The sequence below is a fragment of the Bacillus sp. 5mfcol3.1 genome, from assembly GCF_900114335.1.
Classification (GTDB): Bacteria; Bacillota; Bacilli; order Bacillales; family Bacillaceae_G; genus Bacillus_A; species Bacillus_A thuringiensis_S.
This window is the reverse complement of sequence record NZ_FOST01000005.1, coordinates 1-115,343: the sequence shown is the minus strand read 5'-3', so window position 1 is coordinate 115,343 and position 115,343 is coordinate 1. Positions and strand designations below refer to the sequence as shown.

The window sequence follows — 115,343 nt, the reverse complement described above, 5'->3', positions numbered from 1 at the left end:
ACCAATCGGGCGTTTACGGCAGCCCGACCCCCGCCTAACTTCTTTGCTCCATCCAAGTTATATAGAAGATAAATGAAGTACACACCATCGAAGAAGTTAACAATTTCATTTCGTTAATACAAATTTATCTATTCAATTAAAAAGATAAAAAAATTACTCTTAAATATATTAAACTTTTGAAGTTACAATTTGTATTTACATAACAAAATAAGAGACTTACTGTAATTTCGTTGTAAGTCTCTTCATCTTGCTCCCCTATCGGTGTAATTTAGTAAAAAATATGAATCTGAATCATAATAAATTAAATTATATAACTTCTATCAACTAATAGCGGAGATAAATATGTTTCCAATAATGCAGCAACAAATAAAAGTACTAGATCTATGACTAGTAAAATCAAAATTTTTTTCCCTAATATGATAAAAGAATTTTTACTAAGTTCTTTTTTTCTAATTATATTAATAATGGATACCGCTACATATACACCTATTGTTGCAGTAAAAAACATATTTATGATCTCAATTATTCCATGGCCTGCAAAATAAGATGCTGCTGTTTTCAAAGACGTTCTCTCTATCAAGCTATGGAAAGAAAAACCTAAGTAAAAAAACTGTTCAAATAAAAAAATTAAAGAAAAAAAGCCAAAACTAATAATCGAGAAAATTATTGTAAACAAATGAATTTCTAAATTATTACTAAAAATTGTAATGAAAGAGGGCTTTAAATTAGGACTAAACTGTTCATTAGGCAGCAATAAAAACCCCAGAAAGAAAAATAAACTCCCTATAACTGAACAAGCAATAAAACAAAGGATAAATAATTTAGGTTTCACAGTTATCACTCTCCAAAATTAATTTATTCAATCGCTCATCCCTTTTTAAAATTATTTTTCCATCCGAAAAATTTGCTAAATCAACATCTGTTGAATGAGTGGCATAAATTAAAATTGATCTATTTTGAATTATGTAATCCTTTAAATAATCCAAAGTAACTTTCCTTGACCTAATGTCAAAATTAACAAAAGGTTCATCAAGAAGAATTAAGCTAGGTGAAGCTAGAAGAGCCAATATTAATGACAGCTTTTGTCTAGTTCCCAAAGATAATTCACGTGTATATGTATTTTGATATTTATCAAGCCCAATCTCTTGAATCAAATGTTCTAAAGACGAATCTAATCTAGTTCTATTAATAAAAGATAGTACCATATCTATTGTTTCCGAAGGCGTTAAATATTCGTATAAGAACGGTGTATTACCAATTAATGAGACATTTGCAATATACTCTTTAAAATCGTTCTTTAATGAAGATTTCTTTAATATAACTTCCCCATCAAACTTTGTCATTCCACCAATTATATTCAATAAAGTTGATTTTCCTATCCCATTTTTACCAACTAACTCTAAAATCTTCATTTCATCTACCTTTAAATTTACTCCATCAAAAATATAAGTTGATTCACCATATTTTTTTTTTATATTTATTAATTCCAGCATATTTTACCTCTCTTTTTTTAGGAAATTATAAAATACCAAATAAATAGAATAAACGATAAAAAAGCCCATTACAGGATATAAATTCCCTAGCTTCATTGAATAAACAGCCACAAGACTACATGTTACAAATGGTAAACCTAAAACTAACAAATCTTCAATAGGATTAAAAAAGTACATAAAGAAATTATTTTTTATATCTTCTATTGATAATTTTTTAAAGCGGTATACTCTTTTAGTTATGATTTTTATTGAGTAGAAGTAAATAATTGTTGAACCAAAAATAGTAATACCTGTAAACAATGAAGTTCCATAAAACATAAATGCACCAATATAATAACTAATTAGAATTACTATAAGCTTTCTTGACAGAAATTTGGAAAGTAAATCCTCAAAATATGTTTTCTTATCAAACTTCCTTATATAATAAAAATCACTCAAGTTAGAAGTTTGTAACATTTTTGAGCTATTTATAATTCCTTGAGATAGAAAACTAAGAATCGCACTTTCAACAGCTAAATAAACGGAAATTATAATAATTTTATTAATGCTAAAATAAAAATTTAAAATGCCGATTATCAATAGTGAAGCTATTGCAAACAGATAAGTATAAAATATATGTAAAAAGAAAGTTCTATTTTGGCAAGATCGAGCTAACGCCATTCGATACTTATCCAACTGCTTGCCGTTTTGATACTTGATTATATGCTCTTTCTTTTTCGTATAGTTTGGTCCATGAATAAAGAAAAAGATAACCTGATGATTACTCCATAAAAATTTTGATAGAATAATCGCTGAAACTATTACTATCACCAAGCATTCATATATAAATATTGTTATGTAACTAAACTGCAGCTCAACCATAAAAATGATACTAAAAATACAATAAAAAAGAATTTTTGTTCCAAATGTCCGTAGCAATTTTTCTATGATAAGTAATTTAAAATTATTGTTTTGAGCCTTATGCATCCATTGAGAAATATTCTCAATTTCTTCTGAATCATAATCATCATTATTAATATCTGTCATCAAAATTGTTAAAAAAAGATAGACAGTCGCACTATAAAAGGGATTTATAGACGAACGAAAATAATGCATTAATTCATAAACAAAGATTGGTGCCAAAATTGAAACAAATGTAATACATATATTTATATTATAAAAAAAAGATAGCAATAATTTTTTATCGCCATCGGCAAATTTGTTTAAAAAATCCCCAAATAAAACTTCCATATTTGCAAATGCTTTTCTTTTTTTCATCAATCTTTTAAATTTAAAGTATTTCATCCGCTTTAATTTCCTAATAAATTTATAACAGTTTTTATCAAACTATATGCCGCTACTACACCAAATAAAATCGATACTACTAACATTACTTTCATCTTAAACTTAAAATTCTTTTCCATCTATTACACCCTCCTAAAGTTATTTAGACTAAATAAAAGTAATCATCATTTGAAAGATAACTGTCAAACCATAAGTTATTAAAAATATAATTGTACTTAGCTTTATTTTCAATCTATTCGAAATAGAATCATCTAAATTAAGTAAATATAGATAAACAAAACCTGCCAAAAATAGTTGAGATCCTGGAGACCACCCTATCCATTGAACATCGTATAAATTGTTTAAACCAGCAATCGAAAAAATAACCATATTTAATAACACAGATGCTATATTCGCAGAAACTATTATTGGAAAAAAATTGCTGAATTTTAGTTTTTTATGAGTAATAAAATTTGTACTAAAAGTAATAAATAATGTTTCTATTACTACCACTGTAATACTCACAACCAATTGTATTAAAATTAAAAAGACTGTGACAAAATAATCTGTAAATAATTGTAACGGCATTTCCATTTTATGGAATTCTTTAATAACTTTAAACTGTTTAATTGTAAAAAGTGAATTTGCGACCACTACTAGAATGAGTAGCAAAAAAGATAATAAATTTATGCCCCTTTTATGTATTAACTTAAACATTTTTATCTCCCTAATATAAGTAAATTAATAAATCGTTATGTTTTTTAATACACAAATAGCTGTGTGCCTCTTCTATTACATAACTCTAATACCCTATAAACATATCATTCTAAAATTAAATTTTAGAATACACCTCATCATAATTAGGGGGCAATTTTGCCCCCCTAATGTCCTTTTTAAAGAGCTCTTGCTGCAGCCCTCTTACCCATTCTAGTCATTCCTAAAATTGTAGCACGATAGCTCCAAACAGCTGCAGAAGCTGCAGCACCAATTCCAGTTAGAGACAATAGTAAAGAAGCATAAGAAATCCAATCTAAAGCGGCCATAATTGCTGATGCAGTAGCTGCGCTACATCCAATAAGATTCATAATCATAACTTTTTTCATTATAAATATCCTCCTTGAACATCCACTTAATTTTAATATAAAAATAATAATTCCACTCTTCTTCTCAACATCCCCCAGATTCTACTAAAGTTTACCATTATAGTTAAATATACTCAATATCCTTTTATAGAATTTTCTAAAAATAGTTTTTTAGATTTTTAAATATGATACATGAGCACTTTCTCTCATGTATCAAAATGTATTCTTATATTTTGATACTCTTAATAAGATCAAAAAAGGAGCACTAAATAATAAAGTGAAACTTTAATCAGTGGGGTTTTGTTCATCCCTCACTGATTATTAGCCTTCACCAATCGGGCTTTTACGGGCAGCCCGACCCTACCTAACTTCTTTGCTTCCACTGAATTTTGAGGTGGGGGTCTTACTGCCCGTTAATGCGGGATAAATCCCATCCCCACTTAATCAACTAATCAAAAAATATTAGTTCAATTAATAATTTTAAAAGGAATTTCTAGAAAGAAACATCTGACTATAAGATAGGAGCCTCCTTTACATTTCCTCTTGAAAACTGTGGTATATTAGACGATATATAGTTAATAAAGGAGTTCAATTAAATGGCAAAAAGTATTGTAATCGCTGAAAAACCTTCCGTTGCACGAGATATTGCTCGTGTACTGAAGTGTGATAAAAAAGGAAACGGCTATCTTGAAGGTAGTAAATATATTGTAACTTGGGCTTTAGGTCATCTCGTTACATTAGCAGATCCAGAAAGTTATGATGTGAAATATAAAAAGTGGAATTTAGAAGATTTACCGATGCTACCTGAGCGTTTGAAATTAACGGTTATTAAACAAACTGGTAAACAATTTAATGCTGTAAAAAGTCAGCTACTTAGAAAAGATGTAAATGAAATTATTGTAGCAACAGACGCTGGACGTGAAGGGGAATTAGTCGCACGCTGGATTATCGATAAAGTTAAGCTAAATAAACCAATCAAACGTTTATGGATTTCTTCTGTAACCGATAAAGCAATTAAAGATGGTTTTGCAAATTTAAAACCAGGTAAAGCCTATGACAATTTATACGCTTCAGCAGTTGCGCGTTCAGAAGCTGACTGGTATATCGGTCTTAATGCAACTCGTGCTTTAACGACTCGCTTTAATGCCCAGTTAAATTGCGGCCGTGTACAAACCCCTACTGTTGCTATGATTGCTAGTCGTGAGGATGAAATAAAGAACTTCAAAGCTCAAACTTACTACGGCATCGAAGCTCAAACGATGGAGAAACTCAAACTTACTTGGCAAGATGCAAATGGCAATAGCCGTAGTTTTAATAAAGAAAAAATTGATGGTATTGTAAAAAGTTTAGATAAACAACATGCTACTGTTGTGGAAATTGATAAGAAACAGAAGAAGTCATTCTCTCCTGGTCTTTACGATTTAACTGAATTGCAACGTGATGCAAATAAAAAGTTCGGTTACTCTGCTAAAGAAACATTAAATATTATGCAGAAATTGTATGAACAGCATAAAGTGCTAACGTACCCTCGTACAGATTCACGCTACATTTCATCTGATATCGTTGGAACACTTCCAGAACGTCTAAAAGCATGTGGTGTTGGAGAATACCGTCCCTTCGCACATAAAGTATTACAAAAGCCTATCAAACCTAACAAATCATTTGTTGATGATAGTAAAGTAAGCGATCATCATGCGATTATTCCAACAGAAGGATACGTTAACTTCTCAGCATTCACAGATAAAGAACGCAAAATTTATGATTTAGTTGTAAAACGTTTCTTAGCTGTTTTATTCCCAGCATTCGAATACGAGCAACTAACATTACGTACTAAAGTTGGTAGTGAAACGTTCATTGCACGCGGAAAAACGATTTTACATGCTGGCTGGAAGGAAGTATACGAAAATCGATTTGAAGACGATGATGTAACTGATGACGTAAAAGAGCAGCTTCTTCCTCGCATTGAAAAGGGCGATACATTAACTGTAAAGTTAATTATGCAAACATCAGGCCAAACGAAAGCACCTGCACGCTTTAATGAAGCAACTTTACTTTCAGCAATGGAGAATCCTACAAAATATATGGATACGCAAAATAAACAACTTGCTGATACGTTAAAATCGACTGGTGGATTAGGTACTGTAGCGACACGTGCAGATATTATCGACAAACTTTTCAACTCTTTCTTAATTGAAAAACGCGGCAAAGATATTCATATTACTTCAAAAGGCCGTCAGTTACTTGATTTAGTACCAGAAGAGTTAAAATCCCCTACACTAACTGGTGAATGGGAACAAAAACTTGAGGCTATCGCAAAAGGTAAGCTAAAAAAAGAAGTATTCATTTCTGAAATGAAGAACTATACGAAAGAAATTGTTTCTGAAATTAAATCGAGTGATAAAAAATATAAACATGACAACATTTCAACGAAGTCTTGTCCAGACTGTGGTAAACCGATGTTAGAAGTAAACGGCAAAAAAGGAAAAATGCTCGTATGCCAAGACCGTGAATGTGGTCATCGTAAAAATGTATCTCGCACAACAAACGCTCGTTGCCCACAATGTAAGAAGAAACTAGAATTACGTGGTGAAGGTGCAGGTCAAATCTTTGCATGTAAATGTGGCTATCGTGAGAAACTTTCTACATTCCAAGAGAGACGTAAAAAAGAATCTGGAAACAAAGCTGATAAACGTGACGTCCAAAAATATATGAAACAACAGAAAAAAGAAGAAGAACCATTAAACAACCCGTTCGCAGACGCATTAAAAAAATTAAAGTTCGATTAAACAAAAAGGTTCCTACCGCTCTCGGTAGGAACCTTTTCTTAGTGAATGATTTTACTTCCTTTTGCATTCTCAACAAATTTTTCACTTGATTTGTTAATTGGTGTTTTCAGTAATAACGCAGCAACAATCATAACTACTACGAAAACACTTAACACAAGTAAGTCTCTTATTACGATATCCCAAAGCATTCCGCCAACCGTTTCACGAATTGCACTAATTGCGTATGTGAACGGTAAGAACGGATAAATTGCTTGGAAGAACGCTGGTGTCATTTGGATTGGGAATGTTCCGCCCGATCCTGCTACTTGTAGTACAAGTAAAATGATCGCCATCGATTTCCCAACGTTTCCGAAAATAGAAACGAGTGAGTATACGATACAAACGAAGACTCCACCAATAAATAAACTAAATAACACAAACCAGAACTTATCGACTACGTACGTACCGAGTAAGAATATATCTCCCATCGATACGATAAACGCTTGTGAAAGACCTATCGTTAAGAATGTTAATAAACGTCCGAAGTAAATTTCATGGCTCTTATAATTCGCGCCCTCTTCGTGTACTTCTACTGTTAATAATGAAACCATTAATAATGCGCCTACCCATAATGCAAGCACTGTATAGAATGGTGACATTGCTGAACCGTAGTTCGGCATCGCAAATAATTTATTCTCTTTTAAATTTACTGGATTCGCAAAGTAATCACTTTGCTTTTCAACATCATTTTTCAATAAACGTATGATGTCTTTTAAATCCTCTTCAGATTCAAAATCACGAATTTTATCTGCTAATTCTTTAATCTTTTTCTCAGTAGCTGGCATTTCAGCTTTAATGTCTGCTAATTTCTTTTTACCATCTACTAAGCCTTTTGATGAATCTTCTAGTAATTTTTTAACATCTGGAAGCTTTTTGTCTGCCTCTTTTAAAATTTGAGATGTGTTTTTAGACATCTCTTTTGTGCGAGCAATTGCTGCATTGAAATTTGGAGTGATTTCTGAGTCATATTTAGCTAAAATGTCACCAATTTGACCCGAAACACTTTTAGACACTTGATTAATACTTTCAATAACATCAGCTGCTGGTTTTTGACCTTTATTAATAGCGTCAATTCCTTTATCAGTTAACTCCATTCCTTTTTGCAAACCATCTTTTGCTTTATTTAACTTAGAAATTGTACCATTAAGGTTTTTATCACTATTCACATCAGCTAACACTTTATTTGTACTTTCCAGAACTGGAATCATGTCATTAACTAAATTCCAACTTGCTTTAAACTGCCCATTTAATTCATTTAAGGCTACTTTTGTAGAATCTAAGCCGTTAACACCTTTATTACTTAAATCTTCTTTTGCCTTTTCAAGACTGGTTTTTAGTTTTGCATAATCCGCTACAGCCTGATCATAGTTCTCTCTACCATTGTTTAATATCTCATTAGCCTTATTTATATCTTGATTTAAATTGCCTCTAAGCTGCTGAGCATCTTCTTTTACATTGTCAGCCTTATTTTTCAATTGCTCAGCTGTACTTACTGCTTTTTCAAAATCTGCTACAAACGTCGCATTATAATCTGCTTCTGCTTGATTTACCAAGTTATTTATTGCATCTAACTTTTTATTAGCAGCATCTCTGACATCTTGTTTCACTTCTTGCCCTGTACCAATAATATTAGCGATATCTTTAACGCCGCCATTTGCATTTTCTATAGCTGATTTAAGATTCGTTAATTTATCTATTCGTTTTTGGAAGAAGTCTTTTCCAGAATCAGTTGGTGCAAATTCCTTAAATTTAGTAAAGACATCAATTAAATATGAAACACTATCTGCACGACCTTGAAGATTTTCAGAAACCTTATTAAGGTCTTGTTTTGCTTTTTCTGGATCAAAATTACCATTTTGCAATCCGTTTATAACGCCTTGTGCATAAGTTGTTCCGACACGTATTGAACTAAAAACATTATTTACAGTTTGATTAATATTTTTAGCAATATTTTTATATCCCTCGCCATTCACTTGCGGTAACTCTGGAAGTGTTGGTATTTGCGGGATGGTTATATTCGGTAAGTCTGGGAACTTGGATGGATCTGGAAGTGCCAGATTGAAATCCAATGATGGATTCTTTAAGAAATCCGTAATTGCCGCGGCACCATCTAAACCTTTTTGCATTACCATTAAATTATTCTTAATAGTTCCCGGAGCGCGATTCAATGTTTCATCATTTCTCGCAAAGAATTTATCTAAATTCCCTAACGCTTCTTGCCCATCATTCATAACACTCTCTACAACTGGCAACTCTTTTTGCGCTACTTTCACAACATCTTCTGCTCGAGTTGCATCATCTAATGCCTTATCCATAAGTGTATTCATTTCTGGGAACTGCGCTTCTAACTTAAATACAAGATCTTTTACTTTTTCGATACTTGGTAAATTTGTTTCTAAATCGATTCCAAGATCATTGAAAATTTTAAAAATCTCACCGTTTGCTGTTTTAACAAAGTTTTTACTAATTTCTTCTGTAATACCTGATGCACCTTTTGCTGTAATCTTCGGTGCAATTGCGTTTACTTTTTCATTCACATAGTAATCCAGTTCTGGTTTTTTAGGATTTTCATCCAGAACAGTTGCAATTTTTTCAGAGAAGTCTTTTGGAATCGTAATACTTGCATAATAATCCCCACGCTCAACTCCGTAAATTGCTTGTTTCTCATCTACAAATTTCCAGCCAAGATTTTTGTTTTTCTTAAGGGAGTCTACAATCTCTTTCCCGATATTAATATCTTTCCCTCTTAAATTAGAACCTGCATCTTGGTTAGAAACTGCAATGGGAACCTCTTTTGTATTTCCATACGGATCCCAAGAAGCTTTAATGTTAAACCATGCATATAACGATGGTAAAATCATTAATCCTAAAACAATAACAATTGCAGCCCAATGTTTGGCTACATTCCGTAAATCTGTCTTATAAATACGCCAAATCTGTTTCATAGAAGTTATCACCTAATTATATATTTTTCCTTCTTTAGAAAATGATACATACATTTTGCAATTATATCACTTTCTACATCGTGTATTAACCAAAAACGTACTATTTTTTCCCATTAACTTTCACTTACTTCATTATATAACGAAGTGAGTGAAAGTATGAATACAAAATGACCAAATCGGTTTTACATTCAATAATAACAAATATATATGAAATGTCATAAAAAATACAAGTATTTTCTCTTGGAAATACTTGTATTCCTAAAAAAAATCCTCACAGCTTTTATTCTCTGTGAGGATTTCTTCTATTATATATCCAATTGAACCTCTACACCGAAATGATCTGAAATTACATTTCTGTTTGTACCATTAAAAATAACTTTTGAAGAATGAACTTTTTTACTTTGGTTACACAATATTAGATCGATTCGCAAATTATGTTTATTTTCATCCCAACCAGCAATCTCGCCTTGGACAGTCGTTCCTTCATCCTTCTCTATTGCTAATTCATATGTGTCATACAACCCTTTTTGCATCATATACTCATAACCTTCGCCTTCCAAGCGAGCATTGTTATTAAAATCTCCCATTAAGAAGGCGAGCTTATTACTATCTACACGCCCCATCAAACGATCAACTTGACCTTTGAATGACTCTTCTTCATCATTCCACCAACCGAGATGGCAAGAGTAAAACGTTATATCTTTACCATTATAAGCAATTGTTGTACTTACAATTTTACGCGTTTTCCAATACGTTGTATCCTCGTTTTCTGAAATAAAGAACGTATCTTCTTTTATAATATTATGCTTCGTTATAATCGCTAACCCTTCTTCATACACGTCATAACCAATATGAGAGAAATCCCAAGTAATATTGTAATCTTTTACATGTAGCGCTTTTAACTCTTCTAATAGTAAAAGTCCAAAATTATCTTCTTTCTTGTTACCGCATACATTTTCAGCTTGTATGGACTGACTTACTTCTTGCAATGCGATGACATCGTACTCTTCTTCTTGAATTACTTTAGCAAGGTATTGTATCTTTTCTATTTGATTCTCTTCTTGCCAAGAATGACAGTTTAAAGTTAGCAATTTCATATTATTACGCACCTAACATATCTTGAATGTCTGACTTTAATACGTCAGCTTTCGGACCATATACCGCTTGTACACCTTTATCTTTTACAATAAGCCCTAAAGCACCATTTTGTTTCCACTGTGCTTCTGGTGCAACAACATCTAAGTCTTTTACTGTTACACGTAAGCGTGTCATACAAGCATCTACGTCAGCAATATTTTCTTTTCCACCTAATAAATCGATAACTTTTGTTGCTAATGAACCATCTTGTACATTTTCTGTTCCTTCTGATGCCTCATCTTCATTATCAATATAGTTACCTGCACGCCCTGGTGTTGGTAAGTTGAATTTTTTAATTAAGAAATTAAATAGTGTAAAGTTAAGACCGAAGAACACTAATGAAACAATAACAAAGTTGATTAAGTCTCTTGTTAAACCTGCGTTAACCATCATTGGTGTACGAGTAATTAACTCAATAAATCCAAATGCATGAACACGTAAGTTAATTAAATCAGCTAACGCGAATGCAAGTCCTGTTGTAATAGCATATACAACATATAATACTGGAGCAATAAACATGAACATGAATTCAATTGGTTCTGTTACACCTGTTAAGAATACTGCTAATGCTGCTGATAAAAACATTGGTTTATATTTTGCACGCTTTTCTTTATCAACGTTACGGAACATTGCAAATGCAATCCCCATTAACGCTGCTGTTGAGCCGATAACTTGTCCAGCTTTGAAACGAGCTGGTACAACGTTATTTAATAAATCGTTATATGCCTTCGTATCTCCATTTGCCAATAAATTATTTAAATCTGTAATCCATGCAAGCCATAATGGATCTTGTCCTGCTACAACTTGTCCAACTTTTGAACCAGTTAGCATCGTATATGTTCCGCCTAGCTCTGTATAGTTCATCGGAATCGTTAACATATGGTGTAAACCAAATGGTAATAATAAACGCTCTAACGTTCCATATACAAACGGTGCAACAACTGGTGCACTATCTTTTGAAGCTGCAATCCAGCGACCAAATTCATTTAACCCACTTTGGATGAATGGCCATAGAAGTGATAATACAATCGCAGTAACTGTAGACCAAAGAATTACAACGAATGGTACAAATCGTTTTCCATTAAAGAATGCTAATGCCTGTGGCAGTTTATTATAGTTATAATATTTGTTATATAGATTAGCTCCTAAGAAACCTGTGATAATCCCAACGAAAACTCCCATGTTTAATGCTGGTGCACCAAGTACAGAAGTAAAGTAATCTTTTACAAGTAAATCTCCTGCTATTACTGAAGAAACTGTCGCTTTTGAATCCGCTAACATTTGAGCGTTTACGCCAAATATAGCTCCTGTAATTCGGTTTGTTAAGACGAATGCTAATAGCGCTGCAAATGCACCACCTGCACGATCCTTCGCCCAAGATCCCCCAATTGCTACTGCGAATAAGATGTGTAGATTTGTAATGATTGCCCAACCGATGTCTTCCATTACGCGAGCGATTGTATGAACTGCGTTAACATCCCCAGCAGACATACCAATTAACTTACCGATGGAAATCATTAAACCAGCTGCTGGCATTACGGCTACAACAACTAATAACGCTTTCCCGAACTTTTGCCAAAAATCAAAAGACGTAATTTTCATCTGTTCTTCCTCCCCTTTATTTATAACAACATAATGATTTAAATTATAATTTCTGTTCCCTTTATGAAAACGATTCCTTTTGTTACTTTATTTTTATCTTTACGCAACCGTTTTCATAAATCTATTTTAATAAAAGCGTTTTCACTTTGCAATAGAAATTTATTTTTTTTCATAAAAAAAGATGCTCAAAGAGCATCCTTTTTTATTATGAAATGCGATAAACCCTTGTTTCATAAGGTTTTAAAGCAATTGTTGTTACTTCTTCATGTTCCGCAACTTCATAGTTATTTAAAAGCAAACGTTTGCGTTCTAGTGCAAATAAATCCTCATTATACACTGCTTCCTCTTTTGAGATATTACTAATTACAATGACTTTTTCATCCTGTAACGTACGTGTATATGCATAAATTTGTGGATCGTCTTCTAAAAGTAAATCGTACGTACCATAGTTCAGTACATCGTGCTCTTTTTTCAGGGCAATCATTTTCTTATAGAAATTGAAAATAGACTTTTCTTCATTTTTTTGCTTTTCAACATTAATTTCTTTGTAATTTGGATTCATGCTAAACCAAGGTGTACTTGTTGTGAAACCAGCATTCATCTCATCATTCCACTGCATAGGTGTACGTGAATTATCGCGGCAAGAAGCCCATATAATCTCCATCATATCTTGATGTGGTACGCCCTCTGCGATTTTCTCGCGATATAAATTTTTAATTGCAACATCATCGTAATCTTCAATATTTGGTAACTGAACATTTGTCATACCAATTTCTTGTCCTTGATAAATAAACGGTGTACCGTGCATAAAGAAATACATCGCTCCTAGAGCTGTTGCACTTTCACGCCAATATTGTTTATCATCTCCCCATGTTGAAACGATACGTGGTTTATCGTGATTTTCAATATATAAAGCGTTCCATCCTTTATTCTCTAATCCTTTTTGCCATTTCGTTAATACTTTTTTCAATCCTACAACATCAAGGTCTTTCTTCTTCTCTGCATCCCATAAACTTAAATGTTCAAACTGGAATACCATATTGAACTTACCTTGCTCTTCTCCAACCCAAAGCTCAGCATCTTCAATCTTAACGCCATTTGCTTCACCAACAGTCATAATATCGTACTTAGAGAATGTATTTTCTTTTAGCTCTTCTAATAAAGGTTGAATACCTTTCACATTCATATGTTTATCAAAAGATGGCACATATTTTAACTCTTTTGGATTTGGCATATCCTTAAGGCCTTCTTCTTTTTTAATATGACTGATCGCATCAACGCGGAAACCATCAATACCTTTATCAAGCCACCAATTAACCGTATCATATAGTACTTCGCGAACTTCTTTATTCTTCCAGTTCAAATCTGGTTGTTTACGTGAGAATAGATGTAAATAATATTGTTCTGTTTCTTCATCATATTCCCATGCCGAACCATTAAAAATACTTTCCCAGTTGTTTGGCTCCGCACCATCTTTACCATCATGCCAAATATACCAATCACGCTTCGGATTATCTTTAGATGAACGTGATTCAATAAACCATGGATGTTCATCACTCGTATGATTAATAACTAAATCAATAATAAGCTTCATATCACGCTTATGAACTTCATCTAGTAAAGCATCAAAGTCTGCCATTGTACCAAACTCATCCATAATATCTTGATAATCACTAATATCATAACCATTATCATCATTAGGCGACTTATACATTGGACAAATCCAAATTACATCTATACCTAAGTCTTTTAAATAATCCAGTTTTGCAATAATACCTTGTAAATCTCCAATACCATCACCATTTGAATCCATAAAGCTTCGTGGATAAATTTGATAAGCAACTGCTTCTTTCCACCATGTCTTATTCATAGTCCTTCTCTCCTTTTGCATCCCATCAGAATTTTTATGCAAACGTTTTCGTAACACTATCATAACAAAATATGAACAGTTTGCAACTGTTTTCATTGAACTCTATGTAGATTCTTTATTCTTATGCTTTATTTATTTCTCACAAAGGTAAATCTCATTCTCCACCTCTCCTTGTCCACGCGTATTACAGACATTTTTCATATATTAATAAAAAGCTCTGATTATTTTGGAAAGGAGTAAGAAATTGAAGCAAACAAAATTAACAGGTCGTATCGTTGTTCCCACAGATCCTGACTACAATGTAGCCCGAATGAATTTAAATTTAAGTATTCCAAAACTCCCTTGTATTATTGTTTTTTGTCAAAATAACAAGGATATCTGTAACGCCTTAAAATGGGCACGTGAACGTCATATACCATTTCGGTTAAGAAGTGGACGTCATAGCTATGAAAATTTTTCTCTTTTAAATAGAGGACTTATTATTGATGTGAGTGAAATGCATCGCATTACTGTTAATACAGAGAAATTAACAGCAACAATTGAGGCTGGTGCAAATCTTGGCACTGTTTATAAAGAACTTTGGAATTACGGTGTTACAATTCCTGCTGGTACAAGTGCAAGCGTTGGAATTGTTGGATTAGCACTTGGCGGTGGTATTGGTATGCTTTCACGCTTATTTGGATTAACATGTGATCAATTAATGGAAGTGGAAATGGTACAAGCGTGTGGAAAATTTGGTGCAAAACTCATTCGTGCAAATGAACAAGAAAACTCTAACCTTTTTTGGGCATGCCGTGGTGGCGGTGGTGGAAACTTCGGAATTATCACTTCCTTAACTTTTCGAGTCCACCCCGTAAAAAATGTATCAATTTTCTCAATTACATGGGAATGGGAAGACTTTATTGCTGCATTTCAAGCGTGGCAAAACTGGGCACCTTATATAGATGAACGTCTCACTTCATCGATCGAATTATTCGCCAAGCAACGAAATAAAATCGAAGCACAAGGCGAGTTTGTCGGTTCTCCCTCTGAACTCCATTCCCTATTATCCCCTCTTCTTGAAACTGGCAGCCCCTCTCTCTTTATAGAAGAAGTTCCTTATATAAAGGCTGTCGAATTTTTTAATGGCGGTAACATCCCTGAAAATTTCAAGCGCTCTGGTTCCTATGTCTATAAACCTATTCCCCTTAAAGGCATTCAACTCATGCAATACTTTCTTTCTCATGCCCCAAATAAAGATGCTAGTATTTGGCATCAATCGCTCATAGGTGCTGTTGAAAATATTTCGCCGAATGAAACGGCTTATTTTCATCGTAAAGCAATTATTGCCCAAGAATACATTACCTCTTGGAAATGCGATGATGAAGAAAATCGAAATATACGCTGGGTTAAAGATTTACGAGAAAGCTTAGATCCTTATACACTAGGTGACTATGTGAACTGGCCCGATATCGACATTAAAAATTGGCAAACTAGTTATTATGGCTCTAACTTTCACAGATTGCGTAAAGTAAAAACTATGTATGATCCTTGTGATGTTTTTCATTTCCACCAAAGTATTCCTCCTTTTCATACGTGAAAAAGAGGATAACATAAAAAAATCATCCAATATACCGTTACCTCACAGTATGTTGGATGATTCAAGTTGATTTTCTATATCGTTTCAAATTTTTGCTCCTACTCATAAACTTTTACTTACAGATTAATTGTATTTCGTATCATTTTCATGCAATGAATGTAATTTAATATTTGGTACTTTATCTTTTTCCATACCTCTATTATAAGAAACAGGAACTTGAAATTCGAATTGCTTTGTCTCATGTTTTTGTAAATAGACTGGTTTCGGTACTGGATAGCTTTTTGAATTCTCGTTTGCATTATCATATAAAACAACTTTTAATGCTTGTGAATGATTACGATAATTTTTTAAAGTAACAATGCACTTCGGTTGGATATTATCTCCATTTTTCTCCATTCTACACTGGCTATCTTCTTTTTTATATTCTATTGCTTCTACCCCTGTTTTTCCTGCATAGTACCATGTTTTATTCAATGTCTGGAGGATTGTATTTAAAATAAACGGCATCATTACAATCAAAATACTAATGCCTACTACTTTTATCTTATTCATTTTTCTAAATGTACTAGACTCCTTTTTTCCTAGCCATTTTAAAAATAATATAAATGCAATTACATGTAGTATGAAAGAAACAATCAATATATTTGAGACTGTATAATCCATATAAACATACGTATGTATCGGAACCTTATAGACATTGAATAGTTTTTCCCCAATTAATTCATTATCATTTGGAATTTTTAATAATAACAAAACCCCTATACTGTAACAAATAGCTACTAATCGATCATACTCAATACGAATCATTCTTTCTCCCCTTCACTTTGTTTTTTATTATCGATTTTAGCTATTATTACCATACTATACAATCTTTTTATAGAGGATAACGTAAAAAAGTTCCTTATAAATATATAAAGAACCTTATTAATATACATTATGAATTAAAAAATCAATATACAATTTTCACATTGAGATTTCTTCAAAATATGTTGGATTGTGTATTGTAATTTTTTTATCTAAAATTGTAACAATGCTATCATTTTTTAATTGTTTTAATACGCTGCTAACTGTCTCTCGAGATGTTCCAGATATTTTGGATATTTCAATTGTTGTAAGTGGACATGAAATTACAATCTTTTCCCCACTCTGTTCTCCTAAATCCTGCATTAAATAATTTAACGTTTGGATAACACGATCTTGTGCATTAGGAATTGTAATATTTTGCACTCGATTTTCATTCAATTTTAATATAGATGATAATTGCTGAACAACGTACATCAATTGCGTTCTGCTGGATTTTACCATATCTTCAAAGATTACCGTTGGAATATAATATACCTCCACATCCGTCATTGCTTCTGCTGTATAGTTATATCCTCTGTCTGTAAACATACCACCATAAGGAAAAATAGAATACCGCTTTACATAGTCATCGTATAATAAGTTCCCATTTTGATTAACCCGCTCTAACTTTACAAAACCATCTAACATGAAGTAAATTCTTTCCCTTGAATCCCCTTCTAAAAATAAAAATTGACCTTTTTTATAAGTTCGCCAATAAACAAACTCTGTTAAGCCTTTCAATTTTTTTTCTGTTAAATGAGCAAATAATTCGAACTGCTTTAAGTCTTTCACTACGTTCCGTCTATTCATAAAATTCCCTCTCTCTTGCTGTATGTTGGAGCGAAAAATCAAGAAAGCGTATTCAATTTGAATTTTATCATAATTAACTTATATATTCAGATTTCATCATGAAAACTTTATGAACAATGAGTACAAAAAATATTAATAAATAAAAAGAATGAAGTTATTAACCTCATTCTTTTTTTTACTACTAAGTAGCGTACATAATAATTTAAACATACATGCATACATTCTGTTTTGAAATAATAGTACCAGCTTTTTCTTCTAGTGCTTCATATACTTTTTCTAAAGACGTAATAATTGTTTTTCTTTTTGGATTTGTATTAACAAAATTAATAGCAGCTTCAATTTTTGGAAGCATGCTTCCCGCAGCAAATTGTTGTTCTTCAATATATTCTTCTAATTGATTCACTGTGACATGCTCTAATTTTTTTTGATTCGGTTGATTATAATTTACATACACATGATCAACTGCAGTTAAAATAACGAGCGTATCGGCATCTACTAATTCTGCTAATTTCTGCGCAGCGAAATCTTTATCGATAACCGCTTCAGTTCCTTTTAACCCTTCTTCGGAATCAATTACTGGAATTCCACCCCCGCCAACAGCTATCACTATGTTTCCATCTTCCACCAAAGAATTAATCACTTTATGTTCATGAATACTTACAGGCTTCGGTGATGGAACAACACGTCTCCATCCTCTACCAGCATCTTCTTTAAACACTGCTTTTGTTTCATCCATTAATCTTCTGGCCTCTTCCTCTGTATAAAAAGGACCAATTGGTTTAGTTGGATTTTTAAATGCCTCATCTTTTTTGTCCACAACAACGCGCGTTATAACCGTTGCTACATCTTTTTGTATATTCCGTTTTTTTAATGCCTTTTCAATCGCATTTTCCATCCAATATCCAATCATCCCTTGGCTCATTGCCCCACAAGTATCTAATGGCATTGCAGGTGTCTTTTCCGTTTCTGCAGCTTTTTGCTGTAATAAAATATTCCCCACTTGTGGGCCATTTCCATGCGCAATTACTATATCCACATCATTTTCCATTATTTTCACAAGTTGTTCCGCCGTTTTTTCCAACGCTTCTTGCTGCGCTCCCGCAGTAGCTTCTCCAGACTGTATCGCATTTCCCCCTAGTGCAACTACAATTTTTCTTCGTGCCATATTTCAGCCCTCCAGTTCATTTCGCTTTCACAGCGCTTTATAAAGTAATACTGCCTGTAATTAATCCATAAATCGCAAAGAATGCTAAAGCACCAATTGCTACGGATGATGCTAATTCCACTCGAGTAAATATTTGCTTCGAACTCTTTTGCTTTTGAACATTGTAAAAAATAAAAATACCTGGCGCATATAAAGTCATTGTTAATAATAAATACTCTAAACCAGCTGCATAAACTAACCACACACCATAAATACTTGCTATCAAACCAATTATTATATTTTTATTTCGATCTACTTCTTCAGATTTTAAGCTATGCTTCAGTTGATAAAATGCTGAAAAAGCATATGGAATTAAAATGGCTGAAGATGCTAAAGAGAATGCAAAGTTATACGCCTGATCAGAAACGACGAATGTTAACAAGAATATTTGAATTAAACCATTTGTTATCCATAATGAATTTACTGGAGCCTTATTTTTATTTTCTTTTGCGAACCATTTTGGAAATACTCCATCTTTAGCCGCTAAATATGGAATTTCAGAAGCGAGCAAAGTCCAACCTAACCAAGCACCTAATACAGAGATGACCAAACCTAAATTTATAAAGATAGCACCCCATTTTCCAACAACACTTTCAAATAAATAAGCCATAGCTGGATTTTTCAAACCAGCAATATCTGCTTGCTGCATAAGTCCAAGAGACAATAATGTGATTAAAATGTAAATGATGAGTGTACCAATTAAGCCAATAACCGTTGCTTTCCCTACATCACTTCTATTTTTTGCTCGACTGGATAAAACAACCGCCCCTTCTACCCCAATAAATACCCATAGAGTTACAAGCATTGTACTTTTAACTTGGCTGCCAACTGCTCCCCATGAAAAAGAACCAGTTTGCCCCCAAAATCCATCTAAGAATGTATCAATATGAAACGCGAAGATTCCTATGACAATAAATACAAATACAGGTACTAATTTTGCGATTGTAGTTACTAAATTCACAAGTGCTGCTGATTGAACTCCACGTAAAATTAACATGTGAACACACCACAATAATACGCTTGCACCAATAATGGATTCTACATTTTGACCGCCTTCAAAGATCGGGAAGAAATATCCTAATGAAGAAAATAATAATGTACCGTAAGCTACATTCCCAAGCCAAGCAGATAGCCAGTATCCCCACGCACTATTAAATCCCATAAAATTACCAAATCCTGCTTTTGCATAGCTAAAAATACCACCATCTAAATCTGGCCGTTTTACAGTTAGATTTTGAAAAGATAATCCAAGTGCAATCATCCCAATTCCTGTTATAACCCAGCCAATAATAATGGCTCCAGCACCAGCACCTTTTGCCATATCACTCGCTAAATTAAAGGCTCCACCGCCAATCATAGACCCAACTACAAGAGCCGTTAGTGTAAACAACCCTAATTTCTTATCTTCACCCATTCCACTCACCTCTCTTTAATTGCAATAACAATACAAAAGCAATAGTGAATGATAGTGTCTAAAGGAGGAGAAAGAAGAAAGGAAGACTCCCTTTCTTCTTTACTCCATGTTTCCTAAAGTAGCTGCCATAACCGCTTTAATTGTATGCATTCTATTTTCAGCTTGATCAAATACTTTTGAATGTTTACTGCGGAATACTTCGTCAGTTACCTCCATTTCTTTCAACCCATATTTCTCGTAAACTTCTTCGCCATACATCGTTTCAACATCATGAAATGCAGGTAAACAATGTAAGAAAATCACGTTTTCATTCCCTGTTTCTTTAATCATTTTCATATTTACTTGATAAGGTCTCAATAACTCGACACGTTCAGCAAATTTTTCTTCTTCCCCCATAGACACCCATACATCTGTATAAATTACATCTGCATTCGCAACAGCTTCTTCCACATTACTTGTTATCATTACCTGTTCATTATATTTTTTTGCTAAATCAATTACTTCTTGTGCAGGCCATAAAGATTCTGGTGTGCAAATACGTACATCCATTCCAACGATTGCTCCACCAACTAGTAAGCTATTAGCAACATTATTTCGTCCATCTCCAACGTAAACGAGCTTCACATTTTTCAACTTCCCTACATGTTCTCTAATTGTTAATAAATCTGCTAGTGTTTGTGTTGGATGCCACATGTCTGTTAATCCATTCCAAACTGGCACACCAGAATTTTGTGCTAAAGATTCTACAGTCTCATGATTAAATCCACGAAACTCAATTCCGTCAAACATACGCCCTAACACTTTTGCTGTATCCTCTACGGATTCTTTTTTCCCAAGCTGAATATCACCTTTCCCTAAATATTCAGGATTCGCCCCTAAATCTGTACATGCTACTGTAAATGCACAGCGCGTACGAGTGGAGGTTTTTTCAAATAAGAGCGCTACATTCTTATCTTCTAAATAATGATGCGGGATACCATTTTTCTTTTTCTCTTTTAATTCTGCTGCCAAATCTAGAAAATATAACAATTCTTCTTGTGTAAAATCTTTTTCTGCTAGAAAGCTTCTTCCTTTTAAATTTGGTCTAGTCATTAACATACTTCATCCCTACTTTCTCCGTTATTTATACTAAATATCTTTACGAACAATTGGCATACTCATGCAACGTGGACCCCCACGACCACGAGATAATTCCGAACTTAGCACTTCAATTACTTCTATACCGTGCTCCCGTAATAACGTATTGGATACATAGTTGCGATCATATGTAACAACTACACCTGGTGCGATTGCTAATGTGTTCGAGCCATCATTCCATTGTTCACGAGCAGAAGCAATTACATCTCCTCCTCCACATGGAATAAGAACTAATTCACTTAAGCCTAATACCTCTTTTAATGCTTCCATTAAAGAAGTACGATGTGTAATTTTAAGAGTTTCCTCATCTGATCCTTTTTCTAAAATATAAATATTCATATTCCCTTTTGGCCCTTGAATGGCTGGATGAATTGTAAACTTGTCATAATCAACCATTGTAAATACTGTATCTAAATGCATAAATGCTCGGCATTTTGGAATTTCTATTGCTAACACTTTCTTAATTTTATTTTGTCGGCTAAAGAGATTTTTAGCTAAACGTTCAATTGCTTTAGCTGAAGTACGAGCAGACACTCCAATCGCAATTGTTTCTTCATTTAAAATTAGCTCGTCGCCACCTTCAATTGGAAATTTATAATCACGATCTAACCAGATTGGTACATTATGTTTTGCAAATCTTGGGTGATATTTAATGATGTACTCCATGAATAATGATTCACGTCTACGCGCTGGTTCTCTCATCTTATTTATCGTTAAGCCATCGCCCACGCTAGCTGCTGGATCACGAGTAAAATATAAATTAGGCATTGGATCTAAGTAAAACGGATAATGATCTTCCATTAATTCATATAAATGTGTCTTCTTACTTGTTTCAATTTCGTTTTTCCGTACACCGCCCATAATTTTTTGAATTAATTCTTCATTTGAAAAGGAAAGTAAATATTCTTTTAAAGTTTGATGTGCAACATTTACGTCAGCCTGTCCTTCTTTTAAAATACGATCAACAAATTCTTCTCGAAGTTTTTTATCTACTAACGCCTCAGCGGCTAGTTTTTCTAAATAAAGAACTTCAACACCCCGATTGCGTAACGTTTGTGCAAAATAATCATGCTCTTTTTGAATAATTGGTAAGTATGGAATATCATCAAATAATAATTGCTGCAAATAATCTGGCGTCAAGTTTTCCACTTCTTTACCCGGTCGTTTTAATAAAACCGTTTGTAATTCCCCAATTTCTGAAGTAACATGTATCGGATGTTTCATTTGTTGTACCTCCTTTTAAATATGTTTGATGTCTTACAAGTACATAATAAATGCTCTGCACTTTCATCTTTGTGAAAGCATCCACATTATCATTGTGAAATATTAAACAAGTTATTTTTTAAAAATCATACAAATTTGTATTTTTATAACAAACTCTCTCGCTTTTTCAATAAAAAACACATATATTACGCATATATGTTGAATATTCAACTTCCGTATTTAAACAAAAATCCTGTTTTTAATTTTATTAAAAACAGGATTTTTACATCTAAATAATTAAATTTAATCTTTCTTCTATAATCTCCCTATCTGATTTCGACTGTGAAATTATAAGGCATGTATCATTTCCACATATACATCCTATTTTTTCTTTCCAATCTAACTCATCAAATAAAACACCAATAACATGTGCATTACCAGGTAATGTTTTAATAACCATTAATTGATCTACACAATCAATTTTCACAACAACTTCTCGTAATTTTTTCTTTAACTTTATATCAGTTTGTAAATGCTCTTCTGAGAAAACTTTATATATCATTAATCCTTCTTGAGAAGGTACCTTCGTTAAGTTTAACTCACGAATATCGCGAGAAACCGTAGCTTGTGTTACTAATACATCTTTTTTTGCTAACAATTCTACTAATCTTTCTTGCTTATCTATTTCATACTCCTTTACAAATTGTTTAATTAACCGTTGTCTTTTTTCTTTTTTCATAAAAGACACCCCTTTTAATATTATAGCTCGCTATAATTTTCATCCGAAAGGGAGAGAAAAGAATGTTGCGGAAACGTTCATAGTTTAACTGTAAATATTAAATCAAACTAAATAAAAAAGAGAAGAACAGCATTCTGTTCTTCCTTTTACATTGAAAATCGTTCAATTGTTTGTTTCAAATCAGTTGCTTGCTTCTCTAAATCTTTTAATAATTGATCGATTACTATCATATTTTTAGACTGTTGTAGCGTCACACGCGCCACTTCTTGCGAACCAGCTGACGTTTCTTCAGCAATTGCTGCTACAGCTTTTGTTTGTGCTCCTGTTTGATGAATGTGGCTCACTTGTTCATTCATATAACTACTAATTTGCTGAGTTGCATCGGCTACTTCCATAACACTTGATGACATTTCTTTTAAAATTAATTCCGTAGCTTCCCCACGTTTCGCCTCTTCTTTAGCTATTTTCACTTGTTCTGTCATTTTCATTGCAACTTGTTGTACTTCATCTTGCATATTCCGTAATAACTGAGATATGTTTCTTGCAGAATGATCACTTTCATCAGCAAGTTTACGTACTTCTTCCGCAACAACCGCAAAACCTCTTCCATGCTCTCCTGCGCGAGCTGCCTCAATAGAAGCATTTAGTGCTAATAAATTCGTTTGGCTAGCAATCGCACTCACAACAGACACAATATGTTCTACTTGTTTCATTCGTTCTTCTAACTTCTGTACATTTTGCATTGAATCTTCATTTTCTTTTGCCAATGTTTGAATACCTTGAATTAAAGACGTAAAGACACGAGTACTATGCCCTAAAGCTTGAACCATTTCTGAAGACAACGTATCAGACTGCTTCGCTTTTTCTTCTACTTCACTTGCAATAGACGTCGTTGTATCAACAGCAGAAACAATTGCTTGAATTGATGCTGCTGATTGCTCAGCGCCTGAAGAAATCTCTGCAAGAGTCTCAGATACACCTTGCGCTTGTCTCGTTGCTTCTCCTGTTTGTTTTCTAATCTGCTGTACTTGATTGTTTGTATAAGAAAATGTTGTATCAATATTTTTTACCATGCCCCTTAAGTTTCCTAACATCATATTAAATGCAACACTTAAAGATTTAATTTCATCATCTGTCTTCGGTAATGGAACATCTTCACGAATATCACCATCAGCTGCTTTTCTTGCCGCCTCCTCTAACTTTCGAAGCGGTTTAATTAAAAATACGGCTGCTCCATATGCTAAAATCCCAGACCATACTACCCCTAATAACATAACAAGAATATTATATACAGTTTGACTTACATAACTTTGAAAATAATCGTATATCACGTAAATAAAAAATATACTTGTTGAATATGTAATGAAAGCTAAAACTGTAGTGAATAGCATAAGTTGTGTACGTAATCCAAAAGAAAATGTTTTCCTTTCTTTTTCCATCTTCCCTTTCCCCCTTTTTATAAGCAATATAAATACTACCTATATATTATTATCCATATTTTCATTATAGAAGGATATAGGGATTTTAAAAATTATTATTTCTTTGAATATCAAATTGCACGAAAAAAATAAAGGATTCTGACAATTTGTGACTAATAACAGAAATAAGGGGCAACATTTGTAAAATATATTTTTAACTGGGGGTTTTGTATGATTCAAGTTCGAAATCTAGTAAAATCATTCGGTTCACTTGATGTGTTAAAAGGAATTGATTTAGAAGTAAAAGAAAAAGAAGTTGTTGTTTTAATTGGTGCCAGTGGTTCTGGTAAAAGTACATTACTTCGCTGTCTTAACTTTTTAGAAATGTACGATGAAGGCGAAATTCACTTACAAGGTGAGCGAATTGATCCAAAGCATTCAAATTTAAATAAAGTCCGTGAAAATGTCGGTATGGTTTTTCAGCACTTTAACCTCTTTCCTCATATGACCTCACTAGAAAACATCATAGAAGCACCTATTCACGTAAAAAAATTAGAGAAAGCAAATGCAAAGGATATTGGAAATCAACTTCTCCAAAAAGTCGGCCTTCAAGATAAAGCGGATGTAACTCCTCATCTTCTTTCAGGTGGTCAAAAACAGCGCATTGCCATTGCACGAGCTCTTGCAATGAGCCCTAAGATTATGCTATTTGATGAGCCTACCTCAGCTTTAGACCCTGAACTTGTTGGAGAAGTATTGCAAGTTATGAAAGAACTTGCTGAAGAAGGGATGACAATGGTTATTGTTACTCATGAAATGAATTTCGCAAGAGATGTAGCTGATCGCGTCATCTTTATGGATGATGGAAAGATTGTAGAAGATGCTCCGCCAGCACAATTCTTTTCAGCTCCATCACATGAACGGGCAAAACAATTTTTACGCAACGTTTTATAATGTAACTTCTGTTTCAAACGAAAAGGAATACATTCATACGGTGCACAACTAATCATCCAAATAAACTATTTCAATAACATACTAAAAAACCATCCGTATGATCAATATATAGGAGGGGTTTTATGAAAAGGAAACTATTAACCATTGTTGCTAGCATTACACTATGTACATCTTTCATACTAGGAGCTTGTAGCAAAGAAAGCTCTACTACTTCATCAAATGGTGAAAAAGAATTTCGCTATGCGATGAGTGGATTATACAAACCTTTTAACTATAAAGAAAATGACGGCAAACTTGTCGGCTTTGATGTAGAAATCGGTGAAGCTCTTGCTAAAAAGATGAACATGAAGGCTACGCCAGTTACAAACCCATGGGAAACGCTAATTCAAGGTCTTCAAGCGAAGAAATATGATGTAATACTGGGTAGTATGGCAATTACAGAGGAGCGCTTAAAAGCTGTTAGTTTCTCAAATCCGTACTATCGGTCTGGCGCCCAAATTTTTGTGGCTAAAAAGAATACCGCTATCTCTTCTCCAGAAGATTTAAAAGGTAAGAAAATTGGTGTTGTAAAAGCTAGTACCTTTAAAAATCTTGTTGCAAAATATACAGATCAAATCACAGAATATGACAGTGATATTACTGCTCTTATGGATTTAGAGCCTGGGCGTGTTGATGCAGTAATTACGGATCAAATGGTTGGTCTACGTATGATAAAAGAAGGAAAATCGAATATAAAAGAAGCCGGAAAACCATTAAATCTTGATGAAATGGGAATTGCTATTCGCAAAGATGATAAAGAAATGGTTGAGAAAGTAAATAAAGCGTTAGATGAAATCATTAAAGATGGTACGTATGAAAAGATCAGTAAAAAATGGTTCGGGCGTAATATTCTTGGTGAAGAGGAAAAAACGAAGTAAGTAAGTTAGTAAGTTAGTAAGTTAGCCATTCAAAAGATTCATAAACAGTGCCCCACTGATTAAGTATTCATTTTATGTGGGGCATTTCATTCTCTACTAAAATCTATACAATATGAGGTGAAACGCATGTTTGAAATTTTTATCTCTTCCTATCCCACACTCTTAAAGGCTACTATTGTCACATTACAATTAACATTAACTTCCCTAGTACTCGGTTCATTAATTGGATTATTATTCGCTTTCTTTCGAATCTCTAACAATAAAGTTTTAAATAGTATCGCTCATGTCTACATTGCTATTATTCGTGGTACACCTTTAATTGTTCAAATTGCCATTCTCTATTTTGGAATTACATCCGTTGTTGTTTTCACCCCTTTTTGGGCAGGAGCAATCGCTTTAGCAATTCATAACGGTGCATATATTACGGAAATTTTCCGTGGATCTATTCAATCCGTTGACCGGGGACAATTAGAAGCAGCTCGCTCTTTAGGCATGCCTTATCCTTTAGCTATGCGACGAATTATATTACCACAAGCATTTCGTCTGTCTCTTCCTCCTCTAGGAAACCAATTTATTATCGGATTAAAAGATTCTTCACTTGTTGCTTATGTAGGAATGTCCGAATTATGGGGATCAGGTTTATCAATTGCAGCAGGTAACTTCCAACAATTAGATACTTACATAATCGTTGGTGCATACTATCTCGTACTTGTTCTTCTATTTACTTATTTTGTTAATCTTTTAGAAAAACGATTACAACGAAAAGAAACTAACTCCGTCCAAGTCCATAAAAAGAACAAAAAGGAAGTTTCTTTATAAGAAAAAGCAAGCCTGAGATGGCTTGCTTTTTCACTGCAAAAATATATTAATTTTTACTGATTTACTTTTTTAATACTCTCGTCTTCCTCTATATGTTCCTCACGATATGAAATATTATGAGGATCTAGTCCATTTCCTAAAGAACCATAGAAATGCTCTCTATGCGGATCCACTAATTCACTTCCGTGATAATACACACGTGGTGTATTCCATAGGGCTGCTAATGCTTTTGTCATCGGCATTTCGTGATAACGTTCCGGCCACATTTCTTTAATCTTCTCTTTTACTAACGGATAGTATTTAGAGCTCATAGCAGGAAACAGATGGTGTTCTGTATGATATGAGAAATTGAAATGTAAAACGTCTACCCAGCGCGGCACTGTTACTGATAAACAGTTTGCTAACGGATCATTTACTGGAACAATTGGATTTAAGCGGTGATTTGTTGCGATATATGCCATTACAATAAAGTTAGCAATTAACAACGGAATGACATATGCAAATAACCATTTTCCAGGTCCCATAATAAACAATAAACTAATCCAAACTGTCCAAGGCAAAAGAAGTTGAAGCCATACAGATTTTTGATTGGATGACTTGAACTCTTTTATAAAATGAAAGAACATTCGAGTCGAATGCAATGTAAATTGAATTGTTAGTGACAGAAAACTAAAGAATGAACGTACATGTAGAGGCATACGATATACCCAACTCAAAAACTTACTCTTCTTAAGTTTCTCAAGTGTCGGCCATGCATCCGGATCATTCTCTTCATGCTGTGTATGAACATGATGCGTTGCATTATGCCACTTTCTCCAAAGCTTTGGCCCTGTTGATAATGGCATAAATGCAATCGCGCCTAAGAAGTCACGAAGCCATGCCTTTCTTACAACAGTTCCATGTAAAATTTCATGCCCTAAAAATCCAAGTGAAGCAAAACATAATCCAAGAACAATCGCAATTCCTAGATTCGCCCACACATTCAATTCAAATACACCAATCGATATTAACCCCGCCAATGCCACAAGCAAATAAGCCAGTCCACCAAATAAACGAGTAGGCACTGGTTTAAATGCTTTTTTCGGCAAATGTGGTGATACACGTGCTGCATACCACCCAAACGTATGAAGCTCCTTCATCCTTTTGCTCCTTTCTTATGCCGCGCCTTGCGCAACTTACATATATCAATTCTTGCTTCCAGATTGATTTTACTAGATGATCCAAAAAGCATCTATTATAAGGAAAATATACTCACTCTATCGTCACTTATTTTTCGCTTTTATTATCAATGAAAAACATTTCTCTTTTTACTCTCTATCAACCTTTCCACATGATGAATCATAACAATAGAATTTCTATATTGTCAACACCTTTTATGACCTAGTAATAAAAGGTGGTTATATTTTTATAATCATACTTTATTTCACTAAAGAAAATGTATAGATTCCATAAGGATTTACCCACTATATATAGACATTTTCTTAAACGCCATAGACTCTATCTCATTCAATAACTCCCTATGTAATCAACAAACAGAATCACTTGAATTTAGTTTTATATAAATCCTACCACTTCATAATGCCCCATCTAATTAATTATATTAAAATAATTTATAACCTCTTTTAATAAAAATAGACTACTTCTAAAACAACACACATGAATTTCATATATTATGGAAATATTAAAAGGAAAATTGTTCTAAAATCAGGAGGTTTCCGCAATGACAAGTGATACATTTCCACAACTGCCGCTATCTTATTGGATTGAATCTACTCAGTTTCCTACTTTCCCTCGTTTATCCGAAAATATAAAGACAAAAGTTGCTATTATCGGTGCTGGTATTACAGGTATTACTACTGCCTATTTACTTGCAAAAGAAGGCATCGATGTTGTTTTAATTGATTCTGGTCGTATTTTAAACGGAACGACTGGGCATACAACAGCGAAAGTAACAGCACAACATGATCTTATTTATGATGAATTAATAAACCATTTCGGTGTAGAAAAGGCCGGGCTTTACTATGAATCAAATAATCAGGCTCTACAATTCATAAATGAAACTGTTCAAACATATAAAATCGACTGTAATTTCTCAAATGAAGATTCATATTTATATACAACTACCGATAACGGATTAAGAAATTTATCGAAAGAATATGAAGCTTATCAAAAATTAAATATACCTTGTGACTATGTTCAATCTCTATCGATTCCTATTCCAGTACAATCTGCGCTTATAATGAAAAATCAAGCACAATTCCATCCCCTTCTTTATTTAAAAACACTTTTAGAAAAGTTTGTGGAGATGGGCGGAAAGCTCTACGAACAAACAACAGCTATGGATGTGGAAAAGGGAGATCATCCACAAATAATTACAAAAGAGGGCCATCATATCACTTGTGAATATGTCGTCTCTTGTTCACATTTTCCTTTTTATGATGCAAATAGCTTTTTCTTTACGCGAATGTACGCAGAACGCTCCTACGCTCTTGCAATAAAAGCAAAAACGGATTATCCAGGTGGCATGTATTTAAGTATTGATGATCCAAAGCGCTCCTTACGCTATATAACAAACAATGGAGAAAAATTAATTTTGATTGGCGGAGAGAGTCATAAAACAGGACAAGGAATAAATACGATGCTTCATTATGAAGCACTCTATTCTTTTGCTGAAGCAACTTTTGGAATAGACGAGGTTCCTTATAGATGGTCAGCACAAGATTTAATCACTCTAGATAAGCTTCCTTATATCGGACATATTAACGAAAGAAATCCAAATATCTTTGTTGCAACTGGATATCGCAAATGGGGCATGACAACTGGAACTGCTGCCGCTCACCTACTGAAGGACTCCATCTTAAAAGTCCACAGTCCCTATAAAGAACTGTATGCACCATCACGCTTCCATGCAAATCCAGATATAAAAACGTTCCTCTCCCAGAACATTGATGTTGCGAAACATTTAATTGAAGGAAAGATTGAAACCGCATTACGTAAGCCAGAAGATCTCGAAGTTGGTGAAGGATCTGTCGTACATGTTAACGGTAAACGAGCAGGTGCTTATAAGGACAAAGAAGGAAAATTACATATCGTCGATACAACTTGTACACATCTCGGCTGTGAAGTTGAATGGAATAATGGTGATTGTACTTGGGATTGTCCTTGCCATGGTTCTCGTTTTTCAATTGAGGGAGACGTTCTTGAAGGCCCAGCAGATCAACCGTTAAAACGCGTTGATAATGAGTAAACAAATAAAGAAGTTCAACAGAATTACGGTTGAACTTCTTTATTTGTTATAAAACCTGTTCAGATAAATTTCGACACAGGAAGGAAAATATTAACATTAAATAAAATAATATATTCATCTACAAATTAAAAGGGGTGAATATTATGCAACCTTCAGCTCCACCTCATCTAGAATCTACAGAAACTATCTTTTCAAGCTCTATTACAAAACTTGTTGTTTTTATTTGTTGGCTAGCCATTTTAGCTGATGGATATGATTTAGGTATTTACGGTGCCGTTCTACCAAAGCTCCTAGAAGACAAAAGCTGGGCGCTATCACCAGCGCACGCTGGTACAATTGCAAGCTATGCTTTATTTGGGATGTTTATTGGGGCTATTCTAGTTGGAACGATTACAGATCTAATTGGGCGTAAATGGACGCTTATATGCTGTTTAGCACTTTTTTCTATCACAATGGGTTTAGCGGCTATCGCTTCTTCTCCTGAGTTATTTGGATTATCTCGATTTATAGGAGGAATCGGATTAGGCGGTGTTATCCCAACGGCTTCAGCACTTACTGTTGAATATTCACCAAAAAAAAGGCAATCTTTTATTTATGCTCTTATGTTTACTGGCTATCCTTTAGGTATCGTATTAGGTGCTATTTTGTCTATGTTTATGTTAGAAGATTTCGGATGGAGAATTATGTTTGGTATCGGAATGATTCCACTACTCCTCATTCCTTTCATTATTCGCTATTTACCTGAGTCCATTCAATTTTTATTATCACGTAATCGCCAAGAAGAAGTGAACCAAATCCTTAATCGTTTTCAAATTGAATTTCATGTAAAAAATAAAACTCATCAAGCTCCATCTACTATACGAAAGAAAAATGGATTTTTTACTTTATTCTCAAAAGAATACATAAAAGCAACACTACTTTTTTGGATCACTTATATAATGGGAATGTTTTTAATATACGGTTTAAACACTTGGTTACCACAGATGATGCGCCAGGCGGGATATCCTCTTGGATCTAGTCTGTCTTTTCTACTTATGCTAAATATTACCGCAGCTGTTGGTGCGTTATTCGCTGGAGCAATTGCTGATCGTATAGGCGCAAAAATTGTTATTAGCATCTCTTATCTTATGGCAGCCATATGTATCGGACTATTAACAATTAAGCCATCTGTTACAATCATTTATCTTTTAATTGGCCTTGCTGGTATTGGATCGGTCGGTATTACTCAAATATTAAATGCATATGTAACACAATACTTCCCATCACATATCCGAGCTACCTCCTTAGGCTGGGGACTGGGACTTGGCCGAGTTGGTGCAATTGCTGGCCCAATTCTCGTCGGTATTATTATGACAATGCAATATGACTTAGCATGGAATTTTTACTTATTCTCCTTTGCAGGTCTTATCGCAGCTATATCTGTTTTCTTCATTCCTACAAAATAAAAAGGGCACAAACTTACTTGTGCTCTTTTTCATATGCTTCAAACAACATATCTCGAAACAATGTATTTAAACTCTCAATATCGATTCCTGATCCCTTTTCAATTCCTTTTACATATTCCTGATAGTAATGAATTTGTTCTTCTAAAAATTGATTTAGCACCTTAATTTTCAATCCAACATCTAATTCAGTACCTGCTTTTTTCTTTATTAACAACTTTTCAATTTCATCTAATACGCTACGTTCTAATGATAATTCTGTAATCAATCGGTCAAATTCTACAGGAGGTAAAGTCGTTTTCTCTTCTAGCCACTTACAAGCTAAAATGGGACGTAATACATAAAAGTACTTTTTCAGCTTTACATTCTCACCTTGCAAAAATTCACGATAATTTTTCGACGCCATATGTAAATAATGATATATCGTTGCTTTTGGATCAAAATTCTTCTCACTCATCTGTTGAAGTAGTTCTGGAAAATTAGAGTTTTTCGAATAAAAAATTGGTGATCGAATCCACTCAAGTAAAGCAGGATTCGACTTCGCGAATAGTTGCAACGCCTTTTTAATATCCCAACCACTTATATCTAAATCATCACTAATTGGATATTCAATTACATCTCGTTTGTCATGAATTGATAAATACCATTCTACCGGATGTATATAAACAAACCTAACATCATAATCGCTATCTTTCGATGGAAAACCCCAAGCACGACTCCCTGATTCTACCGCAAATAAAATTTTCACATCATTCTCTTTTTCAATTCTTTCTAACTCCAACTCGATTTTCTCTCTCATTGCATAACACCTCCATTTTTTGATTATTTCCTTGGAAATTCGACAAATACAATACTAATTTTACTACATACCAAAAAAACTGTCAGAAATTACTGACAGCCTAATGAAACGTCTATTGTTGCTTTTCGATTACAGTAGTAGCAATTCGTTCAAACTCTTTTTGAATCTCCTCTTTATATGCATCTACTATTGAAAAATCCATAGCAGCAATATAAATTCGTTCTAATTTATCACGAACCGATTTTGCTTTCGCTAAGAAAGACATCGCCTCATTCATTTTTGCTTTATATTGAATGGAAACATCACGAATTTCCTTCGCATATTTCTCATCCGTCCCTGGCGTAACAATAAGGGCATACATATCAATAATTTCATCACCCTCGCGACTTGGAAAATATTCATGTGGTGCCGTGCTATCAAAAATTGCAAAACCTAATTCTCTTACGATAACCATATCAAGACTATTCGGGTCAAATCCGCAATGATATACTTCAACTTCAAACCCCTTTTCTTCAGCTGCCTTAGCTAACTTTTTGAGCATCGTTGATTTTCCAGAACCTGGGCGCCCTTTTATAAAATAACGATGTGGTAACCCTTCTGTTAAATTAGGGACAAAATCAACTGCTCCTTTCGGTGTAGCAGCTCCTAAAAAACGATGTTTTACAAGAGATTGTCTCCCGCTTTTATCTGCAAATAATTTCTGGATTAGCTGATCGGTTAGTTCATTCGCTTTATTAAAATCTATATTATCAATATATATCTTCTCCCACTCATCATGTATAACCAATGCCTCTTTAAAACGTGCGTAAGCAGACTGAAAAGCTTTGCTTGCTTCTGAAACAAATCTTTCAATTTCTAACTTCTGCTTTCTTAGTTTATCTGAGTCCCAAGCAATTCCTAAATTTATATACTCTTCAACAACTCCTGGCATTTTTGGCTCAATAACATGCGGTGATGTCCCATCAACAATTCCTACTTTTAATTTTGGGATAATTACACCATCAACCGATTTATTGTCAGAAGAACAATGTAAAAATTCGATATCATATCCTTTTTCAACCCATTCACGACCGATTGCCTTTATTAAAGAAGATTTCCCCGTTCCTGGACCACCCTTTAAGATAAATAATCTGTCTAATTCTTTTAAATTCTCTTCGTATAAATTATGAAATCCTCTAGCTGTATTACCACCAGCATAATAATTCAATACATTTCCTGTCACTGCACTCACTCCTTCGCAGCATTGTATTTACATAAGCTACAATATGCGAGCGGCTTTATTTGGGTGAATACCTATTTTGTATTGCACACAAAAAGGAAATGAATTACAATTTAACTATCGGAAAATTCCGATTTTAAAAACTGAATACTTCTTTATCAAGAGAGGCAGAGGGACCGGCCCTTTGAAGCCCAGCAACCTCAGTTTATACAAACTGAATAGGTGCTAATTCCTGCAAAATGCATTGCATTTTGGAAGATAAAACTCAACTAGCATGCAAAGCTCATCTTTCTTGATATTGAAGGATGAGCTTTTTATTATTTGAAAAACATATATTGGAGGTATGTAAAATGAAAGTAATTGATCTATCGCAAACATTTGAAAATAATATGTCTCAATTTCCTGGAACACCAAAAATACAACTAGAAGCTGTTACAAGCGTTGAAGAAGCAGGCTATCAAGTTACAGATTTTCATTCCGTCGTTCATGTGGGCACGCATTGTGATGCACCTGCGCATTTTATTTCAGGCGCAACGACCATCGATCAATTACCCCTTGATCAATTTGTAGGCGAAGCCGTTCTTATCGATGTAACTCACATTAAAGAGCGAAAATTACCTAAGGCAGTATTGCATAATGCTGACATAAACGAAGGTGATATTGTTATTTTTCATTCCAATCTATCCACTAAATGGAATACGGAAGCTTATGAGAAAGAAGCATTTTATCTTTCTGAAGAGTTAGCTGAAGAATTAGTTCAATTAAAAGTAAAATCTATCGGTTTAGATTTCATTTCTCCTGATGAAGTAACGACAGAAACATCACCGATCCATCACATATTGCTAGGGAATAATATTTATTTAATTGAAAACTTAACAAATCTAGATGCTATCGAAGCGAAACGCTTCTTTTTCTCGGCAGCACCTTTAAAAATTAAAGATAGTGACGGTGCTTTCGCAAGAGCATTCGCTGTTATTTTTTAAATGAGGCTACAAAAAAAGCAAAGGTCATTACTGACCTTTGCTTCTATATTTTCTATTTAAATTAAGAAAGAATTGTTCCACACGAGGACGCACCCAAGCTAAACAGTCTATCTCTTTCTTCTTTGTGCAAGCTATCTCTTCACCATCTACCATTTCAACAAGTTCCAGCTCTAACAGTTGCCTCGTGAACGCTAACATATTTACTTCTTCAGCTGGATACTCTTCTTTTAATTTCTCCTCAATTTCTCCCAATAAAAAACCGTCACGCATCATTGCTAGTGCATCAATCCAAAGTGGCGGCATTTCATATTTTTCTCCTGTAATTGTATCTTTTACAATATAATTCTTTTGCTCTTTTCTAAATTGAATTGTATGTAAACATACAGTCGAATTTAATGTTAATTCCATCATACCACCTCTTTCATAATATCTGCATAGAAAAAAGGATGCGCGTGCACCCCTTCTTATCTTTTCATAACACTACTGAACCGTTACATGAGCAATCAATCTCATGTCGATATTTTCCTCCATTATAAACGAAGTATTTTATAAAAAAAACCCTTCTTGAAACATTTTATAAAATGTTTATATTTACACAACAAGAACACTTTTCTGAAAAATCTTTTCTCTCAATACATTAAACGCTCGGAAGAAAAATTTCTACTTTCGTTCCTACTCCTACACTACTTTGGATTGTGATACTTCCTTGATGTTCCTTAATAATTTTATATGTAATCATTAATCCAAGTCCTGTACCATTCTCCTTTGTTGTGTAAAACGCCTTGCCGATTTTTTCTAACTTCTCATTTTCTATACCAAATCCTTGGTCTTCAACAGAAATACACAAATGTCCTTGCGTTTTTTGATATGCACGGATATAAATTTCTCCACCCTCTGGCATTGATTCTATTCCATTTTTAATGATATTTAATAACACTTGTTTTAATTGCTTATCATCACCGTTTATAGCCGGTAAATTCCCATCTACTTGTAAATGACATTTAACTCTATATTGCGTTGCATAACTTTCCATTAGATGCACAACATATAGAAGGATGTCTCGTATATTACACCTTTCATAATTTGTTGGCTTTGGTTTTCCTAACAACATCAATTCACTAACAAATCCATTAACCCTTTCAATTTCTTGTAGCATAATGTCGTAGCTCATCGTATCAGTTGGATTTCTTTCTTTTTGCATTTGCGTAAACCCTTTTAACGCCGTTAGCGGATTTCGAATTTCATGGGCAATTGTTGTAGACATAGTCCCAATCACAGCTAAATTTTCCGTCTCTTTCATATTGTTCATCATTTCAACCACTGTTCTTACATAAGATTGAAATCGTTTTAATAAAGAATGTGAAATAATGAAATAAAATACACATAAAACAAGTGGAATTATCACTTTTAAATCTTGTAATAGCAATGTGAAAAATACGTACTTTCCAATTACACTAAAGGACACTAAATAAAAGTATTTCCTATTCACGAAAACTGGGGCAAATAAAATTAATAACATTTCTACCATACTACCATGTTCAAAAGGTCTATCCGTTCGCAAATAAATCATTAAATTATTAACAAGATTGATAAACATGTACCCAAATAAAAATAAATATTTTACAGAATATACATACCCTCTTTTTTGAAGATATATAGAAATAGGAAATAATGCTATTACAAATATAGGCACACCTATCCCAAGACTACCTTCTGGCCACCCTACCGCTGTTCCACTAATATTCATAGCAGGATATACAAAATAATATATAGCGTCATATAAAAAGAATATAATATAGAATAATAATATAAATACCTTTAAGGCTCTTCTTTCTTCATAAATCAAGCTCTTGTATTTGTTCATATAAAAACTCCCCTTGATCGATACAAAAAACTTTCATTGTTATCTCCTTAAAGTATAAGTATGAAATTGCTTTCAGGGCAATATTTAACCTTATAATACTAAAAGGAAGGAGATTTCTCCTTCCTTTTGGTAACAACTTACATCCATCTTACCCTATCATGTAACAATCCATCAGTAAATTTATTATGCCCCATTACAAAATCCTTCATATATAAATTTAAATACTCACCGTACTTACTTTCTGTATTTAATAACAACTCCTCGACGTAATAAGCACCTTGTTCAAATTGATCTAAAAGTAAACTGCACAAGCCCGCATAAATCCCGCACCCTACCTGGAAATACGTTGCATTCGTTTTATACTTACGAAAAACTTGGCTACTATTCATCACATTATACATATATGTCTCACTATTTTCATAAACGAGTAACACACCGACCAGGTCCTCTCCAGCAATCTCTTCTTCCGCTGGATTAAACACTTTACGATTCCAGTTCCATAAATCTTCTACTTGATCTAAGTTCTGTCTAATTATATTTGTTGTATACTCATTAATTCGGTAAAGAAAACCAACTTCCATATTGAAGTTTTTCCCTAAAATTAATACTTCCTCATGTGGCATTAAACAACCATAGAATTCTTTTTCTCCTAACTTCACTTTATACTCTGAAGCGTATACATCTTCATAAAAGTAAAGAGGACGATGATGACTCATATACATCGGATAACTCCAGATCGCTTCATCTAAAAATCGCTCTACTGCCCATGAAGCATAAAGTGTATGTGGCTTTATAAGTGCTGTATCATTCAAAAACGACGTATCATGTTCTACAATATAACATGCTCTTGGCCTTTCATTTGGTCGTTCCTTCATAAGTTCAACAACCATCCATTGAACAACACCTGGATTCATCCCTGAACCTATAATCGCTTTTATATTTGTAAATTTCTCTTTCTCCTTCTCAAACCTTGTATATCTTTCCGTAAGCTGAAAGCCGATTAAACTATCGTCCTGATCTACCGCCTCATTTTCCAAGGCTGAATTAATATAACAAATTCCAAGTTCATTACAGCAGCTTAATACTCGAATTGTATCTGCCCCTGAAACATCAATCACAACACTCGTTCTTTTTTCTTTTAAATGTTGTTTAAATTCCACTACATTTTGAAGGTTTATTTCATATAAATATAATTGACCTTTCAGATTCGAAAACAACTCATCATAATAAGTCCTATCTTTTTGTTTTATATCCACCAAATGAAATTTGGCATTCTTTAATACTTCATAAATTGGATCTTTTTCATTTACTATCGCTTGATTTAAAATTGCTAAAACTGCTTTTGCTGCTCCACCAGCACTACCAAGCAATGTAATTGATAACGAATTAGGAAACTGCTCCACAAACAAAACCCCTTTAATAAATTAGTTGAGCAGCTCCTCCTCAAAAAATAAATTGAATACATAAAAGGATAGCTCGTACACATTTCTTTATAAATAAGTGCAAAATTTTTTAAAAAAATCACACCATAGTATATTTATATTCAATTCATTTTCCCCTCATATTCAAATCGAGCTAAACAAATAGGCTCGACCTTTTCTTCTGCATATAAAAGAAAAAGCCAGCCCTTTCAACTAGCTTACGGACAATGGACAGATTTTACATGTTGAATATTCACATACATTTTTGCATCACGTGCTTTTGATATTTCAATATGACCTTCATCAATTTTCGCCATTTTTCCAATTTTATTGGACTCCTCACCTAAATCGAACACCATAATTTTCCCTGTCATTTTAATAAGCTGTTCTTCAAACGTTCTAGCTAACGTAATATTTAACGGATTTACGGGGAGTTCATTTTTATTGAGGGCATACGGTACTTGGTTTTCTTTATACGGAATTAACCATTTTAAATGCTTTAAAGATATATATACCGTTTTATAAACCGGACTATAAAAAACAATATAATCGTTCATCACACTTGTAACATAACCATGTATTGGAGCATTTCCTGCTACATAAACTTCTGTAAAAATCCCTTTAGAAGTACTTAATACTTTTCTCAAAGAAATTGAAGGGGATTCCCTCTTAATTACAGAATCAACATCTGGTTTTAATATTTCTTCGTCATATGGTCTTAAAAATTTATAGTATTGTACATGATATAAAGATATATATACGTAATCTTGTCCATTGTAAAGAACAACGATATCATTTCCTACATCAATTAATACACCTTTAAATCTTTTTTCACCGATTAATTTAACATATATATTTTCTCCAATACTTTTGTTTAACTCATTCATCTATATCCTCCTTCCTATGAATTTCTTCTTACCTGTCTTCCATTTCTAAAAAAATAATCAGGGCAAAGTTCTGTTTTAATAGTAAGTAATTCCTTTTCATACTATCGAAATAAGAAATTGTTCTTCTCTTTCCCTCATAATGCCCCTCTTATTTATTAAACATTATTCATCTTCATTCTTTTTACATTTAACTACTTGACTCACACTCTTAATATGAGACTTAATTACATAAATAACTTCATCGCCGTTTACTAGTGTAATACAGCCATGGTGTACCTCACTTAATAAACCTTCCACACACTCTGGACCGCCACGATTAATTTTTATCCACTTATACTTCAAGTCTTTTAATATATCTAAAAAAGTATCCTCATCAGAGCAGAAACATGAACTATAGCAATCGCCACATTTACTTTCTTTCACTTTCTTCACTAGACTCTTCACATGTTTCAACTGATAATATACTAATTCACCATGAGGTAGTTGTAATGTAAGATAGTCTTTTCCTAACGATACCAGTGTCCCTACTCGACTTTCTGGTCCGCGAAGATTTACTTTTACATTCTCACCAACTAAACATTTAATTTGGTCACAGCATAATACGTTCTCCAATTTTGTATCCCCCTTTCTTATTATCTTCCTCTACTTGATTGTCTTTGTGCGCGAGCGCGACCTGAATTATCGCTACTTTCCTTACTATCGTCGCTCTCATCGCTCTCTCCGCATGCTAATGCATTATAGTTAACACTTTTAATATGCTTTATTGCAATTAATATAACTTCTTCTTTTACAATTAATGTAACGAAGTCACAAGAAACATCTTGTAAAATTCCTTCCACTTTCTCTGGACCACCGCGATTAATTTTCACCCAGCAATATTTGAAGCTTAGAAGTAGTGCTTCAAAGTCGTCTGCACATTCGCAATCTTCCCAATCGCAATCACTTGATCCACAGTCTTTTGCATTTTTCGTAATACTTTTCAGATGGCTAAGTTGATAGTAATAAAGCTCACCTTTTTCATTCTTCAATACGAAGTAGTCCGGACATACTGATATTATTGTCCCTTTTTGAGATTCTGGACCACCCCTGTTTACTCTCACAAAAGATCCAATTAAGTCTTTCAGAAAATCACAATGAAATAAACTCACGAGAAAACCCCTTCCATTAATTTATAAGCTTTTGCACTGATAGTATATGTATCTGTACAGGTTACGTTCTCTATGTTTGTCCTAGCTAGAAAAAAATATGCTTTTAACATGGTAGACTACTACCTATCAAAATTTGAGGAAAGGCTAAGAACTCCTTATGTTTTTGATATCTTCAAACAAAAAATCCCTTATGAATATACATTTCTGCATATCTTCATAAGGGATTTTCCATAGTTTAATCTTCGTCTTTAACATCCATATCTTCTGGAATTGGTTCGTTCAATATTTCTTCCACTAATTGCTTATATTTCTCCATTTGTTCTAAATGTGTATTAAATTGTTCTTTATTTACTAAATATTGCTCTCCATCGAATAGCGCACGAATTTTCTTTTGCTGAATTAACTCTTCAATATACGATTTTGGTAAATTCAAATACTCCGCAGTCTCTTCTACTGTTATATACAATGCGTTCATTCCTTTATTATTTTTTCATCTATACTGTATCTTACTTTACTTTATTTTTGTAAACAAATAAAAAAGATTTTGTAAATGCAGTTCAAAAAGCAGGTAGATGCATTCCATATATTGTATAGTATTATATAGTAAGAATTTTTTAAATATAGAATGGTATTACCCATTTACACAAAGGAGAGTTAACATATGGCTACTCGTCACATCATTACAATGTTAGAAAAAACACTACAAGTTGAAACAGAAAACACAATTTCTCATTTGAATGTATCTTTATCTGATCGTTTTCTTTCTCAAAGCACAGCAATACATGAAAACAATTGTTATCATACAATTGGTGAATGGTACAAAAATCATTTCTTATTCCAACAAGATGATTTCCTTTGGGCTAAATATGCTTTCTATGACGCATATTGTGAAGCCATCAAAAAACAAGGCCATCTTACAAAACGCGTCCGTCAAATATTAGAATCATTGGCTCGAAAACATGGAAAACAATATATTGCTTCTATACTAAATATGCCATTTCCTAATGAACGCGCTAAAGGGACAGCGTAATTTAGCCATGTTCTGCGCAAGCAAAACATAGCTAAATTGTTTTCTAAGATGCTTTACCAATAAAAATGTTCATATCATATGAACTGATGAAACCGGTGTCATTATAATGATTGAAAATATAGTAAACAGGAAAACCCCCACGTACATCTCTCATCCATTTGAATAGAGAAGTATGTGGGGGTATACTTGTTCCTTATTATTTTATCATCTGCTTAATCAGTTCGCGATTTCTCTTCTTAAATACTTCATTATGAGAAGAAACCATTCCGTACTCACTTGCATCTGGTTGGATAAATTGCTTTGCTTTATTCACAGCATTTCCAGCATCTTGGAATGCACCTGCAATTAAGTGTAGTTTCCCTTCATGCTTTAAAATATCTCCAGCAGCATATAATCCATCTACTGAAGACTCACTATTTGCATTACCTGCAATATAATAATTATCTATAATTGCAACGTCTAACTCACTATTTTCTAATAATGTAATGTCGCGTTCATATCCATGATTAATAATAACTTCATCAATAGGTAAGTGAGAAACCTCACCTGTTTCATGATTTGTTAATTCTACATATTCGATCGCTTCATGATTATCACCAGCAATTAATTTTGTAATCGATGTATTAAAGAAACACTCCGCTGAGCTGTTCATAAGTTGTTTTACTTGTGCTTCATGACCAGATAATTCTTCTTTTCTATAGGTTACATACACTTTTTTCGCAATTGGTTCCAATTCATTTGCCCAATCAACAGCAGAATTGCCTCCACCGGAAATAATAACTGTTTTACCTTTGAAACGCTTTAAAGATTTAACTGTATAATTTAAATTCGATACTTCAAATCGCTCAGCACCTTCAATAGATAACTTTTGCGGTTTCAATATACCACTTCCTGTTGCGACGATAACTGTTTTTGAAAAGTGTTCTTCGCCATTACTTGTTTTTAATGTAAAAGTACCATCTTGATTACGAATAATCGATTCTACTTTTGTATCTAATACAACTTCCGGCTTAAATGTTAACCCTTGCTGTACAAGTTGTTCAATTAACTTATCACCTGTAACTGGCAATAGTCCTCCTACATCCCAAATCATCTTTTCCGGATACACATGTATTTTTCCACCTAAATGTGGTTGAAATTCTATTATTTTTGTTTTCATTTCTCTGAGTCCACTATAAAAAGCTGAATAAAGCCCTGCAGGTCCTCCGCCTATCACGGTTACATCAAACAATTCTTCTCGATTCATTCGTGCTCACTCCTCAGCTATTAATCATTGATTATCATTCTCAATAAAATATAACCTGTTTCCGCAAAATTTACAATCAAAATTACTATTGACAATACACCTATATAAAATTATATTATTTAAAGAATCAATAGTGATAATCATTATCATTTTGTTAATAATTAGCAAATTTGAGATTACATCTTCTTTCATTAATATGGTTAATACTATATTATAAAATCTCATATTCAAGATTTTTAATAAATCATTTTGCTTTACCACTACTCTTTCAAAAAGATTACAGTTAAACAAATTATTGTATACACATATCATCTATGTTAAAGGAGAAAGACGATGAAAAAGTTATTTATTTCACTAACAGTTCTTTTCGTTCTTGTTATGAGTGCTTGTAGCAATGGCTCTACAGACAAAAAGAACGATGCAAAAGGTAGTAAATCAGAAACAATTACATACCAATCTGAAAATGGTAAAGTAGAAGTTCCTGCAAATCCAAAACGCGTTGTTGTACTATCATCATTCGCTGGTAACGTAATGTCATTAGGTGTAAATCTTGTTGGGGTAGATTCATGGTCTAAACAAAACCCACGTTTTGATAGTAAACTTAAAGATGTTGCTGAAGTATCAGATGAAAATGTTGAAAAAATCGCTGAACTAAATCCAGATTTAATCATTGGTTTATCAAATGTTAAAAATGTCGATAAGTTAAAGAAAATTGCTCCTACTGTAACATACACTTACGGAAAAGTTGATTACTTAACACAGCATTTAGAAATTGGTAAGTTATTAAACAAAGAAAAAGAAGCAAAAACTTGGGTTGATGACTTCAAGAAACGTGCACAAGAAGCTGGTAAAGAAATTAAAGCAAAAATCGGTGAAGATGCAACAGTTTCTGTTGTAGAAAACTTCAACAAACAGCTTTATGTATACGGCGAAAACTGGGGCCGCGGAACAGAAATTCTGTACCAAGAAATGAAATTAAAAATGCCTGAAAAAGTAAAAGAAAAAGCATTAAAAGAAGGTTACTACGCATTATCTACTGAGGTATTACCTGAATTTGCTGGTGATTACTTAATCGTAAGTAAAAACAAAGATACTGATAACTCATTCCAAGAGACAGAATCATATAAAAACATCCCAGCAGTAAAAAATAATCGCGTATATGAAGCAAACATGATGGAATTCTATTTCAATGATCCACTTACATTAGATTTCCAACTAGACTTCTTCAAGAAGAACTTTCTTGGTAAATAATACAAACATGAGGAATTCTTAATTTAAGAATTCCTCTTCCTTTATTCTATGAACAGAAAAGATGTGAAACGAATGACAAAATATCATGATAATCCACGTTCTATAGCTTTTACATACAAACTAATTTTAAGCTTAATTGCATTCTTTCTTATTTTTATGGTTGCAATGGTATTAGGTGCTGCAGATACTTCGATAAAAGATGTATGGTTAGCACTCACTTCCTCCGCTAAAGGAGACAAAATATCTATTATTCGAGAAATACGTTTACCACGTGAAGTTGCTGCTATTTTTGTAGGAGCTGGATTAGCCGTTTCTGGAGCAATTATGCAAGGATTAACACGAAATCCACTTGCGGACCCTGGATTATTAGGGCTATCTGGTGGAGCAAATGCTGCGCTTGCACTAACACTTGCTTTCAATCCTTCCATTAGCTATCTTTACTTAACGTTAGCTTGCTTTATCGGTGCTGCAATTGGCGCAATTATGGTATTTGGAATTGGTATGGTGAAAAAAGGCGGTCTTTCTCCTCTTCGAATTGTATTAGCGGGCGCCGCAGTTTCAGCATTTCTACTCGCAATTTCAGAAGGAATTGGCATTTACTTTAAAATTTCACAAGATGTATCACTTTGGACTGCTGGGGGCGTAATTGGAACAACTTGGAGCCAATTAAAAATTATTATTCCAGTCATTTCAATTAGTATCTTTATCGCTATCTTACTAGCAAAAAAATTGACAGTTCTTAGTTTCAGTGAGGAAGTGGCTATTGGACTAGGTCAAAAAATTATTGTTATTAAAACTATTTTATTTATCATTATTATCTTACTTGCAGGTGCATCTGTAGCGCTTGTTGGAAATATGGCATTTATCGGTTTAATGGTACCTCACATGGTACGCCCAATTGTCGGTCCAGATTACCGATTTGTTATACCGATGTCAGCAATTGCTGGAGCTTCCTTTATGCTACTTGCAGATACAATCGGACGTACTATTAACGCTCCGTACGAAACACCAGTTGCGGCAATTGTCGCGATTGTAGGATTACCATTCTTCCTATTCATTGTACGTAAAGGAGGAAAAACATTCTCATGATGCAATCTATTTTAAGAAAACAGCGTCTCATTATACTCGCTTTACTTATAGTAATCATCACAACCATTGTAGTTGGAATGGGACTTGGTTCAGCATCTTTATCTTATGATCGACTACTCCCAACATTAATGGGGCAAGGGACTTTTAAAGAGGAGTTCGTTTTATACTCTTTAAGACTACCTAGAATTGTCATTACATTATTAGCTGGTATGGCTCTCGCTTTATCAGGGGCTATTCTGCAAGGAATTACCCGAAATGATTTAGCTGAACCTGGTATTCTTGGTATTAACTCTGGGGCTGGTGTTGCTGTTGCTATTTTCTTTTTATACTTTCCAATAGACGTAGGTTCATTTCTTTACTTACTACCTGTCGTTGGATTTATTGGGGCATTTCTGACAGCTGTTCTAATTTACGTATTTTCATATAGTAAATCAACTGGACTTCAACCAATACGATTAACATTAACTGGTATCGGTTTTGCATTTGCACTATCTGGAGCGATGATTGTCCTTATTTCATCCGCTGATCGTATGAAAGTAGACTTTATTTCAAAATGGATTGCCGGAAATATTTGGGGAGATGACTGGATCTTCGTTTTAGCAATGCTCCCATGGTTAATCGTATTCATTCCGTTTATTTTCTATAAAGCAAATCGATTAAACATCTTAGCATTAAACGAACCAGTCGCAATCGGCGTTGGAATTGAAATTGAAAAAGAACGCAGGTACTTATTAGTTGCAGCCGTTGCACTTGCAGCTGCAGCTGTTTCCGTAACAGGAGGAATTAGCTTTATCGGATTAATGGCTCCTCATATCGCGAAATCTTTAGTAGGTCCAAGACATCAAATCTTCATGCCTATCGCCCTTTTAATCGGCGGATGGCTATTATTATTAGCAGATACAATTGGACGAAATATCGTTGATCCTAATGGCATTCCAGCAGGTATTGTCGTTGCTTTAATTGGGGCTCCTTACTTTATGTATTTGTTGCTTAAGAAAGCGTAAAAACATCCTCAATTTTGAGGATGTTTTTTCCTTTCGTTTCCTTCTCCTAACCCTTTATTCACCATTCATATTTCCTACCTCAATACAATTCCTGAACAAAATATTTTTGATTATAAACTCTATTAATGTTATATTATCACATATAACTTTTACGTTTTAAGGAGTATCGTATAATGAAAGCTATTTCTATTATTCTTATCTTAATTGGAATTTTTGGTATCTTAATGGGCGGAATGATGTTCGGAGATATCGGTATTGCTGCAATTATTGGTTCATTAGCAGCACTATTCTCAGGAATCGGTTTTTGGAAATTAGATTCGCAACTCAAAAATATATCTAAATAATTAAAATCCTAAAATGGCCATGGAAGAATATATATTCTTTCACGGCCATTTTAATACACATTGAATAACATTTCCGTTAGATTTCTACTGTTGCCCATACCCTTCAAACTTCTTCGCCAAATTCTCCATCTCATCTTCTGGCAAAAGCTTCGGTTCTCCGACGCTTTTCGTTTGATAATAAATTTGAGCACAAAACTCAATCTCTTCTGCAACAGTAAACGCCATTTTTATATTATTTGCACCAGCAATTAAACCGTGATTTGCAAGTAGCACAGCACGACGATCAATCATGCCTTCAAAAGCAGCATCCGCTAATTGCTTCGTACCAAATGTTTCATACGGCGCACAGCGTACATTCGGGCCTGCAAAAGCAATTAAATATGACACAGCAGGAAGCTCCCATCCTAATGATGCAATCGTCTTCGCGTAAGGAGAATGTGTATGCACAAGCGCATTTATATCTTCACGCTTCCTATAGTAAATAAGGTGCATATCTAATTCACTTGATGGTTTTCTCTCTCCTTCTACTACTTCACCATCTAAGTTTAATATAACTACATCTTCAGGCTTTGTTTCATAATACTCTAAACCACTTGGGCTAATCGCAACAAGACCTTGTTCACGATTAAAGATACTAACATTACCGCCCGTTCCCTTTGTTAAACCACTAGAAATCATTTTCTTTCCATACGCTACAATTTCTTCTCTTTCTTTTTGTAATAACATATACATCCCCCTAAGTATGAAGCTTATGATGACTGACTTTTATATTTATCTACTTATTGAAATAACTTTTTTAAATTCTCCGTAAACGGTGCCTTTACAATCCCTTTTTCTGTAATAATCGCTGTTACATTTTCATGTGGAGTAACATCAAATGCTGGATTATATACTTTACTTTCTTTCGGAGCTGAATATTGTCCAAAGCGATTAATCACTTCAGAAGCATCTCTTTCTTCAATCGGAATTTCTTTTCCTGTCGATGTCTTTAAATCAATTGTCGGTGTTGGCGCTGCTACATAAAACGGAATGTTGTAGTATTTAGCTAAAATAGATACGCCTAATGTGCCAATTTTATTTGCTACATCACCATTTGCTGCCACACGGTCGCATCCAACGATTACTGCATCAATCTTCCCTTGTGACATGACCATAGCTGCCATATTATCTGTAATAACAGTAACGTCAATACCCGCTCGCTGCAGTTCTAATGCTGTTAACGTTGAACCTTGTAATCTAGGACGCGTTTCATCCGAATAAATTTTTAAATTCCATCCTTTTTCTTTCGCTAAATACATTGGAGCCGTCGCAGTACCATACTTAGTCGTCGCTAAAGCACCTGCATTACAATGCGTTAATACTCCCATTTCATCATGGAATAATGTTAATGCATGCTCTCCAATTTGATGATTAATTTCTTCATCTTCTCTATGAATTTCTTTTGCCTCTTCTAGTAATCTATTTTTCAGCTGTGAGATTGATAAGTGAGCATTATCTATCGCTACACTTTCCATTCTTTCAAGCGCCCAAAATAAATTTACTGCAGTCGGTCTTGATGTCGCCAAGTATGTACATACCTTTCTTACTTCATCCATAAATCCTTCTTCCGTACTTTCAGCAAATTCCTTTATCCCTAAATACACTCCATAAGCAGCTGAAACACCAATCGCGGGTGCACCTCGTACTTTCATTACTTGTATTGCATCCCACACACTTTCAGCTGTTTTAAAAGATTCATAGACAATTTCATTTGGTAATAACGTTTGATCTAACAAAACTAAAGCATCATCTTTCCACTGAATTGGTATTAATTGCTCTTCCATCATATTCTCCCCTTACTTCGCGTAGTGCGTTGACTGTTCTTTTAACGTTTCTACAAAACTTGTGCCCGTTCTATATTGATTCGCTCGTAAAATAAAACTCTTCGCTACTTGAAGACAAATTCGCTCCGCTCTAGCACGTGCTTCCTCATTCCCAATACAAGTAATATCTTTTACTTTCGCTAATCCAACAATACGGCGAATTAATTCCAGACCTGTCACTGCAGCTGTATCCTCTAATACAGATTGCAAATAGACTTCGCTAAAGCCTTCTTCCTTCGCCATAATCTCGGTCACATGAATATCCCAAGCACCTAAAAACTTCTGCTTAAATAAATCAATTACCTCTACCATCGTAGTTTGTAACCAATCCATATACGTATCTTTCTCAGCTCCAGGTGACATCGTTGCATCTGCATTCACCCAAGCAAACATTAAATTCGCCATTACATTCCCAACGTCATATCCCATAGGTCCATAAAAAGCAAACTCAGGATCAATAACCTTTGTAGAATCATCTCTTACAAAAACAGAGCCAGTATGTAAATCACCATGAAGTAATGCCTGTGCATTCGTCATAAAAGAAAATTTACGTTTCGCTACTTCCATACGAAGCTCTTTATCACTATAAATATGTTCCCTAATCCATCCCTCATTTAACGGAAATAACTCATTACGCTTATTATGATTGGTAAATGGTTCTGAATATACGAGGTCCTCTGTAATCTCACATAATTCAGGATTTATATAATTCTTCACAAGTTCCTTCTTCTCTTTATGATTCATTACAACATCCGATGTTAACAAAAGTGTATTTACCATAAAAGTAGTTAGATCATCCGCAAACCTCGGAAATATTTGATGATTTATAAGTGCTGTACGTAATATTGTGTGATCCGATAAATCTTCCATTACGCAACAATTCATCACACTATCAAATAAATACACCTTAGGAACAAGTCCAGGTGCTAACTCATCCTCTACCTGCAAAACATCTGATTCTATACGAATACGATTCGTCGACAACTTAAACTCATCTGAAATGCGAGCTGTATCCCCAGCTTGCTTTACGATGACAGACATGTTCTCTTTTTCATCCCAAACGCGGAACACATAATTTAAATTGCCATCACCTATTTCTTTACACTGTAACCCCTTTGCATTTTCAAACTTAGATAATTTCTCTTTCACATATGCAATCACATCTTTAGCTTCCATTAAAAAATACTTCGTGAACTTAGACATGGTTTCCCCTCCACACTAATTGTAAGCGTTTTCTAAAAGCTATAAAAAATAATAGGTTGAATTTTTTCATCCTATAAATATGTATTCTTCTTTTTGAAAGGTATATCTAGGTTTTATTATATCTTGTTAGCACTTTGAGTCAATGTTTCTAACTATCATCGTAATATACTTCCTGATTATATATTTGAGATGACAAAAATTGTTCAAAAAATTTCCGATTCATTTTATTTTATTTATCACAAAATTCTTTGTAAAATAGAAGTAAGCAGTTCCTTTTCAAAACCACAACTTCTAAGAAATATTTCCTTCCTAAGAAATTAAACTTATACACACTCTCTAACATACACAATAAACTTTCAACCACTCATCTAAAGTTTATAGACTTAAAATTACCTTTCCGTTCCCTGTTAGTCTTAATTGAGAATAAATATTAATTAAATTGGTATAAAGTTGGTTTATTCTCTTGACAAAATAACCACTTCTATATGATAATTAATATCGAATTAGAATTATTATAGTTAATTAAAAGATATATTTTATGAGCACACTATTTTTTGATGCTCAAAACCAACATTTAGGAGGAATTTTAACATGTTATTAATCGGCACAGAAGTAAAACCGTTTAAAGCTAATGCTTACCATAATGGAGAATTTATCCAAGTTACTGACGAAAGTTTAAAAGGAAAATGGAGTGTAGTTTGTTTCTACCCAGCTGACTTCACATTCGTTTGCCCAACTGAACTTGAAGACTTACAAAACCAATATGCAACTCTAAAAGACTTAGGCGTTGAAGTATACTCTGTATCTACAGACACTCACTTCACTCACAAAGCATGGCATGATAGCTCAGAAACTATCGGCAAAATCGAGTACATCATGATTGGTGACCCAACTCGCACAATCACTACAAACTTCAACGTTTTAATGGAAGAAGAAGGTCTTGCTGCTCGTGGTACATTCATCATCGATCCAGACGGCGTTATCCAATCTATGGAAATCAATGCTGACGGTATCGGCCGTGACGCAAGCATTCTTGTTAACAAAATTAAAGCTGCTCAATACGTACGTAACAACCCAGGTGAAGTTTGCCCAGCTAAATGGCAAGAGGGTTCTGCAACACTTAAACCAAGCCTTGACCTTGTAGGCAAAATCTAAGGAGTTCGATCAAAATGATACTAGATGCAGATATAAAAACACAACTATCCCAATACCTTCAGTTAATGGAGAACGATATTTTACTTAAAGTAAGCGCAGGAGACGATAACGTATCTAAAGATATGTTAGCTCTAGTAGACGAATTAGCTACTATGTCATCTAAGATTACAGTAGAAAAAGTTGAATTAGAGAGAACACCAAGTTTTAGCGTAAACCGCCCTGGTGAAGACACTGGTGTCGTATTCGCTGGTATTCCATTAGGACACGAATTTACATCATTAGTGTTAGCTTTACTACAAGTAAGTGGACGCGCTCCAAAAATTGAAAAAAAATTAATCGATCAAATTAAAAACATTCAAGGCGAATATCATTTTGAATCTTATATCAGCCTAAGTTGTCATAACTGTCCTGATGTTGTACAAGCTCTTAACGTAATGAGCGTTCTTAACTCTAGTATTACACATACTATGATTGATGGCGCTGCATTCAAAGAGGAAGTAGAAAGCAAAGACATCATGGCAGTACCAACTGTTTACCTAAACGGCGAATCTTTCGGAAGCGGTCGTATGACACTTGAAGAAATTTTAGCTAAAATGGGTAACGGTCCAGATGCATCAGAGCTTTCTGATAAAGATCCATACGATGTTCTTGTTGTTGGTGGCGGCCCTGCTGGTGCAAGTGCAGCAATTTACGCAGCACGTAAAGGCATCCGCACTGGTATCGTTGCTGAGCGCTTCGGTGGTCAAGTAATGGATACTATGGGCATTGAGAACTTCATCAGCGTGAAAAAGACTGAAGGTCCTAAGCTAGTAGCAAGCCTTGAAGAGCACGTAAAAGAATACGACATCGATGTAATGAATCTACAACGTGCGAAACGTTTAGAGAAAAAAGAACTTATTGAAGTGGAACTTGAAAACGGCGCTATTCTGAAAAGTAAGAGCGTAATCGTTTCTACAGGTGCTCGCTGGCGTAATGTTGGCGTACCAGGTGAAGCTGAGTTCAAAAATAAAGGTGTAGCATACTGCCCACACTGTGACGGTCCATTATTCACTGGAAAAGACGTAGCAGTTATCGGCGGAGGTAACTCTGGTATTGAAGCGGCTATCGACTTAGCAGGTATCGTTAAGCACGTAACTGTTCTTGAATTCATGCCAGAATTAAAAGCTGATGCTGTATTACAAGAGCGTCTTAACAGCTTACCAAACGTAACTGTTCTGAAAAACGTTCAAACGAAAGAAATCACTGGTACTGATAAAGTAAACGGTATTTCTTACATTGATCGTGAAACTGAAGAAGTTCATCACGTTGAATTACAAGGTGTATTCGTACAAATCGGTCTTGTGCCAAACACAGACTGGTTAGGCGAAACAGTTGAACGCGCTCGCGGTGAAATCGTAACAGACAAGCACGGCGCTACAAACGTACCAGGAGTGTTTGCTGCAGGTGACTGTACAAATAATCCGTACAAACAAATCATCATCTCTATGGGTTCAGGTGCAAACGCAGCTTTAGGTGCATTTGATTACTTAATCCGTAACTAATAAAAAAACAGGTGCCTTGGCACCTGTTTTTTTATTACCCTAATGTATAAACTAAAAACCTCTCATTCCCATTCCTCTCATAAGCACCTGACAATCTAACTTCTTTCTTCAGCTCAAACGCAGTCTGATTTTCTAAGAAGAAAATATAGTCCTCAGAGGGATAATATAAAATAATATCCACTTCTCTCTCCAATTCTTCTACCGAAAGCAAAATGTTATTTACTACATTCATAAACACTTGTACAGAAAATGGATTAAAGAAATAAAAACGGTTATCGCGTGGATCAATCTCATATTCCTGCGCTAAACAACATTGGAATTGAATTTTCCCCTTACTGTTTCGTGCCTTTCGTGCATAACGATCTCGATTATCCATTGCTTCTTTATAAAACTCTTCATTCATTTCAATTCCAACTGCTGAAGCACCACATTTATGATGCATATAAAAGTTTAATCGCCCTTTTCCGCACCCAAAGTCTACAATTCGGTCGCTACTTCGTATCTCATATTGATTCAATAACTCATCTAACCCGCTATACGGCGTCGGTTCATAGCGGTGATAATGCATAGACTTGTTAAACCCTTTTTGCTCACCGACTGTTTTTATATGTAAAACTGCATCGTAATATTGTTCGTTCATTCGTTTTCTCCTATTAAAAAATGGTACTTATTATTATACACCATGTACTGGAGGCTCATTTTTCATCAAATTAATAGGTATGTGAAATTATATTAACGATTTTCTTAATATATCTATCGTAACTTCAAATATATCAACGATTTTCTCAATATATCTATCATAACTCAAAATATATCGATTTGCCGACAATTCACGACAAAAAAACAGGAGCTCTCTAGCCCCTGTCTTCTAACACTTTCAATACAGTTTGTTTCAATATTTCTACCCCATCCATAATACAACTATGATCGAACCTCATATACGGATGGTGTAATCCAGGTTGTAGATCTGCTCCTAGTCCAAGCATGACAGCTTTTAAATGTGGTCTTTTCACTGTATAGTAATGGAAATCATCACTTCCCGTCGTATAGAGAGGTCCCGTACATCTCTCTTCCCCATACGCTTCGAGAATACCTTTACGCATAAAGCGCTCTGCTTCTTCAGAAACCTCCGCTCCCGGTGCAAGATCCATCCATTCGTATGAAGTTTTTGATCCCATCGATGCAGCTGATTCTATTACATGCTCAATCTTTTTCTTTAATTCTTCTAATAGTATATTACTCTCTGCTCTTACATCTAAACTGAAATGACCATTTCCCGGAATAATATTTAAATTATCACCACCAGCTTGGCATCTCGTCATTTTTACTGAATAAGAACTTTGCGGTGGCAGCCAAATATTTTTCAAACCGATATTAATCATGGAAATGACATCAATTGCATTCACACCTTGGTGTGGTCTTGCCCCGTGTGCATCCTCCCCATGAATCATACCCTCTAAAAATCCTGCTGCTCCATGGCGAATAGATGAGGCTGCTTGTTTCAAAGTTAGTTCTTCAATCGGTCTTAGATGGACACCAAATAAGAAATCAGCATCATCTACAGCACCTTTCTCCACCATCTTCAAAGCACCATTCCCCTTCTCTTCTGCCGGCTGAAAAATAAATCTAACCGTACCACTTTTCCATCTCATATTTTTCAATTGTAAAATAAGTCCCATTACAATAGTCATATGAGCATCATGACCACATGAATGGTTCGCTTTAAATTCTCCATCTACTTCTTGCCAAAGTGCATCCATATCAGCACGAATCGCAATAACTGGATTCCCGCCTCCAATCTCAGCAATTACACCTGGACAATCATCAAATGTTCTATATGAAATTCCTTCTTCTTTTAAAAAGTCAGTAATATACGCTGTCGTTTCATATTCTTTCCAACTTACTTCAGGGTTTTCGTGTAAATGCTGAAAAATCTCCGTTAAGCGCTCTTGTAGTTCTAATGTTTTCAACGTTCCAGTCTCCTTCCCACATTACAAACGATTCGGGTTAATTATACTTATGAAAAACAGATGTTTTTATGAACATATTGAATTTTAAGAAAAAAGTCAATTATTTATTTTTAAATACTTAAAAAGCTTACTACTCACCTATATTACAAACTAAACAAACAACTAGAACATTCCTTATTTTCTGTTTTTTATGTTGACGCTTACATAAACTTTTAGTTATCATAACCTAATAAACGTCTATTTTACGACAATTCTAAAAATACAAACAAACATACGTAACAAGGAGGAACTTTATGAAAAAAGAAATACCTTTTGGAATAGCGATTATCCCTATTATCATTACCGTTGCAGTTATGATGATTACAATTGTTGTATTAAAACAAACCCCTCACGTACCACTTATTATCGGTACAACCGTTGCTTCTATTGTCGCTTGGCGTTACGGTTACAAATGGAATGATCTTGAAGAAGCAATGTATAAAGGGATTCGTCTTGCATTACCTGCTATCGTCATTATTATTCTTGTTGGCTTAACAATTGGTGCTTGGATTGGCGGTGGAATCGTCGCAACGATGATTTATTACGGTTTAAAACTTTTAACTCCATCACTATTTTTAGTTTCCATTACCGTCATTTGTTCTATCGTTGCATTAGCAATTGGTAGCTCTTGGTCTACAATGGGAACAATTGGCGTTGCTGGAATGGGAATTGGCCTAAGTATGGGAATCCCAGCTCCAATGGTTGCTGGTGCCATTATTTCAGGCTCTTATTTTGGCGATAAAATGTCACCGCTTTCAGATACAACTAACTTAGCCGCAGGATTAACAAATACAGATTTATTCGCACACATTCGTCATATGTTATTTACTACAGTTCCAGGTTTAATTATTACTCTTATCGTCTACGCAGTCTTAGGAAGAAGCTTCGGCGCTAACAATATTGATGCGAAAAGCATCGATCAAACGTTACAAGTATTGCAACAAAATTTTGTTATCTCGCCTTTCCTACTCATTATACCCGTAGTCGTTATGGTATTGGTCGCTAAAAAAGTCCCTGCTATACCAGCGATTCTCGTCGGTATTATTTTAGGATTCTTATCACAAGTCTTTATTCAAGGTGGTTCTGTCTCAGCATCTGTCGGTGCACTCCAAGCTGGATTTGTTATAGACACTGGAAACAAGCTAGTAGACGAACTATTTAACCGCGGTGGCTTAGATTCGATGATGAATACAGTCTCTATGACAATTGTCGCTATGACTTTCGGAGGAGTATTAGAACATACAGGTATTCTTCGCTCAATTGTAAATCAAATTTTAAAGTTAGCGAAATCAGCAAAAGGGCTTATCGCTTCTACTATCGCATCTTGTTTTGCAACAAACCTTACTTGCTCTGAACAATATATTTCAATTGTTGTCCCTTCAAGAATGTACGCAAATGCATACACGGAAAAAGGACTACATTCAAAAAACTTATCCAGAGCATTAGAAGATGGTGGAACATTAACTTCTGTCTTCGTTCCTTGGAATACGTGCGGTGTATTTATTCTCGCAACACTTGGCGTAGGTGCATTTGAATATGCTCCTTATGCTATTTTGAATTTCATCGTACCTATTATCTCAATCATTTATGGTATAACAGGCTTCACAATTGTAAAACTATCAGACATTGAAAAAGCAGAACTACTAAAGAAACAAAAAGCTCAACTAGAAGCTTAAAAATAGCGGTAAATTCAGTTCATATAGTGCGCGAGGTCGCCCTTGTTGATAGGGCATTTCCTCGCCGCAAATATGAGCATACCCGTAATCAACTAATTTCTTTAACAACCTTTCTGTCGATCTTCGAGTCACTTGTAAGTACTCAGAAAGGTCAGCTGCTGTAAACTTCAATGACGGGTGCGATTGACTAAATTGAATGATTTTTGACAAGTTGGCCGGACTAAGCTTTGTTTCCTTCGCTATTTTCATTAGTTCCGGATTATCATTTTTCAAACTTTGTACTCTCTGTTCTTTCGGGAACGGACCAAACAAATCTTTATCACTTGTTAGTATATAAAAACAACGATCTATTGGATTGTTCTTTGCAAAACTTTGAGCAATTTTTGCATTTTGCTCCGCTTCTTTCACGGTTTTCCCATAACCAAATCCAATAGCTATCGTTCCTTCTACGCTCGCAAACAAGTTATCTATCGCATTTGTTTTAATAATTGATTCGATATCACCACGAGTTGTATACAAAATGCATGTCAGTTCATCCACTTGTTTAAATGAACCACGTAGTTCTTTTGAAATGACATCTAGTTTTTCAAGCAAACTCGCTCGTAATTCTAAGGAAGAAATTATACAAGCACCAACAGTAGCTGAATAGCTTTTTGCTAACTCAGCTTTTATTTTTGCATCTTTTAGCCCATGTATAATGGATTGTGTTGGATCAATCATACGCTCTGAAGGAACACCTCTTTTTTGAAGCTCGTCGTAAACAGCGTGAATACTAGTTAAAGCTAAATGAGCTTCTCCAGATTGATATTTAGCTACATGAAAATCAACAACTCTATTTATCTCATCTTTACTCCACAGCATATTTTCATAATCCAACACTTGCGGACTTTCTTTTATACCGATATCATGAAACACATTTGTAATAAACGAGCGGTCTACTAAATCGATGGAAATGTTATGTGGTTGAATACTTTGATGATACATGATAGAAAGAATTGAAGATGCGACAGTTGTCTCGTCTTGCTGTAAGTATGTACTTGGAATTCGTAATTGTTCTCTTATTTCTTTTGCCATATAATAAGGTAAAGCACCTGAGAAAAAGATGACATCACAAGGCTTTAAACACTTTAATAGTTCAGAAGATTCCGCTGGATGAAGGTAAATATATGGATCAATTTCTATTCCCTCTAATTTTTGAGCAATAGGAAAAAGGTTGTCCATAAATTCCTTTGAACCGACAACTGCAATTTTTATCATCATTTTCTCTAACTCCTTATCATTAATTAACGACTATTTAACGTCAACTATATCAAATGTATAAAACTATTGTAAACAGGAAGGGGTTTCTATTCAATGAAAATTACAGCTATTCATCTTTACGCAATTCGTTTACCGCTTCGCAATCCGTTTGTTATTAGTTATGGCTCTTATTCTGATATGCCCTCTATTATCGTCAAAATGGAAACAGATGAAGGTATTATCGGTTACGGTGAAGGCGTTGCTGATGATCACGTCACAGGTGAATCATGGGAAAGTACTTTCCATACTTTAAAACATACGCTAGCCCCTGCTCTAATTGGGGAAAATCCAATGAATATCGAAAAAATACACGACATGATGGACAATACAATTTACGGTGTTCCAACAGCGAAAGCCGCAATTGATATTGCTTGTTTTGATATAATGGGCAAAAAACTAAATCAACCTGTATATCAATTAATTGGCGGGCGCTACCATGAAGAATTCCCTGTCACTCACGTTTTAAGTATTGCCGATCCTGAAGATATGGCTGGAGAAGCTGCTTCTATGATTCAAAAAGGTTACCAATCTTTCAAAATGAAAGTTGGTACAAATGTAAAAGAAGATGTAAAACGTATTGAAGCTGTACGAGAACGTGTAGGAAATGACATCGCTATTCGCGTTGATGTAAACCAAGGCTGGAAAAATAGCGCAAACACATTAACAGCACTACGTTCATTAGGACATTTAAACATTGACTGGATTGAACAACCTGTTATCGCGGACGATATTGATGCCATGGCTCATATTCGTTCTAAAACAGACCTCCCGCTTATGATTGATGAAGGATTAAAAAGTTCTCGTGAAATGCGCCAAATTATTAAATTAGAAGCTGCTGATAAAGTAAATATAAAACTAATGAAATGCGGCGGCATATATCCAGCTGTAAAGCTGGCTCATCAAGCAGAAATGGCAGGCATTGAATGCCAAGTGGGATCAATGGTCGAATCATCTGTTGCCTCTTCCGCAGGATTCCATGTCGCTTTCTCAAAGAAAATCATTACGAGCGTAGAACTAACAGGGCCATTAAAATTCACAAAAGACATCGGAAACTTACATTATGATGTACCATTCATTCGCTTAAACGAAAAGCCCGGACTCGGCATTGAAATAAACGAAGATACACTACAAGAACTAACCGTCTTTCAAGACGTTGTACGCTAAAGGAGGACTATCATATGACGGTTCTATACGAAGGAACATTAAAACAAAATAACGAATCATTTCACGTTACATTACTATCACTAGAGCACATCGAACAAATTTTATCACTACAAAACATTGTAGTTGAAGCACTAGAAGATAAAAGTCGTTTACAACCACTCTCACAAGCAGAATTTCAATACATTCTAGAAGGAAACGGCATGATGATCGGTGCTTTTATCGAAAACGAACTCATCGCATTTCGCGCTCTACTCGTCCCGCCTATCGATGATGAACATTTAGGGCTTAATATTGGTTTGCCAGAAAATGAACTACACCGCGTCATCTATCAAGAAATCTCAAACGTTCATCCGAACTGTCGAGGAAATGGGATGCAAAAAATATTAGCAAACGTCATCATGGACGAATTACAAAAAGAAGATAGCAAATATGATTATGTATGCTGCACCGTTGCTCCTTTTAACATCCCGAGTTTGAAGGATAAATTTGCGCAAGGGATGGAGATTGCTGCGCTGAAGGAGAAGTATGGTGGTAGTCTGCGATATGTTTTTGTGAAGAAATTGCGCGGAGGTAAAGAAAGCGATTGGACGGATGTTCAAAGTATTCTAATGAGTGATGCTAGTGGACAGCAGGCTTTGCTTTCGGAGGGGTATCTTGGGTATGAGATGGAGAAAGTGGATGGAGATTTTGTTGTGAAGTTTGGACGATAATCTATATACTCGAAAAGAGGAGATGTCTGCTGTGACCTCTTCTCTTTTCAATTTGTTGAACAATCCTGTGGTAAATGAAATTATATCAACGATTTTTCGAATATATCTATCATAACTTACAATATATCAACGATTTTTCGAATATATCTATCATAACTTACAATATATCAACGATTTTTAAAATATATCTATCAAAACTCACAATATATCAACGATTCGACAAGAAATATCGATTTACAGACAAAAATCGATATCCCTTCCTAAACTGTCATCTTCCAACTAGATAACGCTAACCAATTCTCCATTTCTTTATAATCAGGCATTATCTTCCCGACAAGACGCCAAAAAGATCGATCATGATTTAAATGAACCATATGACACATTTCATGAACGACTACATAGTCAATTACTCGCTGTGGTGCCATTGCTAGCTTCCAATTGAATGTTAGTTGTAAATTCGAATCGCAAGTACCCCAAGTACGACTACTATCTGTAATACGAATAGAACGTGGTTTTGTCTTAAAGTTACTTTGATGCACTTTAATGCTCTTCTCTACTAAGGTTTTACACTGCTTATAATAAAATCGTTTTAAAGCTTGTTGTATTTTCTCATCCTTAAGCTCTTTCACATAAATATGTAACTTATCACCTTCAAAAATCGCATTGTCTTGCTCAATGCTTACATCTTGGGAAATCTGTATCGGATACGTATTCCCTAAATACAAAAAGCCTTCTCCTTGATCGTAATCCTTTTCCTGTGGTCCACGCGCTCGCTCAGCCATCTCCTTACGGGTTGTCTGAATCCAATCCCACTTTTCCTCTAGCAACTGGACTAAGTATTCAACAGGTGTCCCTTTCGGAGCCTGCACTTCCACATTTCCATACGAATCCACAAAAAGACGCACGGACTTTTTCTTCTTATAAGTTATATGAAAATTAATTGTCTCGCCTAAATATGTATGTACCATTTCATCACCTAGCATAGTATTTTTACAAATAAAAAAGAGTAGGATACGAACGTCCTACTCTACCTATTATATCATTTACTGCTTTAACGAACTCATTATCCTCTATACTTTACACCTAATCCCTTAATGAAATTCCTTGCGTATCTATCGCCGCACTCTTTGTAATTTTTATGACCTTTTTTTCTTAATAGAGCGCCTAACTCTCCTTTTGTTACCGTAACGCCCACGCTATCTAATATATCAAGTACGTCCTCACTCGTTAAAGATAGTGCGATTTTCATTTTCTTTAGAAGAAGGTTATTGGCACTCTCCTTGCTCTGTACAGGTGCAGGCTGCCCTGGTTTCGGATCTTGCTTTCCTCTTTTTAAAGTAATAAATCCATTTAAAAATGCCTCTAACATCATCATATCGCATGTTTTTACGTACTCATCTTCAGCTACCTCATCATTTTCAGCTTCATGCTGAGGAGCTCTCTTTATTTTTGTAAGCATATCAACTACGTCTTCTTTCGTTACTTCCATCCCGCCAAGTTTAAAGATTTCCACCATATCTATATCTTTTATATCTAAAGCGTATCTTACTCTTTTTAATATATCGTTGTTGCTCATTGCCATTGGGTTTCCTCCTGAAATGTTGATTATAGTAATGCTTTTAGCATGTGTAAATTAATGTCGTTAAGTTACTACTTTAACATTTTAGGGGGAGGTTTTGTAGTCTTAACCAAATTTATGATTATAGAGGCTATACTACAATCCAAGCAATAATTTGATTCTATAGAAGGGTTACAGTAACTTTTCGGTTCATTTTTTCTTAGTTCATTAGATCTACATTCTATTTTATATTTGTTAACTATAAAAGCAGTGCATTGATTCCTCAAATACACTGCTCGTCTCTTACATTGTTATATTTCTTCTATACAAACTAGAGTTTATGGGTTTCGATGAATTTTATCCATATAGGAGACTATTGCATATCATAAATTAGCCACTTTCCGTCAACTTTCTTCAAATCAATAGTAATATTGTCAGGATTAGGGCCGTATAAAGGTTTTGGAGAGATATCTATCGTAACTTTTAATTTTGCTCTATCTCCAACTTTTCTTTCTTCTATATTCAATATATCTATTGACGCATTTTTTGGAATTCCAATACGTTTTCCAGCTTCTACATCCCAAGGGAGACTCGGATGTATATACTCACCTGCTTTGTTTAAATCTCTTGATTCAAGAGCTTTAAAAAAGCCTTTTACTGTTTCTTGTGGACTATTATTTTGAATTAGAACGTTAACTAATATAACTATAAACACAATCCCAATTATCCACACGTACCAAGGAGATTTTTTTGCAATTCTTATTAATTTTATGTTTTTATCATTTCTATTTTGGGGCGTAATATCGTTATGGAATTCTCCATTATCAAATAGTTCTTCTGATTCATCCAAATTTATTCTCTCTGTACCACAACTAGTACAGTACTTATTTGTTTTCAATAATTTCTTATTACATGCTGTACAATTCATTATTTTATTTCTCCCTGCCCTATTATTAAAATCAAATCCCCAAAGTTTCACATATTAATTTTCTATTATTTTCAATTTTTTTGATGTAGTAGCATTAAAATTACCTGATGAATCCAATTCTGTATGATAAATGTACGTTTTGACTCTAAAATTTTTATGTGGAAACTTTTTATTTACAGCACTTACCACTAAATTGTTAATTTCATTTCCGATTTTCACAGCTTCTTCTACCGTAGACTTATTATCAACTCGAACTTTTATCGGAAAATCAGCTGTATAATACATATTTGGATTATCATACAGCGTTGCTTGAAATAAAAATGGGGCTAATCCGGTTTGTTCAATAAGTAAATCCTTCGTATCATAAACTTTTATATTTGCAATATTCTTTCCTACTTCCGATCCTGCCTCTGCATCAAAGGGTTCTAATTTCTCGTTAGCAACACTTGTTTCATTTCCTACCGCCTTACCCTTATAATTCATTTCAATAAATTTCACATTACCATCCCGGTCACAATCCAACCAAACAGTACCTTCTTTATTTTTGAAAGCCCCATCCACACTTACAGATATGCTACCGCCCCCAGTCCCTGAAAACTTCTCAATCTGCACACTTTCCGCATCATTTCCTCGAACATCATATTTTGCATACCCTTCCGCCTCAGTGCCTTCTGATTCAATTTTAGTACCTAACATAATATCAAGACCTAATAATTTGAAGGCATCCTTATACTTCAAATCTTTTGGCTCTAATAATTCAATCTTAATATGATTAATAATTTTCCCATCACTTTCAAATGTATATTTAGCATGATTATCTACATATAACCATCTAGTTTCCTCTTTTGTTCTTGGGGATGAAAGCGTTCTCTCTAAATCTTCAAGTCGATAAGTTTTTTTTAGGTACATTGCTATTCCACTTAAATTTGAAGTCGAAATATCATTGCTCTCATTCGTCATAATTTTCTTCTCATCTTGCTTAACATTTTGGCTTACTTCTTTTGTTGGTACTGATTCTGTTAATTTTTGACAACCCGATGTAATTAATCCTGCTGTAAGTAAAGCTATTAATACTTTCTTCATAATTTCCCTCCAATTAAAATAAAAAAATTCTGGTAGCTCCTATAAGAAAAAATCTTCAAATCAGAAGAAAATTCCACAGTACTCTAAAATTATTATCGAATATTTAAAAATAACTATTATTCAAAAGATCTTCATACCAATACTAAATAATTAACTTTATAAATTATGTCGAAAGAAGTCGAAAAACAATATTTTTATAATCGGAAATTCAGATTTATTTTTTCCTCTGTTAAATTAATTAATTTAAACATAAAATAGGACCTCCTTACATGCACTCTGCATGTAAGGAGGTCCTATTTAGATAAAAATCATACATTTTCTTAACTTGATGGCCATGCTCAAATAAAGAGATTTTTTATTTCTGTCTATTATTCAGATTACATTTCATACCTCGATAGAGCCTAATGTACTCTACTCCAGCTCTTGTCATTTTTCTCCTTACGAGTATTCGTTATTCATTATATTCTCAAAGACTTCTTTTTTCAGCAAGCAGACTGTATCAACAAAAAAAGTTACATTCACAAAAAAACTCAAAACTAAATAAAATAACTACCCACAAATTAATACAGTCCATTTTCCTCTATCTTCAGAGCGTTAAACCGTCTCACTATCCTGAGCCATACCAACACTATCCTCAAACCTATCCAACAAAGCACGCACCTCATCAGTAGATTTCGTACTCATCAATTGATTTCTCAATTCAGCAGCTCCAGGGAAGCCTTTTACATAAATTTTGAAGAAGCGGTGAAGCCCTGTGATTGAGCGTGGCAGTACTTCTGCGTATTGATCTTGAAGATCAAGTTGTAGTCTTAAAAGATCTAGATGTTCTTTACTGCTATGCTCTCTTGGCTCTTTTTCAAAAGCAAATGGATTTTTGAAGATGCCTCGTCCGATCATTACGCCATCAATGCCGTATTTTTCAGCAAGTTCCAGCCCCATTTTACGATCAAGGATGTCTCCATTGATTGTTATTAACGTATTTGGTGCAATGCGGTCACGTAATTTTTTTATTTCCGGAATTAGTTCCCAATGCGCATCTACTTGGCTCATTTCCTCTCTTGTGCGTAAATGAATAGAAAGGTTTGCAATATCTTGTTTGAAAATGTGCGTTAACCAATCTTCCCACTCGCTTAACTCTTTAAAGCCAAGTCTTGTTTTTACGCTGACAGGTAGTCCGCCCGCTTTTGCTGCTTGGATAAGTTCTGCTGCAACGTCTGGACGTAGAATAAGACCACTGCCTTTTCCTCTTGATGCTACATTCGGTACTGGGCAACCCATATTAATATCGATGCCTTTAAATCCTAGTTCTGCCATACCGATACTCATTTGACGGAAGTATTCAGGATTATCTCCCCAAATATGTGCTACCATCGGTTGTTCATCTTCTGTAAAAATCAAACGGCCACGTACACTTTTCATACCTTCTGGATGGCAATAGCTATCCGAGTTTGTAAACTCTGTGAAGAATACGTCCGGACGACCTGCTTCACTTACTACGTGACGGAAAACAACGTCTGTCACATCTTCCATTGGTGCAAGTACGAAAAATGGTCGTGGTAATTCACGCCAAAAATTATCTATCATTTCAAATTCAAATCCTCTCACTATGAATACAATTTCAAAATCTCAATTTATAATTTGTGAAAATCAGCAATATTTATTTTAACTAAAATCGCTTATGAATGGTATTTTTGTAAACCAAAAAGCAGGTGGTATAGATTTTTTCTATATCAACTGCTTTCCTATTATACTAACTTAAGCCAAGCCACACACTCCACATGCGTCGTATGCGGGAACATATCAACAGGTTGTACTTCCTGTGTTTTATATCCACCTTCTTCTAGTACTTTTAAGTCACGTGCTAATGTTGCTGGGTTACACGATACGTATACGACGCGGTTTGGCTTCATGTCGATGATTGTGTTTAGTAATGCTTCGTCACAGCCTTTACGCGGTGGGTCTACGACCATTGTGTCGGCGATTACGCCTTCTTTGTACCATTTTGGAATGACTACTTCTGCTTCTCCTACGCCAAATTCAGCGTTTGTCATATTGTTTAGTGCTGCGTTTCGGTTTGCGTCTTCGATTGCTTCTGGGACGATTTCAACGCCGTACACTTTTTTCGCTTTTTGCGCTAGGAATAACGAGATTGATCCGATTCCGCAATAGGCATCGATTACTGTTTCGTTACCATTTAATTTTGCGTATTCTAACGTTTTATCGTATAGCACTTTCGTTTGTTCTGGGTTTACTTGATAGAATGAACGTGCTGAAATCGCAAATTTAATGTCACCGATAAAGTCATAAATATATTCTGATCCGTATAGTACTGTAGTTTTGTCTCCGAAAATTACATTCGTACGCTTCGTATTTACGTTTTGAACAATCGATTTTACTTCTGGGAATTTCGCTGCAATTTCTTCAATGATTGCTTTTTTGTTCGGCAATTCTGCTGTACGCGTAATGAAGACAAGCATAATTTCCCCTGTTACTTGTCCGTAACGAGCCATTACGTGACGAAGTGTTCCTTTGTTACGCTCTTCGTTGTACGCATTGATACCGTGCTTTTCACAAATACGTTTTACTTCTTGAATTAATGTATCGTTTTCTTCTGCCTGAATTAAGCATGATTCCATATTAATGATGTCATGCGTTCCTTGGCGATAGAAACCAGCTACAAGTCCGCCTTCACGTTCTCCGATTGGTACTTGTGCTTTATTGCGATATACCCACGGGTTCTTCATGCCAAGTACAGGATGAACAGGAACATCACCTAGTCCTCCGATACGCTGCATAACGTCACGTACTTGTTTTTCTTTCGCTTGTAACTGTCCTTCATAAGTTAAATGCTGAAGCTGACAACCGCCGCACTGGTTATATACTGGGCATTCTGCATCTTTACGATATGGACTTTCTGTATGAAGCTTCATTAAACGACCAAATGCGAAGTTTTTCTTCACTTTAATAATTTTAATTTGCGCTTCTTCACCTGGTAATCCGTTTTTAACGAAAATAGGATAGCCCTTTACTTTCGCAACACCGGCACCATCATGTGTTAAATCTTCAAATACTACATCTATAAACTCGTTTTTCTCAACTGGTGGCGTCATTTTAGTACTCATTTTCCGACCTCTCTTTTTCATAACACTGCGTTACATTTTATCATACTTATATGGTCTTTTTCTATTGGAAGAAAAAAAGCTATTGACGATAGTTCTCTGTTAATGTTACGCTACTACTAATTTAATACGGACGATGTTACCTCATATATACTTGATAATATGGATCGAGAGTTTCTACCCGGCAACCTTAAATTGCTGGACTATGGGGAAAACTAATGAATATTAGCCTATGCGCAAAAAAGGACTCATATTGATTAGCTTTCTCTCATAGATGAAAGTGAATCCATATGGGTCTTTTTTTATTTTTATTTTTCTAAAAGGTCAGACATCTTACGTATGACATAAAACCTCGTTCTTTTATTTTTAGTAATATAACGAGCATTTTATGTACAAACTTTATACGAACTTCTGAAAGGGGCAACTACATGCAATATGTAATGAGCATTATCGGTATTCTTGCCGTGTTAGGTTTATGTTTTGCTTTGTCAAACAACAAAAGTAAAATCAACTTCCGTGCAATTGCAATTATGATTGGTTTCCAAATTTTAATCGGTTGGTTTATGTTTGCTACAAAGGTTGGTCAACAAATCATTATTTTCATTAGTAAAGTTTTCAACAAACTAATTAAACTTGGTACGACAGGTGTCGATTTTCTCTTTAATGGAATTCACAGAGATTTTGTCTTTTTCTTAAACGTATTATTAATTATCGTATTTTTCTCAGCACTACTTTCAATCTTTAGTTATTTAGGTGTTTTACCATTCATCGTTCGCGTTGTCGGCGGTGCTATTTCAAAAATTACTGGTTTACCACGCGTTGAATCATTCCACGCAGTAAACTCTGTATTCTTCGGTTCAAGTGAAGCGTTAATCGTTATTAAAAACGATTTACAGCATTTCAATAAAAATCGTATGTTTATCATTTGTTGTTCTGCGATGAGCTCCGTTTCTGCTTCTGTTACAGCATCATACGTAATGATGTTAGATGCAAAATACGTACTAGCAGCTCTTCCGCTAAATTTATTCTCAAGCTTAATCGTTTGTTCGTTATTAACACCAGTTGATACGAAAAAAGAAGATGAAGTGATTCAGAAATTTGATAGAACTCTATTCGGAGACAGCTTTATCGGCGCAATGATTAACGGTGCACTTGATGGTTTAAAAGTCGCTGGTATCGTTGCCGCATTAATGATCGCCTTTATCGGTGTGATGGAAGTTGTAAACTACGTAATTAGTGCAGCTTCAGGCGCAATGGGACATGCTGTTACTTTACAACAAATCTTCGGTTACGTACTTTCTCCATTCGCATTCTTAATGGGTATTCCAACTCAAGATATTATCCCAGCTGGTGGTATTATGGGTACGAAGATTGTTTTAAATGAGTTTGTAGCAATCCTTGATTTAAAAGACACAGCTACAACATTAGCTCCACGTACAGTTGGAATCGTTACAGTATTCTTAATTAGCTTCGCAAGTATTAGCCAAATTGGTGCAATCGTTGGTACAATCCGTGCCCTTTCTGAAAAACAAGGAAGCGTTGTTTCTAAATTTGGTTGGAAAATGCTATTTGCATCAACACTTGCTTCTATTTTATCTGCGACAATCGCTGGATTGTTTATTTAATAAAAAACCACCTTACTTTAACAAGTAAGGTGATTTTTTTGATTCTTTATGAAACCGAACGGAATTCGACTACTTCCTCGTTACTAATAAGTTTTCCTTCGTGTATGCCTTTTACTGAAATAACCATAACAGATTTATCTTCTCCTTCAAGCTTTCCTAAAGAGAATAAATAGATTAAATTTTCTTTTTGTAACATCCATTGTTTGCCATTTACTCGACCTAATATTCTTTTTTCTGAAGATGGCTTTATTTCTCCAACATACTGACATTCTCCAAAAGAAGTTTTTATTATATTCTTCTCTGTATCAATTACCAGATGCTGGAATAGTTCTAGGTTTCTACTTGAAACAATTTCAATTTCATGGTTACTTTTTTGCTTAAATTGAAGTTTTCCATCACTTGTATTAGATAAACTACTATTCTCAACGGCGTTTCTAAAAAAGTGATATTCTTCTTCTGTAATACCAAAGTTAGGATGATACGGCTTCACCTGTTTATCTATATGCCCTGATATGTAGTTTACGTACCACTCTTTATCATTCTTCACATGATCACTCATCTTTTTAGTAATAACCTCTACTTTTTTACGTGTATCACGATCCATCTCTAGTGTCATGATATCCGCCGTTACTTCCGCATTCATAAGATGCGATGGAATATACTCTTCCACACTATTCGCTTTACTCACTTCACTTTGGCAACCAACTATAAATAGTGATATGAAAAAGATATATATTATTTTTTTATATTTCATTTCTATTCTCCACTCCATACATTATTCTTACTTAGTTTTATAGGGGTTTTTATTATAGTATAAAATCTTTATATTTTAATAAAATCCATATCTGTATGCAAAATTGCATATCAATAAGTCTTCTTCTTACTTTAAAATTAGCTTAAATTACTTTCCAAATTATACAAATAACAAGTTTAAAATGTTATAATTTTCAAAAAAAAAAAAACATCGGAGGATATTATGAAAGCCCACGCAATTTTCGATTTCTTACATTTACTAGTCTTAACGCTGAAAAGCTATTATGTATGGGGAATGCCTATCTATGTCTTCATTATTCCTCTTATCTTTGTAGTCGGTTATATCATTATTAATTCTAATAAGAAACAAAAAAATACATCTATTCAAAGTCACTAATCTATTACCTTAATAGCCTCCTAAAAATCATATTCCCCTCATTTTCTTCAAATGATATGATGAACAAGGGTATATCCCCACCACTCTTATAGCGGTGGGGATTTTAATGTCAATATGCAACATACTACACAATAGAAGGTGATTTTCATGAGAAAATACGCAGCAATTGCTTTATGTACGTCTGCCATTCTAGCAGGCTGTAATACTAACAATGTAAGTCTAGAACCTAAAAAAGAGAAAACGGCTCAAGGGATTAAGAAACAAGAAGAGACTGTGCAAAAACAAGGTAAAATCTCATATAATGCAGTTACACACGAATCTACAAACACAAGTATTCATATTACAGACATAAAAGATTCTTTAAATGAAGTACAATATAAAATTTGGCGCACAGCTGATGGCAAGGAAAGTGCTAAATCTTTTTCTTCTAAAGAAAAAGAGAAGCAATTCACACTTCCTTTTGATATAAAGGAATTTGAAGGAAAACGCGGTGAGTTCCAAATTGAAGCAACAGGAATGAAAGAAGATGGGAAAACAATCCCGCTTACGAAATCTACTATTACTTTCGAACAAAAGTTTCCTGTTCTTATGTATCACGCAATTGATGATTATCATGGTCAAGGTATTAAAGACTTATTCGTATCACCAGCTAACTTTGAAGCACAAATGAAACATTTAAAGGACAATGGTTATACGCTGTTAACGTTTGAACGCTGGGGCGATATAAATAAAGTAAATAAGCCGATTTTCGTTACATTTGATGACGGTATGAAAAATAATATGAATGCATTTCGCGTTTTACAAAAGCTAAAAGATGATACTTTTAAACCGGCAGCAACAGAATATATGATTGTTGATAACGTCGATGTAGAAGGAGCATTGTCTACTTCTGAAATAAAAGAAATGGTTGATTCCGGCATTTTCTCGGTGCAATCTCATACTGCAACACATGCAGACTTACCGAAAATTACAAACTATGAGGAAGAGTTAAAAGGTTCAAAAGAAAAACTAGAAAAAATAACAGGTAAGCCTGTTATCGCGATTGCTTATCCATTCGGTCATGTAGATGATAAGGTTGTTACAGAAACGAAGAAGTATTATCAATTTGCGACGACGACAAAGCCTGGGCAATTCATTACGAAGGGTGAACCTGATGAATTGTTAAAGATGAAGCGCGTTCGTATACACCATACAACGACTGTAGAGCAGTTTGCTTCTTCAATTAAGTAAATATAAGGGCTCAATACATTTTGAGCTCTCTTTTTACTTTATATTTATATATATTTTTAGAATTTTCTTGTATTATATATAGTAAGAAATCTTTCAAATTAAAGGAGATTATACATATGTCATTTGAACAAACGTTAGAGAAATATGCTGCTCTTGCAGTTAATGTTGGTGTTAATATTCAACCTGGACAAACTTTATCAATTAGTGCACCTCTTGAAGCTGTACAATTTGTACGCCTCGTTACAGAAAAAGCATATAAATCTGGTGCAAAACACGTATATGTAGATTGGAATGATGAGACGTTAACACGCTTAAAGTTCGATCTAGCTCCTGAAGAAGCTTTCGCTGAATTTCCATCTTGGAAAGCACATGCTCGTGAAGAATTAGCAAAAGAAGGCGCTGCATTTATGTCTATCTATGCAGAAAACCCTGATTTATTAAAAGGTGTAGAAGCATCGCGTATTGCAACAGCTCATAAAGTAGCTGGAGAAGCAATGAAAGTATACCGTGATTACGTACAAGCAGATAAAGTAAGTTGGTGTGTCATTTCTGTTCCTACGAAAGAATGGGCTGCGAAAGTATTCCCTGACGTAGCGCCAGAAGAACAAGAAGCAAAGTTATGGGATGCTATTTTCAAAGCTACTCGTGCTGATTTAGAAAATCCTGTAGAAGCATGGAAAGAACATGATGAAACATTACATACAAAAGTGGATTACTTAAACGAAAAGCATTATAAAGCTCTTCACTATACAGGTCCTGGAACAGATTTAACAATCGAACTTCCAGAAAAACATGTATGGGCTGGTGCTGGTAGCTTAAATGAAAAGAACGTACCATTTATGGCTAATATTCCAACTGAAGAAGTATTTACAATGCCACTTAAAACAGGTGTAAACGGCCAAGTTTCTAGTACAAAACCGTTAGTATTTGCAGGTAATATTATCGATAATTTCACGTTAACATTTGAAAACGGGCGTATCGTAGACTATAAAGCTGAAGCTGGTGAAGAAGCTTTAAAACATTTAGTAGAAACAGATGAAGGTTCTCACTTCTTAGGAGAAGTAGCTTTAGTACCTCATGACTCACCAATTTCAAACACAAATGTTTTATTCTACAATACACTATTTGACGAAAATGCATCTTGCCACCTTGCAATCGGAAATGCTTATGCATTTAACTTAGTTGGCGGAAAAACAATGTCTAAAGAAGAACTTGCTGAAAACGGCGCAAACGCTAGTATCACACACAACGACTTCATGATTGGATCAGCTGAGCTTGATATTGACGGTATTACTGCTGATGGCAGACATGAGCCTATCTTCCGTAAAGGTAACTGGGCGTTTTAAATTTATTACCATAAAGAAACACATTGGATAATCCAATGTGTTTCTTTATTTATTTGGTTTCAATTCAAATTTTATCGTTCTATTTTCATGCGTAAACTCCGGTCTATATGTAGCGATATACGTATTTTCTTTCGCTACGTCAAATAGCATGATATCTTGAATTTTTTCATCTGGTGCTAACTTTTTACTAATAAAGCTATCAGGGTTATTATATTCTTTAAATCTTGTACCTTTCTTATCGGTAATCTCAAATTCATAAAATGCAAAAGGTATTTCCTTTTTACTATTATTTTCCACTTTGAAAATAACCCCCAAAATCTCTTCTTTCTTTTTATCCTCATCATAATCCGGATATCCTAATTCAACTGAATCGATAGTTACTTGCAAACCATCTACGTCTACTGTCTCCCCTATTTTATACACTTTATCTTGAACATCTTCTTGTTTACTTTCATTACTATCTTTAGTCTCAGTGCAAGCACTTAAACTAAAAGCTATGCCAAAAATTAAAACAATTTGACTCACCTTTTTTAACATACTCTTTCCTCCACATAAGACAATATTTCATATGTATCATAACAAAACGCTTTACTCTTTCTTGTCATATTTTGTCGTATTAATTGCTAACTGCACAAATAGAAAAAAGCTATCTTCTACAAAAGATAGCTTTCATGATGCCGATGAAACCTTAAGCCCAATGACACCCAAAACAATAAAGAGAATACAAAATGCTTGGAATAAGCTAATATGCTCTTTAAAAAAGTACACACTAATGATTGTAATAAGTAACGTTCCAACGCCAGACCAAATGGCATAAGCAATACTTAAATGAATCTTTTTAACGACGATAGCAAACACGCTGAAACAAATTCCATAAAATACGAAAATAAGTACACTTGGAACGAGCTTTGTTAAACCATTTGATAGTTTCATTGCGATTGTTCCAGCTACTTCAAAAATAATTGTAACAAGTAATAATAGCCAATATACCATACTAGAATCTCCTTCTCTGTTACCTTATAGAGATTCTAGTATACTACTTATAGTCCTAATGAAATATATTTAATTTCTAAATATTCCTCGATGCCGAAATGGCCTCCTTCACGGCCGATACCACTTTCTTTAAATCCACCGAATGGTGCTTGTGCAACTGATGGAAGACCATCGTTTAGACCAATAATACCGTACTCTAGCGCTTCACTAATTTGGAATGCTTGGCTAATGTCTTTCGTGAAAATATACGCAGCTAAACCGTATGGTGTATTATTTGCACGTTCAATTACTTCATCAACTGTTTTAAATTTCGCAACTGGTGCCACTGGCCCAAATGTTTCTTCATTCATACAAAGCATCGTATCATTTGCCAACCCAATTACAGTCGGTTGAATGAAATGTCCCTCTAACTCTGCGACCTTTTGACCACCATATAAAACTGTTCCACCTTTTTGAATAGCATCTTCAATATGTTCTTGTACTTTTGAAACTGCATTCTCATCAATAAGTGGCCCGACAGTCGTTCCGTCACCGAAACCGTCTCCTACTTTCAACTGCCCTACTGCCTTTTGGAACTTCTCTACAAATACTTCGTATACTTCTTCTTGAACGAATACTCGGTTTGTACATATACACGTTTGTCCTGCATTACGGAATTTCGAACCAATCACCGCTTCTACTGCTTTATCTAAATCTGCATCATTCATTACGATAAACGGAGCGTGTCCCCCTAACTCAAGCGAAACTTTTTTCATCGTTTGCGCCGCACTAGCCATTAACTCTTTCCCAATTTCCGTTGACCCTGTAAAGGACACTTTTCGAACGCGACCATCTTCCATCCATGTATCAGCAATTGCTTTTGCACTACCTGTTACGATATTGATTACGCCCTTTGGAATATCTGCTTCATGGGCTAATTCAGCTAATTTCAATGCAGTTAATGGCGTTTGACTTGCTGGTTTCACAACGGCTGTACAGCCTGCTGCAAGCGCTGGGGCTACCTTTCTCGTAATCATAGCAGCTGGGAAGTTCCAAGGTGTAATAGCTGCCATAACGCCAACTGGTTGCTTCATAACTAAAATGCGCTTATTCGGATGAGAAGCAGGAATCATTTCACCGTATACGCGTTTCCCCTCTTCTGCATACCATTCAACAAAACTGTTTGCATAATTTACTTCACCAAGCGCTTCTGCAAACGGCTTTCCTTGTTCCTTCGTCATAACCGCTGCGATCTCTTCTTTATTTTCATCAATAAGCGTAAACCACTTTTTTAACTTCGTGGCACGATCTGCTGCCGTTAACTTAGACCACGTTTTAAAAGCTTCATGCGCAGCATCAACAGCTTGCTTTGCCTCTGTTACTCCGCCTTTTGGTACAGTTGCAAATATTTCCTTCGTCGCAGGATTATTTACTTCAATTTGTTCTTGTAGTGTAATCCACTCACCATTTATATACATCGCCTTTTTATCTATACTTACGAAAGTCGCCTTTTTATCCAATGTTTTCTTCCTCCTCTATGAACTTCTTAATTTTCCTAGTAGCAGCAGATTGACTAATTTGCAAAAACTCAGCCACTTTATAACTTGATCCATACGTTTTATACGCTTTAAGAATAATATTTCTCTCTACCTCTTCCAGCATTTTATAAAGGCTTTGCCCCGATTGTTCAACTGCAGCCTCTTGCATAGAGAGTGGCAAATCCTCTACCGTTACAACATCATCGACAGTAATAACAATTCTCTCAATTACATTCTCTATCTCTCTATTGTTTCCTTCCCATGGATATCCGACAAACATTTGTAATGTACCCGGTGCTAGTTTCACATCACGTCCGTACTTTTTATTAAAGTGCTGCAAGTAATGATAAATAAGCGGTAAAATATCTTCTGTTCTTTCCCTAAGCGGGGGAATTGCAATTGGAATGACATTCAGACGATAGTATAAATCTTTCCGAAATGTTCCTTGTTTCACCATCTCGCTTAAATCTCTATTTGTTGCCGCCACAATTCGAACATCTACTTTTTTTAATTCTCTTCCGCCTATAGGACGAAATGTTTTTTCTTGCAATACTTGCAAAAGCTTCGCTTGAATTTCAATCGGCATTTCACCGATTTCATCTAAAAAAAGAGTTCCTTTATGCGCGGATTCTAATAGTCCCTTTTTCCCTTCACGATTCGCACCTGTAAAAGATCCACCTGAATATCCAAAGAGCTCCGATTCAATTAAATTAGTTGGCAATGCCGCACAATTAATTTCATAGAAACTTTCATTCTTACGGTGACTCACTTCATGTAAATGGCGTACTAATCGGCTTTTTCCTACTCCAGTCTCGCCTAAAACGAGAACAGTACTATCCACTACAGATACTTTTTTGATTGTATCGACTATTTTTTGCATAGCTAGACTTTTAAAAATAAGTCCTTCATGCTCATATGTTTCTCTTAATTCTTTTTTATATGTTTTTAGCTGATTATCCATTTCCTCTACCTTTTGACGTAATTGATAGAGTTCAGTAAGGTCGCGAGAATAACTAATCACTCTTCTTAAATTTCCCTCATCATCAAAAACAGGCCTTGTACGAACGTGTAAATACTCTCCTGATTTTGTAGTTTGAACGAGTTCAATTGGCCTCTTTTTTTCAATCACTTCTAATGTCGCTGATGGATAAAAGATTCCATCCTTTTGTAGTTCTTTTACATGCTTACCAACTAACTCTTCTGCAGCTAGTTGGTAGTGCCTTTCACATGTACTATTTACACGCACAACGATCCCTTGCTCATCTGTAACAAAAATTTCGTCAAACGCATATTCAAATACATCTTTTAAATCCATTAACACTCGTTCCTTTTCTGCAACCATCCTAGCCACCCCTAACTTCAAATCCATCGATCCACTTCACTATCTTTATTATAAAGCGAATTTTCTGAATTTAATATAGAGTCAGCTAGAATGTTTGCTATTTATACTTCAGTTTTTAAACGCGAGCGATGTTCGTTTGCTCATAACAAGCTTGCAATGATTCTTCAATTATTGTTAAACCTTCTTCAAGTTGCTCATCTGTAATAACTAAAGGCATTAACACACGGATAACATTTCCATACGTTCCTGCTGATAATAAAAGTAACCCACGCTTATTTGCTTCTGCACATAGATTAGCCGTTAACGTTTTGTCAGGTGCTTTCGTCTTACGATCTTGAACGACCTCAAATGCACACATTGCTCCTAACCCACGCACATCACCGATGCAATGATATTTATTTTTCATCTCTTCGAATCGGTTCATTACGACTTTTCCTAATTCTATCGCTCTATCATTTAATTTCTCATTTTCTATTACATCGAGAACAGCTAATGCAGCTGCACATCCTAATGGACTTCCTGCATACGTTCCACCAAGTTCACCTGGTGCAGATTCATTCATAATTTCTTTACGTCCAATGACACCACTTATCGGTACACCAGCCCCTAATGATTTAGACACTGTAATTAAATCTGGAACGACATCATAGTGATCAATTGCAAAATATTTTCCTGTACGACTAAAGCCTGTTTGTATTTCATCCGCTACAAATAAGATGCCGTTCTCTGAACAAATGCGGCGTACTTCTTGAACAAATTTCTTACTTGGGACGATAAATCCACCTTCCCCTTGAACAGGTTCCATTACAACAGCTGCAATTGTTTCTGGTGCTACTTCCGATATGAAGAAGTTCTTAAACTCTTCAATAATAAAATCATCATACTGCTCTTCCGTTAATCCCTCTGGGCGACGATATTCGTATGGAAATGGCGCTTTATATACTTCTGGAGCAAAGGGACCAAACCCAAATTTATATGGCTTCACTTTACTTGTCATCGTCATTGTCATTAATGTACGACCGTGGAAACCTTTAGAAAATGCGATAATACCAGGTCTCTTCGTATATTTACGAGCGATTTTCACCGCGTTCTCAACTGCTTCTGCACCACTATTTAAAAATAGGACTTGCTTATCGAAACTTCCTGGTGCCAATGCCGCAAGCTTTTCTGCTAATTCAATATATGGCTCATACATCATGACATTAAATCCAGTATGAATGTATTGATCGACTTGTTTATGGAGCGCTTCTTTAACCGTTGGATGACAATGCCCTACGTTAATTGTCCCGATTGCTCCTGCAAAATCAATGTACTGATTGCCATCAACATCTGTTACAAGAGCACCATTTGCAGATTGTACAAACGTTGGGATGCCGTTACTTACTCCTTTTGGTACTATATTTTGACGGCGTTCTAATAAAGATGCCGCTTTCGGTCCTGGAATTTGTTCATTTACTTTAGCAAATTTTTTTGTGTTCATTGCGTACCCCATCCTTTTCTTTACATTGTTTTCTCTTCTTATTGCAAAATATATGCCAACTTTCTTTTCTAGCATTTATCCTATATTCTTTGTATCCAGGCATAAAAAATAAGTCTATAAAGACTCATTAAGAGTCTTTATAGACTTATTTTCCTTACACATTAGACTTTTCTTTCTCCCAGAAAAACTCACCCGATTGAGAAATAAACTCTCCAACAGAATCTAACACTAAATCAGCAAGTGGTTCTAATGTTGGACGGTCTCCCGTACCAGATAGCACCCCAATTGCATAGCAATCGCCATTTTTAGCTAAATGTAAATCAGTTGGCGTATCTCCAACAACCGCAACCTCACATGATTCTAAATTAAATTTCTCACAAAACACTTCTATAATCTTTTTATCTGGTTTTTGCGCAAGGAATGTATCCGAGGCTATAATATAATCAAAAAAGTTCTCCAACTTATATTGTTTTAAAAATAATTCTGTTGGTGCGAAATCATCCGCCGTGACAACCCCTAATATAAATCCTTTATCTTTTAATGCCTGTAACACTTTCGGTAAATCCGCTGTCATTTTCATATGCGAACGATGCTCATACATAAGGGAAAATAACTTCTCACTTACCCACTGATGCATCTCTTCTTCTCTAGCAGACTCAATATAATTACAAAGCCCCTTCGCTACATCAAGGCTTGTTCCAGCAGCTATTGCACTCCTCGGATTAACAAATGCTCCCTCTACACCAATCTCTTCTAATAAGGTCTGCCCTATTGTACTTGGTAAATGATATAAACTTATACATTCAGCTACAAGTTCTTCAGCTACTTTTATCCAAATTGAATGAAAATCCATTAATGTCCCATCTTTATCAAATAGTATTGCTTTTACCTTCTCCATAGCATCCTACCTCTCGTTTCTTATCTCCTCCAGTGTATCAATAAAATATGGATGTAACATAAAAGAATTGTAAAAATACCATAAAAATCAAACTAACTCCCAATTTACAATTCATTTTAACAAAGTAAAAGAGGATGCCTTTACAGGGCATCCTCTTGATGTTCAGGAACAAATAGTTCTAAACAATGATATATATTTTCGAATTCCATCGGTGCATCTCCACCGTACTCACCATCTAAATTAATCATTAGTTTATCTGGTGAATGTACTTTAATTCGGTTCGCTTGTGTATATAACACTTTTGGATTATTAATATGTTCACCACGTTGTGCTTGTGTTGCTGCTTTAATTAAATCAGCGATAGAACCTTTTTTCAGTACTAATAGGTCAAATAACCCATCGTTAATAGATGCATACGGTGCTACCTTTTCAAATCCACCTACTGAACGAGTATTCGTAATTAAAAACATCGTAATTTCTTCTTGTAGTAATTTTCCATCATACTCAATTTCAACATATGTTGGATGTAATGATGGTAACATCTCGATACCTTTTAGGTAATAAGCAAGTTGTCCTAATACTGTCTTTAACTTACTCGGTACCTCGTATGTTAATTCTGTAATACGACCGCCACCAGCGATGTTAATAAAATATGTATCGTTCGCTCTACCAAGGTCTAATGGCACTGTTTTTCCTTCGCAAATAATATCTGCTGCCTCTTCAATAGAACGAGGTACACCAATCGCACGTGCAAAGTCATTTGTCGTTCCAACTGGAATAATTCCAAATTTCGGACGGAATTCATGCCCAACTAAACCGTTTACTACTTCATTTAACGTACCGTCGCCACCAGCCGCAATAACAACATCAAACTTACGATCCGCAGCTTGCCTCGCCGCTACAGTAGCGTCTCCAGGACCCGTTGTCGCATGACAAGATGTCTCATAGCCAGCTTGTTCTAATTTTTGTAATACTTCTGGTAAGCTCTTCTTAAATAGCTCACGCCCAGAAGTAGGATTATAAATAATTCTTGCTCGCTTCATCATTTATTAGCACAGGAAATTTCTTTATGTATCGAAAAAGAACATACTGAACTTCTATTCAGTATTCCCATGCCTACCTCCTCTCATCTTGCTATCCTTCTTTTATCCCGCTCAAACAGGCAGTAAGAACCCGATTCGTGTAGTCCATCAAAAGTAAATATTCATTTCAATGGTTTTTTTATTTGACCCAAAAATTTATCCCGCTATTTGCGGGCAGTAAATGCCCGATTGGTGAGGGCTAATAATCAGTGTTGGATGAACCTCCTACTGATTAAAGTTTCACTTTATTTCTATCCATTCTTCCATAAAAATTTACATATAACGAATAATAACTATCTATTATTTCATGAGATGAAAAAAACCTCTATGTTTAGATTTATCATTATTCCCACCTTTTTGCAACTATCATACCATAGTTGCTATACAAACATTTTTCCACTTTTGACAGTTAATCAAACGTTTGTTTAAACGATTTTGTCTCATTTAAACAAACGTTTGATTAACCTAGAAAAACACCCATGTACGGGTGTTTTTCTGCTTAATCTTTAAAAGTCACTACTATTATCGCTTATTAATCTCTTCAAGTAAGATTTTGTTAACAAGCGGTGGATTTGCTTGTCCTTTTGTAGCTTTCATAATTTGACCAACTAAGAAGCCAATTGCACGGTCTTTACCGTTTTTAAAGTCTTCGATAGATTGCTCATTATTATCAAGAATTTCTGTTACAACTTTACGAAGTGTACCCTCGTCAGAAATTTGAACAAGACCTTTCGCTTTAACGATTTCTTCTGGGTCTCCACCTTTTTCAATTAATTCATTAAATACTTTCTTCGCGATTTTAGAAGAAATTGTACCTTTTTCAATTAATTGAACCATTTTAGATAAACCAGCAGGCGTTAATGCAACGTCTTTTAATTCTTTTTGTTGTTTGTTTAAGTATGCAAGTACTTCACCCATTAACCAGTTCGATGTTAATTTCGCATCAGCACCGTCTGCAACAGTTGCTTCAAAGAAATCAGACATCTCTTTCGTTAATGTTAACACGTGTGCATCATAAGCTGGCAAGCCTAGTTCTGCAACGTAGCGAGCTTTACGTGCATCTGGAAGTTCTGGAATAGAAGCTCGAACTGCTTCTTTCCACTCATCATCGATGTAAAGTTCAACTAAGTCTGGCTCCGGGAAGTAACGGTAATCGTCAGATCCTTCTTTCACACGCATTAAGATTGTTTTCTTCGTTGCTTCATCATAACGACGTGTTTCTTGTTGGATGATGCCACCAGATAACAATTCTTTTTCTTGGCGCACTTGCTCATGCTCAAGACCTTTTTGTACGTAAGTGAATGAGTTTAAGTTTTTCAGTTCCGCTTTTGTACCGAACTTTTCTTGTCCAACTGGACGAAGAGAAATGTTCGCATCACAACGCAAGGAACCTTCTTCCATCTTACAATCAGATACACCAGTGTATTGAATGATTGATTTTAACTTCTCTAAGTATGCATATGCTTCTTCTGGCGTACGCATATCTGGCTCAGATACGATCTCGATTAAAGGCATACCTTGACGGTTGTAGTCTACTAATGAACCATCAGCTGTATGCGTTGATTTACCAGCATCTTCTTCTAAATGAAGACGTGTAATACCGATACGTTTCTTTTTACCGTCTACTTCGATTTCAATCCAACCATTTTCACCAATTGGCTTATCAAATTGAGAGATTTGGTAAGCTTTCGGGTTATCTGGATAGAAATAGTTTTTACGGTCAAACTTCGTTTCCGTTGCGATTTCACAGTTTAATGCCATTGCAGCTTTCATTGCAAAGTTAACTGCTTCTTTATTTAAAGTAGGAAGTACCCCTGGGTATCCTAAGTCAATTACACTTGTTTGTGTATTTGGCTCCGCTCCGAATTCTGTTGGACTCGCAGAGAAAATTTTCGAATTTGTTTTTAACTCAACGTGAACCTCTAAACCAATAATTGTTTCTAAATTCATCTATGCTCGCCTCCTTACAGACTTGCTTTTTTTGTATGATAGTCTGTTGCTTGCTCAAACGCATGTGCAACGCGGTAAATTGTCGCTTCATCGAAGTGTTTACCAATAATTTGTAGACCAAGTGGCATGTTGTTAGCACCGAATCCACATGGAACTGAAATCGCTGGAACACCCGCTAAGTTTACTGGGATTGTTAAAATGTCATTTGCATACATTGTCATTGGATCGTCAACTTTTTCTCCCACTTTAAATGCCGGAGTTGGTGTTGTTGGTCCAATAATAACATCATAGTTAGCAAATACATTTTCAAAGTCGTTCTTAATTAATGTACGTACTTGTTGTGCTTTTTTGTAATATGCATCATAGTAACCAGAGCTAAGAGCAAATGTACCAAGCATAATACGACGTTTAACTTCATCACCGAAACCTTCACTACGTGTGTTTTTGTAAAGGTCTAATAAGTTATTTACATTATCAGAACGAACACCGTAACGCACGCCATCAAAGCGTGAAAGGTTAGCAGATGCTTCAGAAGAAGATAGTAAGTAATACGTTGCTAGAGCGTATTTAGAGTGTGGAAGAGATACTTCCTCCCAAGTTGCGCCCATACCTTCTAATACTTTTAAAGCAGCTAGTACTGACTCACGAGCTTCTTCGCCAACACCTTCGCCTAAGTATTCTTTCGGTACAGCAATGCGTAAACCTTTAACATCGCCTGTTAAACCAGCTAAATAGTTTCCAACTTCAACGTTTGCAGAAGTTGCATCCATGCGGTCAATACCTGAAATAGCTTGTAATAAGTATGCATTGTCTTCTACTGTACGTGTAATCGGTCCGATTTGGTCTAGTGAAGATGCGAATGCTACTAATCCGTAACGAGATACGCGTCCGTAAGTTGGTTTTAAACCTACAACACCGCAATATGCAGCTGGCTGACGGATAGAACCACCCGTATCAGAACCTAGAGAGAATAGTACTTCTCCTGCTGCTACAGCTGCTGCAGAACCACCACTAGATCCGCCTGGAACGTAATCTAAGTTCCATGGGTTTTTCGTAGCGTAGAATCCTGAGTTTTCATTTGAAGAACCCATTGCGAACTCGTCCATGTTTAATTTACCGATTGTAATTGTGTCAGCAGCTTTTAGCTTTTGCACAACTGTCGCATCATAAATTGGATCGAAGTTTGCTAACATTTTGCTCGCACAAGTTGTACGAAGACCGTTAGTTACAATGTTATCTTTTACACCAATTGGCATACCGAATAATAAACCATTATCTTCAGCGCCGATTTTTGCATCTAATTCTTTCGCTTTTGCGCGTGCATTTTCTTCATCTAATGTAAGAAAAGCTTTTACGTTATCTTCAACATCCGCAATACGTTTGTAAGATTCTTCTACTAAATCCGTAACGGAAATTTCTTTGTTGTTTAACTTCTTATGTAACTCTGATACTGAATGATCAAATAATGACATCGAAATTCCCCTCCTCTATTCTAATACTGCTGGAACACGGATTTGATTATCTTTGTGATCCGGTGCATTTTTTAATACTTCTTCGACTGGTAAACCTTTTTCTGGTACATCTTCACGCATAACATTTTTCATAGTTAATACATGAGTTGTTGGTTTTACATCTGTTGTATCTAATTCATTTAACTGTTCTGCAAATGTAACAATTGCATCTAGTTGTTTTTGAAATTTTTCTGCTTCTTGATCAGTAATTGCAAGACGTGCTAAATGTGCTACGTGCTTTACATTCTCAACGGAAATTCTTGACACGGCTAGGCCACCTCCATAATATATCGTTCAATCTACAATACTATTGATGATACCAAATTTTCAGTACTTCAAGCAAGTCAACACAGAGTACTTACGCCATTTTTACATAAAAAAAGAAAGGCAAATGCCTTTCTTTACAATTTACTCTTTATCTAACGGTTTATTTTTCGGAAATCTCTCGTTATCTTCTTCATTATCACGAATTGTTTTTTGTAATACAAAACAAGACATCGTTAAAAATAATGTTCCAATTAAATAGTATCCTTTTACACTAAGCGTTTCATCTAACGTATAAATCCCAATTAGCATACCTGAAAGCGCACAAACAAATGAAGTCCATGCTAAAAACGTGAACGCTTGCGTATTACGTCTTCTCATCGTTCTCCCCCTCGTTAGCTGTATACCCATTATAGATAAGTATATTTACCATGATGGATTTTTATGTAAATTCTAGTTTTATATTTATAAATCTATCATAAAAGAATACTATTTTAAAGAAAGTTTTCTGCCTAATCTGAAAAAACAATCTAAACAATTGTTTTTTCAGATTACCTTACTGTTCGCTAGCTACTTTCATTCATAAAAAAAGACCAGGAAAACTCCTGGTCCATTACTCTACTTAACAAACATTGGATTCTACGTTATACAAAATTGGAAGGTACAGAATTAGGGTTCGTTTGTTAAGTTTATATGTTGAACGAACTAACAGCGGAGGGGTTCCTTCTGTTAGTCCATTAAACTCAATCATTATTTTACGATTTTTTCAAGCTCCTCAAGTGAAAGATCAACTGAAATTGAACCATCATTTGTTTCTTTCTTAATTGCATCTGTTACTTCTTTTGAATGGTATAGTTCAATTACTTTTTTCAGTGTTGGATCATCTTTATCTTTCGTACGAGCTGCGAAAATATTAATATAAGGCTTCGCATTTTCATTCTTTGGATCTTCTAAGAAAATAGGATCCTTCGCTGGATCTAATCCAGCTTGACCAGCAACACCGTTATTAATAACTGATGCCGCTACATCTTTTAACACACGAGGTGTTTGCTGTGCGATAACCGGCGTGATTTTTAACTTCTTCGGATTTTCAGCAATGCCGCTTGGATCTCCAAATAAGCCAAAATCTTTTTTAAGCTTTAATACTCCAGCTGCATCAAGAAGTTTTAATGCACGTGCTTGGTTCGTTGGATCGTTTGGAATTGCAATTTCTGAACCATCTGGAATTTCATTTGCCTTCTTATATTTTTCAGAGTATAAACCCATTGGCGCAATTTGTGTTGTACCAACAGCTGTAATATCTAACTTATGCTCTTTTTTAAATTGCTCTAAGAAAGCAATATGCTGAAATGAGTTTAATTCAATATCTCCATCAGCTAAAGCTTTATTTGGAGTTGTATAATCAGAGAACTCCACCAGTTTAATCTTAATCCCTTCTTTTTCAGCTTTTTTCTTCAAAATTTCCCAAGCGTCTCCATCCGTTCCAGTTACACCGACGCGAACTACTTTTTCTTTCGCTCCTGCACCCGTGTCTCCACTTGAGCAGCCACTTAATGCTGAGACTCCTACAATCGCTGATAATGCAAATGCTAAAATTTTCTTCATTTTCTTTTCCTCTCTTCCTTTTTATGATCTACGTAACAAGACTTTCGCAAAGTAGTTTCCTAAATTTTGAGCTATCTGTACGAGAATAATAAGTAAAACAACCGTTACAAACATAACTGATGTATCAAAACGTTGATAACCATATGTCATTGCCAAGTCACCAAGACCGCCACCACCGACAAGCCCAGCAACTGCAGAAAATTCAATTAAACCAACTGTCATAAATGTGACACCTAAGATTAATGGTGCTAACGCTTCTGGTACAAGGATTTCAAAAACAATTCTAATTGGCGAGGCGCCCATTGCTTGCGCTGCTTCAATTACTCCTTTCGGAACGGAAACAAGATTTGTTTCAACCATTCTAGCAATACCAATTGATGCGACTAACGTCATCGGGAAAATTGCTGCTGCTGTTCCAATCGTCGTTCCAATAACGCTTCTCGTTAGTGGACTTAAAGCTACTAAAAAGATAATGAATGGTACCGGACGAATTGTATTAATTATGATGTTAAGAATAGAAAAGACCCATTTATTTTCTAAAAAGTTTCCTTTTCTCGTTACATATAAAAGTAAACCTAGAGGTATACCCAGAATTGTAGCGAATATAAGGGTTACAATTACCATTAAGAGGGTATCCCCCGTCGCATCTAGTATGCGCGGCCAAAATATACTCCAATCAACTCGCATGAGCTTCTACCTCCTTCAGCTGCACTTGCAGTCTTAGATGTTGTAATGCTTTTTGAATTTCCCTCTGCTCACCTTGCAATTCTACAAGCAGATTTCCAAATAGCACATTTTGAAGTTCAATAATATTTCCGTACAGTACATTTACATCGACGTTATAGTTTTTTGCGATATATGATAGTACCGGCTGTCCTGTCTCCTCACCAGTAAATGTTAGACGATAAATTTGACCACCATTTTGAATTTTCGCTAGAACACTTTCTGGTAAATGATCATTAATAACAGAACGTACAAAGTTTTGAGTCGTCTTTGTTTTTGGTTGCGTGAAAACATCGAACAGTTTTCCTTCTTCAATAACTTTTCCCTTCTCCATTACAGCTACACGGTGACAAATTTCTTTCACAACATGCATTTCATGTGTAATAAGAAGGATTGTTAAATTGTATTCTCGATTTACTTTCTTTAATAAGTTTAGAATTTCTGTCGTCGTTTCTGGATCTAAGGCTGATGTTGCCTCATCACATATAAGAATATCTGGCGATGTCGCAAGTGCTCTAGCAATACCAACACGTTGTTTTTGTCCCCCTGATAGCTGTTCTGGATAATAGTTTGCTTTATCTTCTAACCCTACAAACTTCAGCAGTTCATTCACTCGTTCCTTTATCTCGTTCTTTGGCAATTTCGCTAACTTTAATGGATAAGCAATATTCCCAAACACTGTTCTTGAATTAAATAAATTAAAGCTTTGAAAAATCATTCCGATTCTTTGTCTTAGTTTGCGTAATTCTTTCGTCGATAATGATGTAATATCTTTATCATCTATTGCAATCGTTCCTGACGTTGGTCTCTCTAACATATTTACTAAGCGTAATAATGTACTCTTTCCAGCGCCACTAAAACCGATAATGCCAAAAATTTCGCCTTTCTCAACTGATAATGTTACATCCTCCACCGCATGAACAGATTGCCCAGCTGATTCATACACTTTACTTACATTGTTAAAAGAAATCATTTTTCCCCTCCTATATGCTGTAAAAACTTGAAGTAGAGCTTTCGAGGTAAAATAAAAAGTGCTCTCCTTCTTATCAACCATAAAGATAAGAAGGAGAGCACTTATATGTACTCGTTCACATCTTCTCATCTTCCAAGCCTTTATATGGCTTGCTGGAGTTAGCACGGTATTAAAAAACCCGTTGCTGAGGTATCGTAGGGCCAGTCCCTCCACCTCTCTGGATAAGAATGTATCGATTTAATTGTCATTTAATTAATTCTCATTATAGAACTCAGAATAATAAGAGTCAATACATTTTTTAGAAAAATATTAATTATTCCTTTATTAAAATTTTCAGATGAAAATTCATGAGAAAATAGTAACTTTCAAGGTTATTTAAAATTCTTCTTCCTCATATTTTTAAACAGGAGAATCCTCTCTACAAATTGAATAAATTTATTTGAATATGAAACTCGGAGGCAGATAAATATATGAAAACAGCTCTTTTACTCGTCGATATTCAAAACGATTATTTTCCAAATGGAAAGATGGAATTGCGTAATCCAGTAGAAGCAAGCGAATATGCTAATCAGTTATTACAACACTTTAGAACAAACAGCGAACCTATTTTTCATATCCAGCACGTAGCTATAAAAGATGACGCTACTTTTTTCCTACCTAATACAGAAGGTGTACATATTCACGAAAGCGTACGTCCGCTTAGAGAAGAAACCGTTATAGTCAAACATTATCCAAATAGCTTCCGAGAAACTAATCTTCTAGAGCAATTACAGCGTTTAGACATTGAACATGTCGTCGTATGCGGGATGATGACTCATATGTGTATTGATGCTACAGTAAGGGCTGCATTCGATTTTGGCTTTCAATGTACCGTTATACATGATGCTTGTGCTACAAAAGACCTTTCTTTTAAGAACGCTACTATACCAGCTGTTTATATTCATAATACAATTTTAGCAAGTTTGAATAATATATATGCGGAAATACTTAGCAAAAAAGAGTTTGTCCAAAGAAAAAAATCCTTTTGAAAATTCAAAAGGATTTTTTTCGACTATATTATATTTACCATCTATTCATGCCCTATTTTGAGGAATTCATATTCTACTTATAAAAACCTCACTAATTATTTACATTGATACATTATCATTTTTAATATCTTTTGATTGAGTCCAATTTCCCCATAAAAATTGAATATTACATGTACGAGAAGCTTCCTTAAAACTCATTCCTGTTAATGGATAACATGTGATTTTTATACTTGCAAAAATTATAATTGCTATCATTGTTATAACTGTAATTATTATGAAAGCAACTAATAACATCCAAATTGATTGCGCTGGCCAAATATTCAATCTATTCCCAATATATACAACTACTAAATTATGCATTAAATACACACCAAATGAAAAAGCAGATAAAATTTGTATCCACTTAAACATAAACGGATTCATTGAGTAATTTCTAAAATACTCTTTTACTAATAAGAAGATTGAACCTGAAAGCATTACTTCGAATACTCTAACGTATGCCTTAAAATCCTCAGAGTATTCCCCTATTTTAACCGTTGCATACCAAGTACCCAATATAATTAAAAATGTATCTATAACGATTATGGATAGTAACAACCTTTTGGATACCTTCTTCTCATATGTCATTAAATAATAACCTATGAGGAAATACCCTATATATCCGCCTAAAAAGTTCATATCAAAATTAGGATACAACGTAAATATTGGTTTTAATTCATTTGGAACTAGTACTGCAATTGTTGGCAATAGCGAACTTACTATAAACCAAAGAATTAACATGTACTTTATAAGCTCTTTACTTAAAGCATCTACCATTTTCTTCAAAAGAGGAGAAAGAATATACAAAGGAATAATGGCATACATAAACCAAAGATGTACTGTCGCTGCTTGATTCGGCATGTATAAAATACTCTTAATAACATTTGTTATTTGTATCGGCCTTGGCGTAAAGTATAACACAGCAATAGTTGACCATATAATAAATGGCACAATTAATTTTGGCAAACGTTCTGTATAAGTTATTTTAAGTGATTCCGTTTTACTACTCCTCATTAACATCGCACCAGAAATCATAAAGAAGATAGGTACACTCGTACTAAATACAGTTGTCAGTGCATTCGTTATATGCCAAGTACCCGAACCGATATTCCCCCGTAAACTTCCTGCAGCAGTATGAAGAAACACTACCGCAAACATCGAAAATACACGTAGTACGTCAACATATTCAACATAATTCTTTTTATTCATCTAACAATCATCCCTTCCCACATAACATTTCCCCTCACCATTTTTGTCTTTTCCAAAAGTACAAATCTATTATGCCAGAATATAATAAATATTAAAACAATAATTAAAACTTAAAATCTCGATATTCGATTATAAAATCACTTAGTATACTATACAAAATCCTAAAAATAAATTTAATTTTTTTCTTATATATTTAATATTTTCCAAATCAACTACTTAAATAGAGAGTTTTTCTTCTATCTAATTATTGAAGATTCCGAAATCAAGACTCTTGATCTATGTCAATAAAAAAACACTCCTTTCAGTGAGCAAAACCGAAAGGAGTGTTCCTTGTCGAACCATAGATTTTCTTTCAAATTGTATTATACAGGAAATTCTCAAAATGAATACTAAAAAATATGACTAATACGTCAATTTTTCTCATTATTTTATTTCTGTTTACATGTTTATCCCGCTATTAATAGGTTTTAGCTCATTCTCTTCGAACGACGGTAATATATGGGGTTTCAACTTTAAAAGGAGCTCTCCACACTTTGTGAAGAGCTCCTCTACTATTTCTTATAAAGTTTCAGAAGTAGTTTTTGCTTGCATGTGAAGTGCTAAGTAATCAGGTCCACCAGCTTTAGAGTCTGTACCAGACATGTTAAAGCCACCGAATGGTTGGTAACCTACGATTGCACCAGTACATCCACGGTTGAAGTATAAGTTACCAACGTGGAAGTCTTCACGTGCTTTTTCAATATGGTCACGGTTGTTAGTAATAACAGCACCTGTTAAACCGTATTCCGTATTGTTTGCAATTGCAAGTGCATGATCGAAGTCTTTTGCTTTACAGAATGCTACTACTGGTCCGAAGATTTCTTCTTTCATTAAGCGAGCATCTTCTGCAACATCAGCAACGATTGTTGGTTGGATGAACCAGCCTTTAGAATCGTCTCCTTCGCCACCTGCTAAGATTCTACCTTCTTCTTTACCAATTGCAACATAGCTCATTACTTTATCGAATGCAGCTTGGTCATTAACAGGACCCATGTTTGTACCTAATACTGCTGGGTTAGCAACTGTTAATTCTTTTGTTAATTCAACAGCACGATTTAATACGTGATCGTATACATCTTCGTGGATTACTGCACGAGAACATGCAGAACATTTTTGTCCTGAGAATCCGAATGCTGATGCAACGATAGACTTAGCTGCCAATTCAAGATCTGCTTCTTTATCAACAACGATTGTATCTTTACCGCCCATTTCAGCGATAACGCGTTTTAACCAAATTTGGCCTGGGTTTACTTTCGCTGCACGCTCATAAATACGGATACCTACATCACGAGATCCCGTGAAGCTTACGAAACGTGTACGAGGATGATCTACTAAGTAGTCACCAACTTCAGAACCATTACCTGGAACGAAGTTTACTACGCCAGCTGGTAAGCCAGCTTCTTCTAATACTTCCATAAATTTCGCTGCTACTACAGGAGTTGTACTAGCTGGTTTTAGTAATACTGTGTTACCAGAAACTAAAGCAGCTGTTGTCATACCTGCCATAATTGCGAATGGGAAGTTCCAAGGAGAAATGATAACACCTACTCCTAATGGAATGTAAGAGAAACGATTATATTCAATTGGACGGCTTTCTACTGGAATACCGTCTTTTAATTTTAACATTTGACGACCATAATATTCCATAAAGTCGATTGCTTCTGCTGTATCAGCATCTGCCTCATTCCATGGCTTACCTGCTTCTTTTACAAGAATAGCAGAGAATTCATGTTTTCTGCGACGAACGATTGCTGCAGCACGGAATAAAATGTCTGCACGCATTTCTGGCTTTGATTTTCTCCAAGTTTGGAATGTTTCATCCGCTACTTGCATTGCTTTTTCAGCTAACTCACGGCTTGCTTTTGAAACACGACCAACAAGTTCCTCTTTATTTGCAGGGTTTACAGAAACAATTTTGTCTTCTGTAGTGATTTTTTCTCCCCCAATAATTAATGGATAGTCTTGTCCAAGATAAGATTCTACTTTCTTTAAACCTTCTTCAAACGCTAATTTGTTAGCCTCCACTGAAAAATCTGTAAATGGCTCATGTTTGTATGCTACTACCATTTTTTTTAGCCTCCCCTTAGAAAAACGTTTACATTTTACAACATTATTCTACACGATAATTTAGATTTATTCAAATATTCCTAGACTTATATTTTAAAAATTAATAAATTTTTAAAATATAATAAAAAAAAGAGATTCATACATGCGTATGAATCTACAAAATATGAGTATATTCCAAAACATTTTTCCCGATCAATAATATAGTAACTAATAAAAATAAAGTCCTTACATATCCAACGCCTTTTTGAACCGCAAACTTCGATCCCAAATAAGCACCTAAGATCATTGATAATCCCATGATAATACCGTATTCAAAATGAATTATGTCTAAAAATAAAAAAGTAATTAAAGATACAATATTACTAACAAAGTTCAAAAGTTTTCCAGATGCTGCCGCTTGAATAAAATCCAAACCAATTAATAAAAATGCAAAAATTAAAAATGACCCTGTCCCTGGTCCAAAAAATCCATCATAAAATCCTATCATTAAAATAACAAAGAAAAATATTAATGTTTTTCTTTGCGTCATCTTCTTATAGGTAGACACACTTCCCCAATTCTTTTTTGCAATAATATAAATAGCAATAAATACCAACATTACAAGTACTAATGGGCGTAAAATATCCGATGGAATAAATTTTACTACTAAAGCACCTGCAACAGCTCCAACAATAGTTAACGGGATTAACTTTCCTACAATTTTAAAATCAACTTTTCCTGATCGAATGAAATACATCGCACTCGTAAACGTCCCCATTGTTGCCGCTAATTTATTCGTTGCAATTGCTGAAGCCGGCGTTAAGCCAACAAACATAAGCGCAGGAAGCGAAATTAACCCTCCTCCTCCAACAACGGAATCAATGAAAGCTGCTAAAAAACCGAATGCAATTAATAAAATAATGACTTGAAAACTTAATTCTTCCATGAACTTTACCCCTTACCCCTATTATTTACAACATTTTAAATTATAACAAAATTACATAAGAAAAAAAGCTGTTCCATAGAGGAACAGCCTTCATATTTAATCTAAAATTTTCACAAGTGGTTCATCTTGTTTTGCTTCACGTATAATAATAGCTTCTGGGCGTTCTACAGATTTAATCGTTACTTGTACTTTCATATAATTCGGGAAGTATTCCATAACAAGCCCTGCCACATATTGTGTAAAACCAATTATTTCAGCTTTTCCATTAAACTGGACAGGAATATCAAGCTTCATTTCTCTTAATTCATCATCTCTATACATACCAGTACCAATAACAGCTGTATAGTCGCCTTGGAAATAATCGCTTAGTTTTGCCTTAAAGTTGGATACTCTTGCAAGATCTTCACGTTTATTATCTGTTTTCGCTTGCTCTGATGGGAACAAATAGTATTTCTCATTAATTTGTTTCCAATCTTCAACCGTTTCACTACCTTTTTCTACATTTGCATAAGAAACAAAGTTACCTGGTACGAGCGAAGACTTTGGAGATTGGCGATAAATCGCAAATGTTATCGGAATATTTTTTGTATCAGGTTGTTTTTGATGTATGACTTTCAAAATTTCTTGCGCCATTTTTTTCCCTTCAGCTAACATCTTTTCATCCGGGATTGCAGCTTCACGTGGATAACCATGCTCTTCGTTAAAATATTGAACAGAATTCATTGCTAATCCAACTACCATACCAACACGTTCCTCGCTGTTATCGCCTTTTTTCACATAATAATCATGCTCTAAAATATTTGAAATATATATTGGATTTTTTTTATTTTTCACTTCTAGTGATTCGGATCCCGTTCCTAACGCAGGGTTTAATCCTATATTAGGAAATTTAACTGCATCTTTTTTTAATTTGTCCTCTAGTTCCTTTTGTTCAGCATCTGTACGTTTTCTTTTAACAAGCATCTGTATCACTTGAGTATCTAGAGCACTTCCGCCTTTTAAAAAATTATCTTTCGTATTAAATGATTCTTTTGCAATTCGCATTAATCCTGTTTCAAATTCATCTATATCAAGACGACTATTTAGCCCTTGCACCACTAAACCACGTGCATTTCCACCATCAAATGGAATAGTCGTCTTATAATATTCATCCGAAATAGCGTATTTTGGAACAACTGATTGTTCTTTTGCTTTCCCCGATTTCTCAGCCACTTTTTCATCTTTGTCGGCACCTGCACTACACCCACTTACAAGTAGGCCCAGGCTTAATATCGCTAATGCTATTTTTTTCATGGTAAGTTTGCACCTCTTACTTATTTAGCTCTTGTAAGAACCTCTCTTCATTCCAAACCTCAACATTATGTTTCTCCGCTTGTGCTAATTTCGAACCAGCTGCTTCACCTGCAACAACCAAATCCGTACTCTTACTAACACTTCCTGTTACTTTTCCACCTAATGCCTCAATCTTCTTCTTCGCTTCACTTCGTCCCATAACTTCTAGCTTACCTGTTAAAACAACCGTTTTTCCTGCGAAGTAAGATTCAACATTTTGTAAATCTGCAATTTTTATACCTTTGTATGTCATATTCACGCCATACTCTTTAAACTGCTGTAATAATTCTAATACATCTTCATTATCAAAATATGTCACAACAGATTGAGCCATTTTTTCGCCAATTTCATTAATTGCTTTTAGTTCTTCTTCTGTTGCTTTTACAAGCTCATCCATCGTTTCAAAGTGCTCTGCAAATGTACGTGCTGCTTTCGCTCCAACGTGGCGAATTCCAAGACCAAATAATAATCGCTCTAACGAGTTTTCTTTAGAATTTTCAATTGCTTGTATTAAGTTTGTTGCTGATTTTTCACCAAAACGTTCTAACTGTAATAATTGCTCTTTCGTCAATGCATATAAATCAGCAAATGTACGAATATAATCTGCATCAAAGAGTTGTGTAATGACACGTTCTCCAAGTCCATCAATATTCATCGCATTTCTTGAAACGAAATGGATTAATCCCTCTCGAATTTGAGCCGGACAAGTCGGATTTATACATCGAAGTGCTACTTCTTCTTCTAAACGAACAAGTTCACTCTCACATGCTGGACAATGCGTTGGCATACGGTATTCTTCTTCTTTACCAGTACGCTTATCAAAAATAACGTTCACAACTTCAGGAATAATATCTCCAGCCTTCTTCACAACAACGTAGTCACCAATTCGAATGTCTTTTTCACGAATCAAATCTTCGTTATGTAAAGAAGCACGGCGAACAATCGTACCAGCAACTCTCACTGGCTCTAGCTCTGCAGTCGGCGTTACAACCCCTGTTCGGCCAACACTTAATTCAATGCCTGTTAGTCTCGTTACAACTTCTTCAGCTGGGAATTTATAAGCAATCGCCCATCGTGGACTCTTCGCTGTAGTTCCTAGACTTTCTTGAAGAGCAACATCATCTACTTTTATAACGATTCCATCAATCTCATAATCAAGATGCGGACGTTTTTCTTGCCATTCTTCTACATAAGCTATAACCTCTTCGATTGTTTCACATGTACGGCGATTTGGATTTGTCTTAAATCCGAGTTCACCTAAGAAATCAAGCGATTCACTGTGCGATGGAATTGTTTTTTCTTCTACATTCGCAAGACCGTACACAAACATAGATAAGTTACGCTTCGCTGCAATTTTCGGATCAAGTTGACGTATTGAACCTGCTGCTGCATTACGCGGATTCGCAAATACATCTTCTCCATTTTGCTCTTTTTCTTCATTTAGTTTAACGAATGAACGCTTCGGCATATAAGCTTCGCCTCGTGCTTCTAACGTTACTTCTTCATTTAAACGAAGTGGGATAGCTTTAATCGTTTTTAAATTTTGAGTAATATCTTCACCCGTTACACCATCACCACGTGTCGCCCCTTGAATGAAGCGTCCTTTTTCATAATGAAGCGAAACGGCAAGCCCGTCAATTTTTAATTCACATATATATCTTACATTCGCACCATCAATTCCTTGACATACTCTTCTGTCGAAATCACGTAAATCACCTTCGTTAAATGCATTCCCTAAACTTAACATTGGTGACTTATGTGTTACTTTTTCAAATATATCAAGAATAGTTCCCCCAACGCGAACGGAGGGAGAATCTTCACTCATAAACTCTGGGTTCTCTGCTTCTAATTTTATAAGCTCCTGCATATCACGGTCATATTCCGCATCAGAAACAGAAGGATTGTCTAATACGTGATATTGATAATTAAATGTATTTAACAAATCACGCAGTTCTTCTATACGTTTTTTTGCTATCTCTTTTGACATATCCTCATTCCTTTCTATTGTTTCGTCACAGGTGCAAATTTTGCTAACAAACGTTTAACACCAATCGGGCTTGGGAACGCAATATCTAATTCTTTTGCATCACCTTCACCTTTTACACTTACAACTGTACCGATTCCCCATTTTTGGTGGGAAGCTTTATCGCCTACTGCCCAGCCAATTTGCTCACCGCCTGTCGTCTTAGCTGCTGGACGCGCGAAAGCTGAACGAGAGCGTGTTGCGGTTGTCGTTGTCATTTTACTGCTACTTGTTGTTCTGCCTTTTGCACCAAACGAATTTTCACGCTTCGGCGCTGTTTCATTTAATGATTCCACTAGTTCTGCCGGGATTTCTGTAATGAAGCGAGACGCAGCGTTCATACTTGTTCTACCAAATAAAGTACGCATTTGCGCATTAGATAAATATAGCTCTTCTTCTGCACGAGTAATACCTACATAAGCAAGACGACGTTCTTCTTGCATTTCATCCTCTTCCATAAGAGAACGAGTATGAGGGAATATCCCTTCCTCTAAACCAACAATAAAGACAACCGGGAACTCTAATCCTTTCGCTGAGTGCATCGTCATTAAAATAACTTCTTCACCAGCAGTTGGGTCTTCATCTACACGATCAATATCAGCAACAAGTGCTAAATCTGTTAAGAATGCAACAAGGCTCTTATCTTCACTTTGAGATTCAAATGTTTGCGTAACAGATAAGAACTCGTCTAAGTTTTCTAAACGACCTTCCGCTTCTAAAGAACGCTCATTTTTCAACATATCGCGATAGCCTGTTTTTTCAATAACTTCTTCTACTAATTCTGTAACAGATAAATACTCTTGCATATTTACCCAGTTGTGTAATAAACTTGCGAATTCTTTTACTGCCTTTGTAATTTTTGCACTTACTCCAACATGCTCTATCTCATCAAATACAGCAGTTAATGAAATTCCGTTTTGTACACCGTAATTAATAATTTTATCGATAGAAGTCGCACCAATACCACGCTTTGGCATGTTAATAATACGTGCAAAACTAATTTCATCATCTGGATTACCGATTAAACGTAAGTACGCCAAAATATCTTTAATCTCTTTACGGTCGTAGAACTTAGTTCCCCCAACAATTTTGTACGGAATGTTAGATTTAAGGAAAATCTCCTCGACCATACGAGACTGAGCATTCGTACGATATAGCACTGCAAAATCAGTGTATTTTCGTTTCCCCATTTGAAGATCGTCACGTATTTTTTTCGCAACAAAATATGCTTCGTCCTTTTCAGTTGCAGCACGATAATACGAGATTTTACTTCCAACTTGATTGTCTGTCCATAATTTCTTCGGTTTACGATTCGTATTTTTTTCAATAACAGCATTCGCTGCATTTAAAATATTTTGTGATGAACGATAGTTTTGTTCTAACAAAATTACCTGTGCATTCTCATAGTCTTTTTCAAATGACAAAATGTTAGAAATATCTGCACCACGCCAGCGATAAATAGACTGGTCAGAGTCACCTACAACGCAAAGATTTTTAAAACGTGCTGCCAAATGTTTAACAAGAAGATATTGCGCTTTGTTCGTATCTTGATACTCATCAACATGAATATATTGGAACTTACGCTGATAAAACTCTAATACTTCTGGAACACGTTCAAATAGCTGAATAGTCGTCATAATTAAATCATCAAAGTCTAATGAATTATTTTTCAAAAGACGTTTTTGATACTCTGTGTATACATCGCTCGTTAATTTTTCATATGGATCAGCCATTGTAATTTTTTTTGCATATTTATCCGCAGATAACAGTTCATTTTTTGCATTACTAATACCCGCTAAAATAGAGCGCGGCTCAAATTTCTTCGGATCAATATTGCGCTCTTTCATAATTTTTTTGACTACAGTTAGCTGATCACCTGAATCTAAGATTGTAAAGTTACGATTAATACCAATACGATCGATATCGCGTCGTAAAATACGTACACACATAGAGTGGAACGTCGAAATCCAAATATCTTCTGCTTCTGGTCCCACAAGTTTATCAATACGCTCGCGCATTTCACGAGCTGCTTTATTTGTGAAGGTAATAGCTAGTACATTCCATGGTGCTACACCTTTTTCACCAAGCAAATACGCAATACGGTGTGTTAACACGCGTGTCTTACCACTACCTGCACCTGCCATTAGTAGCAGTGGTCCATTCGTTGTTTGTACTGCTTTTTGTTGCTGTGGATTTAAACCGTTTAATAACTTATCTGTCATACTCATATACGCCTGCACCTACTCTCCTTTTACTGCTTTAACTGTTTTTAACGCCGATTTTATATCATCATAAATAATATTTCCAACAACTACTGTATCAGCATATTGCGCCATTTCTTTCGCCTGTTCTGCATTAGAAATACCACCGCCATAATATAACTTGGCTTGTTTCAATTCTGCTTTTACATTTTTAACAAGTTCAACATCTCCATACGTACCGCTATATTCTAAATAAAATATCGGTAAATGTAATAACTTGTCTGCTAAACGCGCATATGCAATAACGTCATCTTCTGTTAAATCACATTTCGCATCTGTAAGCTGGGCTACTTTCGCTTCGGGATTTAAAACACAATACCCTTCCATAAAAATTTCGTCCCAGTCCATAATATCCCCAAATTCTTTCAATGCCTCATGATGAACACCTGTTACCCATTCTACTTTTCGGCTATTTAAAACACTTGGGATGTAATAAAAATCAAATCCTGGTGTAATTGCTTCTACATCAGAAACCTCTAATACACAAGGAACTGCATATCTACGAATGCTAACTAGCATGTGTAATACGTTATCAATTGTAACTCCGTCACTTCCGCCTACAATAACAGCATCCGTTCCAGACTCACAAATCATTTCTAAATATTCATCACTTAACTCCTTATTTGGATCAAGCTTAAATACATGTTTCCATCCGGAAATATCGTACATGAAAACACCCTTCCTTTTCTCTAGTTATATCTATAGTTCTGTTTAAAATAACAGTTAGTTTTTATCTTGATTTTTTAAAATAGCTATTAAATATTTTTCAAAAAGAAGGATTTAATTTCACCTTCTTTTTATGCATTCTTTCATTATAACAAAAAAAGCTACTGACACACACGCCGAATCCAACATCTTTTTCAACGTCAAATGTTGGATTACATATCCCAAAAATCACACGGGATACTAATAAGAGAAGTAGTATTTACTATTTCAATTTTCATAAAAAGGAGTGTTTTTCTAATGAAGCAAAACATCGGGACAATAAACGCTCTAATTCGAATTACACTTGGGCTTGTCCTCTTCGGATGTAGTGCAACTAAACTTGTACGCAAGCCGTGGTGCACTTGGTCTAACATTTTTCTATGGATTGGTGCAATGAAAGTTGCAGAGGGAATTGTTCGCTTCTGCCCTATTGTTGAAGCGTGGAAATTTGGAAAATACATGAATATGGGAGCATTTAAAATGCCTGGCATGAATTTTACTGAAAAAGGACATGCTAAAGAAGAAGTGAATCAAACTTCCGCTCATGACAAGCCAAAGTCAAAGGGAAGTTATGACGCTTCTGACAAAGAGATTGAGTCAGCGATTGAAGAAATAATCCTGGCAAAACCGCTTTGAATCATTTGTCACGATGCAAGATGCTCTCAAAGGGACTTAGCTGCTGCAGTGGGCGGTTAAGTCTTCTTTATTTTACCATAAAACAGAACGTATATTCTTATTTCTAACTTTAAAATGTACATAAAAGATATCAATCAATAAATTTCAGAAAATTAGGTGCATACCCCTTGCTTAAAATGATATAAAAGTGATATCATTTTTATATCAGGAGGCGATCATATGAAAGAAAAACAAGTATTTTATGTAAATGGTTTTCTCGGTATTATTGGAATTTTGATTTTAGCTGCTATCGGTATATTTTTCCTTGCACAAGAAATTTTCGTAGGAGCAGCACTAACTATTATATTAGCCGCAATTCTCGCTACAGGTATCGGTATTGTTCAACCGAATCAAGCGAAAGTTATTACGTTCTTTGGTAATTATTTAGGAACAATTCGTCAAAATGGTTTATTTTTAACAATTCCATTCGCATTCCGTCAAACTGTCTCATTACGTGTTGAAAACTTTAATAGTAAGAAATTAAAAGTAAACGATGTTGAGGGAAATCCGATTGAAATTGCAGCTGTTATTGTATATAAAGTAGTTGATTCTGCAAAAGCAATGTTCGGTGTTGAACATTACGATCGATTTGTAGAAATTCAAAGTGAAACAGCAATCCGCCACGTCGCAACAAAATATCCTTATGACAATTTCCAAGATGAAACTTGCATTACGTTACGCGGGAATACTGAAGAAATCTCTGAAGAATTAAAGCGTGAGTTAGAAGCGCGCCTTGAAATCGCAGGCGTAGAAGTATTAGAAACTCGTTTAACACATTTAGCTTATGCAACAGAAATTGCCCATGCGATGCTACAACGTCAACAAGCAAAAGCGGTATTAGCTGCTAGAAAAGAGATTGTTGAAGGTGCTGTGAAGATGGCGAAGGATTCAATCCATATGTTAGATGAGGAAGGCGTACTTGAATTAGATGACGAGCGTAAAGCGAATATGGTAAACAACCTATTAGTTGCCATCGTTTCAGATAAAGGTGCGCAACCAGTTATTAATACAGGAAGCCTATACTAAGGGCTATAAGTAATTATGGCTAAAAAGAAAAGCTTTCCATTACGTATTGATCCTGAATTACACGCAGTCATCGAAAAATGGGCAAATGATGAGTTTCGTAGCGTCAATGCACACATCGAGTATTTACTTCGAGAAATGGCAAAGCAAAAAGGAAAATTGAAGAAAGATAAAGATGCATGAACAAACAGCCCACTGAATTTTCAGCGGGCTGTTTTTATACAAAGCAAGTCATCAATAAACTTGCTTAACGCTGCTGTTCTCACACTATCTTTCCGATAAATAAAATAAGTCGGAATAAACCTGTTTTCATGTACTAACGGTGTATGAATAAGTTCTTTATGGCTATCAAATTGCTCTGCTACTTCACGTGGTAACATAGACACCCCAAGTCCAGCTTTTACGCATCCAATAATACCGTCTAAAGAATTTAATTCCATTATTTTTTTGGGAACAATCCCTTCAGATAGTAACCATTCTTCTAAAACTTTTCTATAAAAACAACCTGATTGAAAAACGATAAAAGACTGCGATTCCGAATATCCGTTATCCCACAAAACATTCCGCTTTGAAAGTAACATCATTTCCTCTTGGAATACTTCTATCTTTTCTAAAGCTGGATCAGCTATACAATCAGCTACAAATGCCCCCTCTATTTCATATAAGAGTACCTTCTTCGTTAATTCTTCCGTATTGTGCGTTTGCAACATAATTTCCACTTCTGGATAGCGCATATGATAATTAGCTAAAATCGTGGGCAATCTAACAGCTGCTGCTGTTTCCATCGCTCCAATTTTCAATACTCCTCCAGGCTCCGCTGTATGTTTCACTTGCCTTTTTGATTCATTTAATAATTGAATCATTTTTTCAGCGTATGTTAACAACTTTTCTCCGGCTGGTGTTAATGTAACTCCATCTCGATGCCTATAAAATAATTGTGTTTCATATTCAGCTTCTAGCCGTTTTATTTTTGCTGTTATGTTTGATTGAACAAAATTCAACCGAATAGCTGCTCTTGAAATACTTTTCTCCTGCGCGACCATATAAAAAGCTACAAAATCTTGTAAGTTCATTCGTTCATATCCCTTCGTTCATATCATTAATTTTGATATTACATATAAAAAATCAGTATTTTACGCCCCATATATATTCCTCTATCATATATATTAGAAGATATTTCAAGAAGGGAGATTATATGAAAGAAACAAAAACATGGAAAATGATTATAGCTGGGATATGTTCTTTAATAGCTGTCATGGGTATTAGTCGGTTCGCCTACACACCGATTATTTCTTTTATGGAAAAGCAAGCCCATATAGAAGATGACCTCGCTGGATATTTAGCGTCCAGTAATTATCTTGGTTATTTACTTGGGGCATTCTTTATTGGATTCATTACGATAAAAAATCGTGAAAAAATATTACACCTCTGTTTATTCTTCAATGTTCTTTCAACTCTTTGTATGGGCTTAACCTCTTATATCTTTTTATGGTTTCCCCTTCGCTTTATCGGTGGTTTCACAAGTGCAATTGTATTTGTTCTTGCCTCTAGTATTGTTTTAGATTATTTATTTCAAAGTAATAAAGTCATGCTAGGTGGCATGATTTATAGCGGTGTTGGAATTGGCATTATTTTCTCTGGAAGTTTCGCACCTTTATTCAACTCAATTTGGAATTGGCAAGGTGCATGGATTGGGTTAGGACTTATTAGTTTTAGTTTAGCTATCCTTGTATGGAAATGGTTAAGAGAGGACAGTAGACGTACTATACAGCAACCAAAAAGTACTATACAAGCTACATCTCATAGAAAAAACTATTTATTTTGGCTTATTTTAGCTTACGGATTCGAAGGGTTTGGCTATATCATTACAGGGACCTTCCTTGTCACCATTGTAGAAAGAATTACACTATCACCCTTCTATGCATCTTGTAGCTGGATTATTGTCGGTATTGCTGTCATCCCATCTAGTTACATTTGGTCCACTGTTGCTCGGAAGTACGGACCAACACGAGCTCTTACATCCGCCTATATGTTACAAATTATAAGTTTACTTTCTCTACTCCTTATTCCAAACCTTTTTGGGGCATTTCTAAGTGCAGTCCTTCTAGGTGCTACATTCGTCGGAATTACAATTTTAACAACTACAGAAGCAAAACGAATAAGACCGAATGAAAGTAATAAAATCATTGGTTATACGACAGGTGTTTATGGGATCGGTCCAATCTTTACAGGTATTATTGCAGAGCAAATGCAAAGTTTTTCCCTCCCACTCCTTGTCGCTGCTCTTACGTTAATCATCTCAATACTGCTATTATTAATTGGAGAAATAAGATGTAAGCAGGTAGAGAAAAAGTGTATATAGATACAAATAGTTTATAATCTCTTGAAAAGATTCAACGTACTATACTCTATTTCCTATAAAAAAAGAAGCTAACATATGTTAGCTTCGCGTAATCTCATGCCCAATCGCACGATATCCTATATCACTACGATAAAATAAGCCATCGCTTTCAATCTTTGCGATTTCTTTATACACTCTATCTTTCGCTTCTTGTAAGTCTTTCGCTTTATAAGCAATAAATAGTACACGGCCACCATTTGTTACAAAATCCCCATGTTTCATCGCTGTACCTGAATGAAAGACAATAGCATCTTCTAAACGATCTAATCCTGTAATAATTTCACCTTTTTTATACGCTTCTGGATATCCTTTTGAAGCAAGTACAACACCAATTACTGCTTCCTCTGACCACTCTAACACTAACTCACTTTCATCTAATACAGCGTTACATACATCAACTAAATCATTTTCTAAGCGAGGTAATACAACTTCTGTTTCAGGATCACCAAAGCGTGCATTAAATTCAATTACCTTTGGACCATCATTTGTTAAAATAAGCCCTGCATATAAAATCCCTGTAAACGATCGATTTTCTTGGAGCATCGCTTGAGCAGTTGGATGTAATACGGTTTGAATCGCTTCTTGGACTGCTGATTCTGGAATTTGTGGTACTGGAGAATATGCACCCATTCCGCCTGTATTTGGGCCTTTATCAGCATCAAAAGCTCGTTTATGGTCCTGAGCGATTACCATCGGATGTACAGTTGTTCCATTTACAAATGCCATTAATGAAAATTCTTGTCCATCTAAAAACTCTTCAATAACAACCTTCTTACTTGCCGCGCCGAACTTCACATCTTGTAGCATTTCTTTCACAGCTTGTAATGCCTCTTCAAGCGTCATTGCTACCGTTACCCCTTTACCAGCAGCTAATCCGTCAGCTTTAATAACGATTGGTGCACCAACTTTTTGAATGTACTGTACTGCTTCTTCATAATCGGTAAAAGTTTCGTACGCCCCAGTTGGAATATCATACTTTTTCATAAGCTCTTTTGTAAAAGCTTTACTACCTTCAATAACAGCAGCCGCTTTATTCGGACCAAATACGCGAAGTCCCTCTTCTTTAAAACGATCAACAATTCCATTCATAAGTGGAATTTCTGGTCCAACGAAAGTTAATTCCACATTATTCTCTTTGGCAAATAAAACTAATGCATCAAAATCATTTTCATCAATATCAACTGGTATTGCAACATCTCGCATACCTTCATTACCTGGTGCTACATATACCTTTTTCACTTTTGCAGATTGTGCAAACTTCCAAGCTAAAGCATGCTCACGCCCACCGCGGCCAATTACTAAAACATTCATATTTCATCCCCCAATAATTAAATAAGTACAAACTAGAAGCTATGCTCCTAGTTTGCTTTTTCATATCAATAAAAGGTTATCTTGACCGGACTTTTTAAACATCCATCTCAATAAAGGTTTAAAAAGGAGGATCAAGAGCACCGAGCAGGTCTAGGCGCATTTGCCAGGAGGACACGGAGTGTAGCTTTCCTACATAAGTACCGCACTGGCGATGCAACGACGACATGCGAAGGTTATCTTGACCGGACTTTTTAAACATCCATCTCAATAAAGGTTTAAAAAGGAGGATCAAGAGCACCGAGCAGATCTAGGCGCATTTGCCAGGAGGACACGGAGTGTAGCTTTCCTACATTAGTACCGCACTGGCGATGCAACGACGACATGCGAAGGTTATCTTGACCGGACTTTTTAAACATCCTCTATTAGTGTTTGAAATGACGTACGCCAGTGAACACCATAGCAATCCCATACGTATCTGCCACTTTAATAGAATCTTCATCACGGATCGATCCGCCTGGTTGAATGATTGCTGTAATTCCCGCTTTTGCTGCTTCTTCTAATGTATCTGGCATTGGGAAGAAAGCATCAGATGCAAGCGCGCTACCTTGTGCTTTTTCACCAGCTTGTGTAATCGCGATTTTTGCAGAGCCTACACGGTTCATCTGTCCCGCACCGACACCAATTGTCATGTCATCTTTCGCTAAAACAATTGCATTTGATTTCACATGTTTTACAACTTTCCAAGCTAGTTTTAAATCTTTCCATTCTTGCTCTGAAGGTTCACGTTTCGTTGGAATTGAAATTGTACTTTCATCTAATGATAACGTATCTTCCTCTTGAACGAGAAGTCCACCTTGTACAGAAGTTAGTTTTTTGCTTGCACTTGTCGCTTTTTCAATATTTATAGTTAATAAACGTAAGTTCTTCTTACTTTGCAGCACTTCTAAAGCTTCTTGCGAGAACGAAGGTGCGATAACAATTTCTAAGAAAATTTCATGTAACTTTTCTGCTGTAGCTTTATCAATTTCACGATTTGCTGCAATAATACCGCCGAAGATTGATACTGGATCTGCTTCATAAGCACGAGTATATGCTTCGTGAATATTAGTTCCTACTCCAACACCACATGGATTCATATGTTTTACTGCTACTACTGCTGGTTCTGTAAATTCTTTTACGATGCTAAGCGCTGCGTCTGCATCATTAATATTGTTATACGATAATTCTTTACCGTGTAATTGTTCTGCGTATGCAACAGAAGAAGTTGCTGCGAATGGCGCTTTATAGAAAGTTGCTTTTTGATGTGGGTTCTCGCCATAACGTAAGTCTTGCTTTTTCTCAAATGTCACAGTTAATGTTTCTGGACTTTCTTCACCCATTTGCTCTGTTAAGTAGTTAGAAATTAACGCATCATACGCTGCTGTATGACGGAATACTTTCGCTGCTAGTTTACGTTTCGTTTCCTCTGCTACTTCACCGTTCTCTTTCAGTTCTGCTAACACAATATCATAATCTACTGGATCTACAATTACAGATACGAATTTATGATTTTTCGCAGCAGAGCGAATCATTGTCGGGCCACCGATATCAATATTTTCAATTGCATCAGCAAATGTTACATCAGGCTTAGCGATTGTTTCTTTAAATGGGTATAAGTTAACAACAACAAAATCAATTGCTTGAATACCTAATTCATTCATTTGCGCTACATGTGTTTCATTATCACGAACTGCTAATAGACCACCATGAATATTTGGATGTAAAGTTTTCACACGACCATCCATAATTTCAGGGAAACCAGTTACTTCAGAAATACCAATTACTTGTAAGCCGTTTTCTTCTAGTAACTTTTTCGTACCACCTGTTGAAATAACTTCAATCCCTTGCTCTAGTAACCCTTTAACAAATTCTACTACTCCTGTTTTATCTGAAACACTTACTAATGCACGCTTTTTCATTTATCCTTCACCCCTGGTTGTATGTTAGTTAACAGTTGTTTCTTTCACAGACTGAACAATTTGATTCACTGTATTTACGTATAATTTATGTTCAACTTGCTGAATTTTCTTTTGTAAGCTTTCTCTCGTATCCCCTTCAGAAACAACCACTGCTTCTTGCGCAATAATTGGCCCTGTATCCATACCTGCATCTACATAATGAATTGTTACTCCAGTTACTTTCACACCTGCTTCTAACGCTTGACCGACAGCATCTTTACCCGGAAAGCTCGGTAGTAATGATGGATGAATATTAATAATCTTTCCGCCGTATGCTTCTAGTAACGTCGGCCCGATTAAACGCATATATCCAGCTAAAATAATATAATCAATTTCATATTCTTCTAGCTTCTTTAATATCTCTTTTTCAAACGCTTCTTTGGACTCATATGCTTTCGCTGAAAAAGCGAAACACGGAATATGATGATAATGCGCTCGCCCAACAGCACGTGCTTCTGGTTTATCACATACTAATAAACTAATTTCTGCATCCAATCTTTTTTCTTCTACCGCATTAACGAGAGATTGAAAGTTAGATCCACTTCCAGAAGCAAAAACTGCTAATCTACTCATAGTGCTTTGCCCCCATTAAAAGTAACGCCAGCTCCTTGTACAGTACGTCCAATAATACGAGCCGTTTCTCCTTGCTCTTCAAGAAGACGAACAACTTCTTTTGCATCTTCTTCCTTCACTGCTACTACCATACCAATACCCATGTTAAAAATATTGAACATTTCTTTCTCTTCCAGTTTCCCAACTTCTTGAAGTAAATGGAAGATAGGCTGAATTTTCCAAGATCCTAGTTCAATCTCAGCACCAATTCCTTCTGGCAACATACGTGGGATATTTTCAATAAATCCGCCCCCTGTAATATGCGCCATACCGTATACTTCATGCTTCTTCAATAGTTCTAAAATAGGTTTGACATAAATTTTCGTTGGTTTTAATAATTCTTCACCAAGAGGTAGTTCTAAGCGTCCATAAATACGCTCTAAAGATAGTTCTCCATCTTCTAGTAACACTTTTCGTACTAAAGAGTAACCATTGCTATGAATACCGCTAGATGCTAAGCCAATTAGCACGTGACCAGCTTCAATCTTTTCACCTGTTACAATTTTCTTTTTATCAACAATCCCAACTGTAAAACCAGCTAAATCATATTCTTCCGTAGAATACATTCCTGGCATTTCAGCTGTTTCTCCACCGATTAATGCACAACCAGCTTGGCGACAGCCCTCTGATATACCTTTGACGATGTTTTCAATTTTACTAGGTTCAGCTTTACCACAAGCAATATAATCAAGGAAGAAAAGCGGCTCTGCTCCTTGGACAACAATATCATTTACACACATTGCTACTGCATCAATACCAATTGTGTCATGTTTATCTGCCATAAAAGCGAGCATCAATTTTGTTCCCACGCCATCTGTTCCAGATACTAATACAGGTTCTTCTAATGCAAATTTTGATAGATCAAACATACCTCCAAAACCGCCTAAACCGCCTAGTACTTCTTTTCTCATAGTTGTTTGTACGTGTTTTTTCATGCGAGATACCGCTTCATATCCAGCTTCAATATCTACTCCTGCTTGCTTATATGCATTCGCCATCGTTATTTACACCTCGTCTTTTAATTTCTCCCCATCCAGGGCGGGCCGTTTTAAGAAAAAAGCTAGCTTCTACAGCAAAAGAAGTAGAAGCTTTTTTCACTTTTCTTATTTCATACTTTCTAAAAGCTCTTGCTCATAATCATAAAGAGCTGTTGGATAGTCCCCATTAAAGTAAGCCATGCATAGGCCGCCATATTTCCCTTCATATGGACGTCCAATTGCATCTACTAATCCATCTTCGCTTAAAAATGTTAAAGAATCTGCTCCGATCATTTCGCGGATTTCTTCTACTGTATTATTTGCTGCAATTAATTCTTTTCTCGTTTGAATATCAATGCCATAGAAACATGGATATTTCAGAGGTGGTGAAGCAATTCTTACATGAACTTCTGTCGCTCCAGCCTCACGAAGCATACGAACAATTCGTTTACTTGTCGTTCCTCTTACGATAGAGTCATCAATCATAACAACTCGTTTCCCCTCAACCACACCTCTTACTGCGGAAAGCTTCATCTTAACCCCTTGCTCACGCAGTTCTTGAGAAGGCTGGATAAAAGTACGTCCAACGTAACGATTTTTAATTAATCCTAATTCATACGGAATGCCTGTTGCCTCCGCATAGCCAATCGCAGCTGAAATACTAGAGTCTGGTACACCAGTAACAACATCCGCTTCAATAGGAGCTTCCGCTGCTAAACGTTTTCCCATATTTTTACGCGCTGCATGAACGTTAACACCAGCAATATTAGAATCTGGTCGTGCAAAGTAAATATATTCCATACTACAAATCGCATGTTCTACATCGTTTGTGAAACGATCTACGTGAATTCCTTCATCATTAATGATAAGTAATTCACCAGGTTCTACATCGCGAATGTATGTTGCACCTACTACATCAAAAGCACATGTTTCAGATGCTACAACGTAAGCATCCCCCATCTTTCCAATTGAAAGCGGACGGAATCCATTTGGATCTAACGCAACGATCATTTCATTTCCAGTTAGTAAAAGATACGCAAACGCACCTTTCACTTTATTTAGAGCCTCTTTTACACTTTCAATTAAAGAGTCTTTCGTACTACGTTTAATAAGATGTAAAAGTACCTCTGTATCTGAACTAGTTTGAAAAATACTTCCCTCTGCTTCTAATTCACGACGAAGCATTTTTGCGTTAATTAAATTTCCGTTATGAGCTAACGCCATACTATGATCGGAAAAACGGAACAACAATGGTTGAACGTTAGCAACTTCACTTCCACCAGCTGTTGCATATCGTACATGTCCGATTGCTGATTTTCCATTTAATCCTTCTAACTCACCTCTTGAAAACACTTCTGATATTAAACCTAATCCCTTGTGACCGACGATTTTTTCCCCATTATTTACGACAATGCCTGCGCCTTCTTGCCCACGGTGCTGTAAACTGTGCAATCCGTAGTATGAAACTTGTGCTGCATTTTCATGCCCCCAAATTCCGAAAACGCCACATTCTTCGTTTAACCCCTTTATTTCAGCAAGCATGGGATTGCCCCTTTCCAAGCCTTTCTTATTTCATCTACATTTGCTGTAAGTAATACTTCATTTTCTTCATTATGAATTGTTACTTCATTTGTACTTGTTACTTCGCCAACTTGGATTGCTTCTACCGCTTTCTCAAACGCCTCTTTATTTTCACGTTTTACAGTTATCACGAAGCGAGACTGTGATTCAGCGAATAATGCTGCTGTTGCTTCTCCATCTAATTTCACAGTAGCACCTAAGCCGTTAGCACCAATTGCACTTTCTGAAATTGCAACTGCTAAACCACCCTCAGCAACATCATGTGCAGATTGAACAAGACCAGCTTGAATTGCTTCTAATACTTGTTTTTGGCGTTTTAATTCTACATCTAGATCGATACTTGGTGATTGACCGAAAATTTTTCCGTGAATCATTTTCTGTAATTCACTTCCGCCAAACTCAGCTTTCGTCTCACCGATTATATAAACTAAATCACCAGCTTGCTTAAACTCTTGTGTTGTTACATGTTTTAAGTCATGTACAAGTCCGACCATCCCAACAGTTGGTGTTGGATATACAGCTTCGCCACTACGTTCGTTATACATCGATACGTTTCCGCCGATAACTGGTGTTTGTAATGTGCGACAAGCTTCACTCATACCGTCTACTGATTTCTCAATTTGCCAGAAGATTTCTGGTTTTTCTGGGTTACCGAAGTTTAAGCAATCTGTAATTGCAAGTGGCTCACCGCCAGAGCATACGATATTACGCGCTGCCTCTGCTACCGCAATTTTACCGCCCACTTCTGGATCTAAATAAATGTAGCGAGAGTTACAATCTGTCGTCATTGCTAATCCTTTTTCTGTACCACGTACACGTACAACTGCTGCATCTGAACCTGGTGTAACAACTGTGCTTGTGCGAACTTGATAATCATATTGATCATAAACCCACTCTTTACTTGCAATCGTCGGTTGTTGTAATAGAGCGAATAACGTTTCTTTATAATTTTCTACTTTTGGTGTTTCCATTTTCATTGCCTGGAATTCAGCAAAGTATGCTGCTTCTTTTGATGGTTTATGATAAATTGGTGCTTCTTCTGCAAGAGCATCTGCTGGTACTTCAGCTACCTTTTCACCTTTATGGAATAAACGAAGCATTTTGTCTTCCGTTACTTTCCCCATCGTAACGGCTGCAAGACCATACTTCTCAAATAAATCTACTATTTCTTGCTCTCTACCTTTTTTCACAACGATTAGCATACGTTCTTGTGATTCAGATAGCATCATTTCATATGGTGTCATTCCTGTTTCACGCTGTGGTACATCATCTAAGTACATTTCAATACCCATTCCTGCTTTACTTGCCATTTCTGCAGAAGATGATGTTAAACCAGCTGCACCCATATCTTGAATTCCAACAAGTGCATCTGATTGGATTAGCTCTAAGCAAGCTTCAATAAGAAGTTTCTCCATAAATGGATCTCCTACTTGAACTGCTGGACGCTTCGCCTCTGAGCTTTCAGATAACTCTTCAGATGCGAATGTTGCACCGTGAATACCGTCACGACCAGTTGATGCTCCTACGTACATTACCGTATTTCCAGCACCGTGCGCTTGCCCTTTTTTAATATCTTCATGATTAATTAAGCCTACGCACATTGCATTTACAAGTGGATTTCCTTCATAACATGGATCAAACTGTACTTCGCCGCCAACAGTTGGAATACCGATACAGTTACCGTACCCTGCAATCCCTGCTACTACTTCTTCGAATAAATATTTCACACGTGGTGATTGTAATTCCCCAAATCGAAGTGAGTTTAATAGAGCTACTGGGCGTGCTCCCATAGAGAATACGTCACGGATAATACCACCAACGCCTGTTGCTGCTCCTTGATATGGTTCAATAGCAGAAGGATGGTTATGACTTTCCATTTTAAATACAACCGCTTGATTATCACCGATGTCTACAATTCCAGCACCTTCCCCAGGTCCTTGCAAGACGCGCTCACCTGTTGTTGGGAATTTTCGAAGCACTGGTTTTGAATTTTTATAACTGCAATGTTCAGACCACATAACAGAGAATAACCCTGTTTCTGTATAATTTGGCAGACGGCCTAAAATCTTTTCAACCATGGCAAACTCTTCGTCTGTTAGCCCCATTTCCGCATATATGCGCTCTTCTTTAATTTGTGTTGGATTTGGTTCAAGCATTAACGACATATGTTTCCCTCCACTGTTTTAAGATAGATTGAAAGACTTTTAGCCCTTCGGCACCGCCAAGTAATTCATCTACAGCACGCTCTGGATGTGGCATCATACCAAGTACATTTCCTTTTTCGTTTACAATACCAGCAATATCTGAAACGCTTCCATTCGGGTTTTCTACGTAACGGAATGCGATTTGATTATTCTCTTCTAATCTTTTAAGCGTTTCTTCATCACAATAGTAATTCCCCTCACCATGTGCAATTGGAATATTAATTACTTCATCTTTTTCATATTGTGATGTAAACATCGTTTCATTATTTTCAACACGTAACTGAACTGTTCGGCACATAAATTTTAAGTTTTCGTTTCTCATTAACGCTCCTGGTAGTAATCCTGATTCAACAAGAATCTGGAATCCATTACATACACCTAAAATCGGCTTTCCTTGCTCAGCAGCTTTTTGTACTGCTTTCATTGCATTAGCAAAGCGAGAAATAGCACCGCAGCGTAAGTAGTCACCGTAAGAGAATCCACCTGGTAGTAAAATTGCATCATATTCATCTAAATTCTCTGTATCGTGCCAAACGTAATCTACTTCTTCGCCAAGCTCATCTTTAATTGCATGGAACATATCGACATCACAGTTCGAACCTGGAAATACTATTACGGCAAATTTCACTGTGCGACAACCTCCTCAACTTCATAACGGAAGTCTTCCATTACAACGTTCGCTAATAGTTTTTCACACATTTCTTTTACCTTGCTATCTAAGTCAGATACAGATTTATCAATTGTTAGTTCCATGTACTTTCCGATTCGAACGTCTTGTACTTCTGTGAATGAAAGACTATGAAGAGCTCCTTTTACCGCTGTTCCTTGTGGATCTAATACGCTTTCTCTTAATGTTACATATACCTTAACTTTATACATGTGAAATTCCCCCTAAACGTTTTAAAATCTCTTCATAAGCATCTGTTAAATTTCCAAGATCGCGACGGAATACGTCTTTATCAAACTTCTCATTGCTCGTTTCATCCCATAAACGGCAAGTATCTGGTGAAATTTCATCCGCTAATATGATTTCTCCCTCTTCCGTTACACCAAACTCTAATTTGAAATCTACTAATCTTACACGACAGCTTGCGAAATGATCAATCAACACTTGATTGATTTGTAGAGCCATATCTCGTAATACGCTTACTTGCTCTGGCGATGCAACGTTTAATACACGAATATGATCTTCCGTTACAAGCGGATCTCCTAAATTATCATCTTTGAAGTAAAATTCTACGATTGGTTCTGCAAGTACAGTTCCCTCTTCCATTCCTAATCGTTTTGAAAGACTTCCTGCAATTACATTTCTTGTGACAACTTCTAAAGGAATAATACTCACTTTTTTAACAAGTTGTTCTGTTTCAGATAACTTCTCAACAAAATGTGTTTTAATTCCTACTTCTTGTAACTTTCTGAACAATAAAGTTGTAATTTCATTGTTCAAACGACCTTTTCCTGTAATCGTCTCTTTTTTCTCCCCATTGAAAGCAGTCGCACTATCTTTGTACTCTACCCAAACCATATCTGCTGATTCTGTACGATAAATTCTTTTTGCCTTACCTTCATACAGCAATTCTAGCTTTTGCATTTCGCAAGCCCCCTGTAGTTTGAAAAATGTGAATAATATTTTTATAAAGAATGGCACAGAATGACTCTATTCTGTGCCATATGAAATTTTACGCTTCGTTTAATCCAAGGCGTTCAAAGATTGTATCAACGTGTTGCATATGATGCTCATAGTTGAAGCATTCATTAATTTCTTCTTGTGTTAACTTGCTTGTAATGCGCTCATCAGCTTCTACAAGCTCTTTAAATTGTACTTGTGTTTCCCAAGCTTCCATCGCTTTAGGCTGTACGATATCATAAGCTTCTTCACGTACCATACCTTTGTCGATTAGTGTAAGCATTACGCGCTGAGAATAAATTAAGCCGTATGTTCTTGTCATATTGCGTTTCATATTCTCTGGGTATACAGTTAAGTTTTTAACGATATTACCAAAGCGATTTAACATGTAATTTAATGCGATTGTAGCATCTGGTAAAATTACGCGTTCTGCTGAAGAGTGAGAAATGTCACGCTCATGCCACAATGGAACATTCTCATAAGCTGTCATCATATAACCGCGGATAACACGAGCTAAACCAGTCATATTTTCAGATCCAATTGGATTACGCTTATGTGGCATTGCAGAAGAACCTTTTTGGCCTTTTGCGAAAGCTTCTTCAACTTCACGTGTTTCACTCTTTTGTAAGCCACGAATCTCAACTGCCATCTTTTCGATAGATGTTGCGATTAATGCAAGTGTTGACATGTAGTGTGCGTGACGATCACGTTGCAATGTTTGTGTTGAAATTGGTGCTGCTTCTAATCCTAGATTTTCACAAACATATTTTTCTACGAATGGATCGATATTTGCATATGTACCAACCGCACCAGATAGTTTACCAACACGAACTGTATCAGCAGCTTGTTTGAAACGCTCTACGTTACGTTTCATCTCTTCATACCAAAGACCAAGTTTTAAACCGAATGTTGTTGGTTCTGCATGAACACCGTGTGTTCTTCCCATCATGATTGTGTATTTATGCTCTTTCGCTTTGTTAGCTAAAATGCTTACAAAGTTCTCTAAGTCTTTTAATATAATTTCATTCGCTTGTTTTAAGATGTAAGATAATGCTGTATCTACTACATCTGTAGATGTTAAACCGTAATGAACCCATTTACGTTCTTCACCTAGTGCTGGCGTTTCTGATACAGCACGAGTGAATGCAACTACATCATGACGTGTTTCTTTTTCAATTTCATAAATACGATCAATATCAAATGATGCATGTTCACGAATTTTTTTAACATCTTCTTTTGGAATATCGCCAAGCTCAGCCCATGCTTCACAAGCTAAAATCTCAACTTCTAACCACGCTTTAAATTTGTTCTCTTCCGTCCAAATCGCACCCATTTCAGGGCGTGTATAACGACTAATCATCTTTTTCCCTCCAACAGTTGTTCTTGATGGTCCCAAATATGCAAACTCTTCGCTTTTTCTAGAGCGACTTCAATATTATCATTTAAAATATTAACATGCCCCATTTTTCGCTGTGCTTTTGCTTCTTCTTTTCCATACAAGTGTAAATAGCACCCGGTTAATCTATTCACTTGTCTTAGGACCCCTTCTATATGTTCGCCTAAAATGTTTACCATGACAACTGGTTTTAACAAATTTGTTTCTCCTAGAGGTAAATTACAGATTGCTCGAATATGTTGACCAAATTGGCTCGTTTCACATGCATCCTGTGTATAGTGTCCTGAATTGTGAGGTCTTGGTGCTAATTCATTAATGTAAATCTCACCATTAGCTGTAGCAAACATCTCTACAGCTAGTGTTCCCACAAGTTTTAATTCATCCGCAAGTACCTTTGCATAAGCAATTACTTTTTGAGAAAGCTCTTCTGTAATACGAGCTGGAACGATAGATTCATGCAAAATGTTATTTACATGAATATTTTCCGCTACCGGAAATACTTTCGTTTCACCACTTACACTACGAATCACAATAACGGATACTTCTTTTTCAAAAGGCACCCATTTCTCTAAAATACACTCTGCTTTATCCACAAGATCTCTTGCTGTCTCAACATCAGCCTCACTTCTTAAAACAACTTGCCCTTTCCCATCATATCCACCTGTCGTCGTTTTTAAGACGGAAGGGAATGATAACTCAGCAATTGCTTCTGTAAGCTGATCTTGATTTTGAACTAATCTATACGTTGCTACTGGTAACCCAGCCTTCTCAATTGCATTCTTTTCTGTAAAACGATTTTGCGTTTTATTTAACAACTGGCTACCTTGTGGCAAGTAAGCATGTTTTTCAAGCCATTGTAAACATCTATAATCAATATTCTCAAATTCATATGTGACAACATCACTTATCTCTGCTAAATGCTGAATTGCCTTTAAATCGTCATACGGTGCAACAATTTCAATATCAGCAACTTGTGCACATGGTGAATGCTTTGTAGGATCTAAAACAGCAATTTTATATCCCATCTCCTTGGCTGCCAATGCCATCATTCTTCCTAGCTGGCCGCCTCCAATAATGCCGATTGTTTTTCCAGGTAAAATGATTCTCGTCATACTAGCTCACTACCTTCACGCACATCTTTTTCAATCGCTTCTCGTCTCAATTCTAATGCATCACGTATATCATCATGGAATGATCCAAGTATTTGTGCAGCAAGTAATCCAGCATTCGTTGAACCGGCTTTACCAATTGCAACAGTTGCAACTGGAACACCTCCTGGCATTTGGACGATGGATAATAATGAATCTAAGCCGTTTAATGCTTTTGATTGAACTGGAACTCCAATTACAGGAAGATTTGTCTTCGCTGCAACCATTCCTGGTAAATGTGCTGCTCCACCAGCTCCAGCAATAATAACTTTCAATCCACGTTCACGAGCCGTCTCTGCATATTCAAACATATAATCCGGAGTCCGATGAGCGGATACAACTTTTTTCTCATACGGTATATTTAATTCATCTAAAATGTCACAAGCATATTTCATTGTTTCCCAGTCTGATGTACTTCCCATTATGACTCCAACTAGTGATTTCATATTAGAATCCCCCCGATTCAAATAAAAAAAGCCTGAAATAGAACAGTTTCTCTTTTACTATGAGAGAAAGCGCTCTACTCAGGCATACGTATCCCTTGTGAATAGAAAAATACCGAGTGACTTTCCCTCATAGTCTAACGAATAACGGTCGTTAGGTAGAGACTTGCAGGCCATATCCCCGCGATTATATGAGGTCTTATATTATTGTTTCTATGGCTATATTAACAATATTTCATAAACGATGTCAATAAATAATCGAATGTTTTTTTATTAGTAGTCAATAACGTTCGTGTTTTAGTTATATTCAAAACAAGAATTGCAACTATATGCAAGAAGAAAAGGGAATTAGAATATATATTTCTAGAGATCTATTTACTTATAATCGTTTATATAGTACTTCAGTATGTTTTAAATCACAATATGTACAATCTTGTATTCTACACATCAATAGAACTTTTATTATAACGATTTAATTTCTAAGGAGGATAAACATGAAAGAAAGAACTACGCTATTATCCTATTTATTTTTTCTATCGCAGTAATTGTTGTAATTATTGAATACTTATTTATAGCATCTCATTATTTAAAATATATACTTATGATAGAAATAATGTGTCCTATTTTAAGTATTACTTTAGCGGCATTAGGAAAATCAGGAACACAAAAAATCATTGCTATTATTTTAAACAGTCTCTATTTCATTCTTTTTTCGTCTTTAGCGTTTTTAAATTTATGGATTATAACATCCGGTAAATAAAAATAAACACAAAAAAACCTAAGTCGAAACGACTTAGGTTTTTGCTTGGCGACGTCCTACTCTCACAGGGACAAGGTCCCAACTACCATCGGCGCTAGAGAGCTTAACTTCCGTGTTCGGTATGGGAACGGGTGTGACCTCTCTGCCATCATCACCAAACTATGAAGGCATATTCCTTCAAAACTAGATAACATTGCTACATATTATATGGTTAAGTCCTCGATCTATTAGTATTCGTCAGCTCCACATGTCACCATGCTTCCACCTCGAACCTATCAACCTGATCATCTTTCAGGGATCTTACTAGCTTACGCTATGGGAAATCTCATCTTGAGG

General features: G+C 35.4%; 102 protein-coding genes, 2 rRNA genes, 1 pseudogene and 4 riboswitches. Of the genes and pseudogenes, 28 read left to right on the top strand and 77 right to left on the bottom strand.

The window, feature by feature from the left end:
* Positions 1–301 precede the first annotated feature (301 nt).
* The 5 genes from BM089_RS23245 to BM089_RS23225 form a co-directional block, all read right to left on the bottom strand.
* A complete protein-coding gene (locus BM089_RS23245) occupies positions 302–832 on the bottom strand; it encodes a stage II sporulation protein M (RefSeq protein WP_090978222.1) in 531 nt (176 codons plus the stop codon).
* Entirely contained in the window at positions 822–1,493 is a 672-nt protein-coding gene (locus tag BM089_RS23240) for an ABC transporter ATP-binding protein (RefSeq protein WP_090978220.1), read from the bottom strand. Before BM089_RS23240 ends, BM089_RS23245 begins: the two co-directional genes overlap by 11 nt.
* A gap of 3 nt (positions 1,494–1,496) precedes the next feature.
* The gene (locus BM089_RS23235) at positions 1,497–2,777 is read right to left on the bottom strand and encodes a sugar transporter (protein WP_090978218.1); all 1,281 of its coding nucleotides are present in this window, start codon (positions 2,775–2,777) and stop codon (positions 1,497–1,499) included.
* A gap of 147 nt (positions 2,778–2,924) precedes the next feature.
* Complete coding sequence (locus tag BM089_RS23230; RefSeq protein ID WP_090978216.1) at positions 2,925–3,473, bottom strand: hypothetical protein; 549 nt, start codon at positions 3,471–3,473, stop codon at positions 2,925–2,927.
* Between the two features lie 176 nt (positions 3,474–3,649).
* Positions 3,650–3,859: a hypothetical protein gene (locus tag BM089_RS23225; RefSeq protein ID WP_090978215.1), complete on the bottom strand. Its 210-nt coding sequence runs from the start codon at positions 3,857–3,859 to the stop codon at positions 3,650–3,652.
* A 575-nt stretch (positions 3,860–4,434) separates the two neighbouring features.
* Between BM089_RS23225 and topB the strand changes: the two genes are divergently transcribed.
* A complete protein-coding gene (gene topB, locus BM089_RS23220; protein ID WP_090978213.1) occupies positions 4,435–6,624 on the top strand; it encodes a DNA topoisomerase III in 2,190 nt (729 codons plus the stop codon).
* Positions 6,625–6,662: 38 nt separating this feature from the next.
* Here topB and BM089_RS23215 read toward each other — a convergent pair whose 3' ends face one another.
* From BM089_RS23215 to BM089_RS23200, 4 genes are all read right to left on the bottom strand, one after another.
* A complete protein-coding gene (locus tag BM089_RS23215) occupies positions 6,663–9,608 on the bottom strand; it encodes a YhgE/Pip domain-containing protein (RefSeq protein WP_090978211.1) in 2,946 nt (981 codons plus the stop codon).
* 305 nt (positions 9,609–9,913) lie between these two features.
* On the bottom strand, positions 9,914–10,705 hold the full coding sequence (locus tag BM089_RS23210) for an endonuclease/exonuclease/phosphatase family protein (RefSeq protein ID WP_000771989.1): 792 nt from the start codon (positions 10,703–10,705) through the stop codon (positions 9,914–9,916).
* A 4-nt stretch (positions 10,706–10,709) separates the two neighbouring features.
* The gene (locus BM089_RS23205; RefSeq protein ID WP_000705568.1) at positions 10,710–12,347 is read right to left on the bottom strand and encodes a PTS transporter subunit IIBC; all 1,638 of its coding nucleotides are present in this window, start codon (positions 12,345–12,347) and stop codon (positions 10,710–10,712) included.
* Between the two features lie 205 nt (positions 12,348–12,552).
* Positions 12,553–14,217 carry a glycoside hydrolase family 13 protein gene (locus tag BM089_RS23200; RefSeq protein ID WP_090978209.1) on the bottom strand — a complete coding sequence of 555 codons (1,665 nt, stop codon included), beginning with the start codon at positions 14,215–14,217 and terminating at the stop codon, positions 12,553–12,555.
* A gap of 244 nt (positions 14,218–14,461) precedes the next feature.
* Here BM089_RS23200 and BM089_RS23195 point away from each other — a divergent pair, with 244 nt between their 5' ends.
* Entirely contained in the window at positions 14,462–15,796 is a 1,335-nt protein-coding gene (locus BM089_RS23195) for an FAD-binding oxidoreductase (RefSeq protein ID WP_000814905.1), read from the top strand.
* 123 nt (positions 15,797–15,919) lie between these two features.
* Here the strand turns inward: BM089_RS23195 and BM089_RS23190 are convergent, their stop codons facing one another.
* From BM089_RS23190 to BM089_RS23155, 8 genes are all read right to left on the bottom strand, one after another.
* Positions 15,920–16,603 (bottom strand): ABC transporter permease, encoded by a 684-nt coding sequence (locus tag BM089_RS23190; RefSeq protein ID WP_090978207.1) that lies wholly within the window; start codon positions 16,601–16,603, stop codon positions 15,920–15,922.
* A 156-nt stretch (positions 16,604–16,759) separates the two neighbouring features.
* Positions 16,760–17,449 carry a Crp/Fnr family transcriptional regulator gene (locus BM089_RS23185; RefSeq protein WP_001081906.1) on the bottom strand — a complete coding sequence of 230 codons (690 nt, stop codon included), beginning with the start codon at positions 17,447–17,449 and terminating at the stop codon, positions 16,760–16,762.
* A 202-nt stretch (positions 17,450–17,651) separates the two neighbouring features.
* A complete protein-coding gene (arcC, locus tag BM089_RS23180) occupies positions 17,652–18,614 on the bottom strand; it encodes a carbamate kinase (RefSeq protein WP_000113953.1) in 963 nt (320 codons plus the stop codon).
* A gap of 37 nt (positions 18,615–18,651) precedes the next feature.
* On the bottom strand, positions 18,652–20,067 hold the full coding sequence (gene arcD / locus BM089_RS23175) for an arginine-ornithine antiporter (protein WP_000503413.1): 1,416 nt from the start codon (positions 20,065–20,067) through the stop codon (positions 18,652–18,654).
* Positions 20,068–20,166: 99 nt separating this feature from the next.
* Positions 20,167–21,165: an ornithine carbamoyltransferase gene (gene argF, locus BM089_RS23170; RefSeq protein WP_000930283.1), complete on the bottom strand. Its 999-nt coding sequence runs from the start codon at positions 21,163–21,165 to the stop codon at positions 20,167–20,169.
* Between the two features lie 30 nt (positions 21,166–21,195).
* Positions 21,196–22,428, bottom strand: a complete 1,233-nt coding sequence (arcA, locus tag BM089_RS23165) for an arginine deiminase (protein ID WP_000682331.1) — start codon at positions 22,426–22,428, stop codon at positions 21,196–21,198.
* 268 nt (positions 22,429–22,696) lie between these two features.
* Positions 22,697–23,146, bottom strand: a complete 450-nt coding sequence (gene argR / locus BM089_RS23160; protein WP_000711826.1) for an arginine repressor — start codon at positions 23,144–23,146, stop codon at positions 22,697–22,699.
* Positions 23,147–23,292: 146 nt separating this feature from the next.
* The gene (locus BM089_RS23155; RefSeq protein WP_000410238.1) at positions 23,293–24,585 is read right to left on the bottom strand and encodes a methyl-accepting chemotaxis protein; all 1,293 of its coding nucleotides are present in this window, start codon (positions 24,583–24,585) and stop codon (positions 23,293–23,295) included.
* A 210-nt stretch (positions 24,586–24,795) separates the two neighbouring features.
* Between BM089_RS23155 and BM089_RS23150 the strand changes: the two genes are divergently transcribed.
* The 3 genes from BM089_RS23150 (at position 24,796) to BM089_RS23140 (ending at position 27,254) form a co-directional block, all read left to right on the top strand.
* Entirely contained in the window at positions 24,796–25,518 is a 723-nt protein-coding gene (locus BM089_RS23150) for an amino acid ABC transporter ATP-binding protein (protein ID WP_000616921.1), read from the top strand.
* 122 nt (positions 25,519–25,640) lie between these two features.
* Positions 25,641–26,435: an ABC transporter substrate-binding protein gene (locus BM089_RS23145; RefSeq protein ID WP_000823754.1), complete on the top strand. Its 795-nt coding sequence runs from the start codon at positions 25,641–25,643 to the stop codon at positions 26,433–26,435.
* 126 nt (positions 26,436–26,561) lie between these two features.
* The gene (locus tag BM089_RS23140; protein ID WP_000461535.1) at positions 26,562–27,254 is read left to right on the top strand and encodes an amino acid ABC transporter permease; all 693 of its coding nucleotides are present in this window, start codon (positions 26,562–26,564) and stop codon (positions 27,252–27,254) included.
* Between the two features lie 53 nt (positions 27,255–27,307).
* On the opposite strand, the gene BM089_RS23135 is transcribed toward BM089_RS23140, so the two are convergent.
* Positions 27,308–28,393: a Delta(10) desaturase DesB gene (locus tag BM089_RS23135; protein ID WP_000661219.1), complete on the bottom strand. Its 1,086-nt coding sequence runs from the start codon at positions 28,391–28,393 to the stop codon at positions 27,308–27,310.
* A gap of 581 nt (positions 28,394–28,974) precedes the next feature.
* Here BM089_RS23135 and BM089_RS23130 point away from each other — a divergent pair.
* On the top strand, positions 28,975–30,501 hold the full coding sequence (locus BM089_RS23130; protein ID WP_000199977.1) for an FAD-dependent oxidoreductase: 1,527 nt from the start codon (positions 28,975–28,977) through the stop codon (positions 30,499–30,501).
* A gap of 143 nt (positions 30,502–30,644) precedes the next feature.
* Positions 30,645–31,946: an MFS transporter gene (locus tag BM089_RS23125; protein WP_090978205.1), complete on the top strand. Its 1,302-nt coding sequence runs from the start codon at positions 30,645–30,647 to the stop codon at positions 31,944–31,946.
* A gap of 13 nt (positions 31,947–31,959) precedes the next feature.
* Here the strand turns inward: BM089_RS23125 and BM089_RS23120 are convergent, their stop codons facing one another.
* Positions 31,960–32,742 (bottom strand): nucleotidyltransferase domain-containing protein, encoded by a 783-nt coding sequence (locus BM089_RS23120; RefSeq protein ID WP_001208235.1) that lies wholly within the window; start codon positions 32,740–32,742, stop codon positions 31,960–31,962.
* Between the two features lie 112 nt (positions 32,743–32,854).
* Positions 32,855–33,964, bottom strand: coding sequence for a PRK06851 family protein (locus BM089_RS23115; protein WP_090978204.1), 1,110 nt, complete (start codon positions 33,962–33,964; stop codon positions 32,855–32,857).
* Positions 33,965–34,113: 149 nt separating this feature from the next.
* Positions 34,114–34,226: riboswitch (SAM riboswitch) on the top strand.
* Positions 34,227–34,311: 85 nt separating this feature from the next.
* On the opposite strand from BM089_RS23115, the gene BM089_RS23110 reads away from it, so the two are divergent.
* Complete coding sequence (locus tag BM089_RS23110) at positions 34,312–34,944, top strand: cyclase family protein (protein ID WP_090978202.1); 633 nt, start codon at positions 34,312–34,314, stop codon at positions 34,942–34,944.
* Between the two features lie 27 nt (positions 34,945–34,971).
* On the opposite strand, the gene BM089_RS23105 is transcribed toward BM089_RS23110, so the two are convergent.
* The 7 genes from BM089_RS23105 to BM089_RS23075 form a co-directional block, all read right to left on the bottom strand.
* Positions 34,972–35,352, bottom strand: a complete 381-nt coding sequence (locus tag BM089_RS23105) for a hypothetical protein (protein WP_016083694.1) — start codon at positions 35,350–35,352, stop codon at positions 34,972–34,974.
* A gap of 229 nt (positions 35,353–35,581) precedes the next feature.
* The gene (locus BM089_RS23100) at positions 35,582–36,808 is read right to left on the bottom strand and encodes an ATP-binding protein (RefSeq protein WP_090978200.1); all 1,227 of its coding nucleotides are present in this window, start codon (positions 36,806–36,808) and stop codon (positions 35,582–35,584) included.
* 137 nt (positions 36,809–36,945) lie between these two features.
* A complete protein-coding gene (locus BM089_RS23095; RefSeq protein ID WP_090978198.1) occupies positions 36,946–38,211 on the bottom strand; it encodes an S-adenosylmethionine decarboxylase related protein in 1,266 nt (421 codons plus the stop codon).
* Between the two features lie 236 nt (positions 38,212–38,447).
* On the bottom strand, positions 38,448–39,116 hold the full coding sequence (locus BM089_RS23090) for an LSm family protein (protein WP_053565369.1): 669 nt from the start codon (positions 39,114–39,116) through the stop codon (positions 38,448–38,450).
* A 162-nt stretch (positions 39,117–39,278) separates the two neighbouring features.
* The gene (locus BM089_RS23085; protein ID WP_065229680.1) at positions 39,279–39,728 is read right to left on the bottom strand and encodes a PI-PLC domain-containing protein; all 450 of its coding nucleotides are present in this window, start codon (positions 39,726–39,728) and stop codon (positions 39,279–39,281) included.
* A gap of 20 nt (positions 39,729–39,748) precedes the next feature.
* Positions 39,749–40,264 (bottom strand): hypothetical protein, encoded by a 516-nt coding sequence (locus tag BM089_RS23080; protein ID WP_053565371.1) that lies wholly within the window; start codon positions 40,262–40,264, stop codon positions 39,749–39,751.
* Between the two features lie 235 nt (positions 40,265–40,499).
* A complete protein-coding gene (locus BM089_RS23075) occupies positions 40,500–40,739 on the bottom strand; it encodes a helix-turn-helix domain-containing protein (RefSeq protein ID WP_001998970.1) in 240 nt (79 codons plus the stop codon).
* A gap of 186 nt (positions 40,740–40,925) precedes the next feature.
* Here BM089_RS23075 and BM089_RS23070 point away from each other — a divergent pair, with 186 nt between their 5' ends.
* Complete coding sequence (locus BM089_RS23070; protein WP_000235474.1) at positions 40,926–41,294, top strand: hypothetical protein; 369 nt, start codon at positions 40,926–40,928, stop codon at positions 41,292–41,294.
* Positions 41,295–41,490: 196 nt separating this feature from the next.
* On the opposite strand, the gene BM089_RS23060 is transcribed toward BM089_RS23070, so the two are convergent.
* Positions 41,491–42,540: an NAD(P)/FAD-dependent oxidoreductase gene (locus BM089_RS23060; RefSeq protein ID WP_088023190.1), complete on the bottom strand. Its 1,050-nt coding sequence runs from the start codon at positions 42,538–42,540 to the stop codon at positions 41,491–41,493.
* A gap of 333 nt (positions 42,541–42,873) precedes the next feature.
* Between BM089_RS23060 and BM089_RS23050 the strand changes: the two genes are divergently transcribed.
* The 4 genes from BM089_RS23050 to BM089_RS31205 all read left to right on the top strand — a co-directional run bounded on the left by BM089_RS23050 (position 42,874) and on the right by BM089_RS31205 (position 46,228).
* Positions 42,874–43,791 (top strand): iron-hydroxamate ABC transporter substrate-binding protein, encoded by a 918-nt coding sequence (locus tag BM089_RS23050; RefSeq protein WP_090978196.1) that lies wholly within the window; start codon positions 42,874–42,876, stop codon positions 43,789–43,791.
* Positions 43,792–43,839: 48 nt separating this feature from the next.
* A complete protein-coding gene (locus BM089_RS23045) occupies positions 43,840–44,880 on the top strand; it encodes a FecCD family ABC transporter permease (protein WP_048558589.1) in 1,041 nt (346 codons plus the stop codon).
* Positions 44,877–45,884: a FecCD family ABC transporter permease gene (locus tag BM089_RS23040; RefSeq protein ID WP_090978194.1), complete on the top strand. Its 1,008-nt coding sequence runs from the start codon at positions 44,877–44,879 to the stop codon at positions 45,882–45,884. The genes BM089_RS23045 and BM089_RS23040 overlap by 4 nt, the downstream gene beginning before the upstream one ends.
* 173 nt (positions 45,885–46,057) lie before the next feature.
* Entirely contained in the window at positions 46,058–46,228 is a 171-nt protein-coding gene (locus BM089_RS31205) for a hypothetical protein (protein ID WP_000644466.1), read from the top strand.
* An 84-nt stretch (positions 46,229–46,312) separates the two neighbouring features.
* On the opposite strand, the gene BM089_RS23035 is transcribed toward BM089_RS31205, so the two are convergent.
* Genes BM089_RS23035 through mtnK form a run of 3 tightly spaced genes read right to left on the bottom strand, consistent with a single transcriptional unit; the run spans position 46,313 to position 49,293 of the window.
* On the bottom strand, positions 46,313–46,954 hold the full coding sequence (locus BM089_RS23035) for an L-fuculose-phosphate aldolase (protein WP_000926568.1): 642 nt from the start codon (positions 46,952–46,954) through the stop codon (positions 46,313–46,315).
* 53 nt (positions 46,955–47,007) lie between these two features.
* Positions 47,008–48,054, bottom strand: a complete 1,047-nt coding sequence (gene mtnA, locus BM089_RS23030; RefSeq protein ID WP_090978192.1) for an S-methyl-5-thioribose-1-phosphate isomerase — start codon at positions 48,052–48,054, stop codon at positions 47,008–47,010.
* Between the two features lie 9 nt (positions 48,055–48,063).
* Positions 48,064–49,293, bottom strand: a complete 1,230-nt coding sequence (gene mtnK / locus BM089_RS23025) for an S-methyl-5-thioribose kinase (RefSeq protein ID WP_090978190.1) — start codon at positions 49,291–49,293, stop codon at positions 48,064–48,066.
* Between the two features lie 591 nt (positions 49,294–49,884).
* Between mtnK and ahpC the strand changes: the two genes are divergently transcribed.
* Together ahpC and ahpF are read left to right on the top strand one after the other, a co-directional pair.
* Positions 49,885–50,448: an alkyl hydroperoxide reductase subunit C gene (gene ahpC / locus BM089_RS23020; RefSeq protein ID WP_000924420.1), complete on the top strand. Its 564-nt coding sequence runs from the start codon at positions 49,885–49,887 to the stop codon at positions 50,446–50,448.
* A 14-nt stretch (positions 50,449–50,462) separates the two neighbouring features.
* Positions 50,463–51,989: an alkyl hydroperoxide reductase subunit F gene (gene ahpF, locus BM089_RS23015; protein ID WP_090978188.1), complete on the top strand. Its 1,527-nt coding sequence runs from the start codon at positions 50,463–50,465 to the stop codon at positions 51,987–51,989.
* Between the two features lie 34 nt (positions 51,990–52,023).
* Here the strand turns inward: ahpF and BM089_RS23010 are convergent, their stop codons facing one another.
* Together BM089_RS23010 and BM089_RS23005 are read right to left on the bottom strand one after the other, a co-directional pair.
* Entirely contained in the window at positions 52,024–52,629 is a 606-nt protein-coding gene (locus BM089_RS23010) for an SAM-dependent methyltransferase (protein ID WP_016513314.1), read from the bottom strand.
* Between the two features lie 214 nt (positions 52,630–52,843).
* Positions 52,844–53,959, bottom strand: a complete 1,116-nt coding sequence (locus BM089_RS23005; protein ID WP_090978186.1) for a M20 peptidase aminoacylase family protein — start codon at positions 53,957–53,959, stop codon at positions 52,844–52,846.
* Between the two features lie 293 nt (positions 53,960–54,252).
* Here BM089_RS23005 and nhaC point away from each other — a divergent pair, with 293 nt between their 5' ends.
* Positions 54,253–55,674: a Na+/H+ antiporter NhaC gene (gene nhaC / locus BM089_RS23000; RefSeq protein WP_000711502.1), complete on the top strand. Its 1,422-nt coding sequence runs from the start codon at positions 54,253–54,255 to the stop codon at positions 55,672–55,674.
* Here nhaC and BM089_RS22995 read toward each other — a convergent pair.
* On the bottom strand, positions 55,663–56,934 hold the full coding sequence (locus BM089_RS22995) for a transcriptional regulator (RefSeq protein ID WP_090978184.1): 1,272 nt from the start codon (positions 56,932–56,934) through the stop codon (positions 55,663–55,665). The genes nhaC and BM089_RS22995 overlap by 12 nt on opposite strands.
* A 93-nt stretch (positions 56,935–57,027) precedes the next feature.
* Between BM089_RS22995 and BM089_RS22990 the strand changes: the two genes are divergently transcribed.
* Both BM089_RS22990 and BM089_RS22985 read left to right on the top strand, forming a co-directional pair.
* Positions 57,028–58,137, top strand: coding sequence for a mandelate racemase/muconate lactonizing enzyme family protein (locus tag BM089_RS22990; RefSeq protein ID WP_090978182.1), 1,110 nt, complete (start codon positions 57,028–57,030; stop codon positions 58,135–58,137).
* A 14-nt stretch (positions 58,138–58,151) separates the two neighbouring features.
* The gene (locus BM089_RS22985) at positions 58,152–58,847 is read left to right on the top strand and encodes an N-acetyltransferase (RefSeq protein WP_090978180.1); all 696 of its coding nucleotides are present in this window, start codon (positions 58,152–58,154) and stop codon (positions 58,845–58,847) included.
* 260 nt (positions 58,848–59,107) lie between these two features.
* Here BM089_RS22985 and BM089_RS22975 read toward each other — a convergent pair whose 3' ends face one another.
* The 6 genes from BM089_RS22975 to rlmD form a co-directional block, all read right to left on the bottom strand.
* Positions 59,108–59,815, bottom strand: a complete 708-nt coding sequence (locus BM089_RS22975) for a M48 family metallopeptidase (RefSeq protein WP_000233764.1) — start codon at positions 59,813–59,815, stop codon at positions 59,108–59,110.
* Between the two features lie 95 nt (positions 59,816–59,910).
* The gene (locus tag BM089_RS22970) at positions 59,911–60,429 is read right to left on the bottom strand and encodes a YehS family protein (protein WP_001251702.1); all 519 of its coding nucleotides are present in this window, start codon (positions 60,427–60,429) and stop codon (positions 59,911–59,913) included.
* Between the two features lie 349 nt (positions 60,430–60,778).
* Entirely contained in the window at positions 60,779–61,333 is a 555-nt protein-coding gene (locus BM089_RS22965) for a zinc ribbon domain-containing protein (protein ID WP_000995851.1), read from the bottom strand.
* A 54-nt stretch (positions 61,334–61,387) separates the two neighbouring features.
* Positions 61,388–62,416: a hypothetical protein gene (locus BM089_RS22960; RefSeq protein WP_090978178.1), complete on the bottom strand. Its 1,029-nt coding sequence runs from the start codon at positions 62,414–62,416 to the stop codon at positions 61,388–61,390.
* A gap of 594 nt (positions 62,417–63,010) precedes the next feature.
* Entirely contained in the window at positions 63,011–64,000 is a 990-nt protein-coding gene (locus BM089_RS22955; RefSeq protein ID WP_090978176.1) for a tRNA dihydrouridine synthase, read from the bottom strand.
* A gap of 161 nt (positions 64,001–64,161) precedes the next feature.
* Positions 64,162–65,538: a 23S rRNA (uracil(1939)-C(5))-methyltransferase RlmD gene (rlmD, locus tag BM089_RS22950; protein WP_078401480.1), complete on the bottom strand. Its 1,377-nt coding sequence runs from the start codon at positions 65,536–65,538 to the stop codon at positions 64,162–64,164.
* Between the two features lie 121 nt (positions 65,539–65,659).
* Positions 65,660–65,761, top strand: a riboswitch (purine riboswitch).
* A gap of 202 nt (positions 65,762–65,963) precedes the next feature.
* On the opposite strand from rlmD, the gene BM089_RS22945 reads away from it, so the two are divergent.
* Complete coding sequence (locus BM089_RS22945) at positions 65,964–67,160, top strand: NupC/NupG family nucleoside CNT transporter (protein WP_001200494.1); 1,197 nt, start codon at positions 65,964–65,966, stop codon at positions 67,158–67,160.
* A 46-nt stretch (positions 67,161–67,206) separates the two neighbouring features.
* On the opposite strand, the gene BM089_RS22940 is transcribed toward BM089_RS22945, so the two are convergent.
* Positions 67,207–67,914 carry a hypothetical protein gene (locus BM089_RS22940; RefSeq protein WP_075719055.1) on the bottom strand — a complete coding sequence of 236 codons (708 nt, stop codon included), beginning with the start codon at positions 67,912–67,914 and terminating at the stop codon, positions 67,207–67,209.
* A gap of 222 nt (positions 67,915–68,136) precedes the next feature.
* Here BM089_RS22940 and BM089_RS31200 point away from each other — a divergent pair, with 222 nt between their 5' ends.
* The 3 genes from BM089_RS31200 (at position 68,137) to BM089_RS22930 (ending at position 70,886) form a co-directional block, all read left to right on the top strand.
* Positions 68,137–68,310 carry a hypothetical protein gene (locus BM089_RS31200; RefSeq protein WP_000643592.1) on the top strand — a complete coding sequence of 58 codons (174 nt, stop codon included), beginning with the start codon at positions 68,137–68,139 and terminating at the stop codon, positions 68,308–68,310.
* 147 nt (positions 68,311–68,457) lie between these two features.
* Entirely contained in the window at positions 68,458–69,540 is a 1,083-nt protein-coding gene (locus tag BM089_RS22935) for a polysaccharide deacetylase family protein (protein ID WP_075719053.1), read from the top strand.
* A 116-nt stretch (positions 69,541–69,656) separates the two neighbouring features.
* The gene (locus BM089_RS22930; protein ID WP_000007349.1) at positions 69,657–70,886 is read left to right on the top strand and encodes an aminopeptidase; all 1,230 of its coding nucleotides are present in this window, start codon (positions 69,657–69,659) and stop codon (positions 70,884–70,886) included.
* A gap of 45 nt (positions 70,887–70,931) precedes the next feature.
* Here BM089_RS22930 and BM089_RS22925 read toward each other — a convergent pair whose 3' ends face one another.
* The 14 genes from BM089_RS22925 to BM089_RS22860 form a co-directional block, all read right to left on the bottom strand.
* Positions 70,932–71,423 (bottom strand): DUF4352 domain-containing protein, encoded by a 492-nt coding sequence (locus BM089_RS22925; protein WP_000915102.1) that lies wholly within the window; start codon positions 71,421–71,423, stop codon positions 70,932–70,934.
* A 132-nt stretch (positions 71,424–71,555) separates the two neighbouring features.
* Entirely contained in the window at positions 71,556–71,879 is a 324-nt protein-coding gene (locus BM089_RS22920) for a DMT family transporter (protein ID WP_000263262.1), read from the bottom strand.
* Between the two features lie 47 nt (positions 71,880–71,926).
* Entirely contained in the window at positions 71,927–73,378 is a 1,452-nt protein-coding gene (gabD, locus tag BM089_RS22915) for an NADP-dependent succinate-semialdehyde dehydrogenase (RefSeq protein WP_090978174.1), read from the bottom strand.
* Positions 73,371–74,738: a sigma-54 interaction domain-containing protein gene (locus tag BM089_RS22910; protein ID WP_053565389.1), complete on the bottom strand. Its 1,368-nt coding sequence runs from the start codon at positions 74,736–74,738 to the stop codon at positions 73,371–73,373. The genes gabD and BM089_RS22910 overlap by 8 nt, the downstream gene beginning before the upstream one ends.
* Before the next feature lie 115 nt (positions 74,739–74,853).
* Positions 74,854–76,218 carry a 4-aminobutyrate--2-oxoglutarate transaminase gene (gabT, locus tag BM089_RS22905; RefSeq protein WP_001093019.1) on the bottom strand — a complete coding sequence of 455 codons (1,365 nt, stop codon included), beginning with the start codon at positions 76,216–76,218 and terminating at the stop codon, positions 74,854–74,856.
* Positions 76,219–76,372: 154 nt separating this feature from the next.
* Positions 76,373–77,116, bottom strand: a complete 744-nt coding sequence (locus BM089_RS22900; protein ID WP_047792104.1) for an HAD family hydrolase — start codon at positions 77,114–77,116, stop codon at positions 76,373–76,375.
* 140 nt (positions 77,117–77,256) lie between these two features.
* Positions 77,257–78,162 (bottom strand): diacylglycerol kinase, encoded by a 906-nt coding sequence (locus BM089_RS22895; RefSeq protein WP_000977679.1) that lies wholly within the window; start codon positions 78,160–78,162, stop codon positions 77,257–77,259.
* Between the two features lie 558 nt (positions 78,163–78,720).
* Entirely contained in the window at positions 78,721–80,148 is a 1,428-nt protein-coding gene (gene gatB / locus BM089_RS22890) for an Asp-tRNA(Asn)/Glu-tRNA(Gln) amidotransferase subunit GatB (RefSeq protein ID WP_001047685.1), read from the bottom strand.
* A gap of 14 nt (positions 80,149–80,162) precedes the next feature.
* Positions 80,163–81,620: an Asp-tRNA(Asn)/Glu-tRNA(Gln) amidotransferase subunit GatA gene (gatA, locus tag BM089_RS22885; RefSeq protein ID WP_000051441.1), complete on the bottom strand. Its 1,458-nt coding sequence runs from the start codon at positions 81,618–81,620 to the stop codon at positions 80,163–80,165.
* A gap of 15 nt (positions 81,621–81,635) precedes the next feature.
* Positions 81,636–81,926 (bottom strand): Asp-tRNA(Asn)/Glu-tRNA(Gln) amidotransferase subunit GatC, encoded by a 291-nt coding sequence (gatC, locus tag BM089_RS22880; protein WP_000086999.1) that lies wholly within the window; start codon positions 81,924–81,926, stop codon positions 81,636–81,638.
* A 141-nt stretch (positions 81,927–82,067) separates the two neighbouring features.
* On the bottom strand, positions 82,068–82,304 hold the full coding sequence (locus BM089_RS22875) for a YiaA/YiaB family inner membrane protein (RefSeq protein WP_001254393.1): 237 nt from the start codon (positions 82,302–82,304) through the stop codon (positions 82,068–82,070).
* Positions 82,305–82,673: 369 nt separating this feature from the next.
* Positions 82,674–83,528 carry a MetQ/NlpA family ABC transporter substrate-binding protein gene (locus BM089_RS22870; RefSeq protein ID WP_016083725.1) on the bottom strand — a complete coding sequence of 285 codons (855 nt, stop codon included), beginning with the start codon at positions 83,526–83,528 and terminating at the stop codon, positions 82,674–82,676.
* 21 nt (positions 83,529–83,549) lie between these two features.
* Complete coding sequence (locus tag BM089_RS22865; protein ID WP_001261865.1) at positions 83,550–84,215, bottom strand: methionine ABC transporter permease; 666 nt, start codon at positions 84,213–84,215, stop codon at positions 83,550–83,552.
* Positions 84,205–85,224: a methionine ABC transporter ATP-binding protein gene (locus tag BM089_RS22860; RefSeq protein WP_000622973.1), complete on the bottom strand. Its 1,020-nt coding sequence runs from the start codon at positions 85,222–85,224 to the stop codon at positions 84,205–84,207. The genes BM089_RS22865 and BM089_RS22860 overlap by 11 nt, the downstream gene beginning before the upstream one ends.
* 122 nt (positions 85,225–85,346) lie before the next feature.
* A riboswitch (SAM riboswitch) is annotated at positions 85,347–85,452 on the bottom strand.
* A gap of 242 nt (positions 85,453–85,694) precedes the next feature.
* Here BM089_RS22860 and BM089_RS22855 point away from each other — a divergent pair.
* On the top strand, positions 85,695–86,252 hold the full coding sequence (locus BM089_RS22855) for a cysteine hydrolase family protein (protein WP_000844908.1): 558 nt from the start codon (positions 85,695–85,697) through the stop codon (positions 86,250–86,252).
* A 99-nt stretch (positions 86,253–86,351) separates the two neighbouring features.
* Here the strand turns inward: BM089_RS22855 and BM089_RS22850 are convergent, their stop codons facing one another.
* The 7 genes from BM089_RS22850 to BM089_RS22820 all read right to left on the bottom strand — a co-directional run bounded on the left by BM089_RS22850 (position 86,352) and on the right by BM089_RS22820 (position 96,816).
* Complete coding sequence (locus BM089_RS22850) at positions 86,352–87,500, bottom strand: acyltransferase (RefSeq protein WP_001035908.1); 1,149 nt, start codon at positions 87,498–87,500, stop codon at positions 86,352–86,354.
* A gap of 558 nt (positions 87,501–88,058) precedes the next feature.
* Positions 88,059–89,606 (bottom strand): L-glutamate gamma-semialdehyde dehydrogenase, encoded by a 1,548-nt coding sequence (gene pruA / locus BM089_RS22845; RefSeq protein ID WP_000259555.1) that lies wholly within the window; start codon positions 89,604–89,606, stop codon positions 88,059–88,061.
* A 154-nt stretch (positions 89,607–89,760) separates the two neighbouring features.
* Positions 89,761–90,531, bottom strand: coding sequence for a TSUP family transporter (locus BM089_RS22840; protein WP_090978172.1), 771 nt, complete (start codon positions 90,529–90,531; stop codon positions 89,761–89,763).
* 96 nt (positions 90,532–90,627) lie between these two features.
* A complete protein-coding gene (locus tag BM089_RS22835) occupies positions 90,628–91,824 on the bottom strand; it encodes a CamS family sex pheromone protein (protein WP_000717011.1) in 1,197 nt (398 codons plus the stop codon).
* A 16-nt stretch (positions 91,825–91,840) separates the two neighbouring features.
* The gene (ligA, locus tag BM089_RS22830; protein WP_090978170.1) at positions 91,841–93,850 is read right to left on the bottom strand and encodes an NAD-dependent DNA ligase LigA; all 2,010 of its coding nucleotides are present in this window, start codon (positions 93,848–93,850) and stop codon (positions 91,841–91,843) included.
* Between the two features lie 14 nt (positions 93,851–93,864).
* Entirely contained in the window at positions 93,865–96,114 is a 2,250-nt protein-coding gene (gene pcrA, locus BM089_RS22825; protein WP_139213320.1) for a DNA helicase PcrA, read from the bottom strand.
* A gap of 12 nt (positions 96,115–96,126) precedes the next feature.
* On the bottom strand, positions 96,127–96,816 hold the full coding sequence (locus BM089_RS22820) for a heptaprenylglyceryl phosphate synthase (RefSeq protein WP_000272109.1): 690 nt from the start codon (positions 96,814–96,816) through the stop codon (positions 96,127–96,129).
* 294 nt (positions 96,817–97,110) lie between these two features.
* On the opposite strand from BM089_RS22820, the gene BM089_RS22815 reads away from it, so the two are divergent.
* From BM089_RS22815 to BM089_RS22805, 3 genes are all read left to right on the top strand, one after another.
* Positions 97,111–97,488: a YgaP family membrane protein gene (locus tag BM089_RS22815; protein ID WP_000812341.1), complete on the top strand. Its 378-nt coding sequence runs from the start codon at positions 97,111–97,113 to the stop codon at positions 97,486–97,488.
* A 219-nt stretch (positions 97,489–97,707) separates the two neighbouring features.
* On the top strand, positions 97,708–98,553 hold the full coding sequence (locus BM089_RS22810) for an SPFH domain-containing protein (protein ID WP_053565395.1): 846 nt from the start codon (positions 97,708–97,710) through the stop codon (positions 98,551–98,553).
* Between the two features lie 15 nt (positions 98,554–98,568).
* Complete coding sequence (locus BM089_RS22805; protein WP_001085171.1) at positions 98,569–98,733, top strand: type II toxin-antitoxin system antitoxin; 165 nt, start codon at positions 98,569–98,571, stop codon at positions 98,731–98,733.
* Between the two features lie 20 nt (positions 98,734–98,753).
* Here the strand turns inward: BM089_RS22805 and BM089_RS22800 are convergent, their stop codons facing one another.
* Entirely contained in the window at positions 98,754–99,623 is an 870-nt protein-coding gene (locus BM089_RS22800; RefSeq protein WP_053565396.1) for a LysR family transcriptional regulator, read from the bottom strand.
* 122 nt (positions 99,624–99,745) lie between these two features.
* Between BM089_RS22800 and BM089_RS22795 the strand changes: the two genes are divergently transcribed.
* Complete coding sequence (locus BM089_RS22795; RefSeq protein WP_090978168.1) at positions 99,746–100,912, top strand: YbfB/YjiJ family MFS transporter; 1,167 nt, start codon at positions 99,746–99,748, stop codon at positions 100,910–100,912.
* Positions 100,913–100,990: 78 nt separating this feature from the next.
* On the opposite strand, the gene purD is transcribed toward BM089_RS22795, so the two are convergent.
* The 12 genes from purD to purE form a co-directional block, all read right to left on the bottom strand.
* Entirely contained in the window at positions 100,991–102,262 is a 1,272-nt protein-coding gene (purD, locus tag BM089_RS22790) for a phosphoribosylamine--glycine ligase (protein ID WP_090978166.1), read from the bottom strand.
* Between the two features lie 422 nt (positions 102,263–102,684).
* Positions 102,685–104,220, bottom strand: a complete 1,536-nt coding sequence (gene purH, locus BM089_RS22785; RefSeq protein WP_000745406.1) for a bifunctional phosphoribosylaminoimidazolecarboxamide formyltransferase/IMP cyclohydrolase — start codon at positions 104,218–104,220, stop codon at positions 102,685–102,687.
* Between the two features lie 24 nt (positions 104,221–104,244).
* The gene (gene purN / locus BM089_RS22780) at positions 104,245–104,832 is read right to left on the bottom strand and encodes a phosphoribosylglycinamide formyltransferase (protein WP_053565400.1); all 588 of its coding nucleotides are present in this window, start codon (positions 104,830–104,832) and stop codon (positions 104,245–104,247) included.
* A complete protein-coding gene (purM, locus tag BM089_RS22775; protein WP_090978164.1) occupies positions 104,829–105,869 on the bottom strand; it encodes a phosphoribosylformylglycinamidine cyclo-ligase in 1,041 nt (346 codons plus the stop codon). The genes purN and purM overlap by 4 nt, the downstream gene beginning before the upstream one ends.
* A 105-nt stretch (positions 105,870–105,974) precedes the next feature.
* Positions 105,975–107,390, bottom strand: coding sequence for an amidophosphoribosyltransferase (gene purF, locus BM089_RS22770; protein WP_000879026.1), 1,416 nt, complete (start codon positions 107,388–107,390; stop codon positions 105,975–105,977).
* Positions 107,375–109,594 (bottom strand): phosphoribosylformylglycinamidine synthase II, encoded by a 2,220-nt coding sequence (purL, locus tag BM089_RS22765; RefSeq protein ID WP_090978162.1) that lies wholly within the window; start codon positions 109,592–109,594, stop codon positions 107,375–107,377. Before purL ends, purF begins: the two co-directional genes overlap by 16 nt.
* Complete coding sequence (purQ, locus tag BM089_RS22760; RefSeq protein ID WP_048375606.1) at positions 109,578–110,261, bottom strand: phosphoribosylformylglycinamidine synthase subunit PurQ; 684 nt, start codon at positions 110,259–110,261, stop codon at positions 109,578–109,580. Before purQ ends, purL begins: the two co-directional genes overlap by 17 nt.
* Positions 110,258–110,512 (bottom strand): phosphoribosylformylglycinamidine synthase subunit PurS, encoded by a 255-nt coding sequence (gene purS, locus BM089_RS22755; protein ID WP_000278823.1) that lies wholly within the window; start codon positions 110,510–110,512, stop codon positions 110,258–110,260. The genes purQ and purS overlap by 4 nt, the downstream gene beginning before the upstream one ends.
* Complete coding sequence (gene purC, locus BM089_RS22750) at positions 110,505–111,224, bottom strand: phosphoribosylaminoimidazolesuccinocarboxamide synthase (protein WP_001170549.1); 720 nt, start codon at positions 111,222–111,224, stop codon at positions 110,505–110,507. The genes purS and purC overlap by 8 nt, the downstream gene beginning before the upstream one ends.
* A gap of 88 nt (positions 111,225–111,312) precedes the next feature.
* Complete coding sequence (gene purB, locus BM089_RS22745) at positions 111,313–112,620, bottom strand: adenylosuccinate lyase (protein ID WP_000625682.1); 1,308 nt, start codon at positions 112,618–112,620, stop codon at positions 111,313–111,315.
* Positions 112,617–113,768 carry a 5-(carboxyamino)imidazole ribonucleotide synthase gene (gene purK / locus BM089_RS22740; protein WP_090978160.1) on the bottom strand — a complete coding sequence of 384 codons (1,152 nt, stop codon included), beginning with the start codon at positions 113,766–113,768 and terminating at the stop codon, positions 112,617–112,619. The genes purB and purK overlap by 4 nt, the downstream gene beginning before the upstream one ends.
* Positions 113,765–114,250, bottom strand: a complete 486-nt coding sequence (gene purE / locus BM089_RS22735; protein ID WP_000839370.1) for a 5-(carboxyamino)imidazole ribonucleotide mutase — start codon at positions 114,248–114,250, stop codon at positions 113,765–113,767. The genes purK and purE overlap by 4 nt, the downstream gene beginning before the upstream one ends.
* Positions 114,251–114,360: 110 nt before the next feature.
* Positions 114,361–114,462, bottom strand: a riboswitch (purine riboswitch).
* 279 nt (positions 114,463–114,741) lie between these two features.
* Between purE and BM089_RS31930 the strand changes: the two are divergent.
* Positions 114,742–115,007 (top strand): annotated as a pseudogene (locus BM089_RS31930) (hypothetical protein).
* A gap of 43 nt (positions 115,008–115,050) precedes the next feature.
* Here the strand turns inward: BM089_RS31930 and rrf are convergent.
* Both rrf and BM089_RS22725 read right to left on the bottom strand, forming a co-directional pair.
* A 5S ribosomal RNA gene (rrf, locus tag BM089_RS22730) occupies positions 115,051–115,166 on the bottom strand.
* A gap of 48 nt (positions 115,167–115,214) precedes the next feature.
* A 23S ribosomal RNA gene (locus BM089_RS22725) occupies positions 115,215–115,343 on the bottom strand; the annotation flags it as partial.

Excerpts from the sequence above, each read along its gene's own strand:
- BM089_RS23130 (WP_000199977.1), top strand. The coding sequence starts at position 28,975 with ATGACAAGTGATACATTTCCACAACTGCCGCTATCTTATTGGATTGAA.
- BM089_RS22865 (WP_001261865.1), bottom strand. The coding sequence starts at position 84,215 with ATGCGAGTTGATTGGAGTATATTTTGGCCGCGCATACTAGATGCGACG.
- argF (WP_000930283.1), bottom strand. The coding sequence starts at position 21,165 with ATGTTAATGACTAGACCAAATTTAAAAGGAAGAAGCTTTCTAGCAGAA.
- BM089_RS22945 (WP_001200494.1), top strand. The coding sequence starts at position 65,964 with ATGCAATATGTAATGAGCATTATCGGTATTCTTGCCGTGTTAGGTTTA.
- BM089_RS23155 (WP_000410238.1), bottom strand. The coding sequence starts at position 24,585 with ATGGAAAAAGAAAGGAAAACATTTTCTTTTGGATTACGTACACAACTT.
- gatA (WP_000051441.1), bottom strand. The coding sequence starts at position 81,620 with ATGTCATTATTTGATCATTCAGTATCAGAGTTACATAAGAAGTTAAAC.
- rlmD (WP_078401480.1), bottom strand. The coding sequence starts at position 65,538 with ATGAGTACTAAAATGACGCCACCAGTTGAGAAAAACGAGTTTATAGAT.
- BM089_RS23045 (WP_048558589.1), top strand. The coding sequence starts at position 43,840 with ATGAACAGAAAAGATGTGAAACGAATGACAAAATATCATGATAATCCA.
- BM089_RS23225 (WP_090978215.1), bottom strand. The coding sequence starts at position 3,859 with ATGAAAAAAGTTATGATTATGAATCTTATTGGATGTAGCGCAGCTACT.
- BM089_RS23105 (WP_016083694.1), bottom strand. The coding sequence starts at position 35,352 with ATGGAATTAACATTAAATTCGACTGTATGTTTACATACAATTCAATTT.
- BM089_RS23210 (WP_000771989.1), bottom strand. The coding sequence starts at position 10,705 with ATGAAATTGCTAACTTTAAACTGTCATTCTTGGCAAGAAGAGAATCAA.
- BM089_RS22965 (WP_000995851.1), bottom strand. The coding sequence starts at position 61,333 with ATGAATTGTACAGCATGTAATAAGAAATTATTGAAAACAAATAAGTAC.
- purM (WP_090978164.1), bottom strand. The coding sequence starts at position 105,869 with ATGGCGAATGCATATAAGCAAGCAGGAGTAGATATTGAAGCTGGATAT.
- argR (WP_000711826.1), bottom strand. The coding sequence starts at position 23,146 with ATGAAAAAAGAAAAAAGACAACGGTTAATTAAACAATTTGTAAAGGAG.
- BM089_RS22795 (WP_090978168.1), top strand. The coding sequence starts at position 99,746 with ATGAAAGAAACAAAAACATGGAAAATGATTATAGCTGGGATATGTTCT.
- BM089_RS23100 (WP_090978200.1), bottom strand. The coding sequence starts at position 36,808 with ATGAACAAATACAAGAGCTTGATTTATGAAGAAAGAAGAGCCTTAAAG.
- BM089_RS23110 (WP_090978202.1), top strand. The coding sequence starts at position 34,312 with ATGAAAGTAATTGATCTATCGCAAACATTTGAAAATAATATGTCTCAA.
- BM089_RS23235 (WP_090978218.1), bottom strand. The coding sequence starts at position 2,777 with ATGAAATACTTTAAATTTAAAAGATTGATGAAAAAAAGAAAAGCATTT.
- mtnA (WP_090978192.1), bottom strand. The coding sequence starts at position 48,054 with ATGATGGAAGAGCAATTAATACCAATTCAGTGGAAAGATGATGCTTTA.
- BM089_RS22870 (WP_016083725.1), bottom strand. The coding sequence starts at position 83,528 with ATGAAGAAAATTTTAGCATTTGCATTATCAGCGATTGTAGGAGTCTCA.
- BM089_RS22840 (WP_090978172.1), bottom strand. The coding sequence starts at position 90,531 with ATGGAAGAATTAAGTTTTCAAGTCATTATTTTATTAATTGCATTCGGT.
- BM089_RS22975 (WP_000233764.1), bottom strand. The coding sequence starts at position 59,815 with ATGGTACATACATATTTAGGCGAGACAATTAATTTTCATATAACTTAT.
- BM089_RS23185 (WP_001081906.1), bottom strand. The coding sequence starts at position 17,449 with ATGAATAGACGGAACGTAGTGAAAGACTTAAAGCAGTTCGAATTATTT.
- BM089_RS22875 (WP_001254393.1), bottom strand. The coding sequence starts at position 82,304 with ATGAGAAGACGTAATACGCAAGCGTTCACGTTTTTAGCATGGACTTCA.
- BM089_RS22935 (WP_075719053.1), top strand. The coding sequence starts at position 68,458 with ATGAGAAAATACGCAGCAATTGCTTTATGTACGTCTGCCATTCTAGCA.
- purD (WP_090978166.1), bottom strand. The coding sequence starts at position 102,262 with ATGAATGTTTTAGTAATTGGCCGCGGTGGGCGTGAGCATGCTTTAGCT.
- BM089_RS22810 (WP_053565395.1), top strand. The coding sequence starts at position 97,708 with ATGAAAGAAAAACAAGTATTTTATGTAAATGGTTTTCTCGGTATTATT.
- BM089_RS22805 (WP_001085171.1), top strand. The coding sequence starts at position 98,569 with ATGGCTAAAAAGAAAAGCTTTCCATTACGTATTGATCCTGAATTACAC.
- BM089_RS22820 (WP_000272109.1), bottom strand. The coding sequence starts at position 96,816 with ATGTACGATATTTCCGGATGGAAACATGTATTTAAGCTTGATCCAAAT.
- BM089_RS31200 (WP_000643592.1), top strand. The coding sequence starts at position 68,137 with ATGAAAGCCCACGCAATTTTCGATTTCTTACATTTACTAGTCTTAACG.
- BM089_RS23140 (WP_000461535.1), top strand. The coding sequence starts at position 26,562 with ATGTTTGAAATTTTTATCTCTTCCTATCCCACACTCTTAAAGGCTACT.
- BM089_RS23150 (WP_000616921.1), top strand. The coding sequence starts at position 24,796 with ATGATTCAAGTTCGAAATCTAGTAAAATCATTCGGTTCACTTGATGTG.
- BM089_RS23090 (WP_053565369.1), bottom strand. The coding sequence starts at position 39,116 with ATGAATGAGTTAAACAAAAGTATTGGAGAAAATATATATGTTAAATTA.
- BM089_RS23125 (WP_090978205.1), top strand. The coding sequence starts at position 30,645 with ATGCAACCTTCAGCTCCACCTCATCTAGAATCTACAGAAACTATCTTT.
- ahpC (WP_000924420.1), top strand. The coding sequence starts at position 49,885 with ATGTTATTAATCGGCACAGAAGTAAAACCGTTTAAAGCTAATGCTTAC.
- purL (WP_090978162.1), bottom strand. The coding sequence starts at position 109,594 with ATGTCGTTAATGCTTGAACCAAATCCAACACAAATTAAAGAAGAGCGC.
- BM089_RS22895 (WP_000977679.1), bottom strand. The coding sequence starts at position 78,162 with ATGATGAAGCGAGCAAGAATTATTTATAATCCTACTTCTGGGCGTGAG.
- purC (WP_001170549.1), bottom strand. The coding sequence starts at position 111,224 with ATGCAAAAGCTAGAATTGCTGTATGAAGGTAAGGCAAAAAGAATTTAT.
- BM089_RS23035 (WP_000926568.1), bottom strand. The coding sequence starts at position 46,954 with ATGTTATTACAAAAAGAAAGAGAAGAAATTGTAGCGTATGGAAAGAAA.
- purH (WP_000745406.1), bottom strand. The coding sequence starts at position 104,220 with ATGAAAAAGCGTGCATTAGTAAGTGTTTCAGATAAAACAGGAGTAGTA.
- BM089_RS23190 (WP_090978207.1), bottom strand. The coding sequence starts at position 16,603 with ATGATTCGTATTGAGTATGATCGATTAGTAGCTATTTGTTACAGTATA.
- arcD (WP_000503413.1), bottom strand. The coding sequence starts at position 20,067 with ATGGGTGAAGATAAGAAATTAGGGTTGTTTACACTAACGGCTCTTGTA.
- gabT (WP_001093019.1), bottom strand. The coding sequence starts at position 76,218 with ATGAACACAAAAAAATTTGCTAAAGTAAATGAACAAATTCCAGGACCG.
- topB (WP_090978213.1), top strand. The coding sequence starts at position 4,435 with ATGGCAAAAAGTATTGTAATCGCTGAAAAACCTTCCGTTGCACGAGAT.
- BM089_RS22900 (WP_047792104.1), bottom strand. The coding sequence starts at position 77,116 with ATGGAGAAGGTAAAAGCAATACTATTTGATAAAGATGGGACATTAATG.
- purN (WP_053565400.1), bottom strand. The coding sequence starts at position 104,832 with ATGAGTAGATTAGCAGTTTTTGCTTCTGGAAGTGGATCTAACTTTCAA.
- BM089_RS23050 (WP_090978196.1), top strand. The coding sequence starts at position 42,874 with ATGAAAAAGTTATTTATTTCACTAACAGTTCTTTTCGTTCTTGTTATG.
- BM089_RS22850 (WP_001035908.1), bottom strand. The coding sequence starts at position 87,500 with ATGAATAAAAAGAATTATGTTGAATATGTTGACGTACTACGTGTATTT.
- BM089_RS23230 (WP_090978216.1), bottom strand. The coding sequence starts at position 3,473 with ATGTTTAAGTTAATACATAAAAGGGGCATAAATTTATTATCTTTTTTG.
- BM089_RS23070 (WP_000235474.1), top strand. The coding sequence starts at position 40,926 with ATGGCTACTCGTCACATCATTACAATGTTAGAAAAAACACTACAAGTT.
- BM089_RS23075 (WP_001998970.1), bottom strand. The coding sequence starts at position 40,739 with ATGAACGCATTGTATATAACAGTAGAAGAGACTGCGGAGTATTTGAAT.
- BM089_RS22800 (WP_053565396.1), bottom strand. The coding sequence starts at position 99,623 with ATGAACTTACAAGATTTTGTAGCTTTTTATATGGTCGCGCAGGAGAAA.
- BM089_RS23240 (WP_090978220.1), bottom strand. The coding sequence starts at position 1,493 with ATGCTGGAATTAATAAATATAAAAAAAAAATATGGTGAATCAACTTAT.
- arcA (WP_000682331.1), bottom strand. The coding sequence starts at position 22,428 with ATGAAACATCCGATACATGTTACTTCAGAAATTGGGGAATTACAAACG.
- BM089_RS23010 (WP_016513314.1), bottom strand. The coding sequence starts at position 52,629 with ATGAACGAACAATATTACGATGCAGTTTTACATATAAAAACAGTCGGT.
- BM089_RS23200 (WP_090978209.1), bottom strand. The coding sequence starts at position 14,217 with ATGAATAAGACATGGTGGAAAGAAGCAGTTGCTTATCAAATTTATCCA.
- BM089_RS23145 (WP_000823754.1), top strand. The coding sequence starts at position 25,641 with ATGAAAAGGAAACTATTAACCATTGTTGCTAGCATTACACTATGTACA.
- BM089_RS22930 (WP_000007349.1), top strand. The coding sequence starts at position 69,657 with ATGTCATTTGAACAAACGTTAGAGAAATATGCTGCTCTTGCAGTTAAT.
- BM089_RS22835 (WP_000717011.1), bottom strand. The coding sequence starts at position 91,824 with ATGAAAAAAATAGCATTAGCGATATTAAGCCTGGGCCTACTTGTAAGT.
- BM089_RS23135 (WP_000661219.1), bottom strand. The coding sequence starts at position 28,393 with ATGAAGGAGCTTCATACGTTTGGGTGGTATGCAGCACGTGTATCACCA.
- BM089_RS23040 (WP_090978194.1), top strand. The coding sequence starts at position 44,877 with ATGATGCAATCTATTTTAAGAAAACAGCGTCTCATTATACTCGCTTTA.
- ligA (WP_090978170.1), bottom strand. The coding sequence starts at position 93,850 with ATGTCAAAAGAGATAGCAAAAAAACGTATAGAAGAACTGCGTGATTTG.
- BM089_RS22960 (WP_090978178.1), bottom strand. The coding sequence starts at position 62,416 with ATGAAGAAAGTATTAATAGCTTTACTTACAGCAGGATTAATTACATCG.
- purK (WP_090978160.1), bottom strand. The coding sequence starts at position 113,768 with ATGACGAGAATCATTTTACCTGGAAAAACAATCGGCATTATTGGAGGC.
- BM089_RS23205 (WP_000705568.1), bottom strand. The coding sequence starts at position 12,347 with ATGAAAATTACGTCTTTTGATTTTTGGCAAAAGTTCGGGAAAGCGTTA.
- BM089_RS22940 (WP_075719055.1), bottom strand. The coding sequence starts at position 67,914 with ATGAAATATAAAAAAATAATATATATCTTTTTCATATCACTATTTATA.
- purF (WP_000879026.1), bottom strand. The coding sequence starts at position 107,390 with ATGCTTGCTGAAATAAAGGGGTTAAACGAAGAATGTGGCGTTTTCGGA.
- BM089_RS23215 (WP_090978211.1), bottom strand. The coding sequence starts at position 9,608 with ATGAAACAGATTTGGCGTATTTATAAGACAGATTTACGGAATGTAGCC.
- BM089_RS22995 (WP_090978184.1), bottom strand. The coding sequence starts at position 56,934 with ATGATGATAAAAATTGCAGTTGTCGGTTCAAAGGAATTTATGGACAAC.
- BM089_RS22910 (WP_053565389.1), bottom strand. The coding sequence starts at position 74,738 with ATGGTTGCAGAAAAGGAACGAGTGTTAATGGATTTAAAAGATGTATTT.
- BM089_RS22985 (WP_090978180.1), top strand. The coding sequence starts at position 58,152 with ATGACGGTTCTATACGAAGGAACATTAAAACAAAATAACGAATCATTT.
- gatB (WP_001047685.1), bottom strand. The coding sequence starts at position 80,148 with ATGAATTTAGAAACAATTATTGGTTTAGAGGTTCACGTTGAGTTAAAA.
- BM089_RS22855 (WP_000844908.1), top strand. The coding sequence starts at position 85,695 with ATGAAAACAGCTCTTTTACTCGTCGATATTCAAAACGATTATTTTCCA.
- BM089_RS22815 (WP_000812341.1), top strand. The coding sequence starts at position 97,111 with ATGAAGCAAAACATCGGGACAATAAACGCTCTAATTCGAATTACACTT.
- purB (WP_000625682.1), bottom strand. The coding sequence starts at position 112,620 with ATGATTAGTCGTTATACACGCCCTGAAATGGGTGCGATTTGGACGGAA.
- BM089_RS22970 (WP_001251702.1), bottom strand. The coding sequence starts at position 60,429 with ATGGCAATGAGCAACAACGATATATTAAAAAGAGTAAGATACGCTTTA.
- BM089_RS22990 (WP_090978182.1), top strand. The coding sequence starts at position 57,028 with ATGAAAATTACAGCTATTCATCTTTACGCAATTCGTTTACCGCTTCGC.
- BM089_RS31205 (WP_000644466.1), top strand. The coding sequence starts at position 46,058 with ATGAAAGCTATTTCTATTATTCTTATCTTAATTGGAATTTTTGGTATC.
- ahpF (WP_090978188.1), top strand. The coding sequence starts at position 50,463 with ATGATACTAGATGCAGATATAAAAACACAACTATCCCAATACCTTCAG.
- purS (WP_000278823.1), bottom strand. The coding sequence starts at position 110,512 with ATGTATAAAGTTAAGGTATATGTAACATTAAGAGAAAGCGTATTAGAT.
- nhaC (WP_000711502.1), top strand. The coding sequence starts at position 54,253 with ATGAAAAAAGAAATACCTTTTGGAATAGCGATTATCCCTATTATCATT.
- BM089_RS22925 (WP_000915102.1), bottom strand. The coding sequence starts at position 71,423 with ATGTTAAAAAAGGTGAGTCAAATTGTTTTAATTTTTGGCATAGCTTTT.
- BM089_RS23060 (WP_088023190.1), bottom strand. The coding sequence starts at position 42,540 with ATGAATCGAGAAGAATTGTTTGATGTAACCGTGATAGGCGGAGGACCT.
- purE (WP_000839370.1), bottom strand. The coding sequence starts at position 114,250 with ATGAAATCACTAGTTGGAGTCATAATGGGAAGTACATCAGACTGGGAA.
- arcC (WP_000113953.1), bottom strand. The coding sequence starts at position 18,614 with ATGGCACGAAGAAAAATTGTAGTTGCACTAGGGGGAAATGCGATACAG.
- BM089_RS22860 (WP_000622973.1), bottom strand. The coding sequence starts at position 85,224 with ATGATTTCTTTTAACAATGTAAGTAAAGTGTATGAATCAGCTGGGCAA.
- BM089_RS23120 (WP_001208235.1), bottom strand. The coding sequence starts at position 32,742 with ATGAGAGAGAAAATCGAGTTGGAGTTAGAAAGAATTGAAAAAGAGAAT.
- BM089_RS22955 (WP_090978176.1), bottom strand. The coding sequence starts at position 64,000 with ATGATAGATAATTTTTGGCGTGAATTACCACGACCATTTTTCGTACTT.
- pruA (WP_000259555.1), bottom strand. The coding sequence starts at position 89,606 with ATGGTAGTAGCATACAAACATGAGCCATTTACAGATTTTTCAGTGGAG.
- pcrA (WP_139213320.1), bottom strand. The coding sequence starts at position 96,114 with ATGAGTATGACAGATAAGTTATTAAACGGTTTAAATCCACAGCAACAA.
- mtnK (WP_090978190.1), bottom strand. The coding sequence starts at position 49,293 with ATGTCTAAGTTCACGAAGTATTTTTTAATGGAAGCTAAAGATGTGATT.
- BM089_RS22920 (WP_000263262.1), bottom strand. The coding sequence starts at position 71,879 with ATGGTATATTGGCTATTATTACTTGTTACAATTATTTTTGAAGTAGCT.